At 53.6% G+C, this 115343-nt stretch carries 112 protein-coding genes, 1 tRNA gene and 1 pseudogene (2 of these 114 only partly in view); 81 read left to right on the forward strand and 33 right to left on the reverse strand.

Annotated elements, in window-relative coordinates; all coding sequences use genetic code 11:
* The 7 genes in view from ECL_RS05145 to nqrM are tightly spaced (at most 10 nt apart) and all read left to right on the forward strand, a layout consistent with a single transcriptional unit that may run on beyond the window.
* Positions 1-264 carry the end of a Na(+)-translocating NADH-quinone reductase subunit A gene (locus ECL_RS05145; protein WP_013095730.1) on the forward strand. The gene continues 1080 nt to the left of window position 1, outside the view, so only the last 264 of its 1344 coding nucleotides appear in the window; its start codon lies beyond the left edge, outside the window; the stop codon is at positions 262-264.
* Between the two features lie 2 nt (positions 265-266).
* Complete coding sequence (locus tag ECL_RS05150; protein WP_013095731.1) at positions 267-1502, forward strand: NADH:ubiquinone reductase (Na(+)-transporting) subunit B; 1236 nt, start codon at positions 267-269, stop codon at positions 1500-1502.
* Complete coding sequence (locus ECL_RS05155; RefSeq protein ID WP_013095732.1) at positions 1495-2289, forward strand: Na(+)-translocating NADH-quinone reductase subunit C; 795 nt, start codon at positions 1495-1497, stop codon at positions 2287-2289. The genes ECL_RS05150 and ECL_RS05155 overlap by 8 nt, the downstream gene beginning before the upstream one ends.
* Positions 2282-2920 (forward strand): NADH:ubiquinone reductase (Na(+)-transporting) subunit D, encoded by a 639-nt coding sequence (locus ECL_RS05160; RefSeq protein ID WP_013095733.1) that lies wholly within the window; start codon positions 2282-2284, stop codon positions 2918-2920. The genes ECL_RS05155 and ECL_RS05160 overlap by 8 nt, the downstream gene beginning before the upstream one ends.
* A gap of 6 nt (positions 2921-2926) precedes the next feature.
* On the forward strand, positions 2927-3523 hold the full coding sequence (gene nqrE, locus ECL_RS05165) for an NADH:ubiquinone reductase (Na(+)-transporting) subunit E (protein ID WP_013095734.1): 597 nt from the start codon (positions 2927-2929) through the stop codon (positions 3521-3523).
* A gap of 10 nt (positions 3524-3533) precedes the next feature.
* Positions 3534-4757, forward strand: a complete 1224-nt coding sequence (nqrF, locus tag ECL_RS05170; RefSeq protein WP_013095735.1) for an NADH:ubiquinone reductase (Na(+)-transporting) subunit F — start codon at positions 3534-3536, stop codon at positions 4755-4757.
* Positions 4757-4963 carry a (Na+)-NQR maturation NqrM gene (nqrM, locus tag ECL_RS05175; RefSeq protein ID WP_020686315.1) on the forward strand — a complete coding sequence of 69 codons (207 nt, stop codon included), beginning with the start codon at positions 4757-4759 and terminating at the stop codon, positions 4961-4963. The genes nqrF and nqrM overlap by 1 nt, the downstream gene beginning before the upstream one ends.
* A gap of 48 nt (positions 4964-5011) precedes the next feature.
* Here the strand turns inward: nqrM and ECL_RS05180 are convergent, their stop codons facing one another.
* A complete protein-coding gene (locus ECL_RS05180; protein WP_013095737.1) occupies positions 5012-5875 on the reverse strand; it encodes a glycerophosphodiester phosphodiesterase family protein in 864 nt (287 codons plus the stop codon).
* Positions 5876-6032: 157 nt separating this feature from the next.
* Here ECL_RS05180 and dinB point away from each other — a divergent pair, with 157 nt between their 5' ends.
* Entirely contained in the window at positions 6033-7091 is a 1059-nt protein-coding gene (dinB, locus tag ECL_RS05185; protein ID WP_013095738.1) for a DNA polymerase IV, read from the forward strand.
* A 121-nt stretch (positions 7092-7212) separates the two neighbouring features.
* On the forward strand, positions 7213-8388 hold the full coding sequence (locus ECL_RS05190) for an IS4 family transposase (protein WP_013095739.1): 1176 nt from the start codon (positions 7213-7215) through the stop codon (positions 8386-8388).
* 52 nt (positions 8389-8440) lie between these two features.
* Here ECL_RS05190 and pepD read toward each other — a convergent pair whose 3' ends face one another.
* Positions 8441-9898, reverse strand: a complete 1458-nt coding sequence (pepD, locus tag ECL_RS05195) for a cytosol nonspecific dipeptidase (protein ID WP_013095740.1) — start codon at positions 9896-9898, stop codon at positions 8441-8443.
* Between the two features lie 260 nt (positions 9899-10158).
* On the opposite strand from pepD, the gene gpt reads away from it, so the two are divergent.
* From gpt to ECL_RS05215, 4 genes are all read left to right on the forward strand, one after another.
* Positions 10159-10617 carry a xanthine phosphoribosyltransferase gene (gpt, locus tag ECL_RS05200; RefSeq protein WP_003863205.1) on the forward strand — a complete coding sequence of 153 codons (459 nt, stop codon included), beginning with the start codon at positions 10159-10161 and terminating at the stop codon, positions 10615-10617.
* Positions 10618-10721: 104 nt separating this feature from the next.
* A complete protein-coding gene (gene frsA / locus ECL_RS05205; protein WP_013095741.1) occupies positions 10722-11966 on the forward strand; it encodes an esterase FrsA in 1245 nt (414 codons plus the stop codon).
* Positions 11967-12023: 57 nt separating this feature from the next.
* Positions 12024-12383, forward strand: coding sequence for a sigma factor-binding protein Crl (gene crl, locus ECL_RS05210; protein ID WP_044158866.1), 360 nt, complete (start codon positions 12024-12026; stop codon positions 12381-12383).
* 17 nt (positions 12384-12400) lie between these two features.
* On the forward strand, positions 12401-13369 hold the full coding sequence (locus tag ECL_RS05215) for an IS5-like element IS903B family transposase (protein WP_013087110.1): 969 nt from the start codon (positions 12401-12403) through the stop codon (positions 13367-13369).
* A gap of 223 nt (positions 13370-13592) precedes the next feature.
* Here the strand turns inward: ECL_RS05215 and phoE are convergent, their stop codons facing one another.
* The gene (phoE, locus tag ECL_RS05220) at positions 13593-14645 is read right to left on the reverse strand and encodes a phosphoporin PhoE (protein ID WP_013095744.1); all 1053 of its coding nucleotides are present in this window, start codon (positions 14643-14645) and stop codon (positions 13593-13595) included.
* Between the two features lie 304 nt (positions 14646-14949).
* On the opposite strand from phoE, the gene proB reads away from it, so the two are divergent.
* The 16 genes from proB (at position 14950) to ECL_RS05295 (ending at position 30788) form a co-directional block, all read left to right on the forward strand.
* Positions 14950-16053 carry a glutamate 5-kinase gene (proB, locus tag ECL_RS05225; RefSeq protein ID WP_013095745.1) on the forward strand — a complete coding sequence of 368 codons (1104 nt, stop codon included), beginning with the start codon at positions 14950-14952 and terminating at the stop codon, positions 16051-16053.
* Between the two features lie 11 nt (positions 16054-16064).
* Entirely contained in the window at positions 16065-17318 is a 1254-nt protein-coding gene (gene proA / locus ECL_RS05230) for a glutamate-5-semialdehyde dehydrogenase (protein ID WP_013095746.1), read from the forward strand.
* Between the two features lie 111 nt (positions 17319-17429).
* Positions 17430-17505, forward strand: a tRNA-Thr gene (locus tag ECL_RS05235).
* A 164-nt stretch (positions 17506-17669) separates the two neighbouring features.
* Positions 17670-18848, forward strand: a complete 1179-nt coding sequence (locus tag ECL_RS05240) for a tyrosine-type recombinase/integrase (protein WP_013095747.1) — start codon at positions 17670-17672, stop codon at positions 18846-18848.
* Entirely contained in the window at positions 18845-19696 is an 852-nt protein-coding gene (locus ECL_RS05245; protein WP_013095748.1) for a hypothetical protein, read from the forward strand. The genes ECL_RS05240 and ECL_RS05245 overlap by 4 nt, the downstream gene beginning before the upstream one ends.
* A gap of 155 nt (positions 19697-19851) precedes the next feature.
* Positions 19852-20007 carry a helix-turn-helix transcriptional regulator gene (locus ECL_RS27640; protein ID WP_058688253.1) on the forward strand — a complete coding sequence of 52 codons (156 nt, stop codon included), beginning with the start codon at positions 19852-19854 and terminating at the stop codon, positions 20005-20007.
* Entirely contained in the window at positions 19976-20905 is a 930-nt protein-coding gene (locus ECL_RS05255; protein ID WP_234943195.1) for a hypothetical protein, read from the forward strand. Before ECL_RS27640 ends, ECL_RS05255 begins: the two co-directional genes overlap by 32 nt.
* Before the next feature lie 14 nt (positions 20906-20919).
* Positions 20920-21924, forward strand: coding sequence for a P2 family phage major capsid protein (locus ECL_RS05260; RefSeq protein WP_044158865.1), 1005 nt, complete (start codon positions 20920-20922; stop codon positions 21922-21924).
* A 108-nt stretch (positions 21925-22032) separates the two neighbouring features.
* Positions 22033-22605 carry a host cell division inhibitor Icd-like protein gene (locus ECL_RS05265; RefSeq protein ID WP_072204542.1) on the forward strand — a complete coding sequence of 191 codons (573 nt, stop codon included), beginning with the start codon at positions 22033-22035 and terminating at the stop codon, positions 22603-22605.
* A complete protein-coding gene (locus ECL_RS05270) occupies positions 22602-22841 on the forward strand; it encodes a hypothetical protein (RefSeq protein WP_013095753.1) in 240 nt (79 codons plus the stop codon). Before ECL_RS05265 ends, ECL_RS05270 begins: the two co-directional genes overlap by 4 nt.
* Positions 22831-23241 (forward strand): DUF5375 domain-containing protein, encoded by a 411-nt coding sequence (locus tag ECL_RS05275; RefSeq protein WP_013095754.1) that lies wholly within the window; start codon positions 22831-22833, stop codon positions 23239-23241. The genes ECL_RS05270 and ECL_RS05275 overlap by 11 nt, the downstream gene beginning before the upstream one ends.
* Complete coding sequence (locus ECL_RS05280) at positions 23238-25925, forward strand: DUF927 domain-containing protein (protein WP_013095755.1); 2688 nt, start codon at positions 23238-23240, stop codon at positions 25923-25925. Before ECL_RS05275 ends, ECL_RS05280 begins: the two co-directional genes overlap by 4 nt.
* A gap of 277 nt (positions 25926-26202) precedes the next feature.
* On the forward strand, positions 26203-26475 hold the full coding sequence (locus ECL_RS05285) for an Ogr/Delta-like zinc finger protein (RefSeq protein WP_044158864.1): 273 nt from the start codon (positions 26203-26205) through the stop codon (positions 26473-26475).
* Positions 26476-26911: 436 nt separating this feature from the next.
* Complete coding sequence (locus ECL_RS05290) at positions 26912-28345, forward strand: hypothetical protein (RefSeq protein ID WP_013095757.1); 1434 nt, start codon at positions 26912-26914, stop codon at positions 28343-28345.
* A gap of 733 nt (positions 28346-29078) precedes the next feature.
* Positions 29079-29237 (forward strand): hypothetical protein, encoded by a 159-nt coding sequence (locus tag ECL_RS27470; protein WP_165444162.1) that lies wholly within the window; start codon positions 29079-29081, stop codon positions 29235-29237.
* A gap of 168 nt (positions 29238-29405) precedes the next feature.
* Complete coding sequence (locus ECL_RS05295) at positions 29406-30788, forward strand: HNH endonuclease signature motif containing protein (protein WP_013095758.1); 1383 nt, start codon at positions 29406-29408, stop codon at positions 30786-30788.
* 49 nt (positions 30789-30837) lie between these two features.
* Here ECL_RS05295 and ECL_RS27885 read toward each other — a convergent pair.
* A pseudogene (locus tag ECL_RS27885) lies at positions 30838-31002 on the reverse strand (tyrosine-type recombinase/integrase); the annotation flags it as partial.
* Positions 31003-31238: 236 nt separating this feature from the next.
* On the opposite strand from ECL_RS27885, the gene ECL_RS05300 reads away from it, so the two are divergent.
* Positions 31239-31559 carry a hypothetical protein gene (locus ECL_RS05300; RefSeq protein ID WP_038418755.1) on the forward strand — a complete coding sequence of 107 codons (321 nt, stop codon included), beginning with the start codon at positions 31239-31241 and terminating at the stop codon, positions 31557-31559.
* Here ECL_RS05300 and ECL_RS05305 read toward each other — a convergent pair.
* The 6 genes from ECL_RS05305 to ECL_RS05330 form a co-directional block, all read right to left on the reverse strand.
* Positions 31556-32350: a DUF4225 domain-containing protein gene (locus ECL_RS05305; protein WP_013095759.1), complete on the reverse strand. Its 795-nt coding sequence runs from the start codon at positions 32348-32350 to the stop codon at positions 31556-31558. The two genes, ECL_RS05300 and ECL_RS05305, sit on opposite strands and share 4 nt — an antisense overlap.
* A gap of 234 nt (positions 32351-32584) precedes the next feature.
* On the reverse strand, positions 32585-33331 hold the full coding sequence (locus ECL_RS05310; protein WP_013095760.1) for an SAM-dependent methyltransferase: 747 nt from the start codon (positions 33329-33331) through the stop codon (positions 32585-32587).
* Between the two features lie 10 nt (positions 33332-33341).
* Positions 33342-33599 carry a YjhX family toxin gene (locus ECL_RS05315; RefSeq protein ID WP_013095761.1) on the reverse strand — a complete coding sequence of 86 codons (258 nt, stop codon included), beginning with the start codon at positions 33597-33599 and terminating at the stop codon, positions 33342-33344.
* A gap of 393 nt (positions 33600-33992) precedes the next feature.
* Positions 33993-34664 carry a hypothetical protein gene (locus ECL_RS05320; RefSeq protein WP_013095762.1) on the reverse strand — a complete coding sequence of 224 codons (672 nt, stop codon included), beginning with the start codon at positions 34662-34664 and terminating at the stop codon, positions 33993-33995.
* A gap of 218 nt (positions 34665-34882) precedes the next feature.
* The gene (locus tag ECL_RS05325) at positions 34883-36097 is read right to left on the reverse strand and encodes an L-dopachrome tautomerase-related protein (RefSeq protein ID WP_013095763.1); all 1215 of its coding nucleotides are present in this window, start codon (positions 36095-36097) and stop codon (positions 34883-34885) included.
* A gap of 24 nt (positions 36098-36121) precedes the next feature.
* Entirely contained in the window at positions 36122-36916 is a 795-nt protein-coding gene (locus ECL_RS05330; protein WP_013095764.1) for an SDR family NAD(P)-dependent oxidoreductase, read from the reverse strand.
* A 99-nt stretch (positions 36917-37015) separates the two neighbouring features.
* On the opposite strand from ECL_RS05330, the gene ECL_RS05335 reads away from it, so the two are divergent.
* Both ECL_RS05335 and ECL_RS05340 read left to right on the forward strand, forming a co-directional pair.
* Positions 37016-37915: a LysR family transcriptional regulator gene (locus ECL_RS05335; RefSeq protein WP_013095765.1), complete on the forward strand. Its 900-nt coding sequence runs from the start codon at positions 37016-37018 to the stop codon at positions 37913-37915.
* 16 nt (positions 37916-37931) lie between these two features.
* The gene (locus tag ECL_RS05340) at positions 37932-38441 is read left to right on the forward strand and encodes a hypothetical protein (protein WP_013095766.1); all 510 of its coding nucleotides are present in this window, start codon (positions 37932-37934) and stop codon (positions 38439-38441) included.
* Positions 38442-38472: 31 nt separating this feature from the next.
* Here ECL_RS05340 and ECL_RS05345 read toward each other — a convergent pair whose 3' ends face one another.
* From ECL_RS05345 to ECL_RS05360, 4 genes are all read right to left on the reverse strand, one after another.
* The gene (locus tag ECL_RS05345) at positions 38473-40257 is read right to left on the reverse strand and encodes a diguanylate cyclase (protein ID WP_013095767.1); all 1785 of its coding nucleotides are present in this window, start codon (positions 40255-40257) and stop codon (positions 38473-38475) included.
* A 120-nt stretch (positions 40258-40377) separates the two neighbouring features.
* Positions 40378-41487 (reverse strand): AI-2E family transporter, encoded by a 1110-nt coding sequence (locus tag ECL_RS05350; RefSeq protein ID WP_013095768.1) that lies wholly within the window; start codon positions 41485-41487, stop codon positions 40378-40380.
* 118 nt (positions 41488-41605) lie between these two features.
* On the reverse strand, positions 41606-42787 hold the full coding sequence (locus ECL_RS05355) for an amidohydrolase (RefSeq protein WP_013095769.1): 1182 nt from the start codon (positions 42785-42787) through the stop codon (positions 41606-41608).
* 11 nt (positions 42788-42798) lie between these two features.
* On the reverse strand, positions 42799-43986 hold the full coding sequence (locus tag ECL_RS05360) for an MFS transporter (RefSeq protein WP_013095770.1): 1188 nt from the start codon (positions 43984-43986) through the stop codon (positions 42799-42801).
* Between the two features lie 127 nt (positions 43987-44113).
* On the opposite strand from ECL_RS05360, the gene ECL_RS05365 reads away from it, so the two are divergent.
* The 15 genes from ECL_RS05365 to ECL_RS05435 all read left to right on the forward strand — a co-directional run bounded on the left by ECL_RS05365 (position 44114) and on the right by ECL_RS05435 (position 58523).
* On the forward strand, positions 44114-45022 hold the full coding sequence (locus tag ECL_RS05365; RefSeq protein WP_013095771.1) for a LysR substrate-binding domain-containing protein: 909 nt from the start codon (positions 44114-44116) through the stop codon (positions 45020-45022).
* Positions 45023-45259: 237 nt separating this feature from the next.
* Complete coding sequence (gene mmuP / locus ECL_RS05370) at positions 45260-46660, forward strand: S-methylmethionine permease (RefSeq protein ID WP_013095772.1); 1401 nt, start codon at positions 45260-45262, stop codon at positions 46658-46660.
* A complete protein-coding gene (mmuM, locus tag ECL_RS05375) occupies positions 46647-47579 on the forward strand; it encodes a homocysteine S-methyltransferase (protein WP_013095773.1) in 933 nt (310 codons plus the stop codon). Before mmuP ends, mmuM begins: the two co-directional genes overlap by 14 nt.
* A 595-nt stretch (positions 47580-48174) precedes the next feature.
* Positions 48175-48690 (forward strand): fimbrial protein, encoded by a 516-nt coding sequence (locus ECL_RS05380; RefSeq protein ID WP_013095775.1) that lies wholly within the window; start codon positions 48175-48177, stop codon positions 48688-48690.
* Positions 48691-48778: 88 nt separating this feature from the next.
* Positions 48779-49330: a fimbrial protein gene (locus tag ECL_RS05385; protein WP_013095776.1), complete on the forward strand. Its 552-nt coding sequence runs from the start codon at positions 48779-48781 to the stop codon at positions 49328-49330.
* Between the two features lies 1 nt (position 49331).
* Positions 49332-51815 (forward strand): outer membrane usher protein, encoded by a 2484-nt coding sequence (locus ECL_RS05390; RefSeq protein ID WP_013095777.1) that lies wholly within the window; start codon positions 49332-49334, stop codon positions 51813-51815.
* Positions 51816-51846: 31 nt separating this feature from the next.
* Positions 51847-52593 (forward strand): fimbria/pilus periplasmic chaperone, encoded by a 747-nt coding sequence (locus ECL_RS05395; RefSeq protein ID WP_013095778.1) that lies wholly within the window; start codon positions 51847-51849, stop codon positions 52591-52593.
* 16 nt (positions 52594-52609) lie between these two features.
* Positions 52610-53191, forward strand: coding sequence for a fimbrial protein (locus tag ECL_RS05400; protein ID WP_013095779.1), 582 nt, complete (start codon positions 52610-52612; stop codon positions 53189-53191).
* The gene (locus ECL_RS05405) at positions 53184-53660 is read left to right on the forward strand and encodes a fimbrial protein (RefSeq protein WP_013095780.1); all 477 of its coding nucleotides are present in this window, start codon (positions 53184-53186) and stop codon (positions 53658-53660) included. The genes ECL_RS05400 and ECL_RS05405 overlap by 8 nt, the downstream gene beginning before the upstream one ends.
* Before the next feature lie 11 nt (positions 53661-53671).
* On the forward strand, positions 53672-54532 hold the full coding sequence (locus ECL_RS05410; RefSeq protein ID WP_013095781.1) for an MrpH family fimbial adhesin: 861 nt from the start codon (positions 53672-53674) through the stop codon (positions 54530-54532).
* A gap of 5 nt (positions 54533-54537) precedes the next feature.
* Positions 54538-55338, forward strand: coding sequence for an EAL domain-containing protein (locus ECL_RS05415; protein WP_013095782.1), 801 nt, complete (start codon positions 54538-54540; stop codon positions 55336-55338).
* Between the two features lie 163 nt (positions 55339-55501).
* Entirely contained in the window at positions 55502-56239 is a 738-nt protein-coding gene (locus ECL_RS05420; RefSeq protein WP_038418769.1) for a winged helix-turn-helix domain-containing protein, read from the forward strand.
* A gap of 7 nt (positions 56240-56246) precedes the next feature.
* Positions 56247-56687, forward strand: coding sequence for a hypothetical protein (locus tag ECL_RS05425; RefSeq protein ID WP_013095784.1), 441 nt, complete (start codon positions 56247-56249; stop codon positions 56685-56687).
* A gap of 233 nt (positions 56688-56920) precedes the next feature.
* On the forward strand, positions 56921-57232 hold the full coding sequence (locus ECL_RS05430; protein WP_176682056.1) for a hypothetical protein: 312 nt from the start codon (positions 56921-56923) through the stop codon (positions 57230-57232).
* Positions 57233-57315: 83 nt separating this feature from the next.
* Positions 57316-58523 (forward strand): IS3 family transposase gene (locus ECL_RS05435; protein WP_087776199.1). Its coding sequence is split into 2 segments (ribosomal slippage): positions 57316-57637 and positions 57637-58523, totalling 1209 coding nucleotides; the frame shifts between segments, so codons are not numbered across the junction.
* A 242-nt stretch (positions 58524-58765) separates the two neighbouring features.
* Here the strand turns inward: ECL_RS05435 and fbpC are convergent.
* From fbpC to ECL_RS05465, 6 genes are all read right to left on the reverse strand, one after another.
* Positions 58766-59812, reverse strand: a complete 1047-nt coding sequence (fbpC, locus tag ECL_RS05440; RefSeq protein ID WP_013095787.1) for a ferric ABC transporter ATP-binding protein — start codon at positions 59810-59812, stop codon at positions 58766-58768.
* 4 nt (positions 59813-59816) lie between these two features.
* Positions 59817-61895: an ABC transporter permease gene (locus ECL_RS05445; protein WP_013095788.1), complete on the reverse strand. Its 2079-nt coding sequence runs from the start codon at positions 61893-61895 to the stop codon at positions 59817-59819.
* Between the two features lie 65 nt (positions 61896-61960).
* Positions 61961-62992 carry an ABC transporter substrate-binding protein gene (locus ECL_RS05450; protein WP_013095789.1) on the reverse strand — a complete coding sequence of 344 codons (1032 nt, stop codon included), beginning with the start codon at positions 62990-62992 and terminating at the stop codon, positions 61961-61963.
* A 13-nt stretch (positions 62993-63005) separates the two neighbouring features.
* Positions 63006-64307: an MFS transporter family glucose-6-phosphate receptor UhpC gene (gene uhpC / locus ECL_RS05455; RefSeq protein ID WP_013095790.1), complete on the reverse strand. Its 1302-nt coding sequence runs from the start codon at positions 64305-64307 to the stop codon at positions 63006-63008.
* Positions 64308-64392: 85 nt separating this feature from the next.
* Positions 64393-65934 carry an MASE1 domain-containing sensor histidine kinase gene (locus ECL_RS05460; RefSeq protein WP_013095791.1) on the reverse strand — a complete coding sequence of 514 codons (1542 nt, stop codon included), beginning with the start codon at positions 65932-65934 and terminating at the stop codon, positions 64393-64395.
* A complete protein-coding gene (locus ECL_RS05465) occupies positions 65934-66563 on the reverse strand; it encodes a response regulator transcription factor (protein WP_013095792.1) in 630 nt (209 codons plus the stop codon). Before ECL_RS05465 ends, ECL_RS05460 begins: the two co-directional genes overlap by 1 nt.
* Before the next feature lie 242 nt (positions 66564-66805).
* Here ECL_RS05465 and tauA point away from each other — a divergent pair, with 242 nt between their 5' ends.
* The 4 genes from tauA to tauD are packed head-to-tail and all read left to right on the forward strand — an operon-like array spanning position 66806 to position 70215.
* Positions 66806-67768, forward strand: coding sequence for a taurine ABC transporter substrate-binding protein (gene tauA / locus ECL_RS05470; RefSeq protein ID WP_013095793.1), 963 nt, complete (start codon positions 66806-66808; stop codon positions 67766-67768).
* Between the two features lie 10 nt (positions 67769-67778).
* Positions 67779-68546: a taurine ABC transporter ATP-binding subunit gene (gene tauB, locus ECL_RS05475; RefSeq protein ID WP_013095794.1), complete on the forward strand. Its 768-nt coding sequence runs from the start codon at positions 67779-67781 to the stop codon at positions 68544-68546.
* The gene (gene tauC / locus ECL_RS05480; protein WP_013095795.1) at positions 68543-69370 is read left to right on the forward strand and encodes a taurine ABC transporter permease TauC; all 828 of its coding nucleotides are present in this window, start codon (positions 68543-68545) and stop codon (positions 69368-69370) included. The genes tauB and tauC overlap by 4 nt, the downstream gene beginning before the upstream one ends.
* Positions 69367-70215: a taurine dioxygenase gene (gene tauD, locus ECL_RS05485; RefSeq protein ID WP_013095796.1), complete on the forward strand. Its 849-nt coding sequence runs from the start codon at positions 69367-69369 to the stop codon at positions 70213-70215. Before tauC ends, tauD begins: the two co-directional genes overlap by 4 nt.
* A 105-nt stretch (positions 70216-70320) precedes the next feature.
* Here the strand turns inward: tauD and olsF are convergent, their stop codons facing one another.
* Both olsF and hemB read right to left on the reverse strand, forming a co-directional pair.
* The gene (gene olsF, locus ECL_RS05490) at positions 70321-72021 is read right to left on the reverse strand and encodes a bifunctional ornithine lipid synthase OlsF (protein ID WP_013095797.1); all 1701 of its coding nucleotides are present in this window, start codon (positions 72019-72021) and stop codon (positions 70321-70323) included.
* A gap of 127 nt (positions 72022-72148) precedes the next feature.
* Entirely contained in the window at positions 72149-73123 is a 975-nt protein-coding gene (hemB, locus tag ECL_RS05495; RefSeq protein WP_013095798.1) for a porphobilinogen synthase, read from the reverse strand.
* Positions 73124-73573: 450 nt separating this feature from the next.
* Here hemB and ECL_RS05500 point away from each other — a divergent pair, with 450 nt between their 5' ends.
* Both ECL_RS05500 and ECL_RS05505 read left to right on the forward strand, forming a co-directional pair.
* Positions 73574-76405, forward strand: a complete 2832-nt coding sequence (locus tag ECL_RS05500; protein WP_013095799.1) for an autotransporter outer membrane beta-barrel domain-containing protein — start codon at positions 73574-73576, stop codon at positions 76403-76405.
* 87 nt (positions 76406-76492) lie between these two features.
* Positions 76493-77116 carry a helix-turn-helix domain-containing protein gene (locus tag ECL_RS05505; RefSeq protein ID WP_013095800.1) on the forward strand — a complete coding sequence of 208 codons (624 nt, stop codon included), beginning with the start codon at positions 76493-76495 and terminating at the stop codon, positions 77114-77116.
* Here ECL_RS05505 and ampH read toward each other — a convergent pair.
* On the reverse strand, positions 77113-78279 hold the full coding sequence (gene ampH / locus ECL_RS05510) for a D-alanyl-D-alanine-carboxypeptidase/endopeptidase AmpH (protein ID WP_013095801.1): 1167 nt from the start codon (positions 78277-78279) through the stop codon (positions 77113-77115). The two genes, ECL_RS05505 and ampH, sit on opposite strands and share 4 nt — an antisense overlap.
* A gap of 204 nt (positions 78280-78483) precedes the next feature.
* Here ampH and ECL_RS05515 point away from each other — a divergent pair, with 204 nt between their 5' ends.
* From ECL_RS05515 to ECL_RS05525, 3 genes are all read left to right on the forward strand, one after another.
* Complete coding sequence (locus tag ECL_RS05515) at positions 78484-79017, forward strand: isochorismatase family protein (protein WP_013095802.1); 534 nt, start codon at positions 78484-78486, stop codon at positions 79015-79017.
* A 115-nt stretch (positions 79018-79132) separates the two neighbouring features.
* The gene (gene sbmA / locus ECL_RS05520) at positions 79133-80353 is read left to right on the forward strand and encodes a peptide antibiotic transporter SbmA (protein ID WP_013095803.1); all 1221 of its coding nucleotides are present in this window, start codon (positions 79133-79135) and stop codon (positions 80351-80353) included.
* A gap of 13 nt (positions 80354-80366) precedes the next feature.
* Positions 80367-81464 carry a DUF1615 domain-containing protein gene (locus tag ECL_RS05525; protein WP_013095804.1) on the forward strand — a complete coding sequence of 366 codons (1098 nt, stop codon included), beginning with the start codon at positions 80367-80369 and terminating at the stop codon, positions 81462-81464.
* Here the strand turns inward: ECL_RS05525 and ECL_RS05530 are convergent.
* A complete protein-coding gene (locus tag ECL_RS05530) occupies positions 81461-81763 on the reverse strand; it encodes a DUF2755 family protein (protein ID WP_013095805.1) in 303 nt (100 codons plus the stop codon). The two genes, ECL_RS05525 and ECL_RS05530, sit on opposite strands and share 4 nt — an antisense overlap.
* A gap of 247 nt (positions 81764-82010) precedes the next feature.
* Between ECL_RS05530 and ECL_RS05535 the strand changes: the two genes are divergently transcribed.
* A complete protein-coding gene (locus ECL_RS05535; RefSeq protein WP_013095806.1) occupies positions 82011-82247 on the forward strand; it encodes a DUF2754 domain-containing protein in 237 nt (78 codons plus the stop codon).
* On the opposite strand, the gene ddlA is transcribed toward ECL_RS05535, so the two are convergent.
* On the reverse strand, positions 82244-83344 hold the full coding sequence (ddlA, locus tag ECL_RS05540) for a D-alanine--D-alanine ligase (RefSeq protein ID WP_013095807.1): 1101 nt from the start codon (positions 83342-83344) through the stop codon (positions 82244-82246). The two genes, ECL_RS05535 and ddlA, sit on opposite strands and share 4 nt — an antisense overlap.
* Positions 83345-83446: 102 nt before the next feature.
* Between ddlA and ECL_RS05545 the strand changes: the two genes are divergently transcribed.
* From ECL_RS05545 to adrA, 5 genes are all read left to right on the forward strand, one after another.
* Positions 83447-84130 (forward strand): extensin-like domain-containing protein, encoded by a 684-nt coding sequence (locus ECL_RS05545; protein ID WP_013095808.1) that lies wholly within the window; start codon positions 83447-83449, stop codon positions 84128-84130.
* A 169-nt stretch (positions 84131-84299) separates the two neighbouring features.
* Positions 84300-85514 carry a multidrug efflux MFS transporter gene (locus tag ECL_RS05550; protein WP_013095809.1) on the forward strand — a complete coding sequence of 405 codons (1215 nt, stop codon included), beginning with the start codon at positions 84300-84302 and terminating at the stop codon, positions 85512-85514.
* Between the two features lie 211 nt (positions 85515-85725).
* Positions 85726-85986 carry an anti-adapter protein IraP gene (gene iraP / locus ECL_RS05555; protein ID WP_013095810.1) on the forward strand — a complete coding sequence of 87 codons (261 nt, stop codon included), beginning with the start codon at positions 85726-85728 and terminating at the stop codon, positions 85984-85986.
* Between the two features lie 292 nt (positions 85987-86278).
* Positions 86279-86599, forward strand: a complete 321-nt coding sequence (gene psiF, locus ECL_RS05560) for a phosphate starvation-inducible protein PsiF (protein WP_013095812.1) — start codon at positions 86279-86281, stop codon at positions 86597-86599.
* Positions 86600-86702: 103 nt separating this feature from the next.
* Positions 86703-87806: a diguanylate cyclase AdrA gene (gene adrA / locus ECL_RS05565; protein ID WP_013095813.1), complete on the forward strand. Its 1104-nt coding sequence runs from the start codon at positions 86703-86705 to the stop codon at positions 87804-87806.
* A gap of 17 nt (positions 87807-87823) precedes the next feature.
* On the opposite strand, the gene proC is transcribed toward adrA, so the two are convergent.
* Positions 87824-88633, reverse strand: a complete 810-nt coding sequence (gene proC / locus ECL_RS05570) for a pyrroline-5-carboxylate reductase (protein WP_013095814.1) — start codon at positions 88631-88633, stop codon at positions 87824-87826.
* Between the two features lie 96 nt (positions 88634-88729).
* Here proC and ECL_RS05575 point away from each other — a divergent pair, with 96 nt between their 5' ends.
* The 5 genes from ECL_RS05575 (at position 88730) to ppnP (ending at position 91369) form a co-directional block, all read left to right on the forward strand.
* Entirely contained in the window at positions 88730-89191 is a 462-nt protein-coding gene (locus tag ECL_RS05575) for a YaiI/YqxD family protein (protein WP_013095815.1), read from the forward strand.
* 142 nt (positions 89192-89333) lie between these two features.
* Entirely contained in the window at positions 89334-89858 is a 525-nt protein-coding gene (aroL, locus tag ECL_RS05580) for a shikimate kinase AroL (RefSeq protein ID WP_013095816.1), read from the forward strand.
* A 44-nt stretch (positions 89859-89902) separates the two neighbouring features.
* A complete protein-coding gene (yaiA, locus tag ECL_RS05585) occupies positions 89903-90094 on the forward strand; it encodes a protein YaiA (protein WP_013095817.1) in 192 nt (63 codons plus the stop codon).
* 238 nt (positions 90095-90332) lie between these two features.
* Positions 90333-91010, forward strand: a complete 678-nt coding sequence (locus ECL_RS05590) for an AroM family protein (protein WP_013095818.1) — start codon at positions 90333-90335, stop codon at positions 91008-91010.
* Between the two features lie 71 nt (positions 91011-91081).
* Complete coding sequence (gene ppnP / locus ECL_RS05595) at positions 91082-91369, forward strand: pyrimidine/purine nucleoside phosphorylase (protein WP_013095819.1); 288 nt, start codon at positions 91082-91084, stop codon at positions 91367-91369.
* Positions 91370-91415: 46 nt separating this feature from the next.
* On the opposite strand, the gene rdgC is transcribed toward ppnP, so the two are convergent.
* On the reverse strand, positions 91416-92330 hold the full coding sequence (gene rdgC / locus ECL_RS05600) for a recombination-associated protein RdgC (protein ID WP_013095820.1): 915 nt from the start codon (positions 92328-92330) through the stop codon (positions 91416-91418).
* Between the two features lie 123 nt (positions 92331-92453).
* Between rdgC and mak the strand changes: the two genes are divergently transcribed.
* Positions 92454-93359 (forward strand): fructokinase, encoded by a 906-nt coding sequence (gene mak, locus ECL_RS05605; RefSeq protein WP_013095821.1) that lies wholly within the window; start codon positions 92454-92456, stop codon positions 93357-93359.
* Positions 93360-93457: 98 nt separating this feature from the next.
* On the opposite strand, the gene sbcC is transcribed toward mak, so the two are convergent.
* Positions 93458-96589: an exonuclease subunit SbcC gene (gene sbcC, locus ECL_RS05610; RefSeq protein ID WP_013095822.1), complete on the reverse strand. Its 3132-nt coding sequence runs from the start codon at positions 96587-96589 to the stop codon at positions 93458-93460.
* Positions 96586-97791 (reverse strand): exonuclease subunit SbcD, encoded by a 1206-nt coding sequence (gene sbcD / locus ECL_RS05615; RefSeq protein WP_013095823.1) that lies wholly within the window; start codon positions 97789-97791, stop codon positions 96586-96588. Before sbcD ends, sbcC begins: the two co-directional genes overlap by 4 nt.
* A 187-nt stretch (positions 97792-97978) precedes the next feature.
* Here sbcD and phoB point away from each other — a divergent pair, with 187 nt between their 5' ends.
* The 5 genes from phoB (at position 97979) to malZ (ending at position 105121) form a co-directional block, all read left to right on the forward strand.
* Positions 97979-98668: a phosphate response regulator transcription factor PhoB gene (phoB, locus tag ECL_RS05620; RefSeq protein WP_010428026.1), complete on the forward strand. Its 690-nt coding sequence runs from the start codon at positions 97979-97981 to the stop codon at positions 98666-98668.
* A gap of 21 nt (positions 98669-98689) precedes the next feature.
* The gene (phoR, locus tag ECL_RS05625) at positions 98690-99985 is read left to right on the forward strand and encodes a phosphate regulon sensor histidine kinase PhoR (protein WP_013095824.1); all 1296 of its coding nucleotides are present in this window, start codon (positions 98690-98692) and stop codon (positions 99983-99985) included.
* A gap of 408 nt (positions 99986-100393) precedes the next feature.
* Positions 100394-101713: a branched-chain amino acid transporter carrier protein BrnQ gene (gene brnQ, locus ECL_RS05630; RefSeq protein ID WP_013095826.1), complete on the forward strand. Its 1320-nt coding sequence runs from the start codon at positions 100394-100396 to the stop codon at positions 101711-101713.
* An 81-nt stretch (positions 101714-101794) separates the two neighbouring features.
* On the forward strand, positions 101795-103168 hold the full coding sequence (gene proY, locus ECL_RS05635; RefSeq protein WP_013095827.1) for a proline-specific permease ProY: 1374 nt from the start codon (positions 101795-101797) through the stop codon (positions 103166-103168).
* Positions 103169-103306: 138 nt separating this feature from the next.
* Entirely contained in the window at positions 103307-105121 is a 1815-nt protein-coding gene (gene malZ / locus ECL_RS05640; RefSeq protein ID WP_013095828.1) for a maltodextrin glucosidase, read from the forward strand.
* Between the two features lie 55 nt (positions 105122-105176).
* On the opposite strand, the gene ECL_RS05645 is transcribed toward malZ, so the two are convergent.
* Positions 105177-105779 carry a peroxiredoxin gene (locus ECL_RS05645; protein WP_013095829.1) on the reverse strand — a complete coding sequence of 201 codons (603 nt, stop codon included), beginning with the start codon at positions 105777-105779 and terminating at the stop codon, positions 105177-105179.
* Positions 105780-105906: 127 nt separating this feature from the next.
* A complete protein-coding gene (gene acpH, locus ECL_RS05650) occupies positions 105907-106488 on the reverse strand; it encodes an ACP phosphodiesterase (protein ID WP_013095830.1) in 582 nt (193 codons plus the stop codon).
* Positions 106489-106580: 92 nt separating this feature from the next.
* Here acpH and queA point away from each other — a divergent pair, with 92 nt between their 5' ends.
* From queA to ECL_RS05685, 7 genes are all read left to right on the forward strand, one after another.
* Positions 106581-107651 (forward strand): tRNA preQ1(34) S-adenosylmethionine ribosyltransferase-isomerase QueA, encoded by a 1071-nt coding sequence (gene queA / locus ECL_RS05655; RefSeq protein ID WP_013095831.1) that lies wholly within the window; start codon positions 106581-106583, stop codon positions 107649-107651.
* A gap of 55 nt (positions 107652-107706) precedes the next feature.
* Positions 107707-108834: a tRNA guanosine(34) transglycosylase Tgt gene (tgt, locus tag ECL_RS05660; protein WP_013095832.1), complete on the forward strand. Its 1128-nt coding sequence runs from the start codon at positions 107707-107709 to the stop codon at positions 108832-108834.
* A 22-nt stretch (positions 108835-108856) separates the two neighbouring features.
* The gene (gene yajC / locus ECL_RS05665) at positions 108857-109189 is read left to right on the forward strand and encodes a preprotein translocase subunit YajC (RefSeq protein ID WP_000007630.1); all 333 of its coding nucleotides are present in this window, start codon (positions 108857-108859) and stop codon (positions 109187-109189) included.
* 27 nt (positions 109190-109216) lie between these two features.
* Positions 109217-111064, forward strand: a complete 1848-nt coding sequence (gene secD / locus ECL_RS05670) for a protein translocase subunit SecD (protein WP_071830016.1) — start codon at positions 109217-109219, stop codon at positions 111062-111064.
* Positions 111065-111074: 10 nt separating this feature from the next.
* A complete protein-coding gene (gene secF / locus ECL_RS05675) occupies positions 111075-112046 on the forward strand; it encodes a protein translocase subunit SecF (RefSeq protein ID WP_013095834.1) in 972 nt (323 codons plus the stop codon).
* A gap of 139 nt (positions 112047-112185) precedes the next feature.
* Positions 112186-112551, forward strand: coding sequence for a VOC family protein (locus ECL_RS05680; protein WP_013095835.1), 366 nt, complete (start codon positions 112186-112188; stop codon positions 112549-112551).
* A gap of 14 nt (positions 112552-112565) precedes the next feature.
* A complete protein-coding gene (locus ECL_RS05685; RefSeq protein ID WP_013095836.1) occupies positions 112566-113246 on the forward strand; it encodes a helix-turn-helix transcriptional regulator in 681 nt (226 codons plus the stop codon).
* Positions 113247-113324: 78 nt separating this feature from the next.
* On the opposite strand, the gene ECL_RS05690 is transcribed toward ECL_RS05685, so the two are convergent.
* Positions 113325-114209 carry a nucleoside-specific channel-forming protein Tsx gene (locus ECL_RS05690; protein ID WP_025756198.1) on the reverse strand — a complete coding sequence of 295 codons (885 nt, stop codon included), beginning with the start codon at positions 114207-114209 and terminating at the stop codon, positions 113325-113327.
* Positions 114210-114480: 271 nt separating this feature from the next.
* Entirely contained in the window at positions 114481-115020 is a 540-nt protein-coding gene (locus ECL_RS05695; RefSeq protein WP_014830864.1) for a SadB/YajI family lipoprotein, read from the reverse strand.
* A 152-nt stretch (positions 115021-115172) separates the two neighbouring features.
* Between ECL_RS05695 and nrdR the strand changes: the two genes are divergently transcribed.
* Positions 115173-115343, forward strand: partial view of a transcriptional regulator NrdR gene (gene nrdR / locus ECL_RS05700; protein WP_008503337.1) — the 5' portion only. The gene runs 279 nt beyond the window's last position; 171 of the gene's 450 nt are visible here — the first part of the coding sequence; it begins with the start codon at positions 115173-115175; its stop codon lies beyond the right edge, outside the window.

Here is a 115343-nt window from a genome sequence, read left to right on the forward strand (position 1 = left end):
CTGTTCAACTTCTCCACCAGCACAAACGGCGGTGAGCGCGCCATGGTGCCGATTGGCAACTACGAGCGTGTTATGCCGCTCGATATTCTGCCCACCGTGCTGCTGCGCGATCTGCTTGCCGGGGACACCGACAGCGCCCAGGCGCTGGGTTGCCTGGAGCTGGACGAAGAAGATCTGGCGCTCTGTACCTATGTCTGTCCGGGAAAATACGAATATGGACCGGTATTGCGCGAGGTGTTAACCCGCATTGAGCAGGAAGGATAACCATGGGCTTAAAACACCTCTTTGAAAAAATAGAGCCGCATTTTACCGAGGGTAAACTGAAGAAGTACTACCCGCTGTATGAAGCGACGACGACCATTTTCTACACGCCAGGTCTGGTGACGAAAGGCGCGGCGCACGTTCGTGACGCCATCGACCTGAAGCGAATGATGATTCTGGTCTGGTTTGCCGTCTTCCCGGCAATGTTCTGGGGCATGTACAACGTGGGGCTGCAGACCATTCCGGCGCTGCATCATCTGTACGATGCTCAGCAACTGGCGCAGGTGATCCAGTCTGACTGGCATTACCGTCTGGCACAGTCGCTTGGCGTAAGTTTTGCCCCAGACGCGGGCTGGATCAGCATGATGACGCTGGGGGCGGTGTTCTTCCTGCCGATCTACATCACGGTATTTATCGTGGGTGGGTTCTGGGAAGTGCTGTTTGCCATTATTCGTAAACATGAGATCAACGAAGGCTTCTTTGTTACTTCCATTCTGTTTGCCCTGATTGTCCCGCCAACGTTACCGCTCTGGCAGGCCGCGCTGGGGATCAGCTTTGGTGTGGTCATCGCGAAAGAGATCTTCGGGGGAACCGGGCGTAACTTTCTCAACCCTGCGCTGGCAGGGCGTGCGTTCTTGTTCTTTGCCTATCCGGCACAAATCTCCGGCGATCTGGTCTGGACCGCTGCGGACGGCTTCTCTGGGGCGACACCGCTTTCACAATGGGCGGCGCACGGCGGTGAAACGCTGGTGAACAATGCGACAGGCCAACCCGTCACCTGGTTTGATGCGTTTATGGGCAACATCCCGGGCTCCATTGGGGAGGTCTCCACGCTGATGATTTTGATTGGCGGGGCGATCATCCTGTTTGGTCGCGTGGCCTCCTGGCGGATTGTCGCCGGTGTCATGATCGGCATGGTGCTGACTGCCACACTGTTCAACCTTATCGGTTCCGCCACCAACCCGATGTTCTCCATGCCCTGGTACTGGCATCTGGTGCTGGGCGGTTTCGCCTTCGGCATGATGTTCATGGCCACCGATCCGGTTTCTGCTTCCTTTACTGACAGAGGGAAATGGAGCTATGGCGTGCTCATCGGGGTGATGTGTGTCCTGATTCGTGTGGTCAACCCGGCCTATCCGGAAGGGATGATGTTGGCCATTCTGTTTGCCAACCTGTTTGCACCTCTGTTCGATTATCTGGTCGTGCGCGCCAACATTAAGCGGAGGAAGGCACGTGGCTGAAATCAAAAATAACGACAGCATCGGCAAAACACTGCTGGTGGTGCTGGTCCTGTGTCTGGTCTGTTCCATTGTGGTGGCTGGTTCTGCCGTGGGGTTAAAGCCGCGACAGCAGGAGCAGCGCGCGCTGGATAAACAGCGCAACATCCTGGCCGTCGCCGGGCTGATGCAGGAAGGGATGAGTGCAGACGATGTGTCGGCCGTCTTTGCTGAGCGCATCACCGCGCGTCTGGTGGATTTAAAAACGGGTCAACTGCTGGATAAAGATCCGGCGAAATATAACCAGGCGCTGGCATTAAAAGACCCGCAGATGAGCATGACGCTGGACGCATCTCAGGATCCGGCGGGCATTAAGCGTCGCAGCAATCTGGCTGAAATCTACCTCGTACGTGATGAGCAAAAACAGGTGCAGGAAGTGGTGCTGCCCATCTACGGCAACGGCCTGTGGTCAATGATGTACGCCTTCGTGGCGCTTGATACGGATGGCCGCACCGTGAAAGGCATCACCTACTATGACCAGGGTGAAACGCCGGGGCTCGGTGGTGAAGTGGAGAACCCTAACTGGCGCGCGCAGTTTGTCGGGAAGAAAGTGCTCGACGACAGCGGAGCGCCTGCGCTGAAGGTGATGAAAGGGTCTGCGCGTCCTGACGATGTCTATGCTGTTGACGGGCTATCCGGGGCCACGCTCACCTCCAAAGGGGTGCAGCACAGTTTTGATTTCTGGATGGGCGAACTTGGTTTTGGTCCTTTCCTGAAAAATGTACGTGAAGGAGCGCTGAACCATGGCTGATACGGGTGAACTGAAAGAAGTTAAAAAGGTGCTGATTGGCCCACTTTTAGCCAATAACCCGATAACGCTGCAGGTGCTGGGTGTGTGTTCAGCCCTGGCGGTGACCACCAAGCTGGAAACGGCGGTGGTGATGACGCTGGCAGTAACGCTGGTAACCGCGTTTTCCAGCATGTTTATCTCGATGATCCGCCACCATATCCCCAACAGCGTGAGGATCATCGTGCAGATGGCGATCATCGCCTCGCTGGTGATCGTGGTCGATCAGCTGCTGCGAGCCTTTGCCTATGAAATATCGAAACAGCTTTCGGTATTTGTGGGCCTGATTATCACCAACTGTATCGTGATGGGACGTGCAGAAGGCTATGCCATGAAAATGCCCCCGCTGGCGAGCTTTATGGACGGCATCGGCAACGGCCTCGGCTACGGCGTGATCCTGCTGTCCGTAGGGTTCCTGCGTGAGTTGATTGGCAGCGGTAAGCTGTTTGGCATCACGGTGCTGGACACGGTACAGAACGGCGGCTGGTATCTGCCAAACGGCCTGTTCCTGCTGGCTCCAAGCGCATTTTTCATTATCGGTTTGCTGATCTGGCTGATTCGTACCCTGAAGCCAGAACAGCAGGAAAAGGAGTAACCGACAATGGCTCATTACCTGAGTTTATTTGTGCGCGCGGTGTTTGTTGAAAACATGGCGCTCGCGTTCTTCCTCGGCATGTGTACGTTCCTTGCCGTGTCCAAAAAGGTATCGACAGCATTTGGCCTGGGCATAGCGGTTACCGTGGTGCTTGGCCTGTCGGTGCCGATCAACAACCTGGTGTACAACTTTGTCCTGCGCGACAGCGCGCTGGTGGAGGGGGTGGATCTCAGCTTCCTGAACTTCATCACCTTTATCGGTGTGATTGCGGCGCTGGTGCAAATCCTTGAGATGATCCTTGATAAATATTTCCCGTCACTCTACAACGCGCTGGGGATCTTCCTGCCGTTGATCGCGGTGAACTGCGCCATCTTCGGTGGCGTCTCGTTTATGGTTCAGCGTGATTACAACTTCAGCGAATCAATTGTGTATGGTTTCGGCTCCGGGATCGGCTGGATGCTGGCTATCGTCACCATGGCGGGGATCCGCGAAAAAATGAAATATGCCAACGTGCCTGCAGGCCTGCGTGGCTTAGGGATCACCTTTATCACCACCGGTCTCATGGCGCTGGGCTTTATGTCCTTCTCCGGTGTGCAGCTATAAGGGCTAACTGATGGAAATTATGCTTGGCGTGGCGATGTTCACGCTGATTGTACTGGTGCTGTCGGGGTTGATTCTGGTGGCGCGTGCGAAGCTGGTGAATTCCGGCGATGTCATTATCGATATCAACGATGAACCGCAAAACCAGATCCGCACGCCAGCCGGCGATAAACTGCTGAATACGCTTGCTGGCAACGGCATCTTCGTCTCTTCGGCCTGCGGCGGCGGTGGCTCCTGTGGGCAGTGCCGCGTAAAGGTGAAAGAGGGTGGTGGCGATATTCTGCCCACTGAACTGTCGCACATCACCAAGCGTGAGGCGAAAGAGGGCTGCCGTCTGGCCTGTCAGGTCGCGGTGCGCCAGAACATGAAAATTGAACTGCCGGAGGAGATTTTCGGCGTTAAAAAATGGGAATGCGAAGTTATCTCCAACGATAACAAAGCCACCTTTATCAAAGAGCTTAAACTGCGGGTGCCTGAAGGAGAGAGCGTTCCGTTCCGGGCGGGGGGGTATATCCAGATTGAATGTCCGGAGCACACCGTAGCCTATGCTGACTTCGACGTGCCTGATGAATACCGTGCCGACTGGGATAAATTCAACCTCTTCCGCTTTGTCTCTGAGGTTAAAGAGCCCGCGCTTCGTGCTTACTCCATGGCGAACTACCCGGAAGAGAAGGGTATCATCATGCTTAACGTGCGTATCGCCACGCCGCCGCCAGCGGTACCGCATGCGCCGCCGGGCATCATGTCATCGTATATCTGGTCATTAAAACCGGGCGACAAGGTGACCATCTCCGGCCCGTTTGGCGAGTTCTTTGCGAAAGAGACCGATGCCGAAATGGTATTTATCGGCGGTGGTGCAGGTATGGCGCCGATGCGTTCGCACATTTTCGACCAGCTCAAGCGGCTTGGCAGTCAGCGTAAAATCAGCTTCTGGTACGGGGCGCGTTCGCTGCGTGAGATGTTCTATGACGATGAGTTCGAACAGCTGGCGCGTGAAAACCCTAACTTCACCTTCCATGTGGCGCTCTCCGATCCGCAGCCGGAAGATAACTGGACCGGCCATACGGGCTTCATCCACAACGTGCTGTATGAAAACTACCTCAAACAGCATCCTGCGCCGGAAGACTGCGAGTTTTATATGTGTGGTCCGCCAGTGATGAACGCCGCCGTGATCAAGATGCTTAAAGATCTGGGCGTGGAAGATGAGAACATCCTGCTGGATGATTTTGGAGGCTGATGATGCTGACGTTTCTGGCAACCTTCGCGGTCTTTGTACTGGTCATATTCGGCATGTCGTTAGGCTGGATCATCAAGCGCAAAAGCATTCAGGGCAGCTGCGGTGGGATCTCGTCCATTGGCATGGAAAAAGTCTGCGACTGCCCGGAACCGTGCGATGCCCGTAAAAAAAGGATGGCGCGGGAGCAGCAGCGCCGAATTTTGTAAATCGCGACGTAACGATAACAGCAGGCCGCATTATTGCGGCCTGCTGGCTTATTTAGCCCATGCTTTTGCGGCGGCGGGCGAGTCGACCATCACCGCATCCGCCTGCAGCGCCTCTGCCTTTTTATAATCTTCGGCGGTGTTCACGCCCAGCAAGATAACGTGACTGTTGCCCTGCGAGCGGAAACAGCCCATGGATTCTTTATCCCATGTGAGGGTTGAGCGGGACACCCCTTCACCAAGGGTAAATTTCTCAACCACGTCAACGGTTCTGTTCAGCTCTAGCGCGTACCAGTACTCCTGCATCGTCTGATCTGGTGGCAGGCACTGATGGCTCAGCGATACCGTTACCAGCCTGGAGCGCGTTTCACTTCGGGTAACAAAGCGTGGGATTGCTGCCGGAAGCGAGGCAAGATAACGGTCCTCAGTAGAATAAACCCTCACCCGCCCCAGACTCTGGGTCTCATTAAGCACCGCAAGAAGCGCTTTTCCCATCGTGGCCGGATCGGCGTCAGGTGATTTGATATCAATATAAAACCGGGTTTGTGGCCAGGTTTCCAGCACGCTTTTCAGGGTGGGGATCGTCACCCCTTTGCCACGCCAGGGATGGGTTTCACCGCCCCAGCTCCAGCCAGCGTCAACTGCCGATAACTCCGCAAGCGTGTAGTCCGAGATTTTGCCTGTTTTGTTCGTCAGCGCTTTTAAATCAGAAGGACGATACAGGACCGGAACGCCATCTTTACTGAGCTGCACGGTTATCCAGACTGCCTGAGCCTGATTCTCTAAGGCCAGTTTGATCGCTTGTACTGTGTTTTCTGGCGCATCGGCTGTTCCGCCCCGGTGGGCAACGATCTGTGGGCCAGCGTAGCTCGTTCCCGTCACGAGCAGCAGAGAGAGCGCGAGTATTTTTCTCATGAATTTATATCCTTATTCACATAAAAAATTAATATATACAACAAGTTACGTGTTATTTTTTGTATCATATTTTTATGACAAATAAGAGAAGGTAAATCTGCTGTCGCATTTTTTAGACTTTGATATACTGTATATAAATACATGTGTGGTGGTCGTGATGCGCAAAATAATCCATGTCGATATGGACTGTTTTTTTGCCGCAGTGGAGATGCGTGACAACCCGGCGCTGCGGGATATTCCTATTGCCATTGGCGGTAGCCGTGTCCAGCGCGGTGTAATCAGCACCGCCAACTATCCTGCGCGCAAATTTGGCGTGCGCAGCGCCATGCCTACCGCCATGGCGCTTAAGCTTTGTCCTCATCTCACGCTTTTACCCGGTCGCTTTGAGGCGTACAAAGAAGCGTCCCTGCATATCCGCGAAATCTTCTCTCGCTACACCTCACTGATTGAACCTCTGTCGCTGGACGAAGCTTATCTTGATGTCACCGACAGCGTACACTGTCACGGCTCCGCGACGCTGATGGCGCAGGAGATCCGCCGGACTATCTTCCAGGAACTGAATCTGACCGCGTCGGCAGGTGTCGCACCGGTGAAATTCCTCGCCAAAATAGCGTCCGATCTCAACAAGCCCGACGGCCAGTACGTTATTACCCCGGAAGAGGTCCCGGCGTTTTTAAAAACGCTGCCGCTCGGCAAAATCCCGGGCGTAGGCAAAGTCTCTGCGGCAAAGCTGGAAAGCATGGGGCTGCGAACCTGCGAAGATGTACAGCGCAGCGATTTAGCCATGCTGCTTAAACGCTTCGGAAAATTTGGCCGCGTGCTGTGGGAGCGCAGTCAGGGGATAGACGAGCGCAGTGTCAGCAGCGAGCGGCTGCGAAAGTCGGTCGGGGTTGAACGCACACTGATTGAAGATATTCATGACTGGTCTGAATGCGAAACCATCATTACGGAGCAGCTCTATCCTGAGCTGGAACGGCGCTTAATCAAGGTCAAACCGGACCTGCTGATTGCCCGTCAGGGCGTGAAGCTTAAGTTCAATGATTTTCAGCAGACGACTCAGGAGCATGTCTGGCCGCGCCTGAATAAAGAGGATCTCATCGCGACGGCGAAAAAGGCCTGGGATGAACGTCGGGGCGGGCGAGGGGTCAGGCTGGTGGGGTTACACGTTACCTTGCTAGATCCGCAGCTGGAACGACAGCTGGTATTGGGATTGTAAAAAGGCCAGTGGCGCGACGTTGTTCACCCTCTCCCTTTGGGCTGAGGGTTCCCCAGAAAAATGAAAAGCACGATGAAGTGTGATCTACTGGTTGCGCTAACAAATCAGAAGAGACCTCATCGTGCCTTTACAGACAGTCTGCCAGAAATTTTTCTCCGCGTCTTTACCGGACGTTCACAGCTTCCGGATTAATGTCCTTGTTTCCATGGCCGTTGCCCTCACGCACGGTGCGGATCTGACCCTGACCAGCCTTGGTCGCTCTCTTCCCGGCAGGGCGCACGTCAAAAATAAAATTAAACGTGTTGACCGTGCCCTGGGTAATACCGCCCTTCACCGGGATATTCCCCGTATTCAGCACCTGCTCACACATACCATCACCTCCCTGATGCCCTTCTGTGTGATTGCTGTCGACTGGACAGGCTGGCATGACAGGAACTGGTATCTTCTGCGGGCAAGCCTGGTCTGTAATGGTCGCTCACTGCCGCTTATGAGTGAGGTTGTCCCCGCAGAGCTGGCGCAGAACAGCGATGTACAGTGCCGCTTCCTTGACCGCCTGCATGATGCCATCCCGAAAGATAAAGCCGTCACCATCATTACGGATGCAGGCTTCCGGACAGACTGGTTCCGGCATGTCAGCCAGCTGGGCTGGAGCTTCACCGGCAGGGTCAGGGGCTGCATCAGCTTCCGGCTGGACGGAGATAAAAAATGGATGAAAATCAGTGAGCTTGAGGCTACCGGACAACCGGTCTGCGTGGGTTACGGTGTCCTGTCCCGTAAACCACGAACGCCCTGTTACGGCCGGTTCTATCTGCATAAGCGCCCTGACGCAGGGCGTCAGGGAAAAGGGGGGATGCCGAAAACACAGCGGGAACACCGCAGTAGCGCGCGGGAGCCCTGGCTGCTGTTCAGTAATGCAGAGGGACTGGAGCCGCACCAGATAATGGCCCTGTACAGCCGCAGAATGCAGATAGAACAAAACTTCCGGGACGACAAAAGTCCACGCTTCTGGTTCGGTCTGAGGCTGAGCCGGAGTCAGGGAAAAGGGCGACTGGAAGTGCTGAATATGGTCGCGGCAATGGCAAGCCTGGTGATGTGGCTGGCAGGTTACAGGGCAGAAAGGCAGTGTTTACACTGGCACTATCAGGCAAGCAGCATCAGGCACAGACGGGTTCTGTCATACCTGAGTCTGGCAGAAGAAGTCATCCGGCATGAGCCCGGGAAAGTAAGACGCCTGAATATAGTTAACGAGATGAAAAAGCTAGGAAAAGAGTACAGTAATATGGTCATGGTGACATGACCATATTACTGGGGATCCCTCAGCCCTTTGGGAGAGGGCTGGGGTGAGGGTATTACTTAGCAGGAATCGCTTTCAGCAGTTCAGTCAGCAGGGTCCAGTAATGGCCCACGCTTTCAATGTGAACCTGCTCATCCGGCGAGTGCGGCCCGGTAATGGTTGGCCCAATGGAGACCATATCCATGTTCGGGTACGGCTTCTTGAACAGACCACATTCCAGACCCGCGTGGATCACCTGAATGTTCGGGGTGCTGTTGAACAGACGCTGGTATGTTTCACGCACCAGTGCCATCACCGGAGAGCTTGCGTCCGGCTGCCAGCCTGGGTAGCTGCCTTTGGCAGAGGTTTTCGCTCCGGCCAGCGTGCCCAGAGATTCCAGCATGCTCACCACATACTCTTTACCTGTGTCGATAAGCGATCGGATCAGGCAGATGATCTCTGCGCTGTCGTCGCCCATGGTGACCACGCCCACGTTCAGAGAGGTTTCAACCACGCCTTTCGCGACGTCTGAGTTGCGGATCACGCCGTTTGGCGTCGCGTTTAACAGCTGAATAAAGGTGTCACGAGACTGGCTGGTCAGAGCGGCTTTATCCGTGGACACGGACTCCAGCACTACGGTCAGGTTCTTCTCTTTCGCGGACAGTTCGTTTTTCAGGATATCCAGATAGACGCTGGAGAGCTTTTTCAGCTCGTCCGCTCTGGCAGCTGGAACGGCTACCGTCGCGAACGCTTCACGCGGGATTGCGTTGCGCAGCGTACCGCCGTTGAAATCGACCAGACGCAGGTCCAGATCAGCCGCGTGGCCCGCCAGGAAGCGTGCCAGCAGTTTGTTGGCGTTGCCCAGGCCTAAGTGAATATCACCGCCGGAGTGGCCGCCTTTCAGCCCTTTCAGCGTCAGCTTGAAGGTCTGGAAGCCAGCAGGCACCGCTTCACGGGAGAGCGGCAGGGTAGAGATAAAATCAATCCCGCCCGCGCAGCCCATGTAGATCTCGCCTTCTTCTTCAGAGTCGGTGTTGATCAGAATATCCGCCTGCAGCCAGTTCGCCTGCAGACCGAACGCACCGTCCATGCCCGCTTCTTCGGTCATGGTCAGCAGCACTTCCAGTGGACCGTGCTGAACGCTGTCGTCCGCCAGTACCGCCAGCGCAGAGGCCATACCGATACCGTTATCTGCACCCAGCGTGGTGCCGCGCGCTTTCACCCAGTCGCCGTCGATGTACGGCTGGATCGGGTCTTTCGTGAAGTCGTGAACGGTGTCGTTGTTTTTCTGTGGCACCATGTCCAGGTGCGCCTGCAGCACAACCGGTTTACGGTTTTCCATGCCTGCGGTCGCCGGTTTGCGGATCAGAATGTTGCCAACCTGGTCGCGTTCAGCGTGCAGACCTTTTTCCTTCGCCCAACCCATAATATGTTCGGCAAGCTGTTCTTCATGGTAAGACGGGTGTGGAATGGAGCAGATTTTGGCAAAAATATCCCACAGCGGCTGGGGAGATAATTGAGACAGTTCAGACACGATAAGTCTCCTTGTCGATGCCCTGCAAAGCGAGTTGCAGGTCACAGGGTTAGCAGGTTAATAGTTACCACAAGTCAGGCTTGCGAGATGCAACTGAGAATACCACTTTCTCCGATGGCTGGTAGCATAAAGCATGTAAAAACTCAGGCAGAGGGCGCTAAACACTGGTTTTTAGTGCGTCAGATCTCTATAATCTCGCGCAACCTATTTCCCCCTCGAACACTTTTTAAGCCGTATAAAAACAGGCTGGGACACTTCACATGAGCGAAAAATACGTCGTCACCTGGGACATGTTGCAGATCCACGCACGCAAACTGGCCGCGCGTCTGATGCCTTCTGAACAGTGGAAAGGCATTATTGCCGTTAGCCGTGGCGGTCTGGTACCGGGGGCGCTGCTGGCCCGTGAGCTGGGTATTCGTCATGTCGATACCGTCTGCATTTCCAGCTATGACCACGACAACCAGCGTGAGCTGAAAGTGCTGAAACGCGCGGAAGGCGACGGTGAAGGTTTCATCGTTATTGATGACCTGGTGGATACCGGTGGTACCGCGGTGGCTATCCGCGAAATGTACCCAAAAGCACACTTCGTCACCATCTTTGCGAAACCGGCGGGCCGCCCACTGGTTGATGATTACGTGATTGATATTCCACAGGATACCTGGATTGAACAGCCATGGGACATGGGCGTGGTCTTCGTACCGCCTATTTCCGGCCGTTAATTTCCGTACGTAACTTTACACGCCCGGCTATGCCGGGCGTTGTTCTTTTTATTCTGCCACGCGTTACAATGGACACTATATGACGTATCCATGGAGGCAACGCAATGACGCAGGCGAATCTCACCGAGACACTCTTCAAACCCCGTTTCAAGCACCCTGAAACCTCGACGCTGGTGCGTCGCTTCAATCCGGGGAACCAGCCTGCCGTCCAGTCTGCATTAGACGGTAAAAACGTGCCTCACTGGTATCGCATGATTAACCGCCTGATGTGGATCTGGCGCGGTATCGATCCGCGTGAAATCCTCGATGTGCAGGCGCGTATCGTCATGAGTGAAGCCGAGCGTACCGACAGCGAACTCTACGATACGGTGGTGGGTTACCGCGGCGGCAACTGGATCTACGAATGGTCGAAACAGGCGATGCTCTGGCAGCAAAAAGCCAGCCAGGAAGAGGACGCCACCCTCAGCGGCAAGCACTGGCTGCACGCAGCCAACCTTTACGCCATTGCCGCCTATCCGCACTTAAAAGGGGATGAGCTGGCGGAGCAGGCGCAGGCGCTGGCAAACCGTGCCTATGAAGAGGCTGCCCAACGCTTGCCGGGCCGGATGCGCGAGCTTGAGTTCACCATCCCCGGCGGCGGGCCCGTGACCGGGTTCCTGCATATGCCTGAAGGCGACGGCCCGTTTCCGACCGTGCTGATGTGCGGTGGGCTGGATTCGCTGCAAATCGACTATTACAGCCTGTATGAGCGTTACTTCGCCCCAAAAGGGATCGCGATGCTGACGCTTGATATGCCCTCTATCGGTTTTTCCTCTAAATGGAAACTGACGCAGGATTCCAGTCTTCTGCACCAGCATGCGCTGAAAGCGCTGGAAAACATTCCCTGGGTCGACCACACTCGCGTCGCGGCGTTTGGTTTCCGCTTTGGGGCGAACGTGGCCGTGCGTCTGGCCTATCTTGAGGCGTCACGCCTGAAGGCCGTAGCCTGTCTTGGGCCAGTGGTTCACGCTCTGCTCAGCGATCCTGCCCGTCAGGGCAGCGTGCCGGAAATGTACCTCGACGTACTGGCCAGCCGCCTTGGCATGCATGATGCTTCAGACGAAGCGCTGCGCGTGGAACTCAATCGCTATTCGTTAAAAACGCAGGGCCTGCTGGGACGCCGGTGTCCAACGCCGATGCTGTCCGGCTTCTGGAAAAACGATCCGTTCAGCCCGGAAGAGGAGTCACGCTTAATCACATCGTCATCTGCGGATGGCAAATTGCTGGAAGTTCCCTTCAGCCCGGTGTATCAGAATTTTGACAAAGTATTAAAAGAGATTACGCGTTGGATCGCCCAGAGATTGTGTTAAGAGATTGCTAAATTTTGATGGTTTGGTAAAACAGTGGCTTCACAAAAGGAGATCGTAATGACGTTACCGAGTGGACACCCGAAAAGTAGATTGATTAAGAAGTTCATGGCTCTTGGCCCGTATATTCGAGAAGAGCAGTGTGAAGAGAATCGCTTTTTTTTCGACTGCCTGGCTGTATGCGTCAACGTGAAGCCTGCACCCGAAAAACGTGAATTCTGGGGCTGGTGGATGGAAATGGAAGCAGAAGAGAAACGTTTTACCTATAGCTACCAGTTTGGCCTGTTTAATAAAGACGGCAACTGGCAGGCCACCACCATCAAAGATCAGGAAGTGATTGACCGCCTGGAATATACCTTGAAAGAGTTCCACGACAAGGCGCGCGATTTACTGGCCACGCTGGACGGCTTTGTTGAATAAATCGAACTTTTGCTGAGTTGAAGGATCAGATCACGTATCTTCCCGACAACGCAGACCGTTCCGTGGCAAAGCAAAAGTTCAAAATCACCAACTGGCCCACCTACAATAAAGCCCTCATCAACCGTGGCTCCATAACTTTCTGGCTGGATGATGAAGCTATTCAGGCCTGGTATGAGTCAGCAACACCTTCTTCACGAGGCAGACCTCAGCGCTATTCTGACCTTGCCATCACTACTGTGCTGGTCATTAAACGCGTATTCAGGCTGACCCTGCGGGCTGCGCAGGGCTTTATTGATTCCATTTTTTCTCTGATGAACGTTCCGCTACGCTGCCCGGATTACAGCTGTGTCAGCAGGCGGGCAAAGTCGGTTAATGTCAGTTTCAAAACGCCCACCCGGGGTGAAATCGCACACCTGGTAATTGATTCCACCGGGCTGAAGGTCTTCGGTGAAGGCGAGTGGAAAGTCAAAAAGCATGGCCAGGAACGCCGCCGTATCTGGCGTAAGCTGCATCTCGCCGTTGACAGTAAAACACATGAAATCATCTGCGCTGACCTGTCGCTGAACAACGTTACGGACTCAGAGGCCTTCCCCGGGTTAATCCGGCAAACCCACCGGAAAATCAGGTCAGCCGCCGCCGATGGCGCTTACGATACCCGGCTATGTCACGATGAACTGCGGCGTAAGAAAATCAGCGCGCTTATCCCTCCCCGAAAAGGTGCGGGTTACTGGCCCGGTGAATATGCAGACCGTAACCGTGCAGTGGCTAATCAGCGAATGACCGGGAGTAATGCGCGGTGGAAATGGACAACAGATTACAACCGTCGCTCGATAGCGGAAACGGCGATGTACCGGGTAAAACAGCTGTTCGGGGGTTCACTGACGCTGCGTGACTACGATGGTCAGGTTGCGGAGGCTATGGCCCTGGTACGAGCGCTGAACAAAATGACGAAAGCAGGTATACCTGAAAGCGTGCGTATTGCCTGAAAACACAACCCGCTACGGGGGAGACTTACCCGAAATCTGATTTATTCAACAAAGCCACGCTGGACCTGAAGCTTGAGCCTGCCGATGATTTTTCCAGTGAAAAGGCGAAATTGACGGCGTAAAGACGAAATAATGCCGGGTGATGATCCCGTAGGCCCGGTAAGCGCAGCGCCACCGGGCACAAAAAAACCGGCTTAATGCCGGTTTTTTTATTACTGCCGACTCAGAACTGGTAGGTCATACCCAGGGCAACGATATCATCGCTGCTCACGCCCAGTTTGTTATCGTCATCAATCTGGTTGATTTTATAATCAACAAACGCGGACATATTTTTGTTGAAATAATAGGTCGCGCCGACGTCGATATATTTCACCAGATCTTCATCGCCAATACCTTCGATATCCTTGCCTTTAGACTGGACATAACCCAGGGATGGACGCAGACCGAAATCGAACTGATATTGTGCGACCACTTCAAAGTTCTGCGCTTTATTGGCAAAGCCGCCAGAAATTGGGGTCATATTGCGGGTTTCGGAGTACATCGCCGCCAGGTAGATATCGTTCGCATCATATTTCAGACCGGTTGCCCAGGCTTCGGCTTTTTTGCCTTCGCCGCGGGTCAGCAGGTTCTGCGCGTTGGTACGATCAGAGTTGGTGTACGCGCCGCTTACCGCGAAATCGCTGCCGCCAAAGTCATAGGTCAGAGACGTACCAAAACCGTCACCGTTCTGTTTTTTGACGTCGCGGTTTTCGTTTTTACCCTGGTATTGCAGGGTCATATCCAGACCGTCAACCGCGCCAAAGAAGTCGGTGTTACGGTAAGTGGCCAGACCGCTTGCACGCTTGGTCATGAAGTTATCGGTCTGAGCGGAAGAGTCGCCGCCAAACTCAGGGAACATATCGGTCCAGGCTTCCACGTCATACAGCGCGCCCAGGTTACGACCGTAATCCAGAGAACCAAAGTCTTTTAGCTTCAGACCGGCGAATGCCAGACGCGTTTTCTGAGTGGAATCGCTCTCTGCTTTGTTGCCTGCAAATTCCGCTTCCCAACGGCCATAGCCCGTCAGCTGATCGTTAATCTGAGTTTCACCTTTAAAACCGAAACGCACGTATGTCTGGTCACCATCTTTTGAATCGTCATCGCTGATGTAGTGCATTGCTTTAACTTTGCCGTACACGTCCAGTTTGTTGCCGTTTTTATTATAAACTTCGGCAGCGTGAACAGATGCGGAAGCCACAACGCCCATAACCATTAATGCCAGAGTGCTCTTTTTCATTTTCGATCCTGTCTTATAAACGCGCTTAAAAATTCGCTGGACGATAAGCTCATGCTTAAGTCCCGTGAAAAAACAGAAAGGGTTTTAACGTTACGGAATGAAACTTTTATGACAAATTAAGATTAATTTTAAAAAACTGTGATTTATTATTTCGGTAATAAAATTGTCAAAATCCGCCGCTACGCTTCCTGATCCCGCGCAACAAAGTGTTTCGCGATGTGCTGTGGCAGTTGGCAACGGGCCTGACACCTGTTAAAACGTTCGTTCGACATCACTTTCCCTTATCGTTGAACGGCAGAGAATCATGAGTGACAGCCAGACGCTGGTGGTAAAACTCGGCACCAGTGTTTTAACAGGCGGATCGCGCCGCCTAAATCGCGCCCACATTGTTGAGCTTGTACGTCAGTGCGCTCAGCTGCATGCCGCAGGGCATCGTATTGTTATTGTGACCTCCGGGGCGATTGCCGCCGGGCGTGAACATCTGGGTTACCCCGAACTCCCCGCGACGATCGCCTCTAAACAGCTGCTGGCCGCCGTGGGACAAAGCCGACTCATTCAACTCTGGGAACAGTTGTTCTCAATCTATGGCATTCACGTCGGGCAGATGCTGCTGACGCGCGCGGATATGGAAGACAGAGAACGCTTCCTGAACGCCCGCGATACGCTGCGCGCGCTGCTGGACAACAATATCGTCCCGGTGATTAACGAAAACGACGCCGTGGCTACCGCTGAAATCAAAGTGGGTGACAACGATAACCTCTCTGCGCTGGCGGCGATCCTGGCCGGTGCCGACAAGCTCTTGCTCCTGACGGACCAGCAGGGGCTGTTTACCGCAGACCCGCGCTCCAACCCGGAAGCTGAACTGATTACCGATGTGCACGGCATTGACGATGCGCTGCGCGCCATCGCCGGCGACAGCGTCTCTGGCCTGGGAACGGGCGGCATGGGCACTAAACTGCAGGCGGCGGATGTGGCCTGCCGCGCCGGGATCGACACCATCATTGCGGCGGGCAGCCGTCCTGGCGTCATTGGCGACGTGATGGAAGGCATTTCCGTTGGCACGCGCTTCCACGCCCAGGAATCCCCGCTGGAAAACCGCAAACGCTGGATTTTCGGCGCGCCGCCGGCAGGTGAACTGACCGTGGATGAAGGGGCGACCGCCGCGATTCTGGAAAGAGGGAGTTCATTGCTTCCTAAAGGAATTAAAAACGTGACAGGCAACTTCTCCCGTGGTGAAGTGATCCGTATCCGTAACCTTGAAGGTCGCGACATCGCTCACGGCGTCAGCCGCTACAACAGCGATGCTCTGCGCCGTATTGCGGGTCACCACTCGCAGCAGATCGACGCCATTCTGGGCTACGAGTATGGCCCGGTTGCCGTGCATCGTGACGACATGATTATTCGTTAAGGAGCCAGAAAATGCTGGAACAAATGGGTGCCGCCGCCAAGGCCGCCTCTTACAAACTGGCGCTCCTTTCCAGCCGCGAGAAAAACCGCGTGCTGGAAAAAATCGCTGATTATCTGGAATCGCAGTCGCCGGAAATCCTCCTCGCCAACGAACAGGATCTGCTGGAAGCGCGCCGCAATGGTCTGAGCGAAGCGATGCTCGACCGTCTGGCGTTGACCCCGGCACGCCTGAAAGGCATCGCCGACGATGTCCGTCAGGTTTGTAATCTGGCCGACCCGGTCGGGCAAGTGATTGACGGCGGACTGCTCGACAGCGGTTTACGTCTGGAGCGCCGTCGCGTGCCGCTCGGCGTTATCGGCGTGATTTATGAAGCCCGTCCGAACGTGACGGTGGATGTCGCTTCCCTGTGCCTGAAGACCGGTAATGCCGCTATTCTGCGCGGCGGGAAAGAGACATGGCGCACCAACGCCGCGACGGTGAAAGTCATCCAGCAGGCGCTGCAGGAGTGCGGCTTACCGGCAGGTGCCGTGCAGGCTATCGAAAGCCCGGACCGTGCTCTGGTGAACGAGATGCTGCGCATGGACAAATACATCGACATGCTGATCCCACGCGGTGGCGCGGGCCTGCACAAGCTGTGCCGCGAGCAGTCGACGATCCCGGTGATCACCGGCGGTATCGGCGTGTGCCATATCGTGGTGGACGAGAGCGCCGAAATTACACCGGCGCTGAAGATTATCGTGAATGCCAAGACCCAGCGTCCAAGTACCTGTAATACGGTGGAAACGCTGCTGGTGCATCAGGGTATCGCGAACACCTTCCTGCCAGCCCTGAGCAAGCAGATGGCCGAGAGTGGCGTCACGCTGCACGCGGACGAGAAGGCGCTGGCGCTGCTGAAAGACGGCCCGGCGACGGTGGTGCCGGTAAACGCGGAGCAGTATGACGACGAGTTCCTGTCTTTGGATCTGAACGTGAAGATCGTAGCCGATCTCGACGACGCTATCGCGCACATCCGTGAGCATGGTACTCAGCACTCTGACGCCATCCTGACGCGCACGCTGCGCAATGCCGACCGCTTTGTGAACGAGGTGGATTCTTCTGCCGTGTACGTGAACGCATCAACCCGTTTCACCGACGGTGGACAGTTTGGTCTGGGCGCGGAAGTGGCCGTAAGCACGCAGAAACTGCACGCGCGTGGTCCGATGGGCCTGGAAGCGTTGACCACCTACAAGTGGATTGGCATCGGCGACGATACGATTCGTGCGTAAATAATCACGGGTGATGCAAAAATAGCCGTTTGATTCAAAAGGGCATTGACGCATCACCCGGATAGATCTAACCTTTTGCCCCGTGGTTACGCTCGTAACCGGCCTCTCAGGGCCGATATAGCTCAGTTGGTAGAGCAGCGCATTCGTAATGCGAAGGTCGTAGGTTCGACTCCTATTATCGGCACCATCCCCTAGTTTTCTCAAGTCAACTCGCATCAACAAAATCCTTTTAAAACATAGATCTTACGTTGTTTTCAGTCATTTGACGTCAACCTCTATCCATTGAAATCAACATGCCTTTGGGGGCACAATCAGGGGCATGTTCTGTTCGGTCTAGGAAATGTGCCCCCAATGATGCTGAATGCCCGAAAGGTTGAAGCCGCGAAAGGAAAAGAGAAGAGCTACAAGCTGTCTGATGGAGGTGGTCTGTATCTTCAAGTAGAACCCAATGGCTCTCGTTACTGGCGTATGAAGTACCGTTTTGCTGGCAAAGAGAAGCGTTTATCTTTTGGTGTCTATCCAACAGTTTCTTTGGCTGATGCCAGGCAAAAGCGTGAAGACGCAAAGAAATTGCTCGCAGCCGGTGAAGACCCCGGCGAAGTGAAGAAAGCCAAAAAACATGCTTTAACCGCTGCTACAGAGATACTCAATCCATTCAGAGAAGTGGCGTTAGAGTGGCACAAAATGAAGTCACCTAAATGGTCTGAGGGCTATGCTTCAGACATTATCGAGGCATTTGAGAAAGACATTTTCCCGCACATTGGCCATCGACCCATTGCTGATATTAAGCCCCTAGAGCTGCTTGAAGTTCTGAGATTAATAGAAGCCAGAGGAGCAATGGAAAAAGCGAAGAAAGTCCGTCAACGATGCGGTGAAGTATTCCGCTACGCCATCGTAACAGGTCGAGCGATCTACAATCCGGCACCGGATCTTGCCAGTGCAATGCAAGGGCATGAAGCAGTCCACTATCCATTTCTCAAAGTCAACGAGCTACCCGAGTTCTTCACTGCCCTTAACGCTTATTCAGGAAGCCCGATAGTGTTGCTGGGAGCGCATCTGCTCATCCTGACAGGTCTCAGAACCGGAGAGCTACGAGCAGCGGAATGGCGTGAAGTGGATTTTGATAACGCAGTGTGGGAAATTCCCAAAGAACGCATGAAAATGCGTAGGACTCATATTGTACCACTGTCAAAACAAGCATTAGTTCACCTCGGGCGGTTGAAAGAGTTGACAGGCAACTATCCGCTCATGTTCCCTGGACGCAACGATCCCAGTAAATTCATGAGTGAAGCCAGTATCAACCAGGTGTTTAAACGTATTGGGTATGCTGGCCGTGTAACAGGGCATGGTTTCAGGCATACGATGAGTACGATTCTGCATGAGAAAGGTTTTAATAGCGCTTGGATTGAAACCCAGCTTGCTCATTTAGACAAGAACTCTATTCGTGGAATTTATAACCATGCTCAATATATTGAAGGGCGTAGGGAAATGATGCAGTGGTATGCTGACTTTTTAGAGGGACTAAAATGAAAACTATTCCTTCTTTAGATTATTACAGAGTGAGCCGAGCAGCTAAATTAATAGGCTGTGATGTTGGTGATTTAATTCATTGGGGAGCAGTAGATAAAATCAAACTTTGTGTCATGCTGGATATGGCCAATTCAATTTTTCATAGCTCTGTGGACGTTAAAAAAATAAATAATGACTTAAGGGATTTGCCTAATCATACTGAAGAATTCAAAGAATTAACTAGGAATTCATTTATATATAATGACGACTCAATTTACACTGAGGGTATTGAATTTTTCTTTAAGGATGATTTATTTAGTTTTGGCTCTGACGATGAAGACTCACTTAACATCGCTTATGGGCACGCATCGGGATTATGGGAGCTTGAGCAAAGAGTATTAATTAAAATGGAAATGAATAATTTCTATGATGATGGGCTAATAGTTTTACCTTCAGGGGAAATGAGCTTTGAGGGTTTCTTTTGTTGTTTATTGCCTGATTCACAAGGATGCAGAATTACATTAAACGATCTATGGATCACGAGAGAGCATGTTGAAAGAATTCTATCAAATGATATAGCCAATAAGATAATTCATAAGCCACATGAATCCGTAGGTATAAAATCGGTAAAACTATCTAAAGTTGTTTCAGAACGTCATGCCAAGAAAAGAGAAGTTGTGCTCGTGGCTGCTATTTTCTGTAAAGAAAAGTATCCGAATGAGTGCTCTGGGTCAATTCGCTCATGGGCTAATTGCATAGAAAAACGTGCAACCGAACTGTTATATATAAATGGTGAGCCTCCACTTTCGATAGATAGAATAGAGCGAATTTTGGGTAAAGCTATTGCTGGTAAATTGATCGCGAACTAAGTCCTAGTTTACGTTGAGTAGAAATTATTTTTTCTACTCAACGTTAAAACGAAACCATCTATGTTTAGATAGTGTTCATTGACGAACATTGATGAACTGATGGAGATATTTTGGATAATTCTAAATGCCGCCCTTCATACGACAAATTAGTTGATATGAAATTTATAACTTCCGACTGCTTATTTACTGATAAGTGGATTTATAAACTGATCTCTCTTGGTAGATTCCCTAAACCGATCAAGCTAGGTCGTATGTCACGATGGCGCGCTGGTGATTATTATGCCTGGAGAGATAGTCACACATCTAATTAAACTTGTTAAAAATAGGACTGATATGACATTTATTAAACTCCCAATGGAGGGTAAGCCCTTGTATCCTTCCCTGAAAAGTGATCACGTTACGGCAATAGATACTTATAAGGTCAGTATTTTCAATGAAGAATATGGTGATTCTGCATGTATAATAAGAATCATCGAGATCTCTATGTTAAATAAACTGCGTCATAAAGGAGAGAAATTACGGTCTTTAACCGGGCTAACAATCCCCGATACAGAAGCGACTGCCGATGAAATCAATCTCTTAATGAGTCGATTTGAGGTGCTATGTCACCGTGAAGAAGAAGAGTTATCCTTCCGACAAAAAGATGTTAGCTCTGCCGAGTACGCATTAAAGAATGCAGGGGTTAATGTTAACGCCAGAACAGTTTCTGAAGTAAAAAACAAAAATGCCGTGAAAGGGGCGCGTGATGCTTATGAAAGACAGTACCATTCTGCATTTTTACGACAGAAAGAGCAGCAAACACGCGTAAGTATCTTCAGAGGGTTCGGAGGTTTGTTACTTGAAGAGGCTGAACATATTGGGAAAAACGTCAGTAAAAAATATTTTAACTCGTTTACCAGCTCGTTAACTTCCCCAGCTGAGTTTATTAACGTTTTGCATGATGCGGCACTAGTTCGGGATGTGAGATTTATCTTGGATGCTCTATGCGCGCTTGATAATGCAGTTGAGCACATTCTTAAATGTTGTGCATACCCAAATGACCGTTACGAACTGGAAAGAGGTGGGATAGGTCGAACTATGGCCTACCGGGAGTACTACCGTGCTGAAAATGCCATTCTTCGCTCCGTAATAAGTGATCGTGAGTATGCAGAGCATGCTGTGAAATATAATCAGCTCTCTCAATACAAGAAAAAAATATTTCGTAAATAATAAAAGGATAAATCATGTACGCATTCAAAGCCGAAAGGCCGGACGCTGCACGCCGTTATCACAGTAAATTCGTATCTGGCACAAATTACCAGGAATCTTCAAACAGAAGATTTGCATTAAGTAAACCAACAGAAAATATTTTGCGAAGCTCAATTCTTGAGTCTGGTTGGTTAATCAATAATATCACTTTGCGTGACGTTAATGCTGTTTCAGGTAATGCCATTAATATTGGAGCCAGCGAGTTACATACAGGACGAGTTCACGGTGGCAGATTCCGTAAGATGTTAGCAATAAATGGCACTGAATTTTTTCTGTCCGAAACTGACACGTGTGCACGAATCAGCTATTTAGATATGTCACATATTTATCATACAGGTGTTCAGGGCGAATTTGATAAATCGGTCAGTGCGTTTTTTAGTCAGGCTTATGCACTTGATATGTTGCGGGTTGGTTTTAATGGAGAGTCAATTGCCGATACGACTGATCCTGAGATCAATAAAAAAGGTGAGGACGTAAATATCGGTTGGCATGCGCTGGCAAAAGACTATCGAGATGGTCAGCAGGTTCTAAGCACCCCTCTAACCCTTGGAGATACCGGGGAATGGAAAAACCTCGATCTGCTCGCTAATCACCTCATCACTGAGTTGATTGCAGAGCCTTATCGGGAAGATCCGCGTCTGGTGGTTCTCGTGGGTGCCGAGCTTGCTGCTAAACAGCGTCTTAAGCTCTTCAACGCAGCTGATCGCCCGGCTGATGTGGATGCTGCACAAATGGCAGTCAGTTCGGTTGCTGGACGGTTTGCTTTTATCCCGCCGTTCATGCCGGGAAAACGTCTTGCGGTCACTACGCTGGATAATCTGCACATCTATACCCAGTCCCGAACCCGATCATTCCGGGCTGAGTTTGATGATGAGAAAAGTGAATACGTTAATTCTTATCTTCGTAATGAAGGGTATGCGCTGGGTGAACCGGAGCTTTATGCGGCTGTTGATGAGAGTGCGGTGACTTTTTCTGACTGAGACTATAGAAACAAAAAGACCCGCTAAAAGCGGGTCTTATGCACAGCAACAGGATAATGAAAAACCGAAACTTCGGTCTGCGGTTTAAGAATGCCAGGGTTTATCTATATGTTCAACACACAAGATTCGGTTATAAAATTCTTGCACCATGCTAAATGCTCGGGCTATATTCGCAGCGTTGCCGCAAAATCGGCAATCGGGCGTAGGAACCCGTGTTATCTGAAGGCGACACCACACGCGCCGAGCGTGTTTTTTTGTGTCGTAGCTTTGACTCACCCTTATTTTATGGTGTGGTGGTTAACCGTATCTATTCGTTATTTACGCCACATCATCCAAATTATGGTAGTCCAGGCGGGGCAGCTTTCGGGCTGGCCGGTATCCTTCAGAGCCGGTATTCCTACCCCCGTTTGGGCTACCACCCATGAGCGTAGGAACTCCGGTGGTAGCGTTACCCGCTATCTGAAGGAGATTGCCACCATGGCTACGATCCCTGCTTTGCCTCACCCTCAATTTACCTTTGTATTTCTCGCTGTTCGCCGTTCTGACTATGCCGCGCGTCCATTCGCTGTGCGTACTGTTGCACCCTGCGAGCGAGCTGCACGTCTGAAACTCGTTGCCGATTTTGTACTGAGCTTCGCCGCACGTATTCCGATGAACAATTTCGGGGAGGTGAACGCATGAACCATTTACCTATCACTAAACATGGTTGCACCTTGTCTGAAGTGGGCGAAAGCCGTCTTTTACGAATAGCTCAGGCCAGCGAGTTTCTTGCCGAAATTCTTTCAATGCCTGTAATGAGCGGAACGAAAACGATTTCTGCTGAAGGTGCCGCAGCGCTAATGGCATGTATTGCAGAACAGCTGGAAGGCGTAGTGAAGGAAACCAGCACTATGAAAGGAGAAAGCGATGCACGCTAATATCGGGATCAACTCACCAGAATTTCGGGCGGCATTTCTGCGCTCCTGCATTGCTGACGCCTATATCTCCCTGATGCTGCGGATTAATGGGGAAGCTGTGTATATCGAGGATGGCGAGCGTATCGAGCTGACACCTGAGCGTGTGGCCATGAATATTCTTTATCATATTGAAGCGCCCTGGATTAACGAATTCGGCCAGGAAGAGGGGCATCGTCTGGCGTGTGACGTTCTGGAGCGAATGCTGTCACCTGGTTACATGGCTGAAAATATTCGTCTTTCCGCATTTGGTGTTTCTGAGCTACGTGAAGTGTACCGGGACATCGTTTTCGGTGCGCCAGATGGAGAAGTACCTCCGGGGTTCAGCATTACCACTGCGGGAGTCGGGGAGGTACTGCTATGAAAGTTCAGTCTGTATCTGCGGTTTCGGGGGCAGCAAACGGGCGCTGGCCACACATCCTTTCCGCGTTAGGGATTAATGTTCCTTCCGCCCGGCGCCACGGTGCCTGTCCGGCCTGCGGCGGAAAAGATCGCTTTCGTCTTGATGACAAAGATGGGCGCGGAACATGGTTCTGTAATCAGTGCGGCAATGGCGATGGCCTTGATTTAGTCCGTCTGGTGACTGGACGCTCAGTGAAGGAGGTCGCGGGAATGGTCTCTGAGGTTCTGGCATTGCCTGAAGTACAGGATAAACCCGCTATGCCAGCCAGGAAAAAGACGGGGGGAAACGAGACTGGGGCAGACCGCTATCAGAAACTTAAAAAGCTGTCTCAAAACGGTGAATCAGCCTATCTGACCGGAAAGGGATTACAGGGTTACTCTTTACCGCTTCTTACTGCCACCATCAATCTGGCGGGGATGTCTTTTCCAGCCGGGTCGCTGCTGCTGCCCTTAACTGACATCACCGGGAATGTTACAGGCGGTCAGCTTATTAACTCCGATGGTGATAAAAGTCTTTTACCCGGCAGTCAGCTGTCAGGTGCTTTTATTGCCGTGGCTGATGCTCCGTCTGATGCTCCGGAACAGGTCATTATCACTGAAGGATATGCCACTGCGTTGACGGTCAGCCTCCTGGCTGACGGCTGGATCGTTGCAGCTATTGCGGCCACAAATTTGGTAAAGGTTGCTGAGCAAATCCGCATTCGATGGCCTGACACCCGGATTATCCTGGCTGGAGATAACGATCTTGTTGACGGGAAAGAGAACACTGGCCGGGTATGGGCTGAAAAAGCGGCGAAAGCAGTAGATGGTTGGGTAACGCTGCCACCGGTACGTCATAAAGCCGACTGGGATGATTATCGCCAGGAAACCGGGAAGGAAAGGGCGCGTGAAGCCTTCCGGGAGGAAATGACATTGCACGGAAAAGGGCAAACCAGATTGCCGCAGGGCTTCAGGCTCACGAAAGAATATTTGTGGTACGACAAGCTGGTGAACAAATCAGATGGTGACACTGAGATCCGCAATATCAAGATTTGCAGCCCGCTGCGTGTGACAGCTATCACCAGCGATGCTGACGGCAGCAACTATGGCCGACTGCTGGAATGGGAGGACACCAACGGTATGAGCCGAAAATGGGCAATGCCGATGGAAATGCTGGGCGGCAGCGGGGAAGAGCTGCGGCGCGTGCTGCTGGTCAATGGGCTTTCTTATATCAATATCAACGGGATGGCCAGAGCACACCTGATGGAATATATCTCCCTGTGCAAACCCGACAGAAAAGTGACCTGTGTAAATAAAACAGGCTGGCATGGCGGGGTTTATGTTCTTCAGGATGAAGTGATCGGCAAAGAGTCACAGTCTGTCATTCTCCAGACTTCCAGCGTTCAGGGGCGTGATTTTCGTGTTACGGGCACCACGGAAGAATGGCGGGAAAACATAGGCCGCTATTGCGTCAATAATGCCCGACTGGCCTTTGCCGTAAGCCTGGCATTCGCCGCGCCGCTTCTGAAGCTGGTTGGCATAGGTGGCGGCGGTTATCACCTGAAAGGTGAATCTACAGACGGTAAAACCACGACCATGAAAGTGGCTGCTTCGGTGTGCGGTGGTACGGATTTCTGGCATACATGGCGTGCTACCGGGAACGCGCTGGAAGGAACGGCCAGCCGCCGCAATGATGCCACACTGATGCTTGATGAAATCCGCGAGGTGGATGGCAGAGAGGCGGGAAATATTGCCTACATGCTGGCGAACGGCCAGGGCAAAGCCCGCGCCCGAACTGATGGTTCGGTACGGGAAACAAACCGCTGGAATTTGTTGTTTCTTTCCACGGGGGAGCTGTCACTGGTCGAGCATGCCGCCAGTGCCGGAGAGCGAACCTACGCCGGGGTTGAAGTGCGCATGATCCAGATCCCGAGTGATTCGGGCAAGCATGGAGTATTTGAGGAGCTGCACGGCTTTAGTGGCGGTAAAGCGCTGGCGGAGCATCTGGAACACGCCGTTATTCATTATCATGGCTCACCCTTCCGCGACTGGCTGCATTGTCTGACAGCCGATCTCCAGGAACTGACCAGCCAGGCGAAAGCGCTGCTGAAGGACTACACCCGCAGGTTGACACCAGCGGATGCAGGAAATCAGGTTGGGCGTGCTGTTACCCGTTTTGCGCTGGTTGCTATGGCCGGAGAACTTGCCACACAAGCCGGGATAACCGGATGGCCTGAAGGTGAGGCGTTCAGGGCTGCTGAGTGTTGCCTGGCCTCATGGATGGCTGATCGTGGGCATACCGCGAACCAGGAGGATAAAACCGCACTGGATCAGGTCAGGGATTATATGACACGTAATCAGTTCAGCCGCTTTGCTGACTGGCACGACGACAGGAACCGTCCACTGGCGATGATGGGGTTCAGGAAAGTGGACAAGGGCGACAACGTGACAGAATCCACTGTGACCTTCTACGTATTGCCATCTGGCTGGAAAGAAATTTGTAAAGGGTTCGATTCGCGTAAGGTGGCCAGATTGTGTGTTGAGGCGGGATGGCTGAAGGCCGGAGAGGACGGGAGAACACAAAACAGCGTTCGCCTGCCAGAAATAGGGCTTAAGCGCGTGTACCAGTTTAATACGCAAGTATTGGGTAGCACCGATCCCGAATAGTTATCGCGTGAGTCTTATTTTTATGAGGTAACACTGGTAACAGAGGTAACAGGCAGTAATGACGAGGCTTGCCATTGTTACCAGTCAGAAATATCCACTGGTAACAGTGGTAACAAAAATCAGTGTGTTACCACGCGTTACCTCTTTATTTGGCTCACTGGTAACAGATTAATTTCAATTAAATCAACGATGTTACACGTGTTACCAGTGTTACACGTTCAGAACAAGAGGGAGGGAACCAAAATCCCTTCTTCTGGCAGGCAACAGAGGTTTAGTTATGCGAGTGATGAAAATTTACTGCCCGGAGTGTATGTCTGCGGCAACGGTGAGGAAAACAAACCGAAAGCACCCCAAATTATCAGATGTGTACTGTTATTGCTCAAATGTAGAATGTGGGCATACGTTTGTGATGAACGTTTCCTTTTCACACACGATTAGTCCCAGCGCGTTGAGCGGCCAGGGACGGATTAAAGAGCTAATGGATGCCCTGCCACCGGACGAGCGACAAAAAGCATTAGAACTCCTGTTGGCAGCCAAAGAGAGCCACTGAACGGTTCGCCGGGAGAAACTAAAATTTTCCCGGCTTCGGTTCATTAAATTTCAGTTGCTTAAGAACAATGTCTATAAGAATCAGTTTCTTAACTTTTAAGTGTGCCGTCAGTTATCATGAGAAATCTCACCTAAAATTTTATATCTCTTTACTATCAATAGCTTAATTCAAGTGGTTATGATGTTGGAGTAAAGCTAAACTGAAAAAAGCTGAAATTCTTTTCACTCTTTTCAGTTCCCTGCTCGTTGTAAATCCCCAGTTGTGGCGCGGTCTGGCGCTATCATTTGTAAAAAATCCCAACTGAAAAATTTTTGCGATCTGAAAACCGCAGGCGGGTGCGGTGTAGTGCGATTTTGGCCAAAATCGACTTTTGTTGACCAATGAATCAGGTCATGGTTTATTAATAAAACACTATTAAAACTGTAGAGGAATGCATATGCGTTTTTCGGAATTTTTTGGAGTTAAAAGGAATCAATCGGAATTAGATTTCGTAGATGTTCCTTTAGATACAGATATTGAGGTGTTTTTAGATCCTGCGGCAATAAAGTCACTTAACTCGCCTTGGGGTAATGAATTGTCTTCACATCTTCAAAATTATTTTGAAACAGTTCTGAAACTAATTAAAAATGGTGAAGATGTTAAAGCACAAAATCTACTTTCATGTTTAAACGAAAGGAATGAGTATCATTTAGGATACTCGAGTGGGAAATCAAGAGGCCATGGTTTTGGTGAAGGCGCTGCAAAGACTGTTTGGGGAGCTTTGACAAAGAGCAAGGCTGCGAAGTCTGGTCTGTTACAAGATTTAGAAGATACTGCCTTATTAATTGAGGGCATTGGAACTGACATGATTTCAGATGCAGTTTCAAATATATTAAGAGGCCCGTTAATAAAATACACGCAAGATATTTGTAATTACTATGATATTAAGTTAACTGATAATGTCCCATCTGGGCCTATCTGGAATCCAAGAGAGGAGAAGTGGGAGCAGGGATATGTCTCGTTGCCGATGACTAATGAAGGTAAAGTGATTCTTGTTCCGAAAATAATTGTCAGACATCAAATAACTTATCAGCATGATGAATACTATAGACATTTTTTATTACCTGAAATGCAAAAGCAACATTTAAAAGCTGGCTCAGAACTAATTCAGTTGTTGAAGAACGGTAAGCATAGGGTTACTAAAAAAAGTCTGATGGAGAAATATGGGAAAGACAAGCTCGCGATTGTAGAGCAAACCCTTAAGTACCCTCATGTTCTTGATGAATATAGAGTGAGGAAAAATGATGCGCCTTCTGAGCCATTACCACATTCTGATTTTGCGGAAATGGAAAATGAATCGCCTAAAGTAGATTTTCAGCCATTTATTGACGAGTTAAAATCCATAGTTCCAGGCAGGGATGATGCAACTAAATATGAAGATCTGATAGAGAAGTTATTTTCAATTTTATTTTACCCTTCTTTTTGTCATCCTACAAAGCAGCATAAGATTCATGATGGAAGAAAGAGAATTGATATTTCATATTGCAATGAAGCCACATTTGGTTTTTTTAAGTGGATTGGCTTGCACTATCCCTCTTCAATGATATACATAGAATGTAAAAATTATGGTAAAGAAGTTGGTAATCCAGAGTTAGATCAGTTATCCGGGCGCTTCTCGATTAGTAGAGGAAAAGTGGGAATATTGGTTTGTCGGAGTATAGAAAATAAAGAAAAACTATATCAAAGCTGCAAAGACACTGCCAAAGACGATCGTGGATACATTCTGCCATTGGATGATGATGACATCTTAATGCTTATAGAAGAGTATCAGACAAAAAATGACCAGTTGTTCCCACACCTGCGCAAGCTCTGGATGTCATTGATTGGCTAGGTTCCTGAATTGCGGTAATTGTTCATATTGGATAATTACCGCATCATTGGAGGAATGATAGCCAATCTAATTGGGGCATTTTTGGGGGCATGTACAGAATGCTTATTTTATTTTTCATTATAAAACAATGCATTGCTTGGTCGTTTTATTCCTATTATCGGCACCATCTAACAAAATCAATCAGTTAGCGTCAAAAACCTAAAGGATTGTATCTTTCATTATCATCCTTGATAACACTTGGTAAACGCCTTTGCGTTGTATCGGCTCAAGGATTGAGCAACGTACTGACGGGTAGTTACCAGGCTCAAGCCCGAACAGCATTAGAAATTTTGCCATCCCTTGAAGCTGAAAGAGTTGCCGGACTCTCTAAACACATCACTTGAACCCTTAGCGATACGTTCCGCGCTTCGTGCGGCGCTCAATGATGCTACACGTCGAGATGACGTTGCAGAGAATAAACAGGCGTAATGTGGGAAGCTAACCGGATCGGGAAAGAATCCGGCTCTGCCACGGTTTCGATCACCGGAGTATAACGATCACCTGATAAGAGAACGTGCTAAGGCTTTATCCTCCCTGCGAAGGGATTACACCCTGCGGAAGCGCTACGCGCTGCCTTTTCTTATGTGCCCAACACGGCACGTAATGGTCATCTATTATCTGCACCATTGTAACTTTCGTTGTACTGTCTCTCTGCTGTACGTTGAGCGCTGGCAGATTCAGCGGAGGGGATATCATGTCAAAAGCTAACCAAAAAGCAGCCACGAAGCGCAACAATCGAAAAATACACGCTCGTAAATTCCTGGCTACGCCGGAGGGGAAAGCATCGCTTGCTAAGAAGCAGGAAGAGCGTGAGGAAATTAAGTTGGCGCGAGCGGCTAACACCATGTTTTAAACTACCGATCACGCCGCTAAATGGCTTGTATTGTCCAAAATCTGTTGGTTGCGCATTGTAGGCACCTTGGTTAACCTAAGATTAATCCGATAGGGGTGGTGGAGATACGTGATGGGCGAAGCTCTAGTAGAGATTTGTATGTTAGATTTCAAGGAAGGGTAACGGCTAATGAAGAATAGTATTCTTGCTGATGCTTTGTTGAATGCTGCAAAAAATAGCGAGCCTGAAAGCGCTATCACCAAACTTGTTACATCAAGTGTTGGAGAACAGCAAAAACAAACCAAAAGAAAACTTCATGCACAAGAAATGTCTCTAACTGAATTGATCAGGATAAAAAATGAATACTCTGAAAAAATAAACGATCCGGTAACATCTAACGAGAAGAAGAAAGAAGTTTCAGAAATCATTAAATCAATAAATTATGAGATCAGGAATAGAACTAAGGATACGCCTGCACAAACTCTAAAGGAGCCTTGCTCAATATTTAAGCAGGAGAGGAGAGTTGCACGCGAAAATTATAGAAAATCTATTCAGGTTAGATCTTTCAAGAAAACTATCCCACCGAATCAGTTTACCATCAGCCATGAAAATCGTAGTTTCCTGCCATTGAATGAGAAGACTTTGGAGCGTGAAAGGTTGCGTAAAGAGTTAATTGCCAAAGAAGCTCAGGCTGAGTTGGAGAGAATGGCTTTAATTTCTCGCGTTACGCATACTAAAATTATTCAAGAAGAAAGAACTGATACGAGGAAGAGATCACCTGCAAAGGTGATTACAAAATTAGATACCAATTCAACAACCAAAATTGAAGTGCCGGAATTTTATTTTAATAGCGAACTGTACAGCCAGTTGATAAGGATTATCCCTGTCACGCAAGCGTACAAGATCGCAAAAAGCCGTGAACTATCTTCAAAATATTATGACAGTAAAGTTGAATCAGGTAAGTATACATATTTTAACACGCTCGCTTACTTAATTTCATTAAGAGGTAAGACTGAAGCGGATGCGCGTGAAATAGCCAAGGAACAAGGGCGATCTGAAAGGGTATTATATGATTTTATCACAGTAGGCTATAAAATTTCTCTTGGTAAAAAAGATTCTGGTGCGGTAAGAAAGAAAAATGAAAAAAGTAATTCCTACCCTGAATTAGTGGATCTTAAATTAATTTCGAGTAATGTTCAGCGTACCTTGCAGTTAAGAAGAATTAGTGACCAACAAAGTTTTCGAAGGAGAGTTGAGACCAACTTCAAAGGTAGGTGTGCTGTAACTGGGCAATCAATTCAATCTTTGCTTCAAGCCTGTCATTTAGAGAATTATTGTTCCTCGCATAATATGGATACCAGTAACGGCATCCTACTTACCTCGGATTGTCATCGAATGTTCGATAACGGCCAACTTGGTATAAATCCAGATACTCTAACCGTACATTTCAATGTTGAATGTATATATGCCCATATGTTTGAGGGTAAAAGAATAGAGGCACATACTGTGAAGTTAGACGAGAATAAACTGCGCAGTAAATGGAAATTATTTTTGAAAATTAGATCCGGTTGATACGTTACTTTCAACCTTTGGTCTATTTTAGAATAAGTACAATCCGCCACTATTCCAAAGAAAACTCGTCTGTTAAATCGTCCTGCACGTCCTGACCATACCCGATGTAATACATAGTAGAGCGTGGATCTCTCTGTCCGAAGAAATGGGTGATAGTTTCTATAGCCACTCCAGCATTGAACATGACACGGCCTCGACTCTTTCGCAGGTTATGCCGGCAAGGTTGTTGCTTGTACCATTAATAAAGCTTTATGGATGCTATTATCCGAAATCAGTTTCTTAGACAAACCGCATACGCTCGAGAAACATTGAATAGTCGCAACGCCTTGAGCCCACCAGAGGATAACTAAAAGGCATAGACCCCGCCGCAAACTTTCGGCTGGATTGCGATAAAGTACATCAGTATACTCATCCCTCGAAACGGACATTGCATGAACAGAGGAGAGAAGGATGAAGATCACAGAAGACTCTTTGTTGCATTCTGGATTTACTCGCAAAGAAATACAAAAGTTGAATAATAATATCGCGAATTATGGCGGGGATCTTGATGAGGTAGTCCACGATTTAGCAAGAAGATTTAAAACTCTACTATGGATTTTCTCTTGTGGCATACTTTTTTTCATCTATCTCGTTTTTTCAAAACAGGATGATCATTGGTATGTTTTCTCAGGAGGGATTTCAATACTGATTGTTTTCTTGATATGTGGTTTTGCTCAGCCACCAATCATTTCCTACAAATCATGGCGGCATGTCAGGTCTGAAAAAAGTTAATCAATACTCATCAGATCAAAGATGACCTTGGCCTTCAAACCATATCCCACGATTTTCATTGTGAGCTTTGGAGTGCTCATAGTTGTCACTTTCCGATAGTAGTCGCTTGGTATATAACGGAAAAGCCTCCACGCTTCAGCTTTCCTCGACAAGCCAAAGATGGTGTAACCGCTTGCGCTTAAAGAAAAAGATTTGTAAACAGCGAGTCCAGTTTCAGGCTTAAATCCCATGAATTTTGCTATTTCCATTGATTGATCAGCAGCTATTCCCTCTGACTTTGCATTGCTGTCTCTTTTAAAATTAATAAACTCTTTTGATATTCCATTCATACCATCTATAACAAGAATTGCACCTGCAAGAATACCAATAGGTGTCCCGGTAAACATGAGCATTGCCCCACCAAATGCGGTCACTCCGGATATCACAATATTTACTGCCGAAATCACATACCCAACAATTTTATTATTTTCCCTGACAAACTCGACCTTCGCATAAAGCTGAGCAGACCTCGTCCTTAACAAGCGCTCTTGCTCAAGAAGATTCTCTTTTTCAGCACGCAGATTTTTGAGGCATTCAATGCATTCTTCATCGGTTTTCGCCCGCCGTGCTGTCGCGAACTCTTTTTCTACGACCTGTTTTATTTCCTCAACAAACTTGATACGTGTTAGACCATCTTGTAAATAGTAAGATGACAGTCGATTTGCAGTTTCGATGACCTTTCGGGCTTCCAGATTCACCATCGTATCTGACCAGGTTCTATTCCATCCCCTGTTAAGCAGCGCAATATCCATCATGCTTCCTTCATTAATGTGCCTGGCTGTTTTATGGGCAATATATTCTCCTCATCGGTTTTTCTCAATAGACGATCCCCTGGTATTCATCTCACGCCAGTAAAAGAATAACCACCTGTAATTACGATGACAAATAAAGGGAACAATTAACGATAATTAAGTACGACAGGCATTATATTGTGCGCACCCTGCAAAAAGGCGATATAACCTTTGGGTTATATCGCCTGCTCCTTTTTATCGCGCGATTAAGGCAAACACGCCCCAGCCAAAGTATTCCCGCGTATACGTCACATGGCGTTTAGGCGCATTCGTCAGCTCTGCCCGAACCTCATGCGCAAAGTCATCGTCAGGGTTCTCCTCCAGCCAGCGGCGCATGGTCAGCCATTTAGCCGCTTCATACCGATCCCAGCCTTCCTGGTCTGCCAGTACCATTTCGACCAGGTCATAGCCCTGTTCATCGAAAGAGGCGACAAGGTCGGGCAGGGTGAGGAAATCGGCCACCGACGAGGCGCCACAGGCCTGGGCAATCTCTTCCGTTGCAGGCACCTGACGCCAGTACGGTTCGCCGATAAGCACCAGTCCGCCTGGCTTAAGGCTCTTTGCCAGCAGTTCGAGCGTCCCGGCGACGCCGCCCGCAATCCAGGTTGCACCTACGCAGGCCGCCACGTCGCATTTTTCATCCGTCACGTAGCCCGCCGCGTCGTTATGAATAAAATGAACGCGTTCACTGACGCCAAGCTCTTCCGCGCGCAGCTTTGCCTGCGCGGTGAAGAGCGGGCTCATGTCGATGCCGGTACCGGTAATGCCGTAGTCACGTGCCCAGGTACACAGCATCTCTCCCGAGCCGCTGCCGAGATCGAGAATGCGCGCGCCTGGCTTCATGCGTAACACGCGGCCCAGCGTGGCGTACTTCTCTGGCGTGAAGGGGTTGTGAATGCGGTGTTCACTTTCGCTGATAGTAAAAATACGTGGGATATCCATAATCCTCTCCTTATCGATTATCAGGCTGGGCGCGAACGTTGTTCAGCCCGGTGGTATTGATGCGGTAGGGCTGACCGTTGACGGATTTGATCAGCTTTTTGGTTTTGAGTTTTTTAAAGACGGCGAGTGTGCAGTCGGTGAGCAGAAGCCCTTCCCGGCTGTAGCATTCAACAGAAGTGACGCGGCCAGATGCATCGCGGACGTGCACAATACGTCCACCTTTAGCGAGAACGTGTAAGGTACGTTGTTCCTGACGGGATAAATTCATACTGGAAAACCTGTTTAATCATCATGTGCAAAACGTGCAAACACACAGCGGTGTCCGCATTCGATTTCAGCGCATTGATAATCAGTCCGGCCTGAAAGGTCGGGGTGCTGATTATCAGATGATTACATTCTCCAGCATCAAAGCCTCGGGTAGAGTTGAAAGGTATTTACGAGGCGAATGATAACACCGCTTTTTGGTAAGTGAATAGCCAGGGATAAAAAGTGTGATCCAGAAGGGTAGGGGGCGGCGCCAGAATGTTGTATTCCCGGCAGGCTGGAAGTGAAAAGGTAAGCCTGTGGTCCGGCTATCTATCTTTTTTATCCTGAAACCCCATGGTATTTCAGGATGAGCGTACTCCCACACAAGCCCGCACGAAGCGGGCCGTACATCACATCACAGCTTCAGCAAACGCGGCAGCTGGTTGTCCAGCTCAAGCAGGCAGCTTTTCATATAGCTTTCGGTTTGAGTGGTCACTTTTTGGTAATTATTTGCACTCCACTCGCTCAGTGGCGCTTCAACTGGCGTAGGGGCGCATTCCGCTACCGTAAATGCAGAGAACATATTTCCGCTTTCCGGGCGTTTATAGAACAGGACTTTATATTTCAGCTGATAGAGAGGTGTGGTCGCGGTGGCGTCTTTATAGATCAGCGCCCAGGTTGCTTTACCAATATAGAGCGGCTGCTTGTAAACGTGGCCATTGCCTTTTTCGTTCAGCCACTTGCTGATATTTTGTTTCGCTTTAGGAACAAACCAGCTGTTCGTCGGGTTTTGCAGGGTTTCGATCGCTGTCCCTTTATAGTTCTCTTTATCAAAGTCACCGGAGTTAATGTTACCTGTTAACGCGCCGAGAACGGCAAGCCCCATACCGGCTGCGGCATGCGTCGGGGTCACTTCGCGCAGCGTGTTGTCGGCGATACGGTTGTCATTCAGTTCCGGCAGTGCTGATACGCTATAAATATCAATTGCGCTGCCATTTGCCGCTTTCACGGTGTCGGGTTTTACCGAGCCAGCACAGCCCGCAAGAATTAAGGATGCAGATACAATCGCTAGAAGACGAACTTTCATTTTCTCTCCATGAGATAATTTTATTTAGGTGGCTGCGTGGATGATCCTGAGCCGAAAAGGGCCGTTTATCTTGCCCGGCAGAGTTGTCAGCCTGCAGACACAGGCTGACAGCTACCCAGATAAATATCGACTCCCTGACCTTGTTCTTTAGTCAATCAGCCACATTCCTTTGACCCGCATCAATAATCGTTCGCGATTATCCAGCCACGGGTATTTTATTATTCGCCCGTATTATGTGATGCACCGAGAGGCAAACGCCACAAATCATAGCGTTCCTCTCCGGGTTTAACGGCTCCCGCGAAGTGGTCATTGAGGCGACTCGAGGTAAAGATCAAATCTCCGTCCGGACGGATTGCCGGTGTGTCTGGCCAGTAAACGTCTTCGCTGGCGGCGATAAGCGACATAGCGCGGTGCTTCGGATCAAACCGGACAATTCCGTTGCGGGTGACATCCGTGATATAGAGGTTGCCCTTTGCATCGGTTACAAGACCGTCGGTGTTACCGCCCACCACGCCGAGATCCTGGATACTGGCGGCAATCTGCGCATCGGTTGATCCTGCCTGTCTCAGCAATGCCGTGGGCACTGCCCAGGCATGGGTTCCCGTTGTGACCGTCCAGTACAGCGTGCCCGCATCCGGGGAGAGCGCAATACCGTTGATGCCAATTAATAAGGGTTTACCCGGCCAGACCTCCGCACCGTGTGAAACCACGTTGACGCCTGGCTCAATCTGTAGCGCAGGGTGACGGTCGAGCACGCGTCGCGCCGTGCCGGTGGTGAAATCTACGACGATAAGGCCCACGCGGTTTTCCGGTGCGCTCCGCGAGCCGCTGTCGGAGATATAGGCGACACGGCGTTTCTCATCGACAACCACATCGTTCAGGAAGCTGGCTTTGCGGTCCGCCACGCCATCCAGGGCGATACGTTTAAGGGTGCGGCCTGTGTTGAGATCCAGCACGACCAGTTTCTGCGAGCCCACGGGCGACTCCGCTTCGCCTGCGACAAACCCCATGTCCAGCGCCCATAGCCAGCCGTTTTGACGATCAATATAAAAGCCAAGCACGTTGCGCAGGTTCTGCGCGGGATCGGTGTTTACCGCGTTCCCCTCGCGTGACGGAAACGCCGTCAGGCGGGCAGGGCCGGACTGAACAGTCGTATCCAGAATGCTCAGCGTGGCGGGGGCGGCGGCAGAAACCAGCCGGGGCGTACTGACAAAGGTCCGGCCCTTTGCATCAAAATGGATACCGGCAATGGGCGCGTTAACCGAGCCGGAAAACCGCGTCGGCGTTTGCCCATTCTGCGGGGTATCCCAGCTCACGCCAGCATAGCTGCGCCAGCGTTCAAGGGGCTGGAGCGTCGCCGCACTGGCGAGACTCGGGAAAGCGATCAGCGCCGCCAGCGCAATGGCGGACAGACTACGGGTGCGAATGAACATGAAAAGGCTCCGGTGAGTTCAGCATTAAAGGATGGAACGGAACGTGCCGCCCTCGACGCGTACAGCCGCCCCGTTGGATGCCGCGCCCAGTGGGCTGGCTAACAGAGCGACCATCGCCGCGATCTCGTCTGCCTCAATCATTCTGGCTATCAACGAGCTGGGGCGGTAGGTCTGGAAGAAATGCGCTTCGATCTCCCGATCGGTCATATCCGGTGCAGGCGCGGTCTGGCGAAGGTACTCAATAATGCCGTCCGAGCGCGTCGCCGACGGCAGCACGCTGTTAACCGTCACGCCGGTTCCCCGGGTCAGTTCGGCCATACCGCGCGAAACAGCAAGCTGCGCTGATTTGCTGACGCCGTAATGCACCATGTCTGGCGGCGTAAAGGCGCCCACTTCGCTGGATATAAAAATTACCCGTCCCCAGTTCCGCTCCAGCATGCGCGGGAAGTAGTGGCGTGAGAGGCGGACGCCGGACATCACATTGGTGTTGAACATGCGCAGCCAGTCTTCATCGTTAATATCCGCGAAGGCTTTGGCTTCGTAGAACCCCAGGTTATTAATCAGAATATCGGTATCAGGGCAGGCGGCGAACAGGGCTTCTGCTCCATTCATGGTACCGAGGTCAACGACAACGGTGGAGACCTGTGCGTCAGGCGTCGCGTCGGTGATGGTGGCCGCGGCTTTTTGCAGCTTTGCCGGGTCGCGTCCGGTAAGGGTGACGGCAACCCCTTCTTGAGCGAGCGTGCGGGCGATGGCCAAACCAATGCCTGCGGTTGCGCCCGTAACCAGCGCGGTCTTACCGGTGAGTTGAAGATCCATAGTGTTTACCCTCTGATGATGAATGCAGCTCACTTTACTCATCACTCCGGAGGGGATAAATTAGCCAGATTGAAAAACATTTGTTCCTGAAAGAGCAAAATGAGCCGCAAATTCGATTATCTCGGAGACGTTGAAGTCTTCATTACTGTCGTTGAACACGGCTCTTTTACTGCCGCAGCGGTTGTCCTTTCCACCACACCCTCTGTCCTGAGTCGCGCGGTTTCCCGCCTGGAAGCGCGTCTTGGACGGCAGTTATTACAGCGAACGACCCGCCGCGTGGGGCTGACGGAGGCCGGACGCGTTTATCTGGAACAGGCGAGGTCTGCGTTTGCACTGCTTGATGACGCCGAACGCGAGGGGCGGGGCCAGGAAGGCGATCTGACCGGTCGCGTGCGAATGAGCGTTCCAACCACCTACGGGCACTACCGTCTGCCGCCGCTGCTGGCGCGCTTTGCCCAACACTACCCACGCGTTCAGGTGGAGCTGAACATCACCAATCGCAACGTTGATTTGATTGCGGAGGGATTCGATCTGGCGATTCGCCTGGGGCAGTTGCCCGACAGTGGGTTAGTTGCGCGCAAGCTGGAGGACGCGGCGCTGCTGCTGGTCGCATCGCCTGATTACCTGCACCGCATGGGGAGCCCGCAGACGCTGGAGGAGTTGCATCGTCACACCTGCCTGCCCTTTATCATGCCGCGTACCGGGCGCATTGCCCCCTGGGTGTTTCGTGATGAGGAACGTGATATTGACTGGCTGCCGGGTTCAACTATCGAAATCTCAGAAGATGTACTCGGCGTGGTTTCGCTGGCGGAGCAGGGGATGGGGATCTGCCAGAGCTATGAATTTATCGTCCGCGACAGGATACAGCGCGGTCAGTTAGTTGAGGTGCTGCCACACCTGCGTGGACGGTCGCGGCCGTTCTCCGTGCTCTTTGCGCCACATCGACGCCAGTCGGCGGCCACCCGGGCGATGATTGATCTTCTCACCAACCAAAAATGACAAGGATATGTCCACCATGAAAAAAGAGACTTATACCTTTTGGCTCCCACTCATCGTGGGCGGTATAGCACTGCTATCTGGTTTTGTGGTCTGGTCAGTTAACGTTTATCGCGTGACATACCTTACGATCCGCGGGGAGCAGTATCTGGCCGGAGGGGCGTTGCTGCTGGCGCTGGTGCCGATGGTTATTTTTATCAGAAAGGGACGACTGAAAGGCAAGCGTGTTGCTGGCGCGATAAAACTATACCTCGGCTTCTTCATTTGCAGCCTGCCGGTTGCCATGTTCGTGATTTTTACAACGGCCTGGCTACTGGAGGGAGACTATTCCTCATGGAGCAAACCTTACCGGTATGAATCCAGTACCCGCCACAGCTGCTCGGGGGCAGAAGTTTACGAGCCGGAGTTAAAAAAAGAGATCCGCATCTGTAACCCGAAGGGTAACGTCTATTCCAACTCTACCCTGTACGTGGAAAAGCGGAGTAATGCGCTGGGGATTGTGGTGCTCTGGGCGATCACGCGCGCCTGAATCGGTGAAGCTCAGGGCGCGAAAATCACCGTTAGCCCGCCTCCAGCATCCCAAAGCTTACAATACGCGAACGGCCCAGCTCTTTCGCCCGGTATAAGGCCACGTCGGCAGCGCGCAGCAGGTTATCGCTCTGAGCGTGCTGCGGATAGCTGGCGACGCCAATCGACACATCCACCGGGCCAATCTCTGAAAGCCCATAGCGCAGCGACAGTTCATGCACGCCGTTATAAATCTCTTTGGCGCACGCCTGCGCCGCCTCTTCATCAACGCCGGAAAGCAGCACCAGAAACTCTTCGCCGCCATAGCGGAATGCCAGCCCGCTGTCGTGTACGGCGCGTTGTACGATGGAGGCCACGCTTTTGATGACCTGATCGCCCGCTTCATGACCAAAGCGGTCATTGATGCTTTTGAAGTGGTCGATGTCGATCATCAGGCAGCTTACCGGCTCTTCATTGCGCACCGCCTGCGCCATTTGGGTGCGCAGGGTATCTTCCAGATGATGACGGTTACGCAAGCCGGTGAGCGGATCGAAGAGGGCTTTTTCCAGCAGGGCATCGCGCAGACGTTGGTTGGCCAGCGCCAGGCCGAGCGCTTCAGCCATCAGCTCCAGATAGGCGCGGGAAGGGGCATTTTCCGCAGTGATGTTCTGGAAGGAGAGCAACCCAATGGCTTCGCCCTGGGCAATCATAGGAACACAGAGCGACGTATGCGTGTGCGACGCCGGCAGATGGTAGCAGGCGATATCCGGCTCGCCATTCACCGGAGGATGGCTCTGCCCACGTCTGACCGCCCAGCACTCATCGGGATGGAAAGGCGTATCCTCTCCTGGCGGCGAAAGCCACTGCGCGACGCAGCGCATCTGCCACGGATCGCGGTCGAGGATATAGAGCCGCCCGGCAATTCCCGGCGCGATATTGGGGGCGAACAGCTCCGCTACGTTAATCACGTCCGCAAAGTTCTCACACCCCTGCAGCCGCTGGGTCATGCGCGCCAGCAGCTCTCGGATGGCCCAGTCGGCGTCGCGCTCTTTTTCCAGACGTTGCCGCGCAAGGCCATTTTCACGAAAGATACGAATCGCCTGCGCCATATCGCCAATCTCATCGATCTGGTTGAAATTGGGTGTTTCTACGGCATAGTCCTGCGACGCCAGGCGATGCACCACATCGCTCAGGCGTACCACCGGGCGCAGTACGCGCCGTTTTAAGATAAAACCAAGCACAAACAGGAACAGCAGGGCGGTCAGGCCAACCATCATTTCAGAGACTGTCCGCAGCGTTTTCGATTTTTTGGTTGCCTCCTGAACGGAAGCGATCACCCGCTTGTCGAGTATCTGGCGGAAGTGATCGATCTGATTCTGGGCGCGTTCCAGCTCCTGTTCATAGGGCGCACCGTAGAGCAGGGCGATGGCCTGCGCATCTTCTCCCTGCGCCGTGTGGGTGAGGGCGACCTGTTGCTCGTCCTGTAACGCATCGACGATTTTTATCCCTTCATGCAGCAGAGACAGCTCATCATCTGACGCGCCGACATCCTGCAGTTTTTCCAGCCGGAGTTCGGTACTCTTCAGCTTGTTCTCTGACTGGTTGTATTCCCTGAGGATCTGCGGGTCTTTTTTAATTACGTACAGGCGGGCTAAATCAGACTGCGCCCAGATATCGGTTTCGATATCTTCCGTGAGCGCATCAAATTTCTGCCGCTGTTCAACGGCCTGACGCTCAAGGGTGTCAGCATTGGACGCCATCAGCATGATGATGCCGGAAGCGAGGGTCAGGCAGACCGTGGCACCGTAGGCCCAGTTTGTTATCGTCGCGATTCGCACCTGGTGATCCTTTTACGACCAAAGAAGGATGGCGTTCTTTCAAATTATAGAAAACGTTTGATTTAAGGCGAAAAAAAAGGCGGCACAGCGCCGCCTGTTGGGAAGGTTATCGTCAGCGGTTTATAAATCTGGAGGATTTTTCCCTTCTTCAATAAACGCGGCATCCAGCTCTTCGGCGTTACCCGCATGATCGCGACCGGAGAAGAGGTTCCAGCAGGCGATAAACAGCGCGGCAATCAGCGGGCCAATCACGAAGCCGTTAATGCCGTACAGCTCCATGCCGCCAAGCGTTGAGATCAGGATCAGGTAGTCCGGCATTTTGGTGTCTTTGCCTACCAGCAGCGGGCGCAGGATATTGTCCACCAGCCCGACGATAATCACGAAGAAGCCGACAATGAACAACCCCTGCCAGATCTGATGCGTCGCGAAGAGGAAAATGGCGGCCGGAACCCAGACAATCGCCGACCCCACCGCAGGCACCAGGGAGAGGAAGGCCATCAGCGCTCCCCAAAGGATGCTGCCGTCGATACCGGCAATGGCAAACGCAATCCCGCCGAGCGTGCCCTGAACCACCGCGACAACCGCCGTGCCTTTTACCGTCGCCCGCGAGACGCCGACAAACTTGGCGAACAGGTGCTGCTTGGCGAAATCGGACAGAGGCAGGGAGTCGAGGATCTGGCGCACCAGGAACGGCCCGTCTTTCAACAGGAAGAACAGCAGATACAGCATGATGCCGAAGCTAATGGCAAAGCCGAACGTCCCTTTGCCGATCAGAAACGCGCTGCCCGCCAGATACTGCCCGCCCTGCAGGGCGACATCGGAGAGTTTTTTCTGGATCTGCGCGGCGTTGGTCAGGTTGTGATCCGCGAGGAAACCGCTGGCCCAGTCCGGCAGATGGTTAAAGATGCTCGCCACCACCTCCGGGAACTGGGTGTTGTTCTCCTGCAGTTTGGTGTACACCACGTTCAGCTCTATGGCGAGCGAGGAGAAGATCACCATCAACGGGATAAAGACAATCAGGCAGATAATGCCGATGGTCAGCAGCGAGGCCAGCCCGTTGCGATCTCCCAGTGCGGCGCGCAGCTTGTTTTTTACCGGGTTAAAGATAACGGTCAGAATGGCGGCCCACAGAATGGCGGAGAAGTAGGGCGACAGCACGTCGAAAAACGCCCACGTCACGAGGGCGAGAATAAAGATAAAGAAACCTTTGGTCAGTCCGTTAAAGCGCATCAGTCAGTCCTGGTTACTAAGAAACTGTGACGACTATAGAACTGATTGACGGATTTACCAACCATTGCGCCGGGGGGCGCAGGCGACGCGCCGCCGGGCAATGTCAGGATGGGAGGGGTCAAATCTCCTCAAACAGCGGGCTCACCAGCGCAACGTGCGTTTTCACGCCCACCGCCAGCGCAGCTTCGTCGATGCGAAAGTGTGGATTGTGGACGTTCCAGACCGCGCCTTTTTCCTCGTTGCCGCAGCCGATGAACAGAAACGTTCCCGGGACTTTCTCCTGATAGGAGGAGAAATCCTCGCTTCCGAACAGGGCCCGATCGGCAAGCTGCAGCGTTCCTTCTTCGAAGTGCGCTGCAATCGCCGCTTTGGCGATGGCATTGGTGTCGGCATGGTTGTTGCCAACGGCGTAACCCTGCTGCCAGCGGATCTCACAGCGCGCGCCGTGGGCACTGACGACGCCCTCGACAATACGCTGCACCAGCTGCGGTACCTGCTCGCGTACCTGCTGATTATGAGTACGCACCGTTCCGGCCAGGCGGGCGCTGTCCGGAATCACGTTATAGCTGTCACCGGCCTGGAAGGTCGCGATGGTCAGCACCGGGGCGTTAATCGGGTCGAGATTACGCGCCACTACGTTTTGCAGCGCGGTGACAACTTCAGCGCCGATTACCACCGGGTCGATGCAGAACTGCGGCATTGAGCCATGTCCGCCCCGGCCGAAAATCGTGATATCAAAATTATCGCTGGAGGCGACATAGACCCCTTCTTTCAGCGTAATGTTACCGGTAGGACTGGTCGGGAAAACGTGCAGACCGAAGATCTTCTCGACATCGTCAACCACGCCTTTCTCCACCAGTTCGCGCGCGCCGCCCGGCGGCACTTCTTCGGCAGGCTGGAAGATAAACTTGATGCTGCCGCACAGCTGGCTGCGCAGGTGGCAAAGCACTTTCGCCGCGCCCATCAGCATGGCGGTGTGGGCATCGTGACCGCAGGCGTGCATTACGCCGGGTTTGGTTGAGCTGAATGCTTCACCGCTCTCTTCCTGCAGCGGCAGGGCGTCGATATCAGCACGCAGTGCCCACATCGGGCCGGGTTTTTCACCCTGTAATACCGCCACCACGCTGTTCTCCAGCGGGCGGCTAATCGTCAGCTCCGGCAGATTAGCCAGTTCACGGGAGATAAAATCTGCGGTCGGCTTTTCCTGAAATGAGAGATCCGGGTTGGCATGAATATGCCTGCGCCAGCGGATCACCTCGTCGTGAACGTCGCGGATAAGGTTTTCAGTGCTACTTTTCATGACAGTCTCCTTCAGTCAGTCACCGGCAGTGAGGGCGCAGGTTTTTTTATCAATGGCACTATCGCCACGCCCGCGCACACCATTGCCAGTGACAAGAAAATAAATGCGCTTTCATAACTGTGGCTTTTTCCAACGAGATAGCCAATAACAACCGGTGAAACGAAGCCCCCCAGCGTCCCTCCGGTGTTTATCAGCCCGATGGCCGAGCCCATGATGTTCTCCGGCAGGCGTTTCATTGGCAGGGTAAACGCGGTCACAAAGGTGGCCATCAGGAAGATCTCCCCCACAAACAGCAGGATGCTGGCACTCACCGCCGTGGCGGTGTGGAAGATGCCGAGAATGGCAGCAGCGCTCACCAGTGCGCAGATCAAAATCACCTGTGGCTCGCGGTGGTGGAAGTATTTTCCGACCAGCCAGCCGGTGCACAACGACGAAAGCCAGATCCCCGCGCCGCCAGCCGCCACGATATAACCGGACACCTCAATCGGCATGCCCATGCTCTGGACAAAGAATTTAGGCAGCCAGGCCAAGAGGCCATAGCTTGGGATATTGATGCAAAACACCGAGAAAAACAGCAGCAGCACCGTAGGGTTACGCCACAGCGCCTCGTGTTGCCCGTGCGCGGCCTGGCGTGGCGCGGGTTTCTGATACGGCACGCGCAAGGCGATCAGCAGGGCGATGGCGCAGGCAACGATCCCTAATGCCACAAAGGAGGCGTGCCAGCCCAGGTGTTCCAGCGCCGAGACGGCCACAATCGGCCCGACGGTCATCGCCAGCCCGGCGGAGGAGAGCAGGACCGACTGGGCGAAGGTGCGTTTTTCCAGCGTAAAATTGCTGACCACCGCTTTCGCGCAGGAGCAGGGATAGCCGGAATGCCCCACGCCGGAGAGAAAGCGAAACACCAGCAGCAGGCCAACGCTCATACCCAGCGCGCCAAAGCAGAGGGCGAAGACCCCCAGCGCACACAGAGAAAGGATCAGCATGGTTTTGTAGCCGATTCGGTCGTTTAACCAGCCAGCAGGCACCTGAAAGAGAGAGTAGGCGAGAAAGAAGATCCCGGTGATATAGCCCAGCTGCGCGGTGGTAAGCCCGAACTCTTTTTCGATCGGCAGCAGGGCAAAACCCATTACGGTTTTATCGATGTAGACCACGACATAGCCGATAAAAAGTAAAAAAATCATCTGTGACTGGCTTTTCATTGTGTTTTCCGCCTGACGTCAGAGTGTGATGAGAATTGTTGTGTGCACTCTGAATCTAGGGGTTTACCAGACAGGCGGGAAGATATAATTTTGCTATAGGTGATGCTTTTTTGTTATAGGGCGAGCGATGAAATATCTGCCAAAACTCGGCCATCTTCAGGCCTTTCGTCAGGTGGCGCGCAGCGGCAGTATCCGTTCGGCCGCACGGGAACTGGGCGTTTCGCAGCCCGGATTGAGCCGTACATTGCGTGAGCTTGAGCAAACTTTAGGCACCCAACTTTTATTGCGCAGCAAAGAGGGGATTGCCCTTACCGAGGCGGGAATGGCGTTTTCCCAACGGGCGGAGTGGGTGCTTGAAGAGCTGCGGCGTGCGGCGGATGAAGTGGAGCAGATTAACCATTTTACTCACGGGCGTCTGACGGTGGGGTTCTCTTCGCTTATTGCGCTGACCGTCTTTCCCGATGTGGCCGAGGCGTTCAAGAAAACGCTGCCCCAGGTCTTGCTGACGGTGAAGGAGGGGCAGCTCTCCTCGCTCCTGCCTGGCGTACGAAACGGTGAAATAGATATGGCTATCGGCTCTGTGGATCCGATGGCGCCGCCGGAAGGGGTGATGATCGAACCGCTGTTTACCTCGCCATTTTGCATCATCGCACGCAAGGGGCACCCACTGGCAGAAGCCCGCGATCTGATGGCGCTGCGTCAGGCCAAATGGCTGCTGCCGGAGTCATCCATGGGCTACTACCAGCAGCTACAAAATGAGCTCAGCCATTTTTATCGACAGGTGGATATCACCCCGCTGCGCACCGATTCCGTCATCACGGGGCTGAATATGGTGCTTAACGCGGACTATCTGACGGTGGTCGCGCGGGCAATGTGTCAGCCGCTGCAGCTTGATGACAAGCTGGTGGCGTTGCCCATCACCCAACTGCCGTCGGCGCAGTATTGCGCGGTGTGGTCGCAAAAGTCGGCGATGACCACCAACGCGCGTCAGTTTTTGATTCGCCTGCGCGAAGCATGCAGAGGGTTTAGCTGGTAGCGGACAGATACGACTTTTGTCTGAGCCAGAATCACAGCCGTCCGCGCCATGCTGTAAGTATCTGCTTGCGGAGGTGCTTATGGCCTGGCGTCCGATTCTGTATGTGATCCTCACAACCCATCCCCGACTCAGTGCGCGACGCGCCCGGTTGCGTCTGGTCGTCTAGCTTTTTTATGTTAATCGCGGTATAACACACCTTCTTTGGATGTTTAGATGTCCATACGTATAGAAGGTAATATGCAAACACAACAAGAAAATGGGCAGCTAAAGCGCACCATGAAAACACGCCACCTGATTATGCTCTCGCTGGGTGGCGTGATTGGCACAGGGTTATTCTTTAATACCGGTTATATCATTTCGACAACCGGGGCCGCAGGCACGCTGCTGGCCTATCTCATTGGCGCACTGGTAGTCTGGCTGGTGATGCAGTGTCTGGGCGAACTGTCGGTGGCGATGCCGGAAACCGGCGCGTTTCACGTCTATGCCGCTCGTTACCTCGGCCCGGCGACGGGCTATACCGTGGCGTGGCTGTACTGGCTCACCTGGACGGTGGCGCTAGGGTCGAGCTTTACCGCCGCCGGGTTTTGTATGCAGTACTGGTTCCCACAGGTGCCCGTCTGGGTATGGTGCGTGGTCTTCTGCGTGGTAATTTTTGGCCTTAACGTTATCTCCACGCGTTTCTTTGCCGAGGGCGAATTCTGGTTCTCGCTGGTGAAAGTTATCACCATCATCGCCTTTATTATTCTTGGCGGCGCGGCGATCTTTGGCTTTATTCCAATGCAGGACGGTTCGCCTGCGCCGGGTCTGAGCAACATTACCGCTGAAGGCTGGTTCCCGCATGGCGGCCTGCCGATCCTGATGACCATGGTGGCGGTGAACTTTGCCTTCTCCGGCACCGAGCTTATCGGCATTGCGGCGGGCGAAACGGAAAACCCGCATAAGGTTATTCCGGTGGCGATCCGCGCGACCATTGCCCGACTGATCATCTTCTTTATCGGCACCGTGTTTGTGCTGGCGGCGCTGATCCCGATGCAGCAGGCCGGGGTGGAAAAGAGCCCGTTTGTGCTGGTGTTTGAAAAAGTCGGGATCCCGTATGCGGCAGATATCTTTAACTTTGTGATTTTGACCGCGATCCTCTCGGCGGCAAACTCCGGCTTGTACGCCTCAGGGCGCATGCTGTGGTCGCTTTCTAACGAGAAAACGCTGCCGCGCTGCTTTGCCCGCGTCAATAAAAACGGCGTGCCGCTGACGGCGCTCTCCGTTTCCATGCTCGGTGGCGTGCTGGCGCTCTTCTCAAGCGTGGTTGCGCCGGACACGGTGTTTGTGGCGCTGTCGGCCATTTCCGGTTTTGCGGTGGTGGCGGTGTGGATCAGCATCTGCGCGTCGCACTTTGTCTTCCGTCGTCGTCATCTGCAGTCCGGACAGCCGCTGTCTGCTCTGCACTATCGCGCGCCGTGGTATCCGCTGGTGCCGGTGCTCGGGTTTATCCTCTGCGTGGTGGCATGTATCGGCCTGTGGTTTGATCCGAGCCAGCGCATTGCCCTTTATTGTGGCCTGCCGTTCGTCGCCCTGTGTTATGGTGCCTACTACCTGACCCGAAACCTGACATCGCAGGAGCCTGAACATGTCGCAGAATAATCCGCTTACCGCCCTCCTTGAAAAGCAGCCGTTTGTGGTGCTGGATGGCGCAATGGCAACTGAACTGGAAGCGCGCGGGTGCAACCTTGCAGACAACCTCTGGTCTGCCAAAGTATTGATGGAAAACCCGGAGCTTATCCGTGAAGTCCACCTCGACTACTACCGCGCGGGTGCGCAGGTGGCGATCACCGCCAGCTATCAGGCCACGCCTGCGGGCTTTGCGGCGCGCGGTCTGGATGAGGCGCAGTCCCGCGCGTTGATCGGCAAAAGCGTGGAGCTGGCGCGTAAGGCGCGTGAAGCGTATCTGGCGGAAAATCCGCATGCGGGCACGCTGCTGGTGGCGGGGTCCGTTGGGCCGTATGGCGCCTATCTGGCGGATGGCTCTGAGTATCGCGGAGATTATGTGCGTCGCGCCGAAGAGTTTACCGCGTTTCATCGTCCGCGCATTGAGGCGTTGCTGGATGCGGGGGCGGATCTGCTGGCTTGCGAAACGCTACCCTCCTTTGAGGAGATCAAGGCGCTGGCAGCACTTGTGGCTGAGTATCCCCGCGCCCGGGCATGGTTCTCGTTTACCCTGCGCGACAGCGAGCACCTGAGCGACGGGACACCGCTGCTGGAAGTTGTCGCGGCCCTGAAAGATAATTCGCAGGTCGTGGCGCTGGGCATCAACTGTATCGCGCTGGAAAACACCACCGCGGCGCTGAAACACCTGCACAGCCTGACGGCACTGCCGCTGGTGGTCTATCCGAACTCGGGCGAGCATTATGATGCGGTGACCAAAACCTGGCACCATCACGGTGAAGCGTGCGAGACGCTGGCGGGGTATTTGCCCCAGTGGCTGGAGGCCGGTGCCAGATTAATCGGTGGATGCTGTCGCACCACGCCGAAAGATATTGCTGAGCTTAACGCGCAGCGATAATCCTGATTCCCGGTCAGCAGTTATGCAGGCCGGGAATAATTCTCTTTATACCCTTCCCATTATTTCTTTCTGACCAATTCAGATGCCTATCCCAACTAGATAATTTCTGTTCGCGTGCGAATGATATTGTCTCCTGACACAGATACTTTTTGAGTTTATGTAATTAATTTTCACACTCCAGCAACAAATCTACTTTGATAATCTCGTGTTTATGACTGTTGGTGTGGGTTAAAAGATTAAGCTTTAGAATGATAATCTATCATTATTATTTATTTTAGTATAAAAAACTAATTGATGTGTAATTCATCTTTATTATTCTAATTAAATCTCTTATTTAAGAATGTCTTTTGTTTTTGATCTGATGGCTTATTTTGCCTTTTGTTTTTTCATCGTCGGGTTATTATTTGTTGCATCAGCGAAGCGCAGGGAGATATGCGTAAGTTCAACTGAATTTGCTGATGATGATGTTTAAGAGATTATTTGATTGCTGAATAATTTAATTAATCCCAATTTTCGGGCGGGGCGTCTATTGCCCAAATTCAGCCATCACAAATCTTATGTGTGTGTCATTCACTTAATTTACAGGACGATATTTATGAAAATGAACAAACTCTTTACTGCACTGGTTCTGGCTTCTGGTATGGCTGCTTTCGGTGCTCAGGCTGACCAGGGTAGCGGCGTTGTGACCTTCACCGGTTCCGTTATCGATGCGCCATGTTCAATCGCGGCAGGTGATGAAGATCAGACCATTAGCCTCGGCCAGGTTTCCAGTTCCGCGGTGGCGAACGGCGGTACCTCTACGCCGGTTCCGTTTTACATTCACCTGGAAAACTGCTCTGTTGAGACCGCTACCACTGTGACCACTACCTTCTCCGGCGCGGATTCCAGCGTTGACGGTGCAGTACTGGGCGTAACCGGTAATGCAACCGATGTTGGCATCGTGATGACCGATGGCGACAGCAACACTATCACCCTGGGTGAAGCCACGAGTGGACAGAACGTGGTTAATGGCGACAACACTCTGACCTATTCCGCATACATCATCGGTGGAGAAGCACCAACCGAAGGTGATTTCACCGCTGTGACTAACTGGACTCTGGCTTACGAATAAGCCCTGACCTTATTTCGATGATTCGTCAGACGGCCTTTGCAGGCCGTCTGATATTCGATACCGACTGAATAAGTGAAAAGGGTTTGCTATGGGTTATATATTTTCGAATACAACAAAATTAGTTAAAACACTCCCTTTTCTCCTGTCTGGTTATTGCCTGCCTTTATTCGCTGCAAACCTGGGGGAGGGTGCCGTCCTGATTCAGGGGGCGGTGCTCTACACACCCTGTGCAATTGATCTCGATAGCCGTGATCAAACGATTGATATGGGCGATACACCCGTGTCGGAAATTGCGACTAAAGGTTACGGCCCCACCCGTGCCTTCACCGTTCGCTTAATTAATTGCCTGATGCTGCCAACACCCGGGAACAGCAAATATGACTCCGAGTACTACCAGATAACGTTCGAGCCCATGATCGGCACAGAGCGATTTTCAGTACATGGAGACGCGCAGGGCATTGAACTGGCGATCCGCGATATTGACGGCAATATCGCCGCGCCTGGTGTGGCGTTTCCCGCCAGAGAGGTTACGGCGGGCAGTATGAACCTGAATTATTCGCTTCAGCTTGTCAGCAACGGACAGCCGCTTAAAGCCGGGGATTACCAGTCTCTGATCCGCTTCAGAATGGATTACTACTGAGATGAAAAAAACGATACGGACATTCCGACGCTCAACGCTCAGCGTGCTGATTTTGGCTTTAATCGTGCCGGTGGCGAAAAGCTGGGCCGACGATGATATTCAGTTCAATACCGACGTGCTGGACACGCAGGACAAGAGCAATATCGATCTTAGCCACTTTTCGCGTCGAGGCTACGTCATGCCCGGCGACTACACCTTCAGCATCATGGTGAACAAAGACATCCTGCGCGAAGAGCGAATTGTGGTCTATCCCGAGGGTGAAAACGGCCGGGACAGCCTGATTTGCCTTACGCCAGAGCAGCTCTCTCGCTTCAACCTGAAGGCCAGCGTCATGGACGATCTTCGCTGGCTGCGCGACGGTGAGTGTCTGGACAAAGCCAGTCTCGAAGGGCTGGATATGCGCGTCGACCTTGCAAAGGACACGCTTTATCTGGCGATCCCACAGGCGTGGCTGGAGTACACTGCGCCAAACTGGGATCCGCCTTCGCGCTGGGATGAGGGTATCCCTGGTGTGATTGCCGACTACAACCTCAATGTTCAGGCGCAGCAGAATAAAACCGGTTCAGACAGCCAAAATATCAGCGGGAATGGGGTCCTGGGGGCCAACCTGGGACCATGGCGTGCCCGCGCCGACTGGCAGACCAGCTGGTACAAGCGTGACGGGAAAACGGACAAGGATTTCGCCTTTAGCCGTTACTACCTCTACCGCGCCATTCCTTCACTGAAAGCGAAGCTGACGGTGGGGGAAGATTACCTCAGCTCCGATATCTTCGATACCTTCCGCTTTAGCGGCGTTAGCCTGAATTCCGATCTCAGCATGTTGCCGCCGAGCCTGCGTGGCTACGCGCCAGAAGTGACGGGGATCTCCCGTTCAGGCGGTAAAGTGACCATCAGCCAGCAGGGACGCGTAATACACGAAACGCAGGTGGCCGCCGGGGCATTTCGTATTCAGGAACTGAATGATGCCATCTCTGGCACGCTCGACGTAAGGGTGGAAGAGCTGGACGGCAGCGTGCAGGTCTTTCAGGTCACGACGGCTTCGGTTCCCTACCTGACGCGCCCGGGTGCGGTGCGCTACAAGCTTGCAGCGGGTAAACCCTCCGAGTGGGGGCACAGCATGATCGGGCCGATGTTCACCTCGGGAGAAATCTCCTGGGGCGTGGCCAACGGCTGGACGCTGTACGGCGGCTCGGTGATCGGCGGTGACTATAATGCCCTGTCGGTGGGGATCGGGCGCGATCTCTTCATCCTCGGCGCGCTGGCCTTCGACGTAACGCAGTCGCGGGCGGTATTGCCTTCTGAAGGAACGCTGTCCGGTACCTCTTACCGGGTGAGCTACTCAAAAACCTTCGACGAGTACGACAGCCAGGTCACCTTTGCCGGGTATCGTTTCTCCGAACGCGACTTTATGAGTATGTCGGAGTACCTCGATACCCGCTACGGCAGCGGCACGTCGCACAGCCCGAAAGAAAAATACACGGTGTCGTTTAACAAACGCTTCCGTGATGTCGGGCTGAGCGCTTACCTCAACTACAGCCATCAGACCTACTGGAACAGCGCGGATAACGACCGCGTAAGCCTGTCGCTGTCGCGCTATGTCGAGCTCGGTCCGTTCAAGAACATGAGCGTATCGCTTACGGCCTACCGCAGCGAGTACTACTCCCTGAAAGACGACGGGGCATACATTTCCGTGTCGTTGCCGATAGGTAACGGCACCTCGCTCAGCTATGGCGCCACAATTAACCGCACCGATAACACACATCGCGTGAGCTATTACGGCCGGGTGGATGAACACAATAGCTTCCAGGTTAGCAGCGGCCTTTCCCGCAGCGGCCCGACGGCGTACGGCTACTACACCTGGCAGGGCGATAGCGCGCAGGTACAGACCAACGCCAGCTATCAGTCCGGCAGTTATACCGCGCTGGGCATGAATGTGACCGGCGGTCTGACCCTGACCACCGAAGGGGGCGCAGCGCACCGCTCGAACGCGCGGGGCGGCAGCCGCGTACTGGTGGATACCGCAGGCGTCAACGGCGTGCCCGTGAAGGGATTCGGCGCCTCGGTGAAAACCAACCGATTCGGGAAGGCGGTGATTGGCGATGTGAACAGCTACTACCGCAATCCGATCCGCATTGACGTTGACAAGCTTGATGAAAACGCTGACGTCACCCGATCGGTCTCACAGGCCACGCTCACCGAAGGGGCGATCGGCTATCGCCAGTTTGACGTGATTGCAGGTGGTAAAGCGATGGCCTTTATCCGCAAGGCTGACGGGAGCTTCCCGCCATTTGGGGCCTCGGTGATGAACGAGAAAAACCAGGAAACGGGGGTGGTGAATGACGAGGGAAGCGTCTGGCTAAGCGGCATTCAGCCAAACGGCAAAATGACCGTCAAATGGGATGGACAAGCCCGCTGCGTGGTAAACCTGCCGGCCGTGCTGCCAGCCGTGCTGGAGAATTTGCTTTTAACCTGTGCGCCGGAATAACCGGCCTGAACAACGAGATGAGTTAATCAAGATGACAATTGTGCGAATTTCCGCCCTGACGGGCCTGGCACTGATGGTTTCAGGCGTGGCGACAGCCGCCATATCGCTGGACAGAACTCGGGTGATTTTTGACGGCGCGGCAAAATCCGTCAGCCTGCGCCTGACCAATGAAAATAAAACACTGCCGTATCTGGCGCAGGGATGGGTGGAAGATGCTCAGGGTAAAAAAATCACCGATCCGCTGGTGCTGCTGCCGCCGGTTCAGCGCATTGAACCAGGCGAGCAGAGTCAGATCAAGGTGCAATCCACCGCGGGGATCCAGCGCCTGCCACAGGACAGGGAGTCGCTGTTCTATTTCAATCTGCGCGAGATCCCGCCCAAAAGCAGCAAGCCTAATACGCTGCAACTGGCGCTCCAGACCCGCATCAAGCTCTTTTATCGCCCGGCCGCTATTGAAGTGCAGCGTGCCGATTATTCCACGCCGTTTCAGGAACAGCTGACCCTGACGCGGGTAGGGGATAAATACCGCGTGAATAATCCGACGCCGTATTACATCTCGCTGGTGAATGCGTCTTCGACGCTCACTGGCAAAGCGGCGGCAGGCTTCAAGCCGATTATGGTTGAGCCGAAAGGTCAGCTGGTGCTGACACCTTCTGCTGCTGCGCTCGGCAGCGCACCAGTGCTGACTTACGTCAACGACTTCGGTGGCCGCGCAAAGCTGATCTTCAGCTGTGGCGGCAACGAGTGCAAAGCCGTTCCGCAGGAAAAGAAAAAATAACCGTCGGGAGAGTGGCATGACTATCGCGTACTGGAAAAAGGGGAGCGGGCTCGTTCTGATGCTGCTGGCAGGATCGCTAAATGCCGCGGACGAATTGGTCGATGGCAACTATGGGCTGCTGCACGTGCGCGGTGCGCTGACGGAAAGCGCCTGCCGTCTGGAGATGGACTCCGCGTGGCAGGAGGTGGACATGGGGACGACGGCAACGGGTGCGCTTAAAAAGCCAGGCGACCAGGGTACGCCGGTGCGGGTGGAGATCCATCTGGAGGATTGTATGCCATCACCCACCTCAGTACGCGATGCGTGGAGCGGCGATTTGCTCTGGAGTCGGGATCAGCCTTCGGTCACGGTCAGCTTTGTTGCGCCGGGAGAGTTGTTTAATCCGGGCCTGGTCCGCGTGACCGGGGCCAGCGGGTTAGGGCTACACCTGACCGACAGACTGCACCGTTCGGTTCGTCTTAACGATGAGGGGCATCCGCTGTTGCTGGAGTCAGATGACAACACGCTTTTTTATTATCTCACGCCGGAACGTACCTCTGCACCGCTGGTGGCCGGGGCATGGCAGGCGCTGATCCACTTCAGGCTTAATTATGACTAGTTCACGTTTTGCTCTGCTTATCGCTTTGTTGCTGGCCAATCCAGTGGCCTGGTCATCCCTGACGGTAAACGTCACCGGCGTGGTCGTGGAGGGAGTGTGTGAAATCAACAACGGTGAAACCGTCCACGTGGATTTTGGCAGCAACCTGCAGGCGCGCCAGCTGGACGGTGAGAACTTTATGAAAACCATCGACTATTCGCTGGTCTGCGAAGATCTGACCTCCAACGATCTGGAGATGCAGTTTGAAGGCGCGGCAGCCTCGTTTAGCGACGACTATCTGGCCACAGACCGCGAAGGGCTGGGGATCAAATTGTATATGAACGGAGAATCGATGCCGCTAAATACCTGGATGCCGTTTACCTGGCCGGAGGTCCCTGTCTTGCAGGCCGCGCCGATTAAAGATGGCGCATCAACCGTGGAAACGGGCGTGTTTAGCGCGTCAGCCACGCTGAAAATTCAGTATCAGTAGGAGAATACTCCATGAAAAAAATGTTCTTTGCGCTTCTTCTGTTCCTCGGCATGGCATTTTGTCACACCGCTTCAGCCTCAATCTGGAGTTGGATCGACACCCTCAAATCGTGCGGCTCGAACTCCTGCTACGACTACACTTTCACGATTGCCGACTGGGATGAAAATGACGCAACGCCAAATCCATGCTATCAGCTCTCGGCCTGTACTCTGATCATCGGACACAGACATAATGTTGCGGGGACTTCAGGACCAGGAATAGAGCGTTCCTGGGACGCGGGGTCCTATCCGTTTTTGATCACCGCAGAGACAATGGGTGAGGTAAGTCAGCAGTTTAAAACCATTTTCACGTTCCCTTATTCGTCCACGACGCGGCACAGCGGTGTGGCTGTCAATTGGGAAGAGTGCGTGGGTTTTTTTTACGCAGCGGGCAAAAACCTTGGTAACAACGCGTCAAACGTCAACCAAAGCGCTTTTCAGGGCCACCCTATGATGCCAGGGAGTATTTGTGGTGTTGCTCCACAGCCCAGCGGTTCCTGCGATTTCAATCAGGACGTACTGACCCTCGACCACGGCACGCTGACGCATCAGGAGCTTGACGGGCATGAAGTCAGTGAAAACGTCAGTATTAACTGTACGACATCACAGACGCTCAAGCTGTATATCTACTCCGCAGACAACGTGCAGTTGCGTGACGACGGCAGTCTCTATTCCGAGCTTTATATGAATGACAACGTACTCGGCACGTCGGGCTTCACTCTGGACGTCGCCGAACAGGAAAATGTCGTTGTGAAATCAGTTCTTCATACAAATGGCAGCGTGGCGGCAGGTGAGTTTTCGGGCTCCACTGTGATGCTGATTACAGTGGAGTGATGAAAATGACTGCGTTGCCCTTGAACAATATCGATCTCTACTGCGCGCTTATGATGGGGGAGATCGTTCCCTATTATCAGCCGCTGATTAACAGCCGGACCCAGCGTTTGTACGGGCTGGAAATATTAATGCGCTGGTCACTCTCTGAGGAGAATGCCTCGCCCCTGGCGCTTATCCGCGCATTTGACGAGAACGGCCTGTTGCCTGAAATGATGCAACACCTGATGCGCAAGGTTGCGGCAGATATTAACGAACTGGATGCATTGCTGCCTGTTGGGCTTCATCTTTCGCTCAATGTGACCTCTTCACAGGTCGCGAAGCCCGGCTTTGTGTTTGATACGCTCTCGTTTCTGGCATCCATTCCTCTGGAAAAATATTGTCTGGTGGTCGAGGTCACCGAAGAGCAACCATTGCCGCCTACGCCTGAGGTTACGGGCGCTTTTCTGAAGTTGCAGCTGGCGGGGGTCGAGATCTATCTGGATGATTTTGGTACCGGCTGCTCTAATCTGGAATACCTTGAGCAATTTAGCGTGGACGGGGTGAAGGTGGACCAGCTTTTCGTTAAGCATCTTTCCTCTGATAAAGCGTCAACATCCATTGCAGCGATGGTTGCTGGCCTGGCGAAAGCGCGGGGTCTTGGCATCATTGCTGAAGGGGTTGAAACCTCTGAACAATCACAGCTGCTGCGCGATATGGGGATTGTTATTCAGCAGGGCTATCTCTTTTCCTTCGCATTAAGTCAGTCGCAGTTACGGGAGTATCTTGCCGCCAGACGGTTACATTTTCAGATGAAAAACAGGAAATAAGAGAGTCGTTGATTATAATTTGTCATGACGTAAGTAAAAATTTCTAGACAGTATGATACGCAATTGAACGGGTATTTTGTCACTTTATTCCAATACGCTAAACTAGCTATCGGCATTAACGCCATGAAGAGTGTGGATTAATATTGGAGCTGGTGACAGTGTTATGCATTTCATATTAAACAATAATGTCTCTTTCAACGTTGCTGAAAGGACAGTGTCGGATGGAAAAACGCAACATGTGCTTTCTAATCCGGCATGCAGGCTTCTTCTCGTACTCCTGGAGAATAATAACCGGCTAATGACCAGAGAAGAACTTTTGCAGAAGGTTTGGGGCGATTTTGGATTAACCCCATCCAGTAATAGTTTGAATAATAATATCAGTATATTGCGTAAGATTTTCACTGAGTTTGGAATTCATGATGTGCTCAAAACTGTCCCTAAACAAGGCTTTGAGTTGGCGCTGGAAAATCTTCAGGTCAATGAAAAGTCCAGAGACTATTTGGTGATGCAGGCGATTTCAAAACCTGAAAAAGAGCCCAGTGTACATAAGACCCGGTTGATTAAATGGACCGGCGTGTTGTTCATTATTATTGGATTAGCAATCGCTTTATATCTCAATTTTTTCGACAAACGTGAGGATGTCACGCTTTTAAAACAAGTGCAGCAGTGCAAGATCTTTTATCACAGCAAAGTGAATGCAAAGAGAGTGGAACACTATTTCTCTGAAGGAAACGGGATGAAATTGCTGACGAAGTGTTCAACGCCTGCCTATATTTTTTACGATGACAGTAAAGTGCATGAGAAAACTGAGCTTCTTGAAATCTTTGTCGCAAAATGTACGGTCGATAGTGAAGGGGAATTTAGTGAATGTAAAAACTTCGTCTCGACTAAAGTGGGCTAGCCTTGCTATGTTGTTGATCGCGGTATTTATTGGTGCGTTGCTGTATGTGCCCAAGGATACCCGCGTGCTGGATTGCACAGCAGATATGAATCTTGAGCTGGGTAAAGACCATGACAAGATCGTCGCCAACATCCATCTCGTCGTTCACTTCGTTCCAGATGAGCTCAGCTACATTACCGAGTATGGGGTCGTGACCTACAACAACCAGCGCTATATCGTCGATCGCTATGCCCGACTGCGTTATTCTGGAGATAACCGTCACTCTTTTAATGAATTTAAAAGAGAAGAGATAGAGAAGAATATTAGTGAAACACTACCTGACTCTTTATCTGAAAAACTCACTTCAGCACAAAAGGTCTTTTTATTTAAGGTGCGGAAGTTACAGGGTGAAATATGGAGCATTAGCGATTTGCGGCGTACGGTATTAGTGTGCGCTAAATCAGACTGATGCCGTTATTTTTTTAATTATATCTCCGCCTCTTAATGTTAAGAGGCTGGAGTCTTTTTGTCTTTAAAATGCATTTGGGTGTAAATTTCATGCCATTAAACGTTCTGATAACACAGGATAGTTATCTCTTTCATGGGTTGAAACACTGTATTTCTCTTAAACATATTCAGGATCTTACACTACTTGAAACCTCACATCGAGAGTGTGTGGTTCTGGTAGACAGCAGAATGCCGATGAACGACCTTGAGCACGGGTGGCGGTTTCTCTCGGCTATGTTTGAGCGAACTAAGGCTATTATGCTTTGTATGAATCAACCCGTGAGCTTGCCCTTCAGCGTAAAACCCTGTGGAGACACTGTTGATATGAAAACCAGCCCAGAAAATATATCGCTGATGATCCTTAATAAAATCTCTATTGCAATGCCGGATAAATGGTCACCGCCGGTGCGAATAAAAATAGAAGAAAGAGAGGTTGCATTAATTAATGCGTTTCTGTGCGGAAAGGATATCGAAGAGATGGCAACGATGTTTTGTTGTTTGATGTAGCCCCCTGAAACACCAGACAGTAGCTGTATCTCCAGATAAGAGATAGGCTTGAATATATGTCTAACACTAACACCAATTTTGAGATGACCGGGATCCTGTTAGGGCAAGAAGTCCGTAAACGTAAAACTCCTCAGGAGAAGATCGCCATTATCCAGCAGACGATGGAGCCGGGTATGAATGTCTCCCATGTCGCCCGCCTGCATGGTATCCAGCCCAGCCTGCTGTTTAAGTGGAAGAAGCAATATCAGGAAGGCAGCCTCACCGCCGTTGCGGCTGGAGAGGAAGTCGTTCCTGCTTCTGAGCTTACTGCTGCTCTGAAGCAGGTCCGGGAGCTTCAGCGCCTTCTGGGCAAGAAGACGATGGAAGTTGAGATCCTGAAAGAAGCCGTGGAGTACGGTCAGTCGCGAAAATGGATAGCGCACGCGCCCTTGTTGCCAAAGGACGGGGAATAGCCATGGTCAGCCGGACCATGGGCGTGTCGCGTGCGCAACTGTCACTGCGGATTAACCGTTCTGCCGACTGGCAGGACAGGCGCTGTAACCGGCGTAATGAAGAAGCAGACGCAGAAATACTGTCGGCTATCCTCAACATTATCAGCGATATGCCGAGTTATGGTTATCGACGCGTGTGGGGCATCCTGCGCAAGCAACGTCGCACAGAGGGACAGCCACCTGTGAATGCCAAACGGCTTTACAGGATAATGAGCGAGCATAACCTGTTGTTGTTGCATCACAAACCAGAGCGACCGAAGCGTGAACATAAGGGCAAGATAGCGGTGGCAGAAAGCGATATGCGCTGGTGTTCAGATGGCTTCGAGTTCGGCTGCGACAACGGCGAAAAACTGCGGGTAACGTTCGCGCTGGACTGCTGCGACCGTGAGGCCATAGACTGGGCAGCAAGCACGGGAGGCTATGACAGTTCGACCGTGCAGGATGTGATGCTGAGGTCGGTGGAAAAGCGCTTCGGCGACAGGCTGCCCGACACAGCGGTGCAGTGGCTGACGGACAACGGTTCAGCATATACCGCGCATGAAACGCGGAGGTTCGCCAAAGAGCTGAATCTGGAGCCATGTACAACAGCGGTGAGCAGCCCGCAGAGCAATGGCATGGCCGAACGGTTCGTGAAGACGATGAAGGAAGACTATATCGCGTTCATGCCGAAACCGGATGTGAGAACAGCCCTGCGAAACCTTGCAGCGGCGTTCACGCATTACAATGAAAATCACCCGCATAGTGCGCTGGGATATCACTCTCCGAGAGAATACCGGCGGCAGCGGGCATCGTTAACTTAAGATACAAAAGCTGTCCGGAAATGGCGGGTCAAGATCAACGATGTTTTGTTGTTCTCAAAAGGAGGTCTATAAGCTTAGAGACAAAGTTTGCCAGCGGCTTAACGTCAGGCATTTTTATATTGCTTGTTTATATATTTTTCGCCACGGGTTACTGCAACGGTCTTATACGTTACCCGAAACCTGGTTATGGTATTAAAAGCGAAGACGCGAAACGGTAACCCGCGTCACCGTTTCGCATTTCATTACGCAGCCTCCGCCAACATAAACATCCCGTACGGATGGATCTCAAGGTAGTACGCATCGCCCACGTCCGGCTGCAGGCGCGTGGCGTTCACCTGAAGTAAAATCTCCTGCCCGTGCCAGTCGACAATCACCTCATACTGCGGCCCCATATATGCGACGTGGCGGATAGTGCAGCGCTGGCTCTCCTCGCCGCGCTGGCTTAGCGTAATCGCCTCCGGACGCACACCGACCGTACCTTCGCCCTGCGTAGCAAAATGCAGCGGTCGCGGCAGACGGTAGCCGTAGATTTCCACGATATCCTCGCTGAAGCGCGCCGGGAAGAGGTTGGCATCCCCCATAAAACTCGCCATAAAGCGAGACGCCGGCTGTCGATAGAGATCCTGAGGCGAGCCAATCTGCATAATGTTGCCCTTGTTCATCACCAGCACGGTGTCGGAGACCGCAAACGCCTCGCTTTGATCGTGCGTCACGTACAGCGAGGTGATGTTGAACTGCTTTTGCAGTTCGCGAATTTTGTCCCGCATGCTGCGCCTGAGGTTCGCATCGAGGTTGCTCAGCGGTTCATCAAATAGCAACACTTTGGGTTTGAGGATCAGAGCGCGGGCCAGAGCCACGCGCTGCTGCTGGCCGCCAGAAATCTGATCCACGTAGCGATCTTCAAACCCCTCCAGGTCAACCATCGCCAGGGCTTCTTTGACCCGTGATTTTATCTCCGGACGCGAAACGCCCAGCATCTTCAGACCGTAGCCCACGTTCTCGCCCAGCGACATATGTGGGAAGAGCGCGTAGGACTGAAACACCATACAGATATCGCGCTGCTGAATGGAGCGGTGGGTCACATCCTCTCCATCAATGTAAATCTGTCCTTCGGTCGGTTTTTCCAGCCCGGCGACCAGGCGCAGCACGGTAGTTTTACCGCAGCCGGACGGGCCGAGCAGCGTTACCATTTTTCCCTGCGGGATCGCCAGGTTGATGTTTTCAATTACTGTGTTTGCGCCAAAGCGTTTGGTCACGTTGCGCAGTTCAACAAAATGTTTCTCAGTCATAGTGTTATGCCTGGTTTTTGGCTTTAGAACGGGAGATACGCGCCTCGCCGATCAGCCAGTCAAAGAGGAAAATGATCGCCAGCATGACCACAATCAGGATCGAGCCGTAGGCAATCGCCACGCCGTATTCACCGTCTTCCACACGGTTCAGAATGTAGGCCGTTGCCACGCGGGTATCCGGCGTGACGAGGAACACAATGGCGCTGACGGTGGTAATGGCACGCACAAAGCTGTAAATCAGTGCCGATAAAATGGCCGGACGCAGCAGCGGCAGCAGGATGTGGGTGATGGTGCGCAGGCTTCCGGCACGCAGGCTCAGCGAAGCCTCGTCCAGCGACTTGTCGATCTGCCCTAATCCCGCGATCCCGGCGCGAATGCCCACCGGCACGTTACGCATTACCATGGAAATAATCACGATGGCGGCGGTGCCCGTGAGGTACACCGGCGCGCTGTTAAAGGCCAGAATGTACGACACGCCCGCCACGGTACCCGGTACGGCAAAGCACAGCATGGTAGTGAACTCGATGGTCTTTTTACCCCGGAACTGCTGGCGCACTACAACCCAGGCAATCAGCAGGCCGAAGGCGGCGGTGATCGGCGCGGCAATCCCGGCGTAGAGCAGGGTATCGAGCAGCGAAGGCCACGCGCCGTCGCTCATCCCCTGCCCGAACAGCTTGATAAAGTTATCCAGCGTCAGGGTGTAATCCACGCCCCAGTTGACGGTAAAGCTGCCGTAGAAAATGCTGCCGTAGAGCAGGGCGTTAAAGGCGATCCACACCGCCAGCAGGGCGATCACGCTCCACACCAGCGTCACCGGCAGCGGCTGCACGTCTCCGCGGTACGATTTACCGGACACGGTTACGTAGGATCGCTTGCCGATCCACATGTACTGAATGCAGAACACCAGCAGCGAGAACAGCAGGAGGAAGGCTCCGAGGGTACTCGCCGCCTGATAATCCAACTGTGAGCCGGTAATGTAGAAGTAAATCTGCGTGGCCAGCACGTCGAAGTTCCCGCCCAGCACCAGCGGGTTACTGAAGTCGGCCAGCGACTGTACAACCACGATTAAGAACGCATTTGCCAGCGCCGGTTTCAGCAGCGGCACGAAGACGCCGTTAAAGGTCTGCCAGCGGCTGGCGCGTAGGGTGTACGAGGCCTCTTCCAGCGACGGGTGGATGGTTTTGATTGCGCCGTCGAGGATCATAAAGGCCATCGGCGTGAAGGCCAGCACCTGCGCCAACCAGATGCCGGTGAAGCCGTACAGCCAGTTAGTGTTGGTTAACCCAAACCAGTCCACCATCAGCTCCGTAATATAGCCAGAGCGCCCCATCATAAGTGTAACGCCCAACCCCACCACGAACGGCGGGGTAACGATGGGCAGAATCGAGAAGATACGGCCAATGATGGCGCTGCGTTTGGCGATGCGCGTGGTGTATATCGCCAACACCAGCCCAAAGAAGGTGCAGCCGATCCCGACGGCAATCGACAGCATAATCGAATTGATGATGACCTGAATAATGTGCGCCTGGGACAGCACATTCATGAACGCCAGCGGGGCGAATTCACCTGCGTCGTTGGTGAACATCGGAATGAAAATGGCGATGCTCGGCCAGACGATAAAAATCCCGATCAACGCCACGATGGTAATCAGCGAGCCGATGACAAAACGATCGCCGCCCAGCCACTCCAGGCGGGTGAGGGCCAGCGTCATGATGGCGCCCAGGGCGACAAACAGCACGATGGTGGCATAGCCTAAACCGCGTCCTTCCACGGTGGCGCTGATGACCACGAACGCCATACACAGCAGTGCCCAGCCCGCGTCAAGGTAGTGGCGGCTGCGCTGCTCGCGCTTTGCTTCGTTAAACGGACGTACCAGCAGCAAGCTCGGCAGCAGGTACCACAGCCAGCTGATGTTGAACTGGGACCAGCCGTAGGCGTCGAGGATCTCATCCCCGGTCGACTCCAGCAGGCCGTAATCAAGGCTCCAGCTCGGCAGCAGGGCAAAGGCCAGCCAGCCGAGTAAAACCCACAGGAATACCGCATCCCGTTTTTTGGCGGGATGAAGAGCATGTGTCTGTGACATAAATTTTCCGGGTGTTGGATGCCCGGCAAATGAATGCTGCCGGGCGATGACCACTGTTCGCGGGCTTATTTACCCATCTTCACGTCGCTGACCCATTTATTGATCAGCGCTTTACGCACGTCCGTGGAGCCGTACTTGTCCATGTCATAGCTGATGAGCTTGAGGTCATCGAGCTTGAGCGAGTTCGGTGAGGTCTCGGCTGTGGTGTTGGTCAGGATTTGGTAGGATTTGCCCTTCTTCCACGCCAGCTCCTGCGCTTCTTTGGAGAGCACCCAGTCCACGAACAGCTTCGCGTTCTCTTCGTTGCGCGCGCCCTTCAGAATGCTTACACCGCCAATTTCATACCCGGTGCCTTCGCAGGGAGAGATCAGTTCCAGCGGTGCACCCTGCTCTTTTTCCAGCGAGTAGTCGTGCAGGAAGCCGATGCCGATGGCGGTTTCACCACGTGCGGCGTTACGCGCCGGGGCAATGCCGGATTTGGTGTACTGAGACACGTTGCCGTTCAGCTGTTTCAGGTAGTCGAAGGCCTGATCTTCCCCCCACAGCTGGACGAAGGTCGCCAGCGCGGTATAGGCGGTGCCGGAGCTTTGTGGATCGGCAATCTGGATCTCGCCCTTGTATTCCGGTTTGGTCAGATCCTTCCAGCATTTGGGCACCGGCAGATTTTTCTCTTTCAGGCGCTGGGTGTTAACGCCAAAGCCTAAGATCCCGACATAGACCGCAGAGGAGAGGTTGCCCTTCACCTTGGCCGGATCGCGGAATTTCTCCATGATCTGTTCCAGGTTTTCCGATTTATAGGGCTGGAGTAACCCCATCTCACCGGCCTGGGACTGCGGATCCAGCGTGCCGCCGTACCAGACATCGGCCTGCGGGTTTTTCTTCTCGGCATCCACCTTCGCCAGCGTGCTGCCGGAACCGTTGCGGATAAACGAGGTTTTAACATCGTACTTTTCACCGAATGCTTTGGTTTCCACTTCGCACATTTCGTTAGTGGCGCTGCAGTACACCACCAGACGGCCTTTGGCCTGTGCGGCACCGGTTAAGGTAGCCAGTGCGATCCCGGAAGCAATGAGGGTAGAGAGAAGCGTTGTTTTCATTATTCAGCCCTTTTTATGACGTTATGTGACTGCGAGAAGCGGTGATGCCCGCCATCAGCAAGGGCATCAGTAATAAACCCATCAGGACGGCGGCAATCGAGAGCAAACTGAACATCCCTGACCAGCCGTAGCGTTCAATCACCTGCGACAGCGGCCACCCGGCCAGCGAGGCACCCAGATAGGCAAATACGCCGAGAAAGCCGGTAATCGAGCCTGCCGCCAGTTTGTGTCCACACTCAACGGCGGCAAGGCCAATGAGCATCTGCGGACCGAAGACGAAAAATCCGACCGTAAAAAAACACATCGCCAGCAGGGCATAGTGATGAACCGGTGCCAGCCACAGCGCAGCGACAGACACCATCAGCCCCAGCGTGAACAGCAAAATCATCGGTGCACGCTGGCCGCTGAACAGCAGATCTGATCCCCATCCAGCAAATAACGCGCCCAGTAACCCGCCCACTTCGAACAGCATCACCGTGGCGTTGGCGCTAAGCAGGTTCACGCCGTGGCTTTCTGCCAGCCAAATATTGCCCCAGTCGTTCAGGGCGATGCGGATGAGATACACCAGCACATACGACGCCCCGAGCAGCCAGATCATCGGGTTTTGCAGCATGGTGGTACGCAACATCTGCCATAACCCCATCGTCGGGCTTTGCTGCTGCTGGCGCAGCTCCAGCGGATCGCTACGCCACTCCCCGACCGTGGGCAGACCCTCTTCCTGCGGTGTACCCCGCAGTTGTATGGTCAGCCACAGGCCGAGCACGATGCTGATGATCCCCGGTGTCAGCATCGCCGCCTGCCACCCCCATCGATGGGCGGCAACGGCGCAAATCAACGGAATAATCGCGCCACCGATATTGATGGAGGTATTCCAGCAGCCCCACCAGAAGCCGCGTTCGTTACGCGAATACCAGTGGGTCAGCAGCCTGGCGCAGGGCGGCCAGCCCCAGCCCTGAAAGAAGCCGTTCAGCGTCCAGATAAACAGAAGCAGCGGGAACGCATCGCTAAAGCTGAACAGCACGTTCAGCACGCCCGTAGCCAGCAGCCCGATGCCCATAAACGCGCGCTGTCCGTGGCTGTCGTTCCAGAGCCCGGCGGCGAATTTGGACAGCCCGTAGCTGAGATAAAACAGCGAACCGATAAGCCCGATATCGCCCTTGCTCAGCCCCAGATCCAGCTGCAGCGCGGGTAAAACATAGTTCAGACTTTTTCGCGTCAGGTAAAACGCGGCGTAGCCAATCGCCATACAAAGGAGCAGCCTGGGGCGCAGCGCCCGGTAACGTTGTGAAACCTCTTCAGCAGACAGTGCGTGCATGGCGTTCTCCGTTTGAGATGACTGTAGGGAAGTGCGGCATAAATGGGATGAGACAAAGTCTGGAGTGACTAAGACTTTTTCCTGGTCAGAGCGGCGTTTGTTGCAAATTTGTGGGCAGGTTAACAATTACGCGCGTCCCTGGAAGGGATTCCAGCGTCAGTTCGCCGCCGAGCGCAGAGACGCGCTCGCGCATGCCCTGAATGCCAAAGCCGGGCTGCTGCTGCGGGCTAATGCCGCTACCGTTATCGTGCACCTCAAGGTACAGCCGCGCGTGCCGCTGGCAGAGCAGAATTGTGACTTCGCTTGCGTTGGCGTGTTTGCAGACGTTGTTGAGCAGCTCCTGAAGCAGGCGATATAGCGTAAAGACCAGCGTTTCGCTCTCCGGCGGCGTGGGAAGCCGGTAGTCAAAGTGGCAGCGGATCCCGCGTTCAGCAAAGGCGAACTCGTTGACCAGGTGGTGCAGAGCCTCGTGGAGCGACAGCTCTTCCAGCACGGGGGGGCGAAGCTGGCGCAAAAGCTGGCGTGTGGAGTGGTGAATACGCCGCGCGAGATCGTTGATCTGTCCAGCGGCCTCAATGGCGAGCGGCGTATCGCTCGTCCGCTTCACCAACTGAGACTGAATCTGGATAGCGGTGATGTTCTGGCCAATCTCATCATGAAGCTCGCGCGCCAGCAGCTTGCGGGTGTCCTCTTCGGAATGGATCAGTTTCTCCGCCAGCGCCCGCCTGGCCTGAAGTTCATTCTCAAGCCGATGGCGATAGCGTTCGAGGTTCATCGCCAGATGCTGCTGGCGGCTGATAGCGATTCCCAGGCCAATCCCCAGCAACGACTGGGTAGAGAGAAAAATTTCCAGTTCGAGAAGGTCGCTAAATCCGACGCCCACCTGGCGGGCAATGGTGATCATCATGCTGCCGAGCAGCCCGGAAAGGACACCACCCTGCCAGCCGAATTTCCACGCCATCACCACGTTGGGCAGGAACACGATAATCAGCAGCAGCCGCTCCAGCGCCGGGGAGAGCACCATCTGCGTGCCGATGCCGATAATGAAAAACAGGCTGCACCAGATAATCAGCGAGGTGCGCAGCGGCGGATTGCTGGTGTCCAGCCCCAGCAGATGGTAACGATGCTGCTGGCGTAAAAATTCGAAGACCAGATAGACGAACGGCGTAAGCAGCACGCCACCCGTAAATGAGCCGAGCAAAAGCAGCGTGGCCGGGCTGTCCAGAAAGGGCGACAGGAGCAAGGTTTGCAGTAGGGCATTCACCGTCACCGCCGCAATCAGGGTCGACAGCCGCTGCCAGTAGAGCGGGAAACGGTGCCAGTACCGCTGCGCCAGCCAGGCGCTGACTATGCCGATAAGCGGCACAGTTAGCATCATATAACGTGTGAGGAGTTGCTCGCCGTGCAGCCACAGAATGGCGGCAAGGGGGGGAAGAATTAATGCAGGCCAGTAGTGGCGTGAAAGTAAAATCATCAGTGCCAGCCACACCCCCTGCGGCAGAAACAGCACCGCCTGCTGGCCGTTGTGGGTAAGGTAGAAACTCAGCGTCCACAGCATCAGCCAGCCGGTTCCCCAGGCCAGCATAATGAACAGGGACAGGATCAGATGCCGGACAGCGCGCCGCATCAGTGACCCGTCAGCAGTTGGTTATCAAGCGCAAAGTGCACCAGGTCGATGGTGCTGTTGCACTGAAGCTTGCCCAGTACATTGGCACGATGAACGTGTACTGTTTTATGGCTCAGCGCAAGCGTATAGGCGATCTCCTTCACGCTTTCTCCTTTCACCAGCAGTTCAAACACTTCGCGTTCGCGCGGGGTGAGCGCCTCAAGCACTTTTGGCATCGGCTCGCCGCCGCGCAGCGCTTTTACCGCATCGGCACACAGATAATGCCCGCCCATGCCGACGGTGCGCACGGCCTGCACCAGTTCCTCCGGGCCGCAGCGCTTGGTCAGATAGCCGCTTGCACCCGCGTCGAGAGCACTTTGCACAAAGGCCGGGGTATCGTAGATGCTCAGGATGATGGCGCGAAACGTTGGCCGCTGCTGGCGCAGGCGCTTGAGCAGGCTAAGACCGTTTTCGTCCGGCATCGCAACATCCATCACCGCCACGTCGATATCGTTACGCGACAGGACGGGCCACGCCTCTGCAGCGCTGCTGAACTGACCCTCTACGACTAAATCCTCTTCCAGATTTAACAGTTGGGCGAAACCGGAACGCACCACCACGTGATCGTCCACCAGCACCACTTTAATCATCTCGACACCTTTTGCTCATTCGTTGACCTATGATGCCCGTTGCCGACGGGCTGGCAATACTGCGGCTGCGGTTATGGAATCGATGTAACAAAATTGCAATAAAGCCACAGCCCACTTTTTTTAACTATCCTTTCCCGCTTTTTTTCTAAAAACGAATCGTTATTAGCGATTCGTTTTAATTCCTTTATCAAAATTCCCGCGCCGGAAATACTGCCCTCATAACAACAAGGGGAGCAGACAGGATGGCAATTACATCGCGAATTACATTACTCGGCGCGCTGGCGCTGTGGGCATTTCAGGCGCAGGCGGTGGACGTCACCGTCGCGTATCAGACCTCCGCAGAGCCTGCGAAAGTCGCGCAGGCGGATAACAACTTTGCCAAAGAGAGCGGCGCAAACGTCGACTGGCGTAAGTTCGACAGCGGGGCGGCCGTGGTGCGTGCGCTTGCGTCCGGCGACGTGCAGATTGGTAATATCGGCTCCAGCCCGCTGGCGGTAGCGGCCAGCCAGCAGGTGCCGATTGAAGTTTTCCTCCTCGCTTCACAGCTGGGTAACTCCGAAGCGCTGGTGGTGAAGAAAAACATCACCAAACCGGAAGACCTGATCGGCAAGCGCATCGCCGTGCCGTTCATTTCGACCACTCACTACAGCCTGCTGGCGGCGCTGAAACACTGGGGCATCAAGCCAGGCCAGGTGCAAATCATTAATCTGCAGCCACCGGCGATTATTGCGGCCTGGCAGCGCGGCGATATTGATGGCGCATACGTCTGGGCACCGGCCGTCAATGAGCTGGAAAAAGACGGCACCGTGCTGACCGACTCCGAAAAAGTGGGCCAGTGGGGCGCGCCAACGCTTGACGTGTGGGTGGTGCGCAAAGATTTTGCCGAGAAACATCCTGAGGTCGTGAAGGCCTTTGCCAAAAGCGCCATCGACGCTCAGCAGCCCTATATCAGCAACCCGGATGCATGGCTGAAGCAGCCTGCCAATCTCGAAAAACTGTCCCGTCTGAGCGGCGTGCCGCAAGCGGACGTTCCGGGGCTGGTGAAAGGGAATACCTATCTCACGCCTGCCCAGCAGGTACAACAGCTGACCGGGCCGGTAAACAAAGCGATTGTCGATACCGCCACGTTCCTGAAAGAGCAGGGCAAAGTGCCTGCGGTGGCGGCGGACTACAGCCAGTACGTGACCGATCGCTTTGTGAAATAAGGGGGCTGCGATGCTGACTATTACAAATCTGTCTGCTGATTACGGTGGCAAACCGGCTCTGGAGAACATCAACCTGACGCTGGAGAGCGGTGAGCTGCTGGTTGTGCTTGGCCCGTCCGGGTGCGGGAAAACAACGCTGCTGAATCTGATTGCCGGGTTTGTGCCATATCAGCATGGCTCCATTCAACTGGAAGGTAAAAAAGTGGAGGGCCCGGGCGCTGAGCGTGGGGTGGTCTTTCAGAACGAAGGTCTGCTTCCCTGGCGCAACGTGCAGGAAAACGTGGCGTTTGGGTTGCAACTGGCGGGCGTAAGCCGCGAGCAACGGCTGGCAACAGCACGGGACATGCTCAAAAAGGTCGGTCTTGAAGGGGCTGAAAAACGGTTTATCTGGCAGCTTTCCGGCGGCCAGCGTCAGCGGGTTGGAATTGCCCGCGCGCTGGCGGCCAATCCGCAGCTTTTGCTGCTGGATGAGCCGTTCGGGGCGTTGGATGCCTTTACCCGCGAGCAGATGCAAACCCTGCTTTTACGCCTGTGGCATGAAACGGGTAAACAGGTGCTGCTGATCACCCACGATATCGAAGAGGCGGTGTTTATGGCGACCGAGCTGGTGCTGCTGTCCCCTGGCCCGGGGCGCGTGCTGGAGCGGCTGCCGCTTGAGTTTGCCCGTCGCTATGTCGCGGGGGAGCCGGTGCGCAGCATCAAATCCGATCCGCGGTTTATTGAACAGCGTGAATACGTCTTAAGCCGTGTGTTTGAACAACGGGAGGCCTTCTCATGAGCATCGTCTTCAGCGAGAAAACGCGACGCGCGCGCCCGGTCTTACGCTGGCCTTTCTCGCGCCAGATAACACTCAGTGTCGGCACGCTGCTGGTGCTGCTGGCGGTCTGGTGGCTGGTTGCCGCGCAGGCATGGATCAGCCCGCTGTTTCTGCCGCCGCCGGGGCAGGTGCTGGCAAAACTCATCACCATTGCCGGGCCGCAGGGCTTTATGGACGCTACGCTCTGGCAGCACTTGGGTGCAAGCCTGGCGCGCATTCTGGTGGCGCTACTGGCGGCGGTGATAATCGGCATTCCGGTCGGGATCGCGATGGGCTTAAGCCCGACGGTGCGCGGGATCCTCGATCCGCTGATTGAGCTTTACCGTCCGGTGCCGCCGCTGGCCTATCTGCCGCTGATGGTGATCTGGTTCGGCATCGGTGAAACGTCAAAAATCCTGCTGATTTATCTGGCGATTTTCGCCCCGGTTGCCATGTCGGCTCTGGCGGGTGTCAAAAGCGCCCAGCAGGTGCGGATCCGCGCGGCGCAATCGCTGGGAGCCAGCCGGACACAGGTGCTGCTGTTTGTGATTTTACCGGGCGCACTGCCGGAGATTTTAACCGGATTACGCATCGGCCTTGGCGTGGGCTGGTCAACGCTGGTGGCGGCAGAGCTGATCGCCGCCACCCGAGGGTTAGGGTTTATGGTGCAGTCGGCGGGGGAGTTTCTGGCGACTGACGTGGTACTGGCCGGGATTGCGGTTATCGCCGTGATCGCCTTTGGATTAGAACTGGGGCTGCGTGCGCTGCAGCGTCGTCTGACGCCCTGGCATGGAGAAATACAATGAGTGAACGTCTGACCATTACCCCGCTGGGGCCATATATTGGTGCGCAGGTGTCGGGCCTGGATGTGACCCGTCCGCTGAGCGATAACCAGTTTGAGCAGCTTTATCATGCGGTGCTGCGCCATCAGGTGGTATTCCTGCGCGAACAGGCAATCACCCCGCAGCAGCAGCGCGCCCTGGCACTGCGCTTTGGCGATCTGCATATCCATCCGGTTTATCCGCATGCGGAAGGGGTGGAGGAGATTATTGTGCTCGACACGCATAACGATAACCCGCCGGACAACGACAACTGGCACACGGATGTGACGTTTATCGAGACGCCACCTGCAGGGGCGATTCTTTCGGCGAAGCTGCTGCCGGAGACGGGCGGCGATACGCTGTGGGCCAGCGGCATTGCGGCCTTTGAGGCGCTGTCCGCACCCTTCCGTACCCTGCTGAGCGGCCTGCGGGCGGAGCATGACTTCAAAAAATCGTTCCAGGAGTACAAGTATCGCAAAACAGAAGCGGAGCATCAGCGCTGGCAGGAGGCGGTTGCGAAACATCCGCCGCTGCTCCATCCGGTCGTGCGCACCCATCCGGTAACCGGCAAGCAGGCGCTGTTTGTGAATGAGGGATTCACGACGCGGATTGTGGACGTGACGGAAAAAGAGAGCGAGGCGCTGTTACGTTTCCTGTTTGCGCATATCACCAAACCGGAGTTTCAGGTGCGCTGGCGCTGGCAGGAGAACGATCTGGCGATCTGGGATAACCGCGTGACGCAGCACTATGCGAATGCGGATTATCTGCCACAGCGTCGAATTATGCAGAGGGCGACAATTTTGGGAGATAAGCCGTTTTACCGTCCTTGAACCATCGCACCCGTAGGCCGGGTAAGGCGTAGCCGCCACCCGGCAATTGTGCACCGTTCTTGCCGGGTGGCGCTGCGCTTACCCGGCCTACAAAAAACCGCACAGTTAAAGGTGCGCCTCAATATACCGCTGATAGCGGTTTGCCTTGAGGTAGCACAAGTCCACCAGCACCAGCCCGTCGATGCAGTTGTTGAACGCCGGGTCGCTGCCAAAATCGATAAACTGCACGCCGCCGGGTTCACACAGCTCGGAATACTGTTTGTAGAGCGGTGGAATACCGCACCCCAGATTACCGAGCAGGGATTTCAGCTTCGTCAGGTCATCCACGTAATCGACCCCGCCAAACTGCGCCAACACGTCCGGCAGGGAGGCCGGATAAGGCTGACGTGACGCGGCTAAGGGATGTGTCGCCGGGAACCAGAGGCGGTAAAACGCCACCAGCAGATCCCGTGCGGCAGGCGGTAAGCCACCGGAAATCGAGACCGGGCCAAAGAGGTAGCGGTAGTGCGGATAACGTGCCAGATAGGCACCAATACCGGACCACAGATAGTCCAGACCGCGACGACCCCAGTAGCGCGGTTGAATAAAGCTGCGCCCCAGTTCAATACCGTGTTCCAGCACGTCCTGCATTTTATCGTCGTAGTGAAACAGACTGTAGCTATAAAGCCCTTCCAGACCGCGTTGCTCGACCTGTCTGGCAGTGGGCATAAAGCGATAGGCGCCGACGATCTCCAGATCGTCTTCATCCCACAGGATCAGGTGCAGATAGTCATCGTCGTAACTGTCGGTGTCCCGACGTTTACCGCTCCCTTCCTCCACGGCGCGAAACGCGATCTCGCGCAGGCGTCCCAGCTCGCGCAGCAGGGGAGCCTCTTCCTGTCCGTTGCGTTGCCACAGATAAATAGTTTTGCCATCGCTGGTTTTGCCCAGACATTCAGCCTGGGCCAGCTCGCGCTTCAGCGTGGCCCGGTCTTCCGGACGGGCAATGGCGCATTGGGTTTTAAAGACGCCAGGCACTCCCTTGCCAAGACGTATCACGTGCTGACGGCACTGCTCGGCCATCTCACGCGATGAAAGGGTTGTGCTATACCAGTGATGCCAGGCTATCTGCTGGCCGATCTTTATCGGTAGCTGGCTGTGGCGGCGGCGGAACATCTGCTGCATCAGCAAGAGCATCGATACGGTGGGGGACACCAGCGTGCTGGCATAAAAGAGCAGGCTGTTGTGTGCCTGAATATGCACCGGCAGCAGCGGTACGCGCAGCTTACTGGCGAGTTTAATAAAGCCGGGGTGCCATTTTTTATCGCGGATCCCTTTGCGCGTAGGACGGGACACTTCTCCCGCCGGGAAGAAGATCAGCACACCTGCGTTTTGCAGATGCTGTTCCATCTGCATCAGGGACATTTTTGCCGTTCTGCCGCCCATATTGTCCACCGGAATAAACAGCGAGCTAAGCGGTTCAAGGTGGGTCAGCATCCGGTTAGTGACGACTTTCACATCGCGCCGTACACGGGAAACGGCATACATCAGCGCCAGCCCGTCCAGCGTTCCGGTTGGGTGGTTGGCAATAATGACCAGCGGGCCATGTTCAGGGATTTGTTCGAGATCGCGGGCGGAAACGGTGCAGAGTATATCGAGGTGCTCCAGAACTTGCTCCACCATATCCAGGCCTTTCAGATGGCGGTGTGTCGCGGCAAATTGCTGGAATTCTTCTTCGTAGAACAGTCTTTTTAACAGACTTTTTTGCCAGGGTGCAGGCCTCGCCTGAGGCCAAAGGTCGTCGAGAACGCTATCGAGACTAAACATGGTTACTCCTCCTGCCGTCTTGCTCAGACAGTAGAAGGGAGAGATGTCGGTTGTATTGCAGTTTGGTGAAGATTAGCGCAGAGAGGAGGCCGGGTAAGGCGAAGCCACCACCCGGCGCTAAAGCGGATTAACGCAGAATTTTCTTCTCGGCCAGATCCAGCGCAAAGTAGCTGAAGATCAGATCCGCGCCAGCACGTTTGATCGCGCCCAGGCTTTCCAGGATCACTTTCTCTTCGTCGATGGCACCCGCCTGCGCGGCGAATTTGATCATCGCGTACTCGCCGCTCACCTGGTATGCACCCAGCGGCAGCTCGGTGCGCTCGCGAATGTCGCGCAGAATATCCAGATATGCGCCAGCTGGTTTCACCATCAGGCAATCTGCGCCCTGGGCTTCATCCAGCAGCGATTCACGGATGGCTTCACGGCGGTTCAGCGGGTTCATCTGATAGGTTTTGCGATCGCCCTTCAGCGCAGTACCGGCCGCTTCACGGAACGGACCGTAGAACGAAGAGGCAAACTTGGTGGAGTAGGACATGATGGCGGTATCGGTGAATCCGGCCGCATCAAGCGCCTGGCGGATCGCCTGAACCTGCCCGTCCATGGCAGCGGAAGGTGCGATGAAATCCGCACCGGCTGCTGCAGCTACCACCGCCTGCTTGCCGAGATTCAGCAAAGTGGCGTCGTTATCGACACCGTGATCGCACAGCACACCGCAGTGGCCATGAGAGGTATATTCACAGAAACAGGTGTCTGACATGACGATCATTTCCGGCACGGTCTCTTTGCAGATCCGCGACATCCGGGCGACCAGACCGTCCTCTTTCCAGGCATCGCTGCCGGTAGCGTCAGTGTGGTGGGAGATGCCAAAGGTCATCACCGAGCGGATCCCCGCGTTGGCGATACGTTCGATCTCACGCGCCAGATATTTTTCCGGAATGCGCATCACGCCTGGCATGGCGTCGATGGCTTTGTAGTCATCGATCTCTTCTTCAACAAAAATCGGCAACACCAGATCGTTTAAGGTCAGTGTTGTCTCTTCAAACATAGCGCGCAGTGCAGGTGACTTGCGCAGACGACGGGGACGAGCAATTAAATCGGTCATGATATGCCTGACGTTTGTGGAACAAAGAGGCTAGTGTACATGAAAGTGGGGGAGAGGGTTTTACGAAAGTAGGCTTTTTGTTAATGCAAAATGGGGTTTGCGATGTTTCACATGGTCAATATATATAACCAGCGTCAGCCTGTTTTTCAAACGCTCGAGATATTGGTGCGATTTCTAAATTGAAGTAAATATATCATTAATAATGATCTATTATTCTTTATTATATTTTCTATATTTATGTCAGATGATTTTAATTCGCTGTTTTTATAGTGTTTATTTATAATTTTTAATGTCGTTGCATTTTTTTCATGTTATTAGTCTGGATACGGACTTAATGGAATCATTCATTGAACCTTTTCGAAATGAAAATGCATAATTCCCTCCGCAATACAATGTTGCCAAATGATTTGATGGACAAACTTGCTTACGTCCCTGAGGAGGGATGACCCAATGCAAACATGGAAAAAGAAACTGATTGTATCACAACTTGCATTAGCCTGCACCCTGGCTATCGCTTCTCAGGCCAATGCGAAAGATATTTCTGGTACCACATATAATACCTTCGGATATGATAATACAGCATCAACACCCTGGTATTATGGCTACGCTGACTGGGATTACTCGGATGCCACCCACGACGGTGATATTTATCCGGTGATTAATAAGTCAACGGTGAACGGTGTTATTTCGACGTACTACCTTGACGATGGTGTCAATGGAAGAGCGAATGCGCTGAGCATTTCTAACAGCACCATTAATGGCATGATCACCTCAAAGTGCATGACCACCACATGTGCTGATGGGGTTGATACGGACGGCACGACCCATACGCAGTACGATCGTTTTAGCCTGACCGTCGATCACTCCACCATTAACGATACCTATGAGCATTATGCGTATGATGTTCTGAATGGTGACAACACCGAAACCCACTATCTGGATACCTATGGACTGGGTAATGCGATTACGCTGGATGTGGAATCGGATATTGTTATCCAGAACAACTCCCACGTTGCGGGCATCACGCTGAAGCAGCACGAGCACTATCAGGCGCAAGATAACACTCCGTACGATGATGTTGAAGGCGTTGCCAATAGCAGCAATGTATTTACCAACACGCTGGTGGTGAAAGACTCTGTACTCACGTCGGGTGCCTACAATGATTTAGGTACCAACGGTTTCTATGGGCAATCTGCGAAGCCAAGCGATTACGGTGAAAACGGCGCAACAGCTTATGATTATGATGATGCGGCATTAATTGTAGAGGCTGATAAACTAGACCTGTCAGACACTTCACAAACGCCGCAGGCATTACTCAAGACAGACGTTGCGATGCAAACCACCGCAACCTTCGATCATTCGACGATCACTGGCGATATTCTCTTTACTAGTACTTTTGATAATAACTTCTATCCGAATGGCGACCCGGCAACCGATACCACCGAAGACGGTGTATATAACCCAACCACCAACGGCTGGGATGGTACCGATAAGCTGGATGTCACACTGACAAACGGCAGTAAATGGGTGGGAGCCGCTCAGTCTAAAGTTGCTATGATCGACGTAGATGATATGTACGGTCTGGGCTATAGCAACGTTGACTGGAGAACCCTGACTCCAAACAGCATCTGGCCAGATTCACTTCTGGATAGCAATGGTCATCTCATCAGTGAGCAGGTATACCAGAGCGGTCTGTTCAACGTCACCCTGAACAACGGTTCAGAGTGGGATACCCGCAAACTGTCTAATATCGACACGCTGGCAGTGAATAACCAGTCGCAGGTTAATGTTGAAAACTCTGGCCTGCTGGCGGATTCCATCACCCTGACCAACGCCTCTACCCTGAATATTGGCGACAGCGGTGCAGTGGCGACAGACAGCCTGTATCTGGACAGCTATAGCCGTGCCGCGCTGACGGAAGAAACGGCTGAACTGTATGCCAACACCATCACCGTCGACAACGGTGCGGAACTGGCACTGGGCCTGGGTCAGGTGGACACGCACAACATGGTGCTGACCGATGGCGGTGTGCTGAACGTTGCCAGCCGTGACTACGTGCTGAACAGCGATCTGAACAACGCCCGCTTTATCACCAACGACAAGAGCAAAGCAGATTACGACTATGGCGTCGTGGCGCTTAACTCAGACGGTCATCTGGCGGTGAACGGTGATGTGGCAGGTAACTACACCGTGCGTATCGATGATGCGACCGGCGCCGGTTCTGTTGCTGATTATAAAAACAAAGAGATCATCCGCGTTTATGACAATAACGCAGACACTGCGGCCCGCTTTACGGCAGCAAACAAAGCCGATTTAGGTGCCTATACCTACCAGGCGCAGCAGAAGGGTGACACGGTTGTTCTGCAGCAGAAAGCGCTGACTGACTACGCCAATATGGCGCTGAGCATTCCGTCAGCGAATACCAATATCTGGGATCTGCAGCAGGATACCGTTGGAACCCGTCTGACTAACAGCCGTCACGGTCTGGCCGATAACGGCGGGGCGTGGGTGAGCTACTTCGGCGGCAACTTTGACGCTGACAATGGTGTTATCAGCTACGATCAGGACGTAAGCGGGATTATGGTTGGTCTGGATACGCAGATTGACGGTAACAACGCGAAGTGGATCGTGGGTGGCGCGGCAGGTTTCGCGAAGGGGGATATCAGCGATCGTACCGGTCAGGTTGATCAGGATAGCAAGACGGCGATGATCTATGCCTCTGCGAAGTTTGCCAACGATGTCTTCCTCGACAGCTCCCTGAGCTACACCCGCTTCAATAACGATCTCTCCGCGACCATGAGTAACGGTCAGTACGTGGACGGTAATACCACGACAGATGCGGTTGGTTTCGGTATGAAACTGGGTTATGACTGGAAACCAAACCTGTCCGGCTACGTCACGCCTTATGCGGCAGTGTCTGGGCTGTTCCAGTCGGGTGACGACTACCGCTTGAGCAACGACATGCGAATTGATGGCCAGTCTTACGACAGCCTGCGCTATCAACTCGGTGTCGATGCAGGGTATACCTTCAACTACGGCGGCGATCAGGCTCTGACGCCATACGTCAAACTGGCATATGTGTATGACGATGCTGATAACAATGCGAACGTGAATGGCGACAGCATTGACAACGGCGTTGAAGGCTCTGCGGTGCGTGTGGGTCTGGGCACACAGTTCAGCTTCACCAAAAACTTCAGTGCATACACGGATGCCACTTACCTGGGCGGCGGTGACGTTGACCAGAACTGGGGCGCCAATTTGGGTGTGAAATATACCTGGTAAAGTATAAAAGCGGGGGAATATATCCCCCGCTTTGTCATCTAAAAAAAATAATATTGAACCGACAAATACGGATGTCCAGAGGTCTGCATGAAAGTTAATGCGAAACCACTTTCTGAATTAAGCCGGCTCGAACAGTGTTTGAAAGTAGCCAGTACCCCATTTAAATCTGCTCCCCAGCAGATTATTTCAAATGATGATAATGATGAACCCAGCACCTTTGTATTACAGACCGGCGTAATTGAAATCTATCGCCGTTCAGACGAGTTGCTGATTGGCATTGCTACTGCGCCCTTTATTCTGGGGCTGACTGCAGGCATGCTTGATTACAGCAAGGAATATCGGGTCGTTGCCAAAAATCCGTGCACAGGCTTTTATTTACCTGCTTCGACCTCTCTTCAGCTTATTCAGCAAAGTTCTCTCTGGAAAGAAGCTTTCTGCTGGCTGTCCTGGATTAAATCCATTCTGGAAAAGCGGGACAGGCAACTGGTAGGAAATAACTCCTATCACCAAATCCGCGCCATGCTGCTGAATATGGCCGAATGGGATGAAACCCTGCGCTCAAAAATTGGTGTGATGAATCATATTCAACAAAGCACGCGCATTTCGCGTTCGGTTGTGGCTGAGGTACTCGCTGCGCTTCGACAGGGGAACTACATCAATATGAGCCGGGGCAAACTGGTTAGCATCAACCGTTTGCCCACGGAATATTAAGGCTGGACGGAGGCGGTAAGCACCTGGGCTTTATTGGCGCTGAGCTCAGCCACTAAGTTATTGATGCCATCGCTCATATTGACGAAACGGGTATTTGGCGAGCGGGTGACCACCACAAAAGCGCCCACGTTGGACTGGGGGATCATTGCCATATAGGTAATGAATCCTCCACCACCCCCCGTTTTCTGAATAATGCCCGGACGGCCATTTTTAGGTGCCATATATACCCAGCCCAGACCGAGGGCGTCGGCTTTACCCGGCACGTCCATACCGATCACGCGGTGCAACTGGCTGCGCTGGTAAATCAGCGTCTGCATTCGGTCGGCCTGATGGCTGCGTGAGTAGAAGTCTGATGAGAGGAACTGCTGCATCCAGCGCATCATGTCGCCAGGGGTGGAATAAACCCCGCCGCTGCCGATGGCTGCCAGCGTGTTGTTACACGGGCTGGCACCTTTTTCGGCGACCATCAGACGGCGGCACTGATCCGGTGATGGGGTGAAGGTGGTGTCCTTCATGCCCAGCGGGCGCGTGATCTGCTCTTCAAACAGCTGCGTATACGGTTTGCCCGCTGCCGTCGACAGCGCATCGGCCAGCAGGTCAAACGCCAGGTTGGAGTAAGAGGCCTGAGAACCGGGCGCGGACTTCAACGTGGCTTTGCTCAGGTAGTTCCAGCGCTGTTCACGCGTTGGCCAGACAAAAACGTCGCGATGCGCCGCACCCCCTGGCTGCTCGCGAGGCAGGGCGCTGGTATGCGTTGCCAGGTTGACCAGCCTTATCGGCGTTCCCTGATACGTCGGGACACGTGCGCCCGGCGGAGCATACTTGCTGAGCGGATCGTCGAGTTTCACCACGCCCTGGTCCAGCAATTTCACCAGCATTTCGCTGGTCATCAGCTTGGTCAGGGACGCGATGCGGATGACGGAATCCAGCTGCGGATGAACATTATTACCGGGACGCGTTTCACCGAAACTGCGAAACACGCGCTGATTACCGTCGATGACGACCATCGCCATTCCCGTCGCGCCGCTGCCGTAATAAATCAGGTTCGCGTAGCGATCGGCAATATCCGATGCCAGAACGGGCGCCGTCAGCGGTTGGGCTGCCTGGGCGGTTGAGAAGCTCACCGCACACAGCGCGGCGAAAAAGAGCAGACAACGTTTCAACGAAAAGCATCCATAGTGTGAATGAGGAAAGTAATGGGTATTTATACTACTAAACCGTACGGTGCAATGCCCCGAATTACATAACGATAACCAGAAAAACGTAACTGCGAGTAAATCAGAAGAATTTACTTACCGTCAGTCTCCCATTTTGTGACATCGGCCTTATGATAGAGGGCTGTGTTACTCAATCTTGCGGAGAAGGGTATGTCCGGAAAGCGTGTGGTTATGGTTGTCGATATGCAGCAAGGGGTGTTCGAAACGCCTCGTCATCAGCGTGAAAAATGTGTTTCACTGATCAATCAGCTTACGCAGGCAGCCGATCGGGTGATTTTTATTCAGCATACCGAGCCCGGCGGTCTGGAAGAGGGCAGTGACGGGTTTGCCTTGCTGCCTGAACTGCATCAGCCTGCTGATGCCCTTTACGTGACCAAGACGGCCTGCGATGCATTCTATAACACCTCGCTTGAAACGCTGCTCCGCGAGCAGGGGATCCGGGAGTTTGTCATCTGCGGTTGCGCTACTGATTACTGTGTCGATGCCACGTTCAAGAATGGCGTCAGCCGGGGCTACCACATCACCGTGGCGGAGGATGCGCATACCACCGCGAATCGCCCGGCGGCCGAAGCCCGCATTCTGATTAACCACTACAACGACGTCTGGCACAACTTCATTGCGCCCGCAAACCCGCCCGCGGTGAAACGCACCGAAACAATTCTTGAAAACTGGAAAGCGAACTAATAATAAACCCTCGGGTCTGACCTTTTTGCCTGCGCCAGGCACCTGGCCCAGGCAAGATTTTCGTGTGGTGATGTGTTGAGCACAGCAACAGCCATAACAACAAGAAGGATGTATCATGTTTAAGTCTTTTTTCCCAAAGCCGGGGCCATTTTTCCTGTCGGCATTTATTTGGGCACTGATCGCTGTCATTTTCTGGCAGGCCGGCGGCGGAGCGTGGTTGACGCGTATCACGGGCGCGACGGGCGAGGTTCCCATTAGCGCGGCGCGTTTCTGGTCGCTGAGCTATCTGCTGTTTTATGCCTACTACATGGTCTGCGTAGGGCTATTTGCCCTGTTCTGGTTTGTCTATTCGCCACATCGCTGGCAGTACTGGTCGATTCTGGGCACGTCGCTGATCATCTTTGTCACCTGGTTTCTGGTGGAAGTGGGGGTGGCGGTTAACGCCTGGTATGCCCCGTTCTACGATCTGATCCAGAGTGCGCTGAGTTCACCGCATAAGGTGACTATCAATCAGTTCTACCATGAAGTTGGCATCTTCCTCGGTATTGCCCTTATTGCGGTGGTGATTGGCGTCATGAACAATTTCTTCGTCAGCCACTACGTCTTCCGCTGGCGTACCGCGATGAACGAACATTATATGGCGCACTGGCAACACCTGCGTCATATCGAGGGCGCCGCACAGCGTGTGCAGGAAGACACCATGCGTTTCGCCTCGACCCTTGAAGACATGGGCGTGAGTTTTATCAATGCCATTATGACCCTGATTGCCTTCCTGCCGGTTCTGGTGACGCTCTCGGCGCACGTGCCGGACCTGCCGATTGTTGGTCATCTGCCGTATGGCCTGGTGATTGCCGCTATTGTCTGGTCATTAATGGGAACAGGGCTGCTGGCCGTGGTGGGGATCAAGCTGCCTGGGCTGGAGTTTAAAAATCAGCGCGTTGAAGCGGCGTATCGTAAAGAGCTGGTATATGGTGAAGATGACGCCAACCGCGCCTCGCCGCCAACCGTACGTGAACTGTTTGGCGCCGTGCGTCGCAACTATTTCCGTCTTTACTTCCACTATATGTACTTCAACATTGCGCGCATTTTGTATCTGCAGGTGGATAACGTTTTCGGTTTGTTCCTGCTGTTCCCGTCCATTGTTGCGGGTACGATAACGCTGGGTCTGATGACACAGATCACCAACGTATTTGGCCAGGTTCGCGGGTCGTTCCAGTATCTGATTAGCTCCTGGACCACGCTGGTGGAACTGATGTCCATCTACAAACGTCTGCGCAGCTTTGAACGCGAGCTGGACGATCGGGATCTGCAGGAAGTCACCAATACATTTAGCTAAAAAGGGAATTGCTATGTCTTTTGCCGTACCGCGTACATTATCGCTCTCTTTACTCGCCGCACTCGTGCTGGCGGGGTGTGCCGAAAAAGGGGCCGCCCCGCTTAAAAAAGGTGAGAAACCTGTAGATGTGGCGAGCGTGGTGCGGCAAAAAATGCCCTCTACGGTGAAAGACCGCAATGCGTGGGCCGAGGCATTAGCGAAGACCTTTGAAAGTCAGAAAATTGCCCCTACCGAGGAGAATATCTGCTCGGTACTGGCAGTGGCGCAGCAGGAGTCAATGTACCAGTCAGACCCGGTGGTGCCGGGGCTGAACAAAATTGCCTGGAAAGAGATCGACCGTCGCGCGGAATCGATGCATATCCCGGTGTTCCTGGTGCATACCGCCCTTAAAATCACCTCGCCAAACGGCAAAAGCTACAGCGATCGGCTGGACACGGTGAAAACCGAGAAACAGCTGAGCGCCATTTTTGATGATTTCATCAATATGGTGCCGATGGGGCAGAAACTGTTCGGCTCGCTTAACCCGGTGCACACCGGCGGCCCGATGCAGGTCAGCATTGCGTTTGCCGAGCAGCATACGGACGGTTATCCGTGGAAAATCGACGGGACGGTGCGCCAGGAAGTCTTCTCCCTGCGTGGCGGACTGTGGTTTGGCACGTACCATCTGCTGAACTATCCGGCGAGCTACAGCGAGCCGTTGTACCGCTTTGCTGACTTTAACGCGGGCTGGTATGCCAGCCGAAACGCGGCGTTTCAGAGTGCGGTCAGCCGTGCCAGCGGGGTGAAGCTGGCGCTGGACGGCGATCTCATCGCCTACGGCAGCAGCAAGGCGGGGACCACGGAACTGGCGGTGCGTAAACTGTCAACAACGCTTGGCATGAGCGATAGCGACATTCGCCGTCAACTGGAGAAAGGGGATAGCCTGGCGTTCGAGAAGACGGATCTCTACAACAAGGTTTTCGCGCTGGCCGAGAAGAAGAGTGGAAAAGCGTTACCGCGGGCAATCCTGCCGGGTATTCAACTGGAAAGCCCAAAAATCACGCGTAATCTGACAACGGCATGGTTCGCCAAACGCGTCGACGATCGTCGGGCTCGTTGCATGGGACGTTAATGGCGACGACGCAGGCGTACGACTAACGCGACAACACCAAGAATCAGACAACCCGCGAGGAAAGGGACAAGGCCAAACAAGGTGCTCACACCCAAACCAATCTCAACCCGCGGGCGTCCGTTATCCTGCACCTGCATCAGATGTTCATAGACGCCAGGCGCGTGAACCAGCATGTTGAGAAGCTGGGAGCCTGCCCAGAAGCAGAACAGGACAAACAGGGCATACGCAATATTACCCGCAGTGGAGGTTTTTGGTGGTGTGCCGCCAAAAATCGGTTTCGACAATGTAAAGTCAGCCATAAAGACCTCCGGAAATATCACTCTGTTAATACGCTTCGCACACGGTGAGTTTGACAGGTCATAGCATTTGTCAATATCAGAATCGTGGTAATTTCCCCTGCGGAATTCTCCTGGATTGTCGATTTCTGCAGCACATCACAAATTCATTACTTAACTGAAATTGCGTCGTGTTTCAGATTTTCCGCATCTGCCACAGACCCGATCGTAAAACTGTGAGAGGATGTCTTTTTTTCCTGCCGGAGTTGTTATGAAGCTCACGTCCAAACTACGCCGTGACTGGCACTACTACGCCTTTGCTATCGGGCTGATCTTTATTCTTAACGGTGTCGTAGGGCTGCTGGGGTTTGAAGCCAAAGGATGGCAAACCTATGCTGTCGGACTGGTGACCTGGGTGATCAGTTTCTGGCTGGCTGGGTTAATTATCCGCCGTCGTCCGGAAGAGACGACAGCGGATGAGGCGGAGACGGTGAAAAGAACCGATTAACCGTTTACTGAACTTTTGAGTGCGCTGTCAGCGGCATGACGCTCCAGCGCCAGTTCGATCAGACGGGTGATCAACTCAGAGTAACCCAGACCGCTGGCCTGCCACAGTTTTGGATACATGCTGATGTTGGTAAAGCCCGGCAGGGTGTTGATTTCATTAATCACCACCTCATTATCTGGCGTCAGGAACACATCCACACGCGCCATGCCGCAGCAGCCAAGAGCCTGATAGGCGTTGATGGCGATCGCCCGGATCTTATCGTTGATGGCCGGATCGATATTTGCCGGCACGACGACCTGAGCGCCTTTATCATCAATGTATTTGGTGTCGTAAGAGTAGAAATCGCTGTTTAACACCACTTCACCGCAGGTGCTTGCCTGTGGGAAATCATTGCCCAGCACCGCGCACTCAATTTCACGGCCTTTGATACCCTGCTCAACCACGACTTTGTGGTCAAACTCAAAAGCCAGACGAACGGCTTCGGTGAACTGCGCTTCGCTTGTCACTTTGCTGACGCCAACGGAGGAGCCCTGGTTCGCAGGCTTCACGAACAGCGGCAGACCCAACTGGGCGGAAATCTGGCTGAAGTTGTATTTATCGCGGTTGGCGCGGGTGAGCGTCACGAACGGGGCAACGTTCAGCCCGGCATCGCGCAGCAGGCGTTTGGTGACGTCTTTATCCATACAGGCGGCGGAGCCCAGCACATCGGAGCCGACAAACGGCAGGTTAGCCATGCGCAGCATACCCTGCAGCGAACCATCTTCGCCCAGCGTGCCGTGGACGATTGGGAACACGACGTCAATCTGAGCAAGAGCCTGTGCGTTACCGGCGTCGATAAGTTGCCCCTTCACTACGCCAGGGACGGTGGCGACGCTGATTTCAGAAGGATTAAGGGCGATATGTGCCGGATCGTTGGCGTTTAACAGATACTGGCTCGCATCGTTCACATGCCACTGGCCCTGTTTATCAATGCCCAGCAGCACTACGTCGAAACGGTTTTTATCAATCGCATCGACAATATTTTTTGCCGACTGCAATGAAACCTCGTGCTCCGCTGATTTTCCCCCAAAGACAATACCTACGCGCTGCTTTGCCATCTCACTCTCTTCCAGTCTGACGAAAAGCCAATAACATACCACGATGCCCTGCGGGTTTCGCGACCTTCTGCCATAATGTTTTGGGAGTAAAGAGGGGGGAGTGTGAAAGGCAAAACGTTGCTGATCGTTTTCATTCTGGTGGCAGTCGCAACGGTGGGTTACCGCTGGTTGCCGTCTCACTACAACCCTTTTACGCCGCTCTCGCTTGACGACCCGCCAGGCCCAATTACTCAGTACAAACTGCGGCGCCTTACCCCCGAGGCGTGTGCCAGCCTGTTATCGCAGGCCAATCAGAAGGCCCTTATTCGCACACAGCCTGTCGCCGACAGCGCCGGAGCATGCCCCCTTCACAACATGGTGCGCGTGCGTGACTTCGGACCGGTCAGCCTGAACAGCAGCTTTCTTGCCAGCTGCCCGCTGGCGCTGAGTTCTGCACTGTTTGTCAGCCAGCAGGCCCGGCCACTCACCAGAACCTGGACCGGAAGCGAGCTGGTGCGCATTGAGCACCTGGGCAGCTACGCCTGTCGCAATATTTACCACCGCCCTGATGCAAGACGCAGCGAACATGCCACGGCAGAGGCGCTGGATATCAGCGCGTTTCGGCTGGCGAACGGTGAACGGGTCACCATTCTGCACGGCTGGAGATCGACCAAAACGCAGCCGTGGCTACAGGCGCTGCTGACGGCGAGCTGCGGCTACTACGGGAACGGCCTGGGGCCGGAGTATAACGCGGCGCACGCCAACCATTTCCATCTGGGAATGCGCGGCTTTGGACTCTGCCGCTAAAGCATAATCTTCCGCCAGAAATTGGATGATTTGTGACATATTTCACAAATATGATGACTGGGAAGATAAAACACCAAAGTCAGCAAGGCCGCATCTCTGGCACGGCGTAGATGTCGGTAACTTGCTAATCTGTCGGCGCATTTGCCTAAAAATGAAGACTATTTCTTTTATGGAATCCTGGAAAGTTAACCTCATCTCGGTCTGGTTCGGGTGTTTCTTCACCGGGCTGGCCATCAGCCAGATTTTGCCCTTTCTGCCGCTGTACGTGTCGCAGCTGGGCGTGACCTCGCATGAAGCCCTCTCCATGTGGTCGGGGCTGACGTTCAGCGTGACGTTTCTGGTTTCCGCCATTGTGTCACCTATGTGGGGGAGCCTGGCGGATCGAAAAGGGCGCAAACTGATGCTGCTGCGCGCTTCGCTGGGAATGGCAATAGCCATCCTGCTGCAGGCCTTTGCCACTAACGTCTGGCAGCTGTTTATCCTGCGGGCGATCATGGGGCTGACATCCGGCTATATTCCGAACGCCATGGCGCTGGTCGCTTCACAGGTGCCGCGTGAACGTAGCGGCTGGGCGTTGAGTACGCTCTCCACCGCACAGATCAGTGGCGTTATCGGCGGCCCGTTGTTAGGCGGCTTTCTGGCCGACCACGTAGGGTTGCGCGCCGTCTTCTTCATTACCGCTATCCTGCTGGTGATCAGTTTTCTGGTGACGCTGTTTCTGATCAAGGAGGGGGGACGTCCGGTGGTCAGTAAATCTGAACGCCTGAGCGGCAAAGCGGTCTTCGCCTCGCTGCCGTATCCCGGGCTGATGATAAGCCTGTTCGTAACCACCATGGTGATCCAGCTCTGTAATGGTTCGGTAGGCCCGATTCTGGCGCTGTTTATAAAATCGATGGAGCCAGACAGCAGCAATATTGCGTTTCTCAGCGGGATGATTGCTGCCGTGCCGGGCGTATCGGCGTTAATCTCTGCGCCGCGGCTGGGAAAACTGGGCGACAGGATCGGTACGGCGCGTATCCTGATGGCCACGCTGATTTTTGCCGTGGTGCTCTTTTTTGCGATGTCGTTCGTCACCTCACCGCTTCAGCTCGGCGTGCTGCGATTCCTGCTCGGCTTTGCCGATGGCGCCATGTTACCTGCGGTGCAGACCTTGCTGGTGAAATATTCAAGTGACCAGGTGACAGGGCGTATTTTTGGCTATAACCAGTCATTTATGTATTTAGGTAACGTTGCCGGTCCGCTTATTGGCGCATCCGTTTCGGCGATGGCCGGTTTTCGTTGGGTATTTGCGGCCACGGCGATTGTGGTGTTGATCAATATTATCCAGCTGGCGATTGCGCTGAGACGCCGTCGCCAATTAGAGCAGGCGAGAGCAGCGCGTTAATTTTCTGACGGAATGTATTATATATTCTTATGGTTGCCGCATTTTTATATAACTAAATGCGGCTTTTTCTAAAGAGAAAAACGTTTCGCTGCTTGCCATTCATCTTTATTTTGGCAGCAGCATCACTTTTGCATAAGATAATACTTTTCTCCTCTTTGCATTATTCATTCTGAATGCTAAGTTCAGAAAAAACGCATAAGGAAATAGCACGATGAAAAATCTCATTGCTGAGTTGCTGGTCAAGCTTGCACAAAAGGAAGAAGAGTCAAAAGAACTGGTCGCCCAGGTCGAGGCGCTGGAAATTGTCGTTACGGCGTTGCTCCGACAAATGACACAACCGCAGCAACAGGCGTTAATCGATAATGTAGAAAGCGCACTGGACAAGGCTCGCCCCGATTCGCTGGTCCCCGCTGAAGATGCGGAGATGCTTCAGCAATACGTAAAGAAGCTATTAAGGCATCCTCGCAGCTAGCCTGCTGAAAGAGTATGGCCTGTCATAGAATGGTCATGCAGGATGCCTGTCGTCGCTCTGTTTTTATTTTTGGCCTTCGCACTGGGAGAAAAGAATTTAAACAGAGCCTCTATTTCATCTCATGCCTCTCGCTATTAAATACCCTAACGCGTCAGGCGAAACCGGGTAATGAACAGCGTGCCGCGCCAGAGATGAAATAATCCATAAACCCGAAGAAAATCATTGTCGCAGGGTGGTTTTTTTCCCGCAACGAACCAGACTTAATGTGGAACTTCACATAAAGGATGGTGCAATGAAAACAACAATACTGGTTACCCTGTTTTCCGGCCTGTGCCTGATCGCCTCAGCGCATGCGGAAGAGAAAACCTTAACACCTCAACAGCAGCGTATGACAACCTGCAACCAACAGGCGACAGCAAAAGCGCTGAAAGGGGATGCCCGTAAGACATATATGAGCGATTGCCTCAAAAATGGTGCATCCAAACCAGATGAAAAAAGCCTGACGCCGCAGCAGCAAAAAATGCGTGAATGTAACGCTCAGGCCACGCAACAAATGCTGAAAGGCGACGATCGCAGCAAGTTTATGAGTGGTTGTCTGAAGAAACAGGCATAGTCCTATCGGGTGAGTCCTTACGGTGACTCACCCGAAATTTCATACTTTCTCCGCATCCCCCCTCTCTATAATTTGGGAAAATGTTTCAGAATATTCCCAAAATATGATGAACGACGAAAACTTTTACAATAAAGAGCGTATCGGGGAAGAGTGGCTTCAAAACCTTTCTCAGGATGACGCGCACCGTACCGGCATACGCTTTGCCCGGCGCGTCCGGCTGGGGCGGATTGTGGGTCTGGCGGCGATGTTTTTTCCTGTTGCCGGTGTGCTGGTAAAGCATTTTCTGCCCGGCGGCTGGTGGTTATTACTGGTGAGCTGGGTTTTTATCTGGCCGCATCTTGCCTGGCAGTTCACCTGCCGTTCATCTCAACCTTATCAATGTGAAATCTTCAATCTGAAGATCGACGCTATTTTTACCGGCATCTGGATTGGCCTGATGGGCGTGAACGCTCTGCCATCGGCTGCGCTGGTTATGATGATGGGCATGAATATGATGGGATCCGGCGGCTGTCGCCTGTTTCTCGCGGGCATTGCCATAACCACGTTATCCGCTGTCGTGACGCTGAAGCTAACCGGAAATGTTGTGGTGCTCTCTTCCGGATCGCTGGAGTGGTGGCTGACGCTGCCGGTCTTGATGATCTACCCAATACTCTTTGCCTGGGTGAGCCATCAGACGGCCATTCGCCTGGCGGAAAATAAGCGAAAACTTGAGCTGATGAGTACCCGCGATGGCATGACGGGCGTTTATAACCGGCGCCACTGGGAAACGTTGCTGCGGATGGAGTATGAAAAGTGCCGACGGGATCATTGTCAAACCACGATCTTGCTTATCGATATCGATCACTTCAAGAGCATCAATGATACCTGGGGACATGATGTGGGCGATGAAGCGATCATTGCTATCACTCGTCAGCTGCAGATGACGCTGCGGGCCGGGGATTATATTGGCCGTTTCGGTGGCGATGAGTTCGCGATCATCATGTCCGGGACCCCGGCAGAAAGTGCAATTGCGGCGATGTCCCGTGTCCACGAGCGGCTAAAAAAACTGTCGTTACCCTGTGCCCCGAACGAACGGCTTCGCATCAGCGTGGGGGTTGCGCCATGGGGAACACAGTTTGCCCACTACCGCGAATGGTTAAAAGCGGCAGATATCGCGCTTTATAAAGCCAAAAATGCCGGACGCGGACGTACCGAGGTGGCCGCCTGACATCCGGCTTAGTTTGGTCAGGACTTACTCAGCTTCTCTGACTTTTCCATGCATTTCGCCATCGCTTCAATGACCGCCGCACGGAACCCGCGCTCTTCCAGCACCCGCACCGCTTCGATGGTGGTACCGCCAGGCGAGCAGACCATATCTTTCAGTTCCCCTGGATGCTTACCGGTTTCCAGCACCATTTTGGCTGAGCCCATCACCGCCTGTGCGGCAAATTTATAGGCCTGCGCACGTGGCATACCGCCAAGCACCGCAGCATCCGCCATCGCTTCCAGGAACATGAAGACATACGCAGGAGCAGAGCCACTCACGCCCACAACCGGATGGATCATCGATTCGGCAATCACTTCCGCTTCGCCGAAGCAGCGGAAAATGTTCAGCACATCGGCCACATCTTCCGTGGTCACCAGCGCGTTAGGGGTGATGGAGGTCATCCCGGCGTTGACCAGCGAAGGGGTATTGGGCATTGCGCGAACAATTTTACGGTCATGACCCAGTGCACGGGCCAGCTGATCGAGCGTCACGCCTGCGGCAATCGACACCACCAGCGTGTCTTTATTCAGGCTGGAGGTGATCTCGCTCAGGACTTTGATCATGATATTCGGTTTAACCGCCCCAAAGACGATATCGGCGACCTGGGCCACTTCCTGCGCGCTTTCGGCTGCGTTAATACCATACTCATCACGTAACGCCGCGACTTTATCCGGTGATGGTGTATAGACCCAAATCTGACCCGGCAGGACCTGCCCGCTGGCGATCAGGCCACCCAGGATGGCTTTGCCCATGTTACCGCAGCCAATAAACCCGATTTTCTTATCCATCACGTTTCTCCGTCGTTATGCGTTGTTTTCTCTGATTGATAGCTTAACAACGAAATGCAGGCGACAATAGTCGCCAGTATCAATAGGGGAGACATTATGGCGATTTGGGTTGATGCGGACGCATGTCCGAATGTGATTAAAGAGATTTTGTTCCGCGCTGCCGAGCGTGTTCAGATGCCGCTTACGCTGGTGGCAAACCAGAATATCCGCGTACCGCCTTCCCGATTCATTCGTGCGTTGCGGGTTCCTGCCGGTTTTGATGTGGCGGATAACGAGATCGTACGGCTGTGCAGCGCGGAAGATCTGGTGATCACGGCGGATATTCCTTTGGCCGCAGAGGTACTGGAAAAGGGCGCCGCAGCGCTGAACCCGCGCGGGGAGCGTTACTCACCAGCAACCATCCGGGAAAAACTGACCATGCGCGATTTCATGGATACGCTTCGCGCCAGCGGTGTGCAGACCGGCGGGCCAGATAGTTTATCTCAACGTGACCGCCAGCAGTTTGCCGCAGAGCTGGATAAGTGGCTGCTGGAAGTGAAACGTCGCACTGCTAAATGATAATCATTGTCAATATGTGGTACAGTATGGCAGTGACAGGGTTGTCATTCCGTACCGCTTTGCAGTAAAGTAAACGCAACATCTTCTGCAATTATATCTTTACACTCTTCAGCCATCCGGCATCAAGGGGAAACACCTGGTTATGACCCAACCCATCTTTTTAGTTGGCCCCCGCGGCTGTGGGAAAACCACCGTTGGCCTGGAGCTGGCGCGTGCCTGTCAACGTCATTTTGTTGATACCGACCACTGGCTGCAGACGCAGGCCGGACAAACCATCGCGGATATCGTCGAAAAAGAGGGCTGGGAGAGCTTTCGCAGCCGTGAAACGGCCGCGCTGGAAGCGGTAACGGCACCCGATGCGGTGATTGCCACAGGTGGCGGAATTATTCTGGCGGAATATAACCGCCGCTATATGCGTGAAAAAGGGATAGTGATTTATCTCTGTGCGCCCGTGGCTGCGCTGGTGGGGCGTCTGGAAGCGTTTCCGGAAGAGGGGCAACGCCCTGCGCTAACCTCCAGACCGCTCAGCGAAGAGGTGAGCGAAGTGCTGGCGGAGCGCGATGCGTTATACCGCGAAGCGGCACATCACGTAGTGGATGCTTCCGCGTCGCCCGAAGAGGTTGTGATTCAGATTATTACCGCCCTGCGTTTGGCTTGTGCCAGCTAACCGCCGTCTATACTTATAGCTCTGACATAAAAAAAGGATGAGCTATGCCAACCAGACCTCCCTATCCGCGTGAAGCACGTATTGTTACCGTTGAAAAAGGCAATGGCGATCAAACCGTGACCTGGTATCAACTGCGTGCCGATCACCCTAAACCCGACTCTCTCATCAGTGAACATGAGACTGAACAGGAAGCGCTGGATGCGAAACGGCGCTACGAAGATCCCGATAAGTCATAAATGTTTTCCTAAACGCTCCAATACCGTGCCTGAATCACACTTTTTACTCATCGCTAATGTTAAGCAGGAGTTAATATTTAGTTATTACAGGTAGCTCCGTTACCGGCAGGTGATCTTTACATTTCGGGATGGAGATCACCTGCTACGCTTGGTGCTGTTTTGTTGAAAAAACGAACTGTGCAGCGTAGTGAGCCTGTACCTGTGTAATAAGTTTTTGTAGTAATGGAAGGCGAAGACGATGAAGGCAACGTTGGCGATCATCACTATTGGTGTGGTCCCTGTAAGCGAAGTGTTACCGCTCTTAACCGAGCATGTATCTGAACAACAGATCACGCATCTCAGCCTGCTGGGGAAGATGAGCCGGGAAGAGGTCATGGAGGACTACGCTGTAGAGGCGGGGGAGGATCCCCTGGCGACGTTATTAAGCGACGGTAAACTGGCGCATGTTTCACGACAGAAAATTGAGCGCTCGCTGCAGGCAGTAATAGAAGTGCTCGATAATCAAGAGTATGACGTAATTTTGCTGATGAGTACTGCTCCCATTAAGGGACTCATGGCGCGTAATGCGATTTTACTCGAGCCGATGCGAATCATTCCGCCGCTGGTGGCATCCATTGTGGACGGACACCAGGTGGGGGTGATTGTGCCCATTGAGGAACTCATGGACAACCAGGAAGCAAAATGGCACGTGCTTGAAAAAACGCCCCTGTATGCGCTGGCCAATCCCTTCTGGGACAGTGAGGCCAAACTCATTGCGGCCGGGAAGGAGCTACTGGAGCGCGGGGCTGATGTATTGATCCTCGACTGCCTGGGGTTCCACCAGCATCACCGCGATCTACTGCAAAAAGCGCTGGATGTGCCGGTACTGTTGTCGAACGTTCTGATGGCGCGTCTGGCCTCAGAACTCCTTACCTGATGATTTTGCGTGACAGGTCATGAGCATGGCCCCTATAGTGAATTTTTATCTAAAAATATAAGGGCCAGTTCATGCTTCAAAGTAACGAATACTTTTCCGGTAAAGTGAAATCCATTGGTTTTACCAGCAGCAGCACTGGCCGCGCCAGTGTCGGCGTGATGGCTGAAGGGGAATACACCTTTGGTACGGCCGAAGCTGAAGAGATGACGGTGGTAAGTGGTGCGCTTAACGTCTTACTGCCGGGTGAAACGGAATGGAAAGTTTACTCTGCCGGCGAAGTTTTCAACGTCCCTGGCCACAGTGAGTTCCATCTGCAGGTTGCTGAACCGACCTCTTATCTGTGCCGCTATCTGAAATAATCTTCTTCCCTCTCCCCGTTGGGGAGAGGGTCAGGTTGAGACGAAATTATCTCTGCGCTTCGCCGCCGAGGCCTTCTACCAGATTTTGAATCAACGCGGCCAGCTCGCCGGTCATCAGGATAAAGTCCGCATCAAAGCGCTGGGCGTAATCTTCACGATCGATATCTTCGTTCTGATCGCGCAGTTCATCGCAGAACTTCAGGCGCTTAACAGAGCCATCGTCACACATCACAAACTGAATACGCTGCTGCCAGTCGAGCGCCAGTTTAGTGACCACTTTGCCTGCTTCAATGTGGACGGCGATCTCATCGCTCACCAGATCCTGCTTTTTCGCACGAATGACACCGCCATCCTCAAGCAGGGCTTTCAGTTCGGCTTCATCGAGGATCTGGAACCCTTGCGCCGCCGTGCCGCTGCGAACCCATTCGGTCAGGGTTAACTCGATAGGCGTTTCCAGCGCCAGTGGAACCACCGGCAAAGAGCCGATGCTCTTACGCAGCAGGGCCAGCGTATCTTCCGCTTTTTTGGCGCTGGCGCAGTCCACCATGATCAGCCCGTTGACGGTATCGATCCACATCATGGTCTGGCTGAAGCGGCTAAACGCGCGCGGCAGCAGGGAGTGCAACACTTCGTCTTTCAGGGAATCTTTTTCGGTCTTTTTCAGCTTGCGGCCCTGTTCGGCTTCAAGCTTAAAAATTTTCGCTTCCAGCGCCTGCTTCACCACCGGCGTGGGCAGGATTTTCTCTTCTTTACGGGCGCAAACGATGATTTGACCCGTGCTGCTGGCGTGGGTCAGGGCATCGCTTTGTGAACCCATTGGCGGAACCCAACCGGTTTTTGCCATATCCTGGCTTCCGCAAGGGGAAAAGGTATAAGCGGCTAACTGTTTTTCCATCTCTTCTGCACGCAGCGAAACGTCGCGGCTGAGACGGTAAACCATCAAATTTTTGAACCACAGCATGATAATTTCCACGGCCTTGTCGTTAAATCAGCGGGCATGATAACGAATTGTCGCATCGCTTGCATTGCTAATCGGGAAGCGTGCTTCTACTGTGTTGATAATCAAAATAATGAGGAGAGTCTTGTGCGTATTGGGATTGATTTGGGCGGCACCAAAACTGAAGTTATCGCACTGAGCGAGCAGGGGGAGCAGCTTTTCCGTCACCGCCTGCCCACGCCGCGCGACGATTATCACCAGACTATCGAGACGATTGCCCGGCTGGTTGAGATGGCAGAGCAGGCGACAGGACAGACCGGCTCCGTCGGGATGGGCATTCCCGGGTCCATTTCGCCTTATACCGGGGTGGTGAAAAACGCCAACTCCACCTGGCTCAATGGCCAGCCTTTTGATAAAGATTTGAGCGCGCGTCTGCAGCGTGAGGTGCGTCTGGCAAATGATGCGAACTGTCTGGCGGTATCAGAGGCGATTGACGGTGCGGCGGCCGGTGCCCAGACCGTTTTTGCTGTCATCATCGGTACCGGCTGCGGGGCCGGTGTGACGTTCGGCGGGCGTGCGCATATTGGCGGTAACGGTACGGCAGGCGAGTGGGGACATAACCCATTGCCATGGATGGATGAAGACGAACTTAAATACCGTACTGAAGTACCGTGCTACTGTGGAAAACAGGGCTGTATTGAGACGTTTATCTCTGGCACCGGTTTTGCCACCGATTACCACCGCCTGAGCGGTCAGCCGCTTAAGGGTAACGAGATCATGCGTCTGGTTGAGGAGCAGGATCCCGTAGCGGAACTGGCGTTGAGCCGCTACGAAATGCGCCTGGCGAAATCGCTGGCGCATGTGGTGAACATTCTCGATCCTGATGTGATTGTGCTGGGCGGTGGGATGAGCAACGTCGACCGGCTGTACGCGACGGTGCCTGCTCTCGTCAAACAGTGGGTCTTCGGCGGCGAGTGTGAAACCCCAATCCGCAAAGCCGTCCACGGTGACTCCAGCGGCGTGCGCGGCGCAGCGTGGTTATGGCCGGAATAAAAGCAAAACAGCAACGCACGTTGCGGTTTTTTATGTTTGTACCCTCTCCCTGTGGGAGAGGGCCAGGGTGAGGGCACCAGACCGCGCCGATCCGCCTTTCACTGCACCGCAAACTCCTTATCCAGTCTGCTATACCCCAGTCCATTAATCTTCTTCACTTTGATTTGCACCGGAATACGCTCCTTCATAGCCTCGACGTGGCTTATCACGCCGATGGTTTTCCCGGTGGCATTCAGCGCGTCGAGCGCATCCAGCGCGGTGTCCAGCGTCTCGCTGTCGAGCGTGCCGAAACCTTCATCCAGGAACAGCGAATCGATTCGCGTTTTGTGGCTCACCAGGTCAGAAAGTGCCAGCGCCAGCGCCAGACTGACGAGGAAGCTTTCGCCGCCAGAAAGCGTGCGGGTATCGCGTACGGCATCGGCCTGCCAGGTATCAACCACCTCCAGCTCCAGTGCGTCGCTGACTTTACGCTGCAGAAGATAGCGCCCGTGCAGGCGGTTAAGCTGCTGGTTAGCGAGCCAGACCAGATTATCCAGCGTCAGACCTTGGGCGAATTTACGGAACTTGTCGCCGGTGCTGGAGCCTATCAGCGCATTCAGATAACCCCAGTCCTCGGCCAGACGTGAGGCCTCGTCAATTTGCTGCATCAGCGCCAGCTGGTGCTGGCGGTTATCGCTATCCTGCTTAAGCTGCTGGCGGATCTCCCCCTGATGAGTGGTGTTCTCGCGAAGCTGCTGCGCCAACTGCTGTAGCTGCACATGCAGGGTTTGCGCGTCGGCGTCCAGCCCTTCCGGTTGTTGGTGCTGGTGGGCCTGTAGCTGCTGTTCAGCCTGCCCGCTAAGCGCGATTGCCTGCTGAAGCTGGCTCTCCAGCGTCTGCTTGCGTTGTTCAAGACGGTGGATGGTCTCCTCATCCAGCAGCGCGGCGAGAAAGGCCTCGCGATCGGCGAAGCAGCTTGCCGCCAGCGCGGTGGCAAATTGCGCTGTGGCGTGCTGTAGCCGCTCGCTTTCCAGACTCTCCTGCTGCTGCAGGGTGGCAAGCTGGCTTTGCAGGGACAGGCATTCGTCGTGGATCTCGCGCCAGTTCTCAGGAATGGCCGGTTCTGCCTCGGTGTCATCGCCTGCCGGAAGCGTGTCGAGCAGCGGTTTCAGGGTATTAATGCGCTCCTGAATCGCAGCATACTGCGTCTGTTTTTCCTGCCACAGGTTGAATTCCGTCTCCCGGGCGTACAGCCAGGCGGTCTCTTCCCCCTCTTCAGGAACATGCAGCGACAGCGCGAGCAGGGCGTTTTCCAGTGCCTGACGCGTTGCCGACAGCTGCTGCTGGTACTGACGCTCCTGCGCTTGCTGTTCGTTAAGCTGGTTTTGCAGCGTCAGGCGCTGGCTGAGCTGATAGAGCTGACGTTCGTACTGTTCCTGTTCGTTCATCCATGGGGCGATATCTTCCTGAATATTCAACGAGATATTCAGGTCTGCACAGACCTCCTGCCACTCTTTAGTGAGTGCTTGCTCTTCCTGAGAGAGCGTCTGCGCTTCGTCTGTTGCTCGCTGGATCTGCTGTGTCAGGGCATTGACCTGTCCCAGCACCAGCAGACCCTCCTCTTTAAGCGCGGCAACCTCTTTTTCCAGCGCGTCCCGGCGTCGCTGGTTATCGGTGAGTTCAAGCGCCTGATACGTCTCAATGGCGGGATGTTCACTGGAGCCGCACAGTGGGCAGGGTTTTCCGGCCTCAAGCTGCGAGCGATAGCTTTCCAGCTTTTTGATCGTCGCTTCGCTTTCACACAATGCTTTCAAATCGACATAGTGCTGGTTTTTTTCTTTGTACTGCTGGCGGCGCAGCGTCAGCGTTTCATTGAGTTTTACCTGCTCGGACTGCGCTTTTTGCCGGGTATCCGCGTTCTCTTGCAGCCGTTTTTGCAGCGGCTGATAGCGGGCATGAAGCGAGGTCAGGCGCTGGCGTAAAGGGCGTGACCGGGACTGTTGCTCCATTGCCGCTGCCACGTCATCCGCCGTCAGCGTCAGGGGGTTTTCCGGCATCCCGGCGAGCTTCTGACGTAATTCAGCAATACGGGCTGCAAGCGTGGCAATCTGATGTTTATCGCGGTTCAACTGCGCAAAATGGGCGCGCCAGCCAGCAATCTCCTGGCCCCACACGCGGTAACGTTCATGCTCCGCCAGCCATGTGGCCTGGATCGTAAGGTCACTCTGCAATTGCGCATGGGTACGCAGCGCCGTATGACGGATGCGTGAGCGCTGCGCGGCTTTGGCCTGTAAGCGAGTATTTACTTCGACAATGCGCTGCTTTGTCTGCGCGAGGCGCGTGGTTTGTTCTTGCTGGCTATCCCACAGGGGGCGAAGCTGGGCGGCGGGCTGCGCAAGCTGGAGCTTGGCCAGCTCAGGCGCGGCGTCGGTCAGCGCCTGCTGCGCCTGCTGTTGCAGGAGCATGACCCGCTGCTGCTCGCGAATTAGCTCGTCGTTGCGCGTCAGCCACTGAAAATCGCGCTGTTGGTTCTGCTGCTGAGTCAGCAGGGTTTTCTCTTCGTCAGTAAGTGCCTGCAAACTCTGCTGTAACTGCTGCTGTTGCGCTTCGCTCAGTAACACCACGCCTGCGGCCTGCGCCTCGCACATCTCAAGCGCGTTACGGGCGGCCTTATGTTTCTCGAACACCATCGCTGAGATCTGACCGTAGATCTCGGTGCCGGTCAGCTCTTCCAGCAGTTCGGCGCGATCGCCCGGTTTAGCGTTGAGGAAGGCGGCAAACTGCCCCTGGGAGAGCAACATTGAACGGGTAAAACGGCTATAATCCAGCCCGGTGAGCGCGGCGGTTTGCTCCAGTTTGTCCGTCACTTTATCGGCCAGAATTTTACCGTCTTCACAACGCGCCAGTTCGACGCGCGGTGCCTGCAGGTTTCCGTCTGGTTGATTGCGCGCGCGGTTCTGGCTCCAGAACGCACGATACGCTATGCCTTTTACCTCAAACTCCACCTCGGCCAGACACTCGGCGGTATCGCGGGTCATCAGGTCGTTTTGTGCCTGGGAGACTTTTTGCAGACGCGGTGTTTCGTGGTAAAGGGCCAGACAGATGGCGTCGAGCAGGGTCGTTTTCCCGGCACCGGTCGCGCCGGTAATGGCGAACAGCCCGTTGCTGGCAAACGGCTCGGCGGTAAAGTCAATTTTCCACTCGCCCTTAAGGGAGTTGAGGTTTTTCAGACGCAGGCTCAGAATTTTCATGCGTTTTCTTCCTCATCGCTGAGCGCGTGCAGGGTATGAAGGAACAGCTCGTTAAGCCTTGCGCGCGTGGTGTCGTCAATCTCTTCCTGCGACAGTCGGCGTTCAAATACCTCTTCCACCCTCAGTTCGCTGAGCGTTTCACGCTGTGCACCCAGCAGAATTTTCTCGCGCTGTTCGCGGCTGCGGCGAACCAGTAAGACCTCGACGGGCAGATCTTCCGTCAATGCCTGAATTTTACGCTGCATATCATGCAGGTAGCCGTCGGTCGTGATTTCAATATCCAGCCAGATGGGCGGATTTTGCTCGACACCGCGCCACTGCTCCAGCTGAGCGGTAATCGCCGCCAGATCGCCCTTCAGCACCGCCAGCGGTTGGGTGACGGGGACCTCCAGCGACTCCACGGCACTGAGTTTGCCCTCATTAAAACTCACCAGGTGCACACATTTGGCTTTGCCGGTCTCATCAAAACTGAGCGCAATGGGCGAGCCGCAGTAGCGAATGTGCTCGCAGCCGCCGATGACCTGCGCCCGGTGAATATGCCCGAGCGCGATATAATCCGCTGGCGGGAAATTTTGCGCCGGGAAGGCGTCCAGCGTACCAATATAGATGTCACGCACCGCGTCACTTTTACTGGCGCCGACGGTAGTAAGATGCCCGGTGGCAATCACCGGAATGGCCTGTTCGCCGCGCAGGGCGCAGGCATCCGTATGTTGCTGGTGATAATAGTCCGTGATGCTCTGCAACAGATGCTGCTGCTTTTCCCCGCCGGACATCCCCGCCTGGCTTTGCACGATATCGCGTGGGCGCAGGAAGGGCACCGGACACAGCACCGCTCCCGGTGTACCGTCACGTTTTTTCAGGATCTGCGGAGCATGACCGGCGCTGGCTACCACGGTCGTGTTAAGGAAGGCCAGGATATCGCGGGATTCATTCAGCGTTGCGACGGAGTCGTGGTTACCGGCGACAATCACCAGATGACAGCCGGTTTGTTGCAGATTTACCACGAAGCGGTTGTAGAGCTCACGCGCATAGCTTGGCGGCGAACCGGTATCGAAAATGTCACCCGCAACAATAATCGCGTCCACCTCGTGCGATCGGGCCGTGTCCAGCAGCCAGTTCAGGAACGCTTCATGCTCCGCTGCCCGGCTTTTGCTGTAAAAGTTTTGACCCAGATGCCAGTCCGAGGTGTGTAATATGCGCATAGCGAATCCGTGGCAAAAAAAGGGAATGGGGATTATAAACTTTCAGAAGCTGGAAAATAACCGCTGTAATAAAACAACAGTTTGCCATTTTACGTGGTACTGTTTTTCATAAATCTGTCATAAATCTGACGCATAATGACGCCGCATTACAAACTTGTAACTTAAATAAGATAAGACAGGGCAAAGTATGGCGAGACGTATTCTGGTCGTAGAAGATGAAGCTCCAATTCGTGAAATGGTGTGCTTCGTGCTCGAACAAAATGGCTTCCAGCCGGTTGAAGCGGAAGATTATGACAGCGCGGTGAACCAGCTGAATGAACCCTGGCCCGATCTGATCCTGCTTGACTGGATGTTGCCTGGCGGCTCCGGACTGCAGTTTATCAAACACCTCAAGCGTGAAGCGATGACCCGCGATATCCCCGTTGTCATGCTTACCGCGCGCGGTGAAGAGGAAGATCGCGTGCGCGGCCTTGAGACCGGCGCGGATGATTACATTACCAAACCCTTCTCACCGAAAGAGCTGGTTGCCCGTATTAAAGCTGTGATGCGCCGTATTTCACCGATGGCGGTGGAAGAGGTCATTGAGATGCAGGGCCTGAGCCTTGATCCCACCTCGCACCGTGTTATGACGGGCGAAAATCCCCTCGACATGGGGCCTACCGAATTCAAACTCCTGCATTTCTTTATGACTCACCCGGAGCGTGTTTACAGCCGCGAACAGTTGCTGAATAACGTCTGGGGAACTAACGTGTATGTCGAAGACCGGACGGTTGACGTACATATCCGCCGCCTGCGTAAAGCGCTGGAACTGAGCGGCCACGATCGCATGGTACAGACGGTCCGCGGCACGGGTTATCGTTTTTCTACCCGTTTCTGAACAATGACAGGAGTGTGACGCGTGCTGGAACGTCTGTCATGGAAAAGGCTCGTCTTTGAACTGATCTTATGTTGTATTCCGGCCTTCATTTTGGGGGCCTTTCTTGGATACCTGCCGTGGTTTCTGCTGGCGTCTGTGACCGGGCTGCTGATCTGGCATTTCTGGAACTTACTGCGCCTCTCCTGGTGGTTGTGGGTTGACAGAAGTATGACGCCTCCCCCAGGAAGCGGGAGCTGGGAGCCGCTGCTTTACGGCCTGCACCAGATGCAGATGCGTAATAAAAAGCGCCGTCGCGAGCTGGGAAGCCTGATTAAACGCTTTCGCAGCGGTGCGGAATCGCTGCCGGATGCGGTGATTCTGACCACGGAAGAGGGGACAATCTTCTGGTGTAACGGTCTCGCCCAACAGCTGCTGGGCCTGCGCTGGCCGGACGATAATGGCCAGAACATCCTCAACCTTCTGCGTTATCCGGAGTTCACGCAGTATCTGAAAAAACGTGATTTCACGCGTCCGCACAATCTGAAGCTCAACAATGGCCGTCATCTTGAAATACGTGTGATGCCCTACAGCGATCGGCAATGGCTGATGGTAGCGCGTGACGTCACCCAGATGCACCAGCTGGAAGGGGCACGACGCAACTTCTTCGCCAACGTGAGCCACGAGCTGCGCACGCCGCTGACGGTGCTGCAGGGCTATCTGGAGATGATGCAGGAGCAGACGCTTGAAGGTGCGCCGCGTGAGAAGGCGCTGCATACCATGCGCGAGCAGACGCACCGTATGGAAGGGCTGGTGAAACAGCTGCTGACGCTGTCGAAGATTGAGGCGGCTCCGACGCTTGCCTTAAATGACACTATCGACGTACCGATGATGCTGCGGGTAGTGAAGCGCGAAGCGCAAACCTTAAGCCATAAAAAACATCATCTGACCTTTGACGTCGATAACAGTCTGAAGGTGCTCGGGAGCGAGGATGAACTGCGGAGTGCTATCTCTAACCTGGTCTATAACGCGGTTAATCATACCCCAGAAGGAACGGATATTATGGTGCGCTGGCAGCAGACACCAACGGGGGCCGAGTTTAGCGTCGAGGATAACGGGCCGGGCATTGCGCCTGAGCATCTTCCACGTCTGACCGAGCGGTTTTACCGGGTAGATAAAGCCCGTTCCCGGCAAACGGGGGGAAGTGGGCTGGGGCTGGCCATTGTGAAGCACGCGGTGAATCACCATGAAAGCCGCCTCGATATTCAAAGCACGCTGGGCAAAGGAACCCGTTTCAGTTTCGTTATACCGGAACGATTAATTGCCAAAAAGATCGCCTGACGGCGGGTGTGTCATTTTACCTTTCCACGGGCCAGCTATTGCTGGCCCGTTTGCTTTGCAGTAAAGCGAAACGCGAATGAATTTTATACGGCTGGTGCTTTTTTGTTCGCATGATTAGCCATGGCTTTTTCATGATATTAGCGAATTATTCTGGTTGGTATTTTCATGCTGGCATATTGTTCTGGTTTTACGATCCCTCCTTGCCTTTAAACGTTATAAGCGTTTAAATTGCCCCCCAGATACTGTCAGACCGACTGTATTTGCGTGGTAAATCGAAAAACTATTCTTCTCCACGCCAGGACGGGAGCATATCCCGCTGAAATTGAGCAAAATTTCCGCTGTATCGTCCCATTGGGATGGCGAAAATCTCAATATATTCAACACCACATCCACAGGCAGTAAGGTTTTATGACCCATCACTTAAAATCGCGTGACATCATCGCGCTGGGCTTTATGACATTTGCGCTGTTCGTTGGCGCAGGCAACATCATTTTTCCCCCAATGGTTGGCTTACAGGCGGGTGAACACGTCTGGACAGCAGCATTTGGTTTCCTGATCACTGCCGTGGGCCTGCCGGTGTTGACCGTGGTTGCGCTGGCGAAAGTTGGCGGCGGCGTTGATAGCCTCAGCACCCCAATTGGTAAAGTGGCTGGCGTTCTGCTGGCAACGGTGTGTTATCTGGCCGTTGGCCCGCTGTTTGCGACCCCGCGTACCGCGACAGTCTCCTTCGAAGTGGGGATTGCGCCACTGACCGGTGACGGTGCGATGCCGCTGTTTATCTACAGTCTGGTTTACTTCGCTATTGTGATTCTGGTCTCCCTCTATCCGGGCAAACTGCTGGATACCGTGGGTAACTTCCTGGCTCCACTTAAAATTATCGCGCTGATCGTGCTGGCGGTTGCGGCCATTATCTGGCCTGCGGGTCCTATCAGCAGCGCGATGGATGCCTACCAAAACGCGGCCTTCTCTAACGGATTTGTGAACGGCTATCTGACCATGGATACGCTGGGCGCGATGGTGTTTGGTATCGTTATCGTGAACGCTGCCCGTTCTCGTGGTGTGACCGAAGCGCGTCTGCTGACCCGCTATACCATCTGGGCTGGTCTGATGGCCGGTGTGGGCCTGACGCTGCTCTATCTGGCGCTGTTCCGCCTGGGTTCCGATAGCGCCACGCTGGTCGATCAGAACGCGAATGGTGCGGCAATTCTGCACGCTTACGTTCAGCACACCTTTGGCGGTGCGGGCAGCATGCTGCTGGCGGCCCTGATCTTCCTGGCCTGTCTGGTGACGGCGGTTGGCCTGACCTGTGCCTGTGCGGAGTTCTTTGCGCAGTATCTGCCGCTCTCTTACCGCACGCTGGTATTCATCCTCGGCATCTTCTCCATGGCGGTGTCTAACCTCGGTCTGAGCCACCTGATTCAGGTCTCCATTCCGGTGCTGACGGCCATCTATCCGCCGTGTATCGTGCTGGTGGTGTTGAGCTTTACGCGCCCGTGGTGGAACAACTCCTCGCGAATTATTGCGCCAGCCATGTTTATCAGCCTGATTTTTGGTATCCTTGACGGGATTAAAGCATCAGCGTTTGCTCACATCCTGCCAGCCTGGACACAGCGTCTGCCGCTGTCTGAGCAAGGTCTGGCCTGGCTGATGCCTACCGTTGTTGCACTGGTTCTGGCCATTATCTGGGACCGTGCTGCAGGGCGTCAGGTCGCATCGAACGCCCATTAATCAACGGCAACAAACTGTTTAACCACGGGGCTTAAGGCCCCGTGGTTTTTTGTTTTTTTCGTGTTGAATGGCAAGATTTAAATGGAAAGTACTAACAAACTCAAACGTGGGCTGAGCACGCGCCACATTCGCTTTATGGCGCTCGGCTCCGCTATCGGTACCGGTCTTTTTTATGGCTCGGCAGATGCCATCAAAATGGCCGGTCCAAGCGTTCTGCTGGCCTACATCATCGGCGGCGTGGCGGCGTATATCATCATGCGTGCGCTGGGAGAGATGTCGGTTCATAACCCTTCAGCCAGTTCATTCTCGCGCTATGCGCAGGAGAATTTAGGCCCGCTGGCCGGGTTTATTACCGGCTGGACCTACTGCTTCGAAATTCTGATTGTGGCCATTGCCGACGTCACCGCCTTTGGCATCTACATGGGCGTCTGGTTCCCGGCGGTTCCGCACTGGATTTGGGTGTTGAGCGTGGTGCTGATTATCTGCGCCGTCAACCTGATGAGCGTGAAGGTCTTTGGTGAACTGGAATTCTGGTTCTCCTTCTTCAAGGTTGCCACCATCATCATCATGATTGTGGCCGGTTTCGGCATCATCATCTGGGGGATCGGTAACGGCGGCCAGCCAACCGGTATTCATAACCTCTGGAGCAACGGTGGCTTCTTCAGCAACGGCTGGCTCGGCATGGTGATGTCGCTCCAGATGGTGATGTTCGCCTACGGCGGGATTGAGATCATCGGGATTACCGCCGGGGAAGCCAAAGACCCGGAGAAATCCATTCCACGCGCCATCAACTCGGTGCCGATGCGTATTCTGGTGTTCTATGTGGGTACGCTGTTCGTCATTATGTCTATCTATCCGTGGAACCAGGTGGGGACCAACGGTAGCCCGTTTGTGCTGACCTTCCAGCATATGGGCATCGCCTTTGCGGCCAGCATCCTGAACTTTGTGGTCCTGACCGCGTCGCTTTCAGCGATCAACAGTGACGTCTTTGGCGTGGGCCGCATGCTGCACGGCATGGCAGAGCAGGGCAGTGCGCCAAAGGTCTTTGCCAAAACCTCCCGTCGCGGCACGCCGTGGGTGACGGTTATGGTGATGACCGTTGCGCTGCTGCTGTCGGTCTACCTGAACTACATCATGCCGGAAAACGTCTTCCTGGTGATCGCTTCTCTGGCGACCTTCGCGACCGTGTGGGTGTGGATCATGATCCTGCTGTCACAGATTGCGTTCCGCCGCCGTCTGTCCCCTGAGGAGGCAAAAGCGCTGAAGTTTAAAGTGCCAGGCGGGGTAGCGACGACCGTCGTTGGGCTGATCTTCCTGGTGTTTATCATCGGCCTGATTGGCTACCATCCTGATACCCGTATTTCCCTCTACGTGGGCTGTGCGTGGATCGTGCTGCTGCTGTTGGGTTGGGTGTTTAAATGCCGCCGCGACCGTCAGCTGGCGCAGGCGCAGTAATATTTTATGCCCTCTCCCTGTGGGAGAGGGAATTTTGTCTCCTCCTCCTTTCTCCTCCCCCAATAAATCACGTCATGGTGAGCTAACCTTAATCACCCTGTGGCAAGGTGACGTCAATTTCATCAAAGGGGATTCGTGATGTTAAACGCCTGGCACCTTCCGGTTGCCCCATTTGTTAAGCAAAACAAAGACAACCTTGTGATTACGCTCTGGCTGGCGGGGGAAAATCAGCCTGAACGCGTGACGCTACGCGCTGAAGTCGATAATGAAGAAACCACGCTGAAAATGCACAAGCAGCGCAGCCAGCCGCAGCCTGGCGTAACTGCATGGCGGGCAAACATCGACTTGCGCAGCGGCCAGCCGCGCCGACGCTATAGCTTTAAGCTGCTCTGGAATAACCGCCAGCTGTGGTTTACCCCGCAGGGATTTAGCCGTTTTCCTCCGGCGCGGCTGGAGCAGTTTGCCGTCGATTACCCGGAGGCTGGCCCGCAGTGGGTTAACGATCAGGTCTTTTATCAGATCTTCCCGGATCGCTTTGCGCGCAGCGAAACGCGCACAGCCGGGCAGGATAAGGTCTATTATCACCACGCCGCAGGACACGACATTATCCTGAAAGAATGGGATGAGCCGTTAACCGCGCAGGCGGGCGGCTCGACGTTCTACGGCGGCGATCTTGACGGCATCAGCGAAAAGCTACCTTATCTGAAGAAGCTGGGCGTGACGGCGCTGTACCTTAACCCGGTGTTTAAAGCACCGAGCGTGCATAAATACGATACCGCCGATTATCGCCACGTTGACCCGCAGTTTGGCGGTGATGACGCGCTGCTTCGTCTGCGTAAAAATACGCAAAAAGAGGGCATGCGTCTGATACTGGACGGCGTGTTCAACCACAGCGGCGACTCACACGCGTGGTTTGACCGTCATAACCAGTCGATGGGCGGGGCGTGCCATAACCCGGATTCACCCCAGCGCGACTGGTACAGCTTCAACGAGGAGGGTCGCGCGCTGGACTGGCTGGGCTATCCGAGCCTGCCGAAGCTGGATTTCCAGTCGCCAACGCTGGTGAACGAGATTTACGGCGGTGAAAACAGCATTGTGCGCCACTGGTTGAGTGAGCCATGGAATATGGATGGCTGGCGTCTTGACGTGGTGCATATGCTCGGTGAAGCGGGCGGGGCGCGTAATAACCTTCAGCACGTTGCCGGGATCACCCGTGCAGCAAAAGCCGCGCAGCCGGAGGCGTTCGTGTTTGGCGAACATTTTGGCGACGCGCGCCAGTGGCTGCAGGCGGACGCGGAAGATGCGGCAATGAACTATCGCGGTTTTACCTTCCCGCTGTGGGGATTCCTTGCTAACACCGATATTTCCTACGATCCGCAGCATATTGATGCGGAAACCTGCATGGCATGGATGGATAACTACCGCGCCAGTCTTTCGCATCAGCAGCAGTTACGGATGTTTAACCAGCTGGACAGCCATGACACCGCGCGATTTAAATCCCTGCTCGGTAAGGATGTCGCGCGCCTGCCGCTGGCGGTGACCTGGCTCTTTACCTGGCCGGGCGTGCCGTGCATCTATTACGGCGATGAGGTGGGGCTGGACGGGAACAACGATCCATTCTGCCGCAAAACCTTCCCATGGGATCCGGCGAAGCAGGACAACGTGCTGTTCAGCCTGTATCAGCGGCTGGCGAAACTGCGTAAGCAGAGCCAGGCGCTGCGCTACGGTGGTTGTCAGGTGGTTTATGCCCACGTCAACGTGGTGGTGTTTGTCCGCGTCTATAACCAGCAGCGCGTGCTGGTAGCCATCAACCGGGGCGAGGCGTGCGAAGTGGTGCTGGATGCCTCTCCGCTGCTTAACGTGAGCGCGTGGCAGCTAAAAGAGGGGAAAGGGAGCGTGCAGGAGGGGATCCTCTCCCTGCCGGCGATTTCTGCTTCCGTCTGGTTTGGCTGACGGTGTGATAACAAAAAGGCCCGCATAAGCGGGCCTTTTTCGTAAACCGTGCCGATTACAGGCTGGATACGTTCTCGGACAGGTATTTCGCAACGCCGTCTGGGGACGCAGACATACCTTCTTTACCTTTTTCCCACTGAGCCGGGCACACTTCACCGTGCTCTTCGTGGAACTGCAGCGCGTCAACCATACGCAGCATTTCGTCGATGTTACGACCCAGCGGCAGATCGTTCACAACCTGGTGACGCACGATGCCGTTCGCGTCGATCAGGAAGGAGCCACGCAGCGCAACGCCAGCGTCCGGATGTTCGATACCGTAAGCCTGCTGGATTTCGCGTTTGATGTCCGCAACCATTGCGTATTTCACCGCACCGATGCCGCCTTTGTCGACAGGGGTGTTACGCCATGCGTTGTGTACAAACTCAGAGTCGAAGGAGACGCCAACCACTTCTACGCCACGCTTCTGGAATTCTTCATAACGTTTGTCGAACGCGATCAGCTCAGACGGGCAAACGAAAGTGAAGTCCATTGGCCAGAAGAACAGAACGGTCGCTTTACCGTTGGTGTGCTGTTTGAAGTTGAAGTTTTCAACGATTTCACCGTTGCCCAGAACTGCTGCAGCTGTAAAATCCGGAGCCGGACGAGTTACCAGAACCATATGATTCTCCTGTAGATACTAAGGTTATTTGGAACGCAACGCGAGCCAGTATAGAGAGTGTTCCTGGATAAGACAAAGAGGTGGTGACAATCGTTCCGCCAGCTTTTACCTATCAATGCGAATTCTGTCAGAGCTGTTTGTTTTTCGCCTGCGTCATCATTCGCGGGTAAAACTGCCAGAAACGCATTTCCAGCGCATCATAATGTTCGTCCAGGTCATGCCATGAGTCGCGTAGCGCATCCAGACGCGGTCGGCGGCTCGCCATCCCATTTAACACATTCTGGATGAAGTCCATCTCGCGATAGCGCTCCAGCCAGCGTTCCGACCACAGGTAATTGTTCAGATTCACAAAGCGCGGCGGCGAGTCAGGCAGGATGATCGACACCTGCTGGTGGGCATAACGCACAAAATCCGGCAATGGCATCTCCGGCGACAGCTGCGCCCAGTGGCGCGACAGGAAATGGTCCCACATGACATCAAGCGAGATTGGCGCAACGCGGCGCGTTTCAGGGCGAAACCACGCTTTGGCCTCGGTTACTTCTGGCAGGTTATCCGTCATGACATCGATACGACGATGCATAAAAATCCCGTCGACAACCTCAGCGGGCCAGGTCTCGGCGGGGTTGCCGCGGACGAAATCGGCCAGCAAATTGCCGGAAAGGGAGCTGTCAGCGAGGTGAGCGAGGTGCAGGTGAGCGAGAAAATTCATGCGTTTTATTTGTCCGGGGGCGGCTAGTTGTTGCAGCAAAAGGGTGTGAGCACTAGACTATGCCGCCTGTTTTTAAGTCACGAGTATACGTCATGCGCGTCGCCGATTTCTCCTTTGAACTACCTGAAACCCTGATTGCTCACTATCCAATGCCTGAGCGCAGTAGCTGTCGCTTGCTGTCACTGGACGGGCCAACGGGCGAGCTGACGCACGGTACTTTCACCGATCTGCTCGACAAGCTCAACCCTGGCGATCTGCTGGTCTTTAACAATACCCGCGTGATCCCGGCGCGTCTGTTTGGCCGCAAGGCCAGCGGCGGCAAGATTGAAGTGCTGGTCGAACGTATGCTCGATGATAAACGTATTCTGGCACATATTCGCGCCTCTAAAGCACCTAAACCGGGTGCCGAACTGCTGCTGGGCGATGACGAGAGCATCAAAGCAACCATGACCGCGCGCCACGACGCGCTGTTTGAAGTGGAGTTCAACGATGAGCGCACGGTGCTGGATATTCTCAATGCCATCGGCCACATGCCTTTGCCGCCGTACATTGAGCGCCCGGATGAAGAGGCCGATCGTGAGCTCTACCAGACCGTCTACAGCCAGAAGCCTGGCGCGGTAGCGGCGCCGACGGCGGGTCTGCACTTTGACGAACCGCTGCTGGAAAAATTACGCGCGAAAGGCGTGGAGATGGCGTTTGTGACGCTGCACGTCGGCGCGGGCACCTTCCAGCCGGTGCGGGTAGACAGCATTGAAGATCACATCATGCACTCTGAGTATGCTGAAGTGCCGCAGGAGGTTGTTGATGCGGTTCTGGCGGCAAAAGCGCGCGGCAGCCGCGTTGTTGCGGTAGGCACCACCTCCGTACGTTCACTGGAGAGCGCTGCCCAGGCGGCTCAAAAAGATCTGATCGAGCCATTCTTTGGCGATACGCAGATCTTTATCTATCCGGGCTATCAGTACAAAGTCATCGATGCACTGGTGACCAATTTCCATCTGCCTGAATCAACGCTGATTATGCTGGTCTCCGCCTTTGCGGGGTATCAGCACACCATGGCGGCATACAAGTCTGCGGTAGAACAAAAATATCGCTTTTTTAGCTACGGGGACGCGATGTTTATCACGTACAATCCGCTGGCTTTGAATGAGCGTGTCGGGGAATAAGTCCGCGGCACCGGAATAATGTGTTGGACTGTTTTTCTGGCACAGAGGAATAAAAATGAAATTTGAACTCGATACCACCGATGGCCGCGCGCGTCGCGGTCGCCTGGTGTTTGATCGCGGCGTGGTGGAAACCCCCGCGTTTATGCCTGTGGGGACTTACGGCACCGTAAAAGGGATGACGCCGGAAGAAGTAGAAGCCACTGGCGCCCAGATTATCCTCGGTAATACCTTCCACCTGTGGCTGCGTCCTGGTCAGGAGATCATGAAGCTTCACGGCGATCTGCATGACTTCATGCAGTGGAAAGGCCCGATCCTGACCGATTCTGGCGGTTTCCAGGTCTTCAGCCTGGGTGATATTCGCAAGATCACCGAGGAGGGCGTCCACTTCCGTAACCCGATCAACGGCGATCCGATTTTCCTCGATCCTGAAAAGTCTATGGAGATTCAGTACGATCTCGGCTCTGACATCGTGATGATCTTCGACGAATGTACGCCATACCCGGCGGACTGGGATTACGCTAAACGTTCCATGGAGATGTCGCTGCGCTGGGCGAAGCGTAGCCGCGACCGTTTTGACTCCCTGCAGAACAAAAATGCGCTGTTCGGCATTATCCAGGGCAGTGTTTACGAAGATTTACGCGATATCTCTGTTAAAGGTCTGGTAGAGATAGGTTTTGATGGCTACGCTGTCGGCGGTTTAGCTGTGGGTGAGCCGAAGGAAGACATGCACCGTATTCTGGAACATGTCTGCCCGCAAATCCCGGCGGATAAACCCCGTTACCTGATGGGTGTGGGTAAGCCAGAAGATCTGGTTGAAGGTGTGCGCCGCGGCATCGATATGTTCGACTGCGTCATGCCAACCCGTAACGCACGTAACGGTCATCTGTTTGTTACCGATGGCGTGGTGAAAATCCGTAACGCGAAGCATAAGAGTGACACCAGTCCGCTCGATGCCGAGTGCGATTGCTACACCTGTCGCAATTATTCTCGCGCGTATTTGCATCATCTCGATCGTTGCAATGAGATTTTGGGCGCGCGTCTCAATACCATTCATAACCTTCGCTATTATCAGCGCTTAATGGCTGGTTTACGCAAGGCTATCGAAGAGGGTAAATTAGAGAGCTTCGTGACCGATTTTTACCAACGTCAGGGTCGAACCGTTCCACCTTTGAACGTTGATTAATATTAATAATGAGGGAATTTGAATGAGCTTTTTTATTTCTGATGCGGTAGCGGCAACAGGTGCTCCAGCGCAGGGCAGCCCGATGTCTCTGATTCTGATGCTGGTTGTGTTCGGTCTGATCTTCTACTTCATGATCCTGCGCCCACAGCAGAAGCGTACCAAAGAGCACAAAAAGCTGATGGACTCCATCGCGAAAGGTGATGAAGTCCTGACTAACGGTGGCCTGGTCGGTCGCGTAACCAAAGTGGCTGAAAGTGGCTACATTGCTATCGCCCTGAACGACACCACTGAAGTGGTTATCAAACGTGACTTCGTAGCTGCCGTTCTGCCGAAAGGCACCATGAAGGCGCTGTAATCCCAACTTTTCCCAAAGGGAACTGCCGTGTTAAACCGTTATCCTTTGTGGAAGTACATCATGCTGGTCGTCGTGATTCTCGTCGGCCTGCTGTACGCGCTTCCCAACCTGTATGGTGAGGATCCGGCTGTTCAAATCACTGGCGCGCGCGGTGTCGCCGCCAGTGAGCAAACGCTGATCCAGGTCCAGAAAACGTTACAAGAAGAAAAAATTACCGCTAAGTCTGTGGCTCTGGAAGAGGGCGCAATTCTTGCTCGCTTCGACACCACCGACACGCAGCTCCGCGCTCGCGAAGCGCTGATGGGCGTGCTGGGTGATAAATACGTCGTGGCGCTTAACCTTGCTCCTGCTACCCCGCGTTGGCTGGCTGCGCTGAGCGCAGAGCCAATGAAACTCGGTCTTGACCTCCGTGGCGGCGTGCACTTCCTGATGGAAGTGGATATGGATACCGCGCTGGGCAAACTGCAGGAACAGAATATCGATAGCCTGCGCAGCGATCTGCGTGAAAAAGGCATCGCGTATACCACCGTTCGTAAAGAAGATAACTACGGTATGAGCATCACGTTCCGCGACAGTGCGGCGCGCGATCAGGCTGTAGATTACCTGACCCAACGTCACCGTGACCTGGTGATCACCGCTCAGGGCAGCAACCAGCTGCGCGCGGTAATGACCGACGCCCGTCTGAAAGAAGCGCGTGAATATGCCGTTCAGCAGAACATCAACATTCTGCGCAACCGTGTAAACCAACTGGGCGTGGCTGAACCGCTGGTGCAGCGTCAGGGTGCTGACCGTATCGTTGTAGAACTGCCGGGTATTCAGGACACCGCGCGCGCGAAAGAGATTCTGGGCGCCACTGCAACGCTGGAATTCCGTCTGGTGAACACCAACGTTGACCAGTCTGCTGCCGCTTCTGGCCGTATTCCGGGTGACTCGGAAGTGAAAGAGACCCGCGAAGGTCAGCCCGTTGTGCTGTACAAACGCGTGATCCTGACCGGTGACCATATCACCGACTCCACCTCCAGCCAGGACGAGTACAACCAGCCGCAGGTTAACATCTCGCTGGACAGCGCGGGTGGTAACATCATGTCTAACTTCACCAAGGACAACATCGGTAAACCGATGGCAACCCTGTTCGTGGAGTACAAAGACAGCGGTAAGAAAGACGCTAACGGCCGTGCGGTGCTGGTGAAAGAGGAAGAGGTGATTAACATCGCCAATATCCAGTCTCGTCTGGGTAACAGCTTCCGTATTACCGGTATCAACAACCCGAACGAAGCGCGTCAGCTCTCTCTGCTGCTGCGTGCCGGTGCGCTGATTGCGCCAATTCAGATTGTTGAAGAACGTACCATTGGTCCAACTCTGGGTATGCAAAACATCCAGCAGGGGCTGGAAGCATGTCTGGCCGGTCTGGCGGTCTCTATCCTCTTCATGATCTTCTTCTATAAGAAGTTTGGTCTGATTGCCACCTCCGCGCTGATCGCGAACCTGGTGCTGATCATCGGCATTATGTCCCTGCTGCCAGGGGCGACGCTGACCATGCCGGGGATTGCGGGTATCGTTCTGACCCTTGCGGTGGCAGTCGACGCCAACGTACTGATTAACGAACGTATCAAAGAAGAGTTGAGCAACGGTCGCTCTGTTCAGCAGGCGATTGATGAAGGCTATAAAGGCGCGTTCAGCTCCATCTTCGATGCGAACGTAACAACACTGATCAAGGTTCTTATCCTGTATGCAGTGGGGACTGGCGCAATCAAAGGCTTTGCGATTACCACCGGTATCGGTGTTGCAACGTCAATGTTTACTGCTATTGTCGGCACCCGTGCCATCGTGAACCTGCTGTACGGCGGCAAGCGCGTCAAAAAGCTGTCTATCTGAGGAGTGCGTTGTGGCACAGGAATATACTGTTGAACAATTGAACCACGGCCGTAAAGTCTGGGACTTTATGCGCTGGGACTACTGGGCCTTCGGCATTTCAGGTTTACTGCTGATTCTGTCCATCGTCGTTATGGGCGTAAAAGGCTTTAACTGGGGTCTGGATTTCACCGGCGGTACGGTGATTGAAATCACCCTGGAAAAACCGGTTGATATGGACCAGATGCGTCAGTCACTGCAGAAAGCGGGCTTTGAAGAGCCGCTGCTGCAGAACTTCGGCAGCAGCCGCGACATCATGGTGCGTATGCCGCCGGTACACGATGCCAACGGCAGTCAGGAACTGGGCAGCAAGGTTGTTAGCGTGATTAACGAAACAACCAGCCAGAACGCCACGGTTAAGCGTATTGAGTTCGTCGGCCCGAGCGTGGGTGCGGACCTGGCGCAAACCGGTGCGATGGCGCTGCTGGTGGCGCTGATCTCCATCCTGGTGTACGTCGGTTTCCGCTTTGAGTGGCGACTGGCGGCGGGTGTGGTTATCGCACTGGCGCACGACGTGGTGATCACCATGGGCGTACTGTCTCTGTTCCATATTGAGATTGACCTGACAATTGTGGCATCCCTGATGTCCGTTATCGGTTACTCCCTGAACGACAGTATCGTGGTATCTGACCGTATTCGTGAAAACTTCCGTAAGATCCGTCGTGGTACGCCGTACGAAATCTTTAACGTGTCGTTGACCCAGACGCTGCACCGTACCTTGATCACATCCGGTACCACCTTGATGGTGATCCTGATGCTGTATCTCTTCGGTGGTCCGGTGCTGGAAGGCTTCTCGCTGACCATGCTGATCGGTGTGTCTATCGGTACCGCGTCGTCAATCTATGTGGCGTCCGCTCTGGCACTGAAACTTGGCATGAAGCGCGAGCACCTGCTCCAGCAGAAAGTCGAGAAAGAAGGGGCGGATCAGCCGTCTATTCTGCCGTAAGACGTTTATCGCGTTATCGAAATCCCGGTCTGTTGACCGGGATTTTTTTTATCTGCTCCTGACAAACACTCCTGACAGTATGCTGTCAGGAGCCCTGTCGTAGACTCCTGTTGAACCCAAACAAGAGGCAGGAGGATGTATGAAAAGTGTGATTAACTGGTTTGAAATTCCGGTCGCGGATATGGATCGCGCCATCAAATTTTATGAGCCGGTGATGCAGGTTTCACTGAGGCGCGAGAAAATGGACAGCGCCGATCTGGCGGTATTCCCGCATGAGGATCCGGCCACCGGCGGCGCGCTGGCAAAATTTGAGGGGATTATTCCCTCGGTGCAGGGGGCCATTATCTACCTGCATACTGACAATCTGACAGCAACGCTCGATCGCATTGCCTCTGCGGGCGGCGAGTGCGTTTTTGGCCCGCTGGAGTTACCGCGCGGTATTGGTACTATTGCTTTATTTACCGACAGCGAAGGTAATCGCGTCGGCCTTCATCAACCTGCCTGAGAGCGTAAGCAAAAATGACCCGACGCGCTGACCGTTTGTTTCAGATAGTACAGATCCTGCGGGGCCGACGTCTGACAACGGCAGCGCATCTTGCGGACCGGCTGGGCGTTTCTGAGCGCACGGTATACCGCGATATCCGCGACCTGTCGCTTTCCGGCGTGCCGGTGGAGGGCGAAGCGGGGAGCGGTTACCGGCTGATGTCGGGGTTTGACCTGCCGCCGCTGATGCTGACAAACAAGGAGTCTGAGGCGCTGATCGTGGCTATTCGTCTGCTTACCACCTGGGGCGGGGAGTCGCTGTCGCGCGAACTGGAGTCGGCACAGGAGAAAGTGCTCGCGATCCTGCCCGAAGAGAGCCGCCGAAAGGCAGAGCAGACGCGGATCTACGCCCCGGATTTTGGCATGAAAAGCCACTCCCGCAGTGATTTTGATGTCATACATCAGGCGATCTCGGCCCAGCGCGTGCTTGTGCTGTATTATCGTGACGAAGCGGGGCAATTTTCAACGCGTGAGGTTCAGCCGCTGGGGCTGTTTTTCTGGGGAGAACGCTGGTTACTGGCGTCATGGTGTGAACTGCGCGATGACTATCGCTGTTTCCGTCTCGACAGATGCCTCAAAATTGTCCTTACGGAAAGGCGCTTTAGTGAGAGTGCAGACCGATCGCTGGCGGATTTTTTGCGCAAGGTAAAGCAGTAACAAGCCACGGGGAGAGGCAGCCCGCACAGGTTTTGTAGGCCGGGTAAGCGTCAGCGCCACCCGGCAACAATCACACGATTAGAAGTTGTAACCCACTACCAGGTAACCACCCCAACCGGTAGAACGGACGCTGAAGTCGCCGTTGCCGAAGTTCAGGCTGGCGTCGTCGTTCCACTGTCCACCGTTGTGCCAGTAACGCGCAACAACAGAGTAGTGCCAGTGATCGTAGTTCAGCGCCAGGATGTGGCTGGAGGCGATGGAGTCGTTGGTGCGCGCTTTCTTACCGTTCAGATCGCGGAAGTCGTTGTCGCCCAGATCGGAACCCCAGTCAAAGTTGGTGAAGCCGATATAGCTCAGGTTGCCGCCCCACAGCTGGGTGATTGGCACAAAGTATTTCACTTTGAAACGGTAACCATCCCACTCGTTTTCGTTCGCGGCACCGTAGTTCTGCCATTGATACTTAGCGTACACGTTCAGAGACAGGCTCATTGGCAGGCCCGTGTCGATGTCGGTACCCAGACCCATATACCAGGTGCTCTGGCGACCGGACTTGTTGCGGCCCATGTCGTAGATATAGTTGTTCGCGAAATACCACTCTTTGAACGGACCAAACGCCAGGCTGGTACCAGTCAGTTTATCAATAGAGAAGCGCGGTTCGATCTCCATGAACAGTGGGGAACCGTGGTTCCAGATACCTTTTGCGTCGGTGTTACCACCGAAGAAGACCGGTGCATCCATATAGCCGTAGAAATCAAACCAGTCTTTCTTGGCGAACGCTTCGTACTCCAGGTAGGTATCGTTACGGATCTGAGGTCCGAAACGGGTGTGGTAGCTGCCGACCACGTTAACGCTCTGGTGCCACCAGTCGGAGAGGTATTGTGGTTTATCGTTTTCCGCTGCGTTAACAGTGAAAGAGGAGGACAATGCCAGCACGGCGCCGGCTGCGAGTAATGTTTTTTTCATAATCATGCCACTGATTGAAATTCCCTTCCGGGAGTGAAAAATGCGCGAATTGCGTTTCTAAATATTTCGTGTTTCTGCGGAGCCTATTATAGGAATCCTTGCTCACAAAAATATGTGTTGTTTCACATATCTCTCACACGCGTAATCGATTGCGTTCACGTTTGCGTACTTTAAACGGCCGGGATTGTAGCGGCAATCATTTATGTTGCCAATCCATACGAAATGTAAATGTTAGCGGAGTGACATTTCACTCCGCTCAAAAGGAGGGGGGTTACTGCGCGGCGGGTTGGATGTCGTGAATACGGATAAAGCCTAACTGATCGGGCGTAAGGCCGCTTAACTGCAGCGGAATATCCACATCACTCGGCGCTAAAACACTGGCCGGGGCGGTGAAGAGCTGATTCTTCACGTTCACCTCCTGGTAATTCTCGGTGGTGCCCTGGATCTGGCCCCACTCGACGGTGCCGCTAAAGGCTGGCAGCGGATCGTTGGACTCACCCTGAATGCGTAATGTTGCGCGAGTACCATCCGCATTTGCCGCCACATTCACCAGCGACATTTTTAACGTGCCAACCTGGCTGTTGAGACGGGCAGGGGTGTTGGCCCCCGGCAGCAAATACACTCCGCTGGTGGATTTTGCATTCAGCGCGTTTTGCTGGGTGATCTTCACGGTCTCTTTGTTCAGTTTGTCCATCGCCGTATTGAGCGTATTCACGCTCTGTTTCATCTGGCGGACTTCGGTTTGCTGTGCACAGGCACTAAGGGTGAAGAGGCTCCCCACCAGCAGAATTTTCAGGTAACGTCTTGTCATTGCGTTTAATTCCTTGAAATAACGGATCACCGTAATGGTAGCCAGCATCATCCCGACAGACATAGATCCTTTGTCTCAAAAAGCTCTTCCTTTGTTGTCAGGCCAGTTCAGGGTAAAATGAAAGTCAGTTAACCAGATAACAGGGATACCGTATGCATTGCCCATTCTGCTCCGCTGTGGATACCAAAGTCATCGATTCTCGCCTTGTGGGCGAAGGGTCTTCCGTACGCCGCCGTCGGCAGTGTCTGGTATGTAACGAGCGTTTCACGACCTTTGAGGTGGCAGAGCTGGTCATGCCGCGCGTGGTAAAAAGTAACGACGTG

It is taken from the genome of Enterobacter cloacae subsp. cloacae ATCC 13047 (genome assembly GCF_000025565.1).
In the GTDB taxonomy this organism is placed as follows: domain Bacteria; phylum Pseudomonadota; class Gammaproteobacteria; order Enterobacterales; family Enterobacteriaceae; genus Enterobacter; species Enterobacter cloacae.

Excerpts from the sequence above, each read along its gene's own strand:
- ECL_RS05150 (WP_013095731.1), top strand. The coding sequence starts at position 267 with ATGGGCTTAAAACACCTCTTTGAAAAAATAGAGCCGCATTTTACCGAG.
- ECL_RS05160 (WP_013095733.1), top strand. The coding sequence starts at position 2,282 with ATGGCTGATACGGGTGAACTGAAAGAAGTTAAAAAGGTGCTGATTGGC.
- nqrE (WP_013095734.1), top strand. The coding sequence starts at position 2,927 with ATGGCTCATTACCTGAGTTTATTTGTGCGCGCGGTGTTTGTTGAAAAC.
- nqrF (WP_013095735.1), top strand. The coding sequence starts at position 3,534 with ATGGAAATTATGCTTGGCGTGGCGATGTTCACGCTGATTGTACTGGTG.
- nqrM (WP_020686315.1), top strand. The coding sequence starts at position 4,757 with ATGATGCTGACGTTTCTGGCAACCTTCGCGGTCTTTGTACTGGTCATA.
- ECL_RS05180 (WP_013095737.1), bottom strand. The coding sequence starts at position 5,875 with ATGAGAAAAATACTCGCGCTCTCTCTGCTGCTCGTGACGGGAACGAGC.
- dinB (WP_013095738.1), top strand. The coding sequence starts at position 6,033 with ATGCGCAAAATAATCCATGTCGATATGGACTGTTTTTTTGCCGCAGTG.
- gpt (WP_003863205.1), top strand. The coding sequence starts at position 10,159 with ATGAGCGAAAAATACGTCGTCACCTGGGACATGTTGCAGATCCACGCA.
- frsA (WP_013095741.1), top strand. The coding sequence starts at position 10,722 with ATGACGCAGGCGAATCTCACCGAGACACTCTTCAAACCCCGTTTCAAG.
- crl (WP_044158866.1), top strand. The coding sequence starts at position 12,024 with ATGACGTTACCGAGTGGACACCCGAAAAGTAGATTGATTAAGAAGTTC.
- phoE (WP_013095744.1), bottom strand. The coding sequence starts at position 14,645 with ATGAAAAAGAGCACTCTGGCATTAATGGTTATGGGCGTTGTGGCTTCC.
- proB (WP_013095745.1), top strand. The coding sequence starts at position 14,950 with ATGAGTGACAGCCAGACGCTGGTGGTAAAACTCGGCACCAGTGTTTTA.
- proA (WP_013095746.1), top strand. The coding sequence starts at position 16,065 with ATGCTGGAACAAATGGGTGCCGCCGCCAAGGCCGCCTCTTACAAACTG.
- ECL_RS05240 (WP_013095747.1), top strand. The coding sequence starts at position 17,670 with ATGATGCTGAATGCCCGAAAGGTTGAAGCCGCGAAAGGAAAAGAGAAG.
- ECL_RS05245 (WP_013095748.1), top strand. The coding sequence starts at position 18,845 with ATGAAAACTATTCCTTCTTTAGATTATTACAGAGTGAGCCGAGCAGCT.
- ECL_RS27640 (WP_058688253.1), top strand. The coding sequence starts at position 19,852 with ATGAAATTTATAACTTCCGACTGCTTATTTACTGATAAGTGGATTTAT.
- ECL_RS05255 (WP_234943195.1), top strand. The coding sequence starts at position 19,976 with ATGCCTGGAGAGATAGTCACACATCTAATTAAACTTGTTAAAAATAGG.
- ECL_RS05260 (WP_044158865.1), top strand. The coding sequence starts at position 20,920 with ATGTACGCATTCAAAGCCGAAAGGCCGGACGCTGCACGCCGTTATCAC.
- ECL_RS05265 (WP_072204542.1), top strand. The coding sequence starts at position 22,033 with ATGTTCAACACACAAGATTCGGTTATAAAATTCTTGCACCATGCTAAA.
- ECL_RS05270 (WP_013095753.1), top strand. The coding sequence starts at position 22,602 with ATGAACCATTTACCTATCACTAAACATGGTTGCACCTTGTCTGAAGTG.
- ECL_RS05275 (WP_013095754.1), top strand. The coding sequence starts at position 22,831 with ATGCACGCTAATATCGGGATCAACTCACCAGAATTTCGGGCGGCATTT.
- ECL_RS05280 (WP_013095755.1), top strand. The coding sequence starts at position 23,238 with ATGAAAGTTCAGTCTGTATCTGCGGTTTCGGGGGCAGCAAACGGGCGC.
- ECL_RS05285 (WP_044158864.1), top strand. The coding sequence starts at position 26,203 with ATGCGAGTGATGAAAATTTACTGCCCGGAGTGTATGTCTGCGGCAACG.
- ECL_RS05290 (WP_013095757.1), top strand. The coding sequence starts at position 26,912 with ATGCGTTTTTCGGAATTTTTTGGAGTTAAAAGGAATCAATCGGAATTA.
- ECL_RS27470 (WP_165444162.1), top strand. The coding sequence starts at position 29,079 with ATGTCAAAAGCTAACCAAAAAGCAGCCACGAAGCGCAACAATCGAAAA.
- ECL_RS05295 (WP_013095758.1), top strand. The coding sequence starts at position 29,406 with ATGAAGAATAGTATTCTTGCTGATGCTTTGTTGAATGCTGCAAAAAAT.
- ECL_RS05300 (WP_038418755.1), top strand. The coding sequence starts at position 31,239 with ATGAAGATCACAGAAGACTCTTTGTTGCATTCTGGATTTACTCGCAAA.
- ECL_RS05305 (WP_013095759.1), bottom strand. The coding sequence starts at position 32,350 with ATGGATATTGCGCTGCTTAACAGGGGATGGAATAGAACCTGGTCAGAT.
- ECL_RS05310 (WP_013095760.1), bottom strand. The coding sequence starts at position 33,331 with ATGGATATCCCACGTATTTTTACTATCAGCGAAAGTGAACACCGCATT.
- ECL_RS05315 (WP_013095761.1), bottom strand. The coding sequence starts at position 33,599 with ATGAATTTATCCCGTCAGGAACAACGTACCTTACACGTTCTCGCTAAA.
- ECL_RS05320 (WP_013095762.1), bottom strand. The coding sequence starts at position 34,664 with ATGAAAGTTCGTCTTCTAGCGATTGTATCTGCATCCTTAATTCTTGCG.
- ECL_RS05325 (WP_013095763.1), bottom strand. The coding sequence starts at position 36,097 with ATGTTCATTCGCACCCGTAGTCTGTCCGCCATTGCGCTGGCGGCGCTG.
- ECL_RS05330 (WP_013095764.1), bottom strand. The coding sequence starts at position 36,916 with ATGGATCTTCAACTCACCGGTAAGACCGCGCTGGTTACGGGCGCAACC.
- ECL_RS05335 (WP_013095765.1), top strand. The coding sequence starts at position 37,016 with ATGAGCCGCAAATTCGATTATCTCGGAGACGTTGAAGTCTTCATTACT.
- ECL_RS05340 (WP_013095766.1), top strand. The coding sequence starts at position 37,932 with ATGAAAAAAGAGACTTATACCTTTTGGCTCCCACTCATCGTGGGCGGT.
- ECL_RS05350 (WP_013095768.1), bottom strand. The coding sequence starts at position 41,487 with ATGCGCTTTAACGGACTGACCAAAGGTTTCTTTATCTTTATTCTCGCC.
- ECL_RS05355 (WP_013095769.1), bottom strand. The coding sequence starts at position 42,787 with ATGAAAAGTAGCACTGAAAACCTTATCCGCGACGTTCACGACGAGGTG.
- ECL_RS05360 (WP_013095770.1), bottom strand. The coding sequence starts at position 43,986 with ATGAAAAGCCAGTCACAGATGATTTTTTTACTTTTTATCGGCTATGTC.
- ECL_RS05365 (WP_013095771.1), top strand. The coding sequence starts at position 44,114 with ATGAAATATCTGCCAAAACTCGGCCATCTTCAGGCCTTTCGTCAGGTG.
- mmuP (WP_013095772.1), top strand. The coding sequence starts at position 45,260 with ATGCAAACACAACAAGAAAATGGGCAGCTAAAGCGCACCATGAAAACA.
- mmuM (WP_013095773.1), top strand. The coding sequence starts at position 46,647 with ATGTCGCAGAATAATCCGCTTACCGCCCTCCTTGAAAAGCAGCCGTTT.
- ECL_RS05380 (WP_013095775.1), top strand. The coding sequence starts at position 48,175 with ATGAAAATGAACAAACTCTTTACTGCACTGGTTCTGGCTTCTGGTATG.
- ECL_RS05385 (WP_013095776.1), top strand. The coding sequence starts at position 48,779 with ATGGGTTATATATTTTCGAATACAACAAAATTAGTTAAAACACTCCCT.
- ECL_RS05390 (WP_013095777.1), top strand. The coding sequence starts at position 49,332 with ATGAAAAAAACGATACGGACATTCCGACGCTCAACGCTCAGCGTGCTG.
- ECL_RS05395 (WP_013095778.1), top strand. The coding sequence starts at position 51,847 with ATGACAATTGTGCGAATTTCCGCCCTGACGGGCCTGGCACTGATGGTT.
- ECL_RS05400 (WP_013095779.1), top strand. The coding sequence starts at position 52,610 with ATGACTATCGCGTACTGGAAAAAGGGGAGCGGGCTCGTTCTGATGCTG.
- ECL_RS05405 (WP_013095780.1), top strand. The coding sequence starts at position 53,184 with ATGACTAGTTCACGTTTTGCTCTGCTTATCGCTTTGTTGCTGGCCAAT.
- ECL_RS05410 (WP_013095781.1), top strand. The coding sequence starts at position 53,672 with ATGAAAAAAATGTTCTTTGCGCTTCTTCTGTTCCTCGGCATGGCATTT.
- ECL_RS05415 (WP_013095782.1), top strand. The coding sequence starts at position 54,538 with ATGACTGCGTTGCCCTTGAACAATATCGATCTCTACTGCGCGCTTATG.
- ECL_RS05420 (WP_038418769.1), top strand. The coding sequence starts at position 55,502 with ATGCATTTCATATTAAACAATAATGTCTCTTTCAACGTTGCTGAAAGG.
- ECL_RS05425 (WP_013095784.1), top strand. The coding sequence starts at position 56,247 with ATGTTGTTGATCGCGGTATTTATTGGTGCGTTGCTGTATGTGCCCAAG.
- ECL_RS05430 (WP_176682056.1), top strand. The coding sequence starts at position 56,921 with ATGAACGACCTTGAGCACGGGTGGCGGTTTCTCTCGGCTATGTTTGAG.
- fbpC (WP_013095787.1), bottom strand. The coding sequence starts at position 59,812 with ATGACTGAGAAACATTTTGTTGAACTGCGCAACGTGACCAAACGCTTT.
- ECL_RS05445 (WP_013095788.1), bottom strand. The coding sequence starts at position 61,895 with ATGTCACAGACACATGCTCTTCATCCCGCCAAAAAACGGGATGCGGTA.
- ECL_RS05450 (WP_013095789.1), bottom strand. The coding sequence starts at position 62,992 with ATGAAAACAACGCTTCTCTCTACCCTCATTGCTTCCGGGATCGCACTG.
- uhpC (WP_013095790.1), bottom strand. The coding sequence starts at position 64,307 with ATGCACGCACTGTCTGCTGAAGAGGTTTCACAACGTTACCGGGCGCTG.
- ECL_RS05460 (WP_013095791.1), bottom strand. The coding sequence starts at position 65,934 with ATGCGGCGCGCTGTCCGGCATCTGATCCTGTCCCTGTTCATTATGCTG.
- ECL_RS05465 (WP_013095792.1), bottom strand. The coding sequence starts at position 66,563 with ATGATTAAAGTGGTGCTGGTGGACGATCACGTGGTGGTGCGTTCCGGT.
- tauA (WP_013095793.1), top strand. The coding sequence starts at position 66,806 with ATGGCAATTACATCGCGAATTACATTACTCGGCGCGCTGGCGCTGTGG.
- tauB (WP_013095794.1), top strand. The coding sequence starts at position 67,779 with ATGCTGACTATTACAAATCTGTCTGCTGATTACGGTGGCAAACCGGCT.
- tauC (WP_013095795.1), top strand. The coding sequence starts at position 68,543 with ATGAGCATCGTCTTCAGCGAGAAAACGCGACGCGCGCGCCCGGTCTTA.
- tauD (WP_013095796.1), top strand. The coding sequence starts at position 69,367 with ATGAGTGAACGTCTGACCATTACCCCGCTGGGGCCATATATTGGTGCG.
- olsF (WP_013095797.1), bottom strand. The coding sequence starts at position 72,021 with ATGTTTAGTCTCGATAGCGTTCTCGACGACCTTTGGCCTCAGGCGAGG.
- hemB (WP_013095798.1), bottom strand. The coding sequence starts at position 73,123 with ATGACCGATTTAATTGCTCGTCCCCGTCGTCTGCGCAAGTCACCTGCA.
- ECL_RS05500 (WP_013095799.1), top strand. The coding sequence starts at position 73,574 with ATGCAAACATGGAAAAAGAAACTGATTGTATCACAACTTGCATTAGCC.
- ECL_RS05505 (WP_013095800.1), top strand. The coding sequence starts at position 76,493 with ATGAAAGTTAATGCGAAACCACTTTCTGAATTAAGCCGGCTCGAACAG.
- ECL_RS05515 (WP_013095802.1), top strand. The coding sequence starts at position 78,484 with ATGTCCGGAAAGCGTGTGGTTATGGTTGTCGATATGCAGCAAGGGGTG.
- sbmA (WP_013095803.1), top strand. The coding sequence starts at position 79,133 with ATGTTTAAGTCTTTTTTCCCAAAGCCGGGGCCATTTTTCCTGTCGGCA.
- ECL_RS05525 (WP_013095804.1), top strand. The coding sequence starts at position 80,367 with ATGTCTTTTGCCGTACCGCGTACATTATCGCTCTCTTTACTCGCCGCA.
- ECL_RS05530 (WP_013095805.1), bottom strand. The coding sequence starts at position 81,763 with ATGGCTGACTTTACATTGTCGAAACCGATTTTTGGCGGCACACCACCA.
- ECL_RS05535 (WP_013095806.1), top strand. The coding sequence starts at position 82,011 with ATGAAGCTCACGTCCAAACTACGCCGTGACTGGCACTACTACGCCTTT.
- ddlA (WP_013095807.1), bottom strand. The coding sequence starts at position 83,344 with ATGGCAAAGCAGCGCGTAGGTATTGTCTTTGGGGGAAAATCAGCGGAG.
- ECL_RS05550 (WP_013095809.1), top strand. The coding sequence starts at position 84,300 with ATGGAATCCTGGAAAGTTAACCTCATCTCGGTCTGGTTCGGGTGTTTC.
- iraP (WP_013095810.1), top strand. The coding sequence starts at position 85,726 with ATGAAAAATCTCATTGCTGAGTTGCTGGTCAAGCTTGCACAAAAGGAA.
- psiF (WP_013095812.1), top strand. The coding sequence starts at position 86,279 with ATGAAAACAACAATACTGGTTACCCTGTTTTCCGGCCTGTGCCTGATC.
- adrA (WP_013095813.1), top strand. The coding sequence starts at position 86,703 with ATGATGAACGACGAAAACTTTTACAATAAAGAGCGTATCGGGGAAGAG.
- proC (WP_013095814.1), bottom strand. The coding sequence starts at position 88,633 with ATGGATAAGAAAATCGGGTTTATTGGCTGCGGTAACATGGGCAAAGCC.
- ECL_RS05575 (WP_013095815.1), top strand. The coding sequence starts at position 88,730 with ATGGCGATTTGGGTTGATGCGGACGCATGTCCGAATGTGATTAAAGAG.
- aroL (WP_013095816.1), top strand. The coding sequence starts at position 89,334 with ATGACCCAACCCATCTTTTTAGTTGGCCCCCGCGGCTGTGGGAAAACC.
- yaiA (WP_013095817.1), top strand. The coding sequence starts at position 89,903 with ATGCCAACCAGACCTCCCTATCCGCGTGAAGCACGTATTGTTACCGTT.
- ECL_RS05590 (WP_013095818.1), top strand. The coding sequence starts at position 90,333 with ATGAAGGCAACGTTGGCGATCATCACTATTGGTGTGGTCCCTGTAAGC.
- ppnP (WP_013095819.1), top strand. The coding sequence starts at position 91,082 with ATGCTTCAAAGTAACGAATACTTTTCCGGTAAAGTGAAATCCATTGGT.
- rdgC (WP_013095820.1), bottom strand. The coding sequence starts at position 92,330 with ATGCTGTGGTTCAAAAATTTGATGGTTTACCGTCTCAGCCGCGACGTT.
- sbcC (WP_013095822.1), bottom strand. The coding sequence starts at position 96,589 with ATGAAAATTCTGAGCCTGCGTCTGAAAAACCTCAACTCCCTTAAGGGC.
- sbcD (WP_013095823.1), bottom strand. The coding sequence starts at position 97,791 with ATGCGCATATTACACACCTCGGACTGGCATCTGGGTCAAAACTTTTAC.
- phoB (WP_010428026.1), top strand. The coding sequence starts at position 97,979 with ATGGCGAGACGTATTCTGGTCGTAGAAGATGAAGCTCCAATTCGTGAA.
- brnQ (WP_013095826.1), top strand. The coding sequence starts at position 100,394 with ATGACCCATCACTTAAAATCGCGTGACATCATCGCGCTGGGCTTTATG.
- proY (WP_013095827.1), top strand. The coding sequence starts at position 101,795 with ATGGAAAGTACTAACAAACTCAAACGTGGGCTGAGCACGCGCCACATT.
- malZ (WP_013095828.1), top strand. The coding sequence starts at position 103,307 with ATGTTAAACGCCTGGCACCTTCCGGTTGCCCCATTTGTTAAGCAAAAC.
- ECL_RS05645 (WP_013095829.1), bottom strand. The coding sequence starts at position 105,779 with ATGGTTCTGGTAACTCGTCCGGCTCCGGATTTTACAGCTGCAGCAGTT.
- acpH (WP_013095830.1), bottom strand. The coding sequence starts at position 106,488 with ATGAATTTTCTCGCTCACCTGCACCTCGCTCACCTCGCTGACAGCTCC.
- queA (WP_013095831.1), top strand. The coding sequence starts at position 106,581 with ATGCGCGTCGCCGATTTCTCCTTTGAACTACCTGAAACCCTGATTGCT.
- tgt (WP_013095832.1), top strand. The coding sequence starts at position 107,707 with ATGAAATTTGAACTCGATACCACCGATGGCCGCGCGCGTCGCGGTCGC.
- yajC (WP_000007630.1), top strand. The coding sequence starts at position 108,857 with ATGAGCTTTTTTATTTCTGATGCGGTAGCGGCAACAGGTGCTCCAGCG.
- ECL_RS05680 (WP_013095835.1), top strand. The coding sequence starts at position 112,186 with ATGAAAAGTGTGATTAACTGGTTTGAAATTCCGGTCGCGGATATGGAT.
- ECL_RS05685 (WP_013095836.1), top strand. The coding sequence starts at position 112,566 with ATGACCCGACGCGCTGACCGTTTGTTTCAGATAGTACAGATCCTGCGG.
- ECL_RS05690 (WP_025756198.1), bottom strand. The coding sequence starts at position 114,209 with ATGAAAAAAACATTACTCGCAGCCGGCGCCGTGCTGGCATTGTCCTCC.
- ECL_RS05695 (WP_014830864.1), bottom strand. The coding sequence starts at position 115,020 with ATGACAAGACGTTACCTGAAAATTCTGCTGGTGGGGAGCCTCTTCACC.